Raw genomic sequence first — 115,343 nt, 5'->3', positions numbered from 1 at the left:
TACGAGCGAGGCGAGCGTGTGGCGTTCGATCTCGACATCGAAATCCCCGAGACGTTCACCGGTCGGGTGATGCGCTGTATGCTCGATATCCCGCACGGCGAAACCAGAACCTACGGCGAAGTCGCAGAAAAACTCGACTCGTCACCGATTGCCGTCGGGCAGGCTTGCGGTCGAAACCCGATTCCGCTCGTGGTCCCGTGTCACCGCATCGTTGGCGCGGACTCACTGGGTGGCTTCTCGGCCAGTGGCGGTGTCACACTGAAGCGCGAACTACTCACGCTCGAAGGCGCAGAGCGCACGACCGATGCTGGCCAACTGACGCTCACCGACGTGGTCAACACCGAGTCAGCACAACCCCAATAATCGAGTGTTCTCTCGGCGTGTGAAAATTAAGCCTCACACCGTGGCCAGTGGCACAGTGAGCGTGACGACATTTCCGTCAGAGCCGTTTTCGAAGGTCAGGTCACCGTCTAAATCGTCAACTATCCACCGTACTAACCAGAGACCGATTCCATCACTGTGTTGGAGTTGAGTTTCGAAGCCTTTGTCGAGTATCTCGATTTCAGCGTCGGGTGTTCCCGGCCCGTTGTCTTCGACCTCGAGCGTAAGGAAGTCGTCGGTAGTTTTCACTGTTACCTCGATTGTTGGGTCTGAGTTAGTGTTGTGTTCGACCGCATTTTGAAGGACCTGGTTGAACGCAATCGGGAGCGACGGAGACGTGATTATCAAGGGTTCGGATGGGAGCGACAATCGAATGTCGACTGCGGGGAACTCACACTCAAGCTTCTGCGCATTTTCTTCGATTTCGTCGGTGAAATCGAATGGCCCGGGGTTGTCGGTGCTATCTCGGTGGAGACTCGCAATCTTTCGAGATTGCTCGGTGAGACGAGTCATCCGTTCCATCTGTTGGGTGATGATTTCGACTGACTGTTCGGCGGACTCCGGTGACTCAAGAATAAGGTTCGCGTATCCTGTCGAAATATTCGCCGCGGTGCGCACGTCGTGCCGAAGGACTCGGTTGTACACTCGAAGTTGCCTCGAGAGGCGCTCTGTGCGTGTGAGTGCCTCGACCGTCTCAGCCATCGAAACCCTTCTCTCGACGTCGTACATGCCGACAATTAGTCCGATGACAGTTCCACCGGTTGCCCATCCAAGGACGGAGTAGGCTGGTCGAAGGAAGACGCCACCGAGCGACTGCTGGTAGAGGATGACCAGCACCCCGGACCCACCAAAGACGATGATTCCAGTCCCCATCCACCCAGCGAGTCGAAGGGCCTCATCACCGATTTGGTTCGCGGTACGCCATCGGTGGACGTACACCAACAACAACACCATGAGTGTCGGCGAAATCCAACCGAAGAGCAAGTCCTGTTCACCCAACCGCCCACTCAGCACGAATGCGACGTGCAACAGGATGAACGCCACTCCTGTCCCGTAGACCAACGAGTTCCCCACGCTCGCGGCGGTGACTGGAAACCGATGGTCGTGGGTAGACATTGAAAGATGGTCCCGTTAAGATAAGATAATACTTTCCAGCAAATATCAACTTTGATATGAATTTTTGAGGCCTAAATTTCCGCATATTACGAGCTACGGAGAAGAGACTGTCAAATGGTTGTTTCCAATCATACACGAAGAGAGTAGTATCCGTTACGACCGAATCCCTTCGACGCCCGATATCTCGAACCGTACACCACCGTCTGCACTCTCGGTGACTGTGATTTCCCACCCGTGTGCGTCGACGATTTCGGAGACGATGGCGAGACCAAAGCCAGTGCCATTTCGGTCCGTCGTGAATCCAGACGTGAACACTTGATCTCGCACGTCTGGTGAGATTCCCGAGCCATTGTCGGCGATGAAGAATCCAGAATCGTTGTCGAGCGGGCCGACAGTGACAGTGAATCCTGCACCACCGTTGTTGGAGACCAAATTATCCGACGCACCGTGTTCAATCGAATTCCGGTAGATGTTCTCGAAGAGACGCTGAAGACGCTGTGGAGAGCCTTCGAAGACGAACTCACCGTTCACGTCGAGTTCAGCACTGGCGGTATCGACCATCTCCCAACAGTCCGTGCTGAACGAAGTGAGTTCGATTCGTTCGCGGTCGTCGAGTGGTTGTCCCTGCCGGGCAAGCGAGAGGATATCTTCGATGAGGGCCTCGATTCGGTCGAGTGCGCTTCGAGCGGCGTTCAAATTTGGTGACTCGTCGGTCTGTTCTTCGAGTACCAGGTCGAGGCGTCCCTGTGCGACGTTGAGTGGGTTACGAAGGTCGTGGCTGACCATGCTCGCAAACGATTCGAGACGGTCGTTTTGCCGTTCGAGTTCGCGTCGGTACTGCTCTCTGTCGGAGATGTCAGTGAACCGAACCTCGTCTCCAAGTCGTGCTTGGGAAGCGCCGACTGGAGAGACAACGAGTTGGAAGTAGCGGGTGGAGCCGTCCCGATGGATTTCGAGAATTGGGTCGCCAGTACCGAGTCGTTTTGCGACAGACGGAAGTATACTCTCGAGGGGCGCTCCAGTTTCTCCGACGAGTTGGGGAAACAACTCGCGTGCCCGGTGGTTCGTATCACGAATTCTCTTATCGCGAGTGAGGAGGATGACTGGGTCGTCCAACTCGCCTGCGAGTTGCACCTCCTCGAACTGGTCGAGGTATACGAAACAGACACCAACTGCAAACACTGCGACACCGAGTGGTTCGTAGGTAATATCGATGAGTGCAGGTGTCGAGTAAACGATGATGTCGAGGACGACTGGGAGACCCGTAATCGCAACCAGTACCTGCAACGGCGTCGCGTCCATCTCGGCTTCTGCGAAGAGTTCGAGGAGCATGAAGTAGCCAACGAATGCGAGCGCGTACGACAGTCCTACCGTAATCCAGTGGAGAGTAAGGTGCTGTACTTCGAGATGGGTAAAGGGTGTCTGGACGACTTCAGCCGTGAAATACTGGTGGTGAAACGGGTTAGTTAGCTTCACGAGAACGACGGCGGCAAAGAGGCCAACTGCGACTCTTCGATACGACTGGTATCGGTGGAGCGACCGACCGGTGTAGGCAGAACAGAAGTAGAGCCACGCACCAATCGTACTGAATCCAACGATTAACCCGGCGATGTAGAATCCCTCTTTCAGTTGCAGCGATGGAACCGCAAGAAACCCGGCGTGTGCAACCGCCCAACTGCCACTGGTGAGTAACAATGCGGTCAACCCACGGCGTGTATCTCTATCGGATATTTGTTGTGTCCGCGGAAGCGTGGCAAAGCAAACGAGTGCTGCAAGCGCAAATATCAGCACGTAAAAGACATGCAGAAATGAAATTGATGAGAGGGCCACTATAAAATTTACTTGAAGCTAAAAGCGCATAAACATTCCTGACAACGCGCCACAACCAACGAGAGTGGGTTAGAAGCGCTCTCTCGAAGAAGGTCTATATTTTTATAATTTGGTGGTAAATAAATGATAATGGAAGAGTGGTCTCGTAAGATAGGCGGTACTGACCACTCGACAAACATTCTTCAACAGCTATTCCAGTCGGTTGAAAAATACGCCATTATCTTACTCGACCCGGATGGAACGATTGCGACGTGGAACGAAGGTGCCGAGCGAATGCTCGGATACAGCGAGAGCGAAGTCCTCGGGAATCACGTTACGATGTTCTATCCAGACGAGCAGTCGAAAGCCGAGACAACAGATGCACTCGCGTATGCAACGGCACACGGGAGTTCTGAGTGTATCGGGTGGTGTAATCGGAAAGACGGGTCGAAGTTGTGGGCCGAGGTGACGATTAGTTCGCTCGTCGGCGAAAATGGGACGACCAGTGGCTTTGCCAAAGTCGTCCGAGATAACACCGAAACGCGAGCCTACCAACAGCAACTCAAACGAAGTCGTGACCGATTGGAGCGAACCGAGGCGATGGCGGATATCGGTGGATGGGAGGTCGATATCGGGACGAACCAACTTCGCTTGACAGAAGGAACACTGGAACTGCTTGCAGTCTCCCCATCTGCGGTGTCGAAGCAAGCCGACTTCTTCGAACTGTTCCACCCAGACGACCGAGAGACGCTCGAAGACGCGATTACACGGGCGAGCGAGACGGGTGAGGCCTTTGATTTGGAACTGCGAGTCGCAACCACGAACAATGCGAATCAATGGGTGCAGGTGCGCGGAGACTTCATCGACGACGGAACCCTTCTTCGTGGGGCGATTCGAGACGTATCAGCGCGAAAAGAGCGCGAGCAACGATTGATGGTGTTGAACCGAGTGCTTCGACACAACCTTCGAAACAACCTCAACGTCGTCACGGGCTATGCAGAATCGCTTAAATCAGACATCGAAGCGTTAGCGTTGCCAGATGCCGTCGAAGGCGACGGAAACGAAATCAGCGAAATCGTCAACAATCTCTCTGCGGTCACACACGATATCGACACCGAACTTACTGCGATTCGAAAGACCATCGACGCCGTGGGTGAATTTTCCAGCGAAGAAGCGATCCACAAGACCACACGCATCGTCGAACATTCCGAGGAGCTGCTATCCACGGGAGAGAAAGCCCGAAAGTTCGAACAGGCAGTCAAATCCAAAGACCAGAGTTCGGCGACACAACTCCATTCAGTGTTTACTGAGCTAAAGCACCGATATTCGTCAAAATTCCCAGAGGCGACCATCACAGTTGACGACACCAAGGCGATAGTGAGCGGAAACGTCGAATCGATCAGATTGGCTGTCGGTGAACTGGTCAACAACGCCCTCGAACACAACGACCACGAGACGCCAACCGTCTCACTCAGCACGAGTCGAGAGTCGGAAGGGAGTGTTTGTCTCCACGTCAGCGACAACGGGCCGGGAATCCCAGATATCGAGCGGAAAATCCTCCAACAGGGCGAAGAAACCGCACTCCTCCACGGAGAGGGAATGGGTCTGTGGACTGTCAACTGGATTGTGACACAACTTGGCGGCGAAGTGACTATCAACGACAACGACCCGCGGGGGACAGTAGTGATACTCACACTCTCGTCAGCAACGCAGCCAGAGTAAGAACGGATGCTACGTCGGTGAATATCGGTTAATACTCACTCATCGAGGCGCTCCCCACGCGAATCCGAACCAACGTGTTCTCCGGCCACGCCGCCTCTCCAGCACCATATTTCGAATTTATCCGGCGAGTTGCGTCCCGTTTCGCGTCGTCGTCTTCGACGACCATCGCCGTCCCGAGGAGTGTGACTCGCCACTGTGCATGGCCGTCGTGGTCTTTCTGAATCGAGAGTGCAACTCGGGGGTTCTGCCGAATATTCGAGAGTTTTCGGCCCGCCGTCAGAACCTCGACTACTCCCTCGGCGGCGTCGAACGAATACCAGACTGGAGCGACGTGCGGGCGACCATCCACACAGGTGGCGAGATGTGCCATCAGTGGTTCGCTCGTCAGCAGTCGTGCCGTGTCTTCAGAGATAGCCATCGCCGTACTCGTTCGTCAGCTAACATATTAGGTCTGCCCACAGAGGCCAGAGAAAGCCGTTTAGAAGAGGGAGTGACGTATAGAGAAGCAAACACACTATCGCGCTCCGTCGGGAGATTCCACGTTGCCAGTAGAGAACGCCGAGGACGACACGCGAGACGACATGCAGCTCACAGAGACGAGACAGTAGCACGCGCCAGGGAATGAGCTATCGAATCGAGTCGAGAGAGCCGATTTCAATCGAAGAATCGGTCGAAGAGTGCATTGACGCCGAGGTTGAGAGCAAGAAATGCGACGAATCCGACCGCAATCACTTGCCAGTCGGCGAGTGCCAGCGGTCGAACACCGAAGAACTGATTGAGCGGCGTGTAGAGGACCACCAACTGGAACACGAGTGTGAGCGCGATAGCCCCGATGAGCCATCGGTTCGAGAACAGCGAGAGGTTGTAGCGCGAGCGAATCATTTGGAGGCGAACAACCTCGACGACGACGAGGAACGTGAACAACAACGTTTGGGCACGGAGCAACTGGCCGGTCGAACTGAGCGTGTAGAAGAACACACCGAGACCGGTAACCGTCATCAACACGCCGATAGAGACCACCGAAGCGACCATCTCTCGGTCGAGAATCGAGTCGTGTGAATCGCGCGGTGGCCGGTCGAGAATCCCGTCTGCCTTCGGGTCCACACCGAGTGCGAGTGCCGGAAAGCCGTCGGTGACGAGATTTATCCACAGCAACATCACGGGCGTGAGAATCAGTGCTTCCGACTGCGAGGCGAACAACTCCGGAAACAGAAACGTCCCGATAAGCACGCCGACAAAGACCACGAGTACCTCACCGGCGTTCGCCGAGAGGAGGTAGTTGACGAACTTCTGGATGTTGTCGAAGATGGCACGTCCTTCGGCGACTGCATCACGAATCGTCGTGAAGTTGTCGTCCAACAGCACCATATCGCTGGCTTGTTTCGCAACGTCGGTGCCGCGGATACCCATCGCAATCCCCACATCCGAGTTCCGGAGTGCAGGACCGTCGTTGACGCCGTCGCCGGTCATGCCGACGATGTGGTCTTTCGCTTGGAGGGCTTCGAGTATCCGGACTTTGTGCTCGGGATTGACTCGGGCGAACACTTCGACCGACTCGACCGCCTTGCGCAACGTTTCGTCTGAGAACTCCTCGATATCGGCACCAGTCAGTGCGCCGGTGGGAGAAAACCCGATTGCCGACCCAATCGCTTTCGCTGTTTCGACGTTGTCGCCGGTTGCCATGACGACTCTGATACCTGCGTTCCGACAGTCGGCAATCGCCTGTTCGACCTCGGTTCGCGGTGGGTCGAGCATTCCTTGTAATCCCAAAAAGACCATCCCATCTTCGATATCGTCAACGGGGGCATCGGGGTCGTCCACGTGCTTTGCAGCGAATCCAAGCACTCGAAGCGCCTTTTGGGCGAACGATTCATTGACCGCTAAAATTTCTGCGCGCTTTTCGTCGGTGAGCGTGACGAGACCAGACGATTCGAGGACGTGGGTGCAGTGTTCTAACACGAACTCCGGTGCGCCCTTCATGTACGCCGTCGTCGAAGACGAGGCAGAAACACTCGAAGGTACCTCGACCATTCCTGCTGAGAACGACGATCCAGGCGCTTCGTCCACGACGACAGTCATACGCTTTCGCTCAGAGGAGAATGGAATCTCGCGGCGGCGCTCAGAGGAAGAGCCGATTCCAAATCCACCTTTCGCCGCAGAGACGAGCAGTGCAACCTCAGTCGGGTCGCCGTAGAAATCCTTCTCCACGGACGTGGGCGCACGCTCAGCGTTGTTACACACCGCACCACAGCGCAACACCGGTTCGACTACGCTAGCGTCAATGAGAGTGCCATTACGCCGGAACTCGCCCACCGTCTCCATTCCAGTCCCCGTCACGTCGTACGTCTCGCCGTCGAAGTACACCGTTTCGACAGTCATCTGGTTCTCGGTGAGCGTCCCTGTCTTGTCGGTGACGATGACATCGACCGACCCGAGGCTTTCGACGACAGATAGCCGACGAACCAGCGCGTCGCGTTCGACCATCCGACGAGAACCGAGTGCGAGCGTCAACGTGACGACAGCGGGCAATCCTTCGGGAACTGCCGCGACCGCGAGTGTCACACCGACGAGCAGGACTGCAAGTGGACTAGCCGCGGTGAGCAGGAGTTGCACCACCGCGATAAACACGATAAGTGCGATGACACCGGAGCCGAGACGCTTTCCTAACTGGTTGACCTCCGTCTGAAACGGCGTCTCTTGCTCTTCGACAGCCTCTATCTGTGTCGCAATACCGCCGACTTCGGTCTTCATTCCGGTGTGGACGACGACTGCTTTGCCTTGGCCTCGAACGACCGACGTGGCCATGTACACCATGTTCGACCGGTCGGCGAGGACCGTCTCTTCATCGAGTGGGTCGGAGAATTTCGAAACAGACGTACTCTCGCCGGTGAGCGCAGATTCGTCGACTTCCAACCCCGAACCGTCGATGAGGCGGGCGTCGGCTGAAACCGCGTTGCCTTGTTCGAGAAAGACGAGGTCACCGGGGACGAGTTCGGTCGAGTCGATAGTGATTTTCGAACCATCGCGGAGGACCGTCGCCTCGGGAGACGAGAGTTTTCGAAGCGCCTCGATAGATTTCTCGGCCTGGTAGTCCTGGACGAACCCGAAGATACCGTTCGCAAAGAGAATCAAGAAGATAAGCACAGCATCCGCGTAATTGGGGTCGTATCCCGGCAAAAGCCCGACACCCAGCGACAGGAGGGCGGCGAACACGAGGATGTAGATGAGGAAATCTTGGAACTGCGCGACGAAGAGCGCGAATGGTGAAACCGAGTCAGTCGAGCGAATTTCGTTTGGCCCGAACGATTCGAGGCGGTGCGTTGCCTCTTCGGTCGATAACCCAGATTCGTCGGCCTCGACGCGTTCGAACACGTCTTCGAGTGACATGCTGTGCCACTGCGTTTCCGAGTACTCGGATTCGTCCGCTTGAAGGGCAGTGTTGGGTTTCATGTGTCGGGAGCGGCCTGGTCACATGGCGGGAGGGCCTTTCGTGTGAGATAGTTAACACTCCGTGGCTAAATGAGCCTAGCGCAGGGCGGGGAGTATCAGTGAATTCCCCAGTTGTGGCTGAGTCACCTCAGCACAGGACGTAGACAAACATCTGTCTGAGCGTGTTCACGACTCCCGCTCACTGCGTTTGAGTGCCAGTGTGAGCGCAACGCCCACGGCGAGAACAAGACCCGAAGAGAGTAAGACGGCCCAAATTGGACCCTCGTATCCAAGGATTTCCAACGGCGACGGCGTCCGGGGTGAGCGACCGCCGATTCCGAATACGAGTATCGTTACTGGACCGAGGATGAGGAGGCCAGCTACGACAGAGAGTGCCGACCGCAGAGAAGTTGAAAGCGGTTCTATCATTCTCGTTGATTCATCAACTCCATGCCAAGTTCAACATGTCGACCTCACCATCATTGATACTCCTCAGTTGAGTGACTGTGTCAACTCATAGAAACAGGCTACAGAGAGACAATGGAGACAGACAAACTGCGAGGCAAGCGTTAACGCCCCCATAATATAAGTAGAAAATACCACCCAGTCATAATACTTTTCCGCTCGGTCGAAGAGTATCTGCTATGGATGCAATCGCCACGGCAACCAAATCCAAGAGAGGCGAAAGCAGATGGTGAGTTCGTCCACAGCACTTGGTCTAACAGTCGTCACACTCCTCATATTCACGGGTATCGGTCTCTGGTACACCCGTGGGCGCGTGAAATCCGTCGAGGACCTTATCAGCGCCCGTAACTCCGCCGGGCGACGTCGAACGACCGCGACACTCGTCGCATCGGTGATGGGCGTCTGGGTACTCTTTTCGGCCCCTGAAGCGGGTGCAAGCTTTGGAATCGCCGCCGTCATCGGCTACGCAATCGGCGAGGCAGTGCCGATGTACGTCTATTCGAGACTCGGCCCACGGATTCGGCGACTCATCCCGAACGGCCACTCGCTCACAGAGTACGCTCACGCCAGATTCGGGACGCCGATGTACGTGTTTGTCGTGGTGATGAGCGCGCTCTACATGTTCATCTTCCTCTCCGCAGAGTTGACGGGCATCGCTGGCGCACTGTCGCTCGTCGCGGGCGTCCCCCAGTGGCAAACCGCGATTCTCGTCGGGGGATTCGTCCTCCTCTACACGAGTTACGGCGGCCTCAGCGCGAGCATGTTCACCGACACCGTCCAAGCACTGCTCGTCGTCCCCCTGTTGGTCGTCGCACTCGCCGGGACACTTCTCGCACTCGGCGGACCGCTCAGGGTACTAGACGGCATCACGAGTTCGAATCCGGTACTCCTCGACCTTGGCTTCGTTGCGGGACTCCAGTTCGGACTCGCACTCGCATTCGCAATCCTCGGTGCGGAGTTGATCAACCAAACGTGGTGGCAACGAATCTACGCCAGCGAGAGCGCCGAGACGATTCGGGATGGCTTTCGCAACGCGACGGTTCTCAACGGTGGTATCGTCTTCGTGACGGCGTTCTTCGGGATTATCGCGGTCGGAAACGCGGACATAGTGACCGACGTGACGAGCGCGGCGTACAACGCCGACGTTGCGTTCTTCGTCCTCTTGCAGACGGCGTTTCCCGATTGGCTCGTTCTCGTCGTCGTCTTACTCGCACTGATGCTCGTCATGAGTTCGGTCGATACGCTCTTTACTGCGCTTTCGAGCCTCGTCACGGTGGACCTTGCGCGGGTGACCGAACGACGAGGTCGCTCGCTTCTCGTCGGGGGGCGGCTCCTGACTGTCGTCGTCGCGCTCGGCGCAATCTACGTCAGCCTCAGCGCACAGAGTGTACTCAGACTCTTCTTCCTCGCCGACTTGCTCGGCGCGGCGGTCGCCTTCCCGCTCGTCTACGGGCTGTACTCGACGCAACTCACCGGAACGGGCGCACTCGTCAGTAGCCTCGGTGGACTCAGTGTCGGGTTGGCCTACTTCCCCGATTTTCGTTCGGTTCTAACCTCGGTCCCACTCGTCGGCGAGGTGCTGCCAGCGGCCGACCCACTGTATCTGTTATCGTTCGGCGGAGCGTTCCTCGTTTCGACGGGGTTCGCACTCACCGCGGCACGCCTCTCGACGAGTGAGTTCGATTTAGACCGCCTCGCATCTGAGATTCGGCGTCTCGACCAACCGAGTGTGAAGTAAATCCAGTTACTCACGAAATCGGACATGCAATGATATGTCGATACACGACATACACCCTCCATGAATCAGCGCGTGAGATATCCCCGCTCCGTGGCCGTCCTTCGGGTACTGCTCTACGCCACGGTCATGGTCGCCACCCTCGCACTCGTCGGCCTGTCGCTCTCGATTCTCGGATTCCTCGCAGTCGTCGGAACCGCATCGTTCGTGATTTTCGGCGAGATGAGTGCGGGGTTCGTCTTGACTGCCGTCGTCTTGGGCCTGATCACCGTGACAGCAATCGAAGTCGTACTCGTGACCGTCGCCCGCAAGGCAGACCAGTTCCTCTTAGAGAAGATGCGAATCCGCACCCCACTGGAGAAGATTACAGCGAAGTACGTCGCGGGTGATATCGGCGAAACCGAACTCGAGCGGCAGATAGAGCGAGTACTGGTTCGGGAACGTGCAGTGAGTACCAAACAGACCCGTTCGACTACCACTCTACGCTCGAAATCCGAGCGACGACCGATTGAAGTAGAAGTTACCACAGAGACAGCCTAATACGAGAGAGTATTCGAGAGACTGACCCTAGAGTTGGTGTTCGATGTACTGATTGATTTCTCGCACGCGCTCGGGGTCGAACGTCCAGACACCTTCCCAGACTCGTGGTCGCATTTCGATAGCGACGAGCGCCGCGTGAGGTGCCGTTTCGTCGTCGGGGAGATGGGTGACGAACCACGAGTCGGTGAAATCGTCAGACCACCCAGCATGAAGCGTCAACTCCGTACTCGACGGCGGCATCCAGTCGGGAATCCCGTAGACGTGTGTATCCACATCTGAGGCAGCCAACCGTTTGTACACGCTGTGGGTTCCTCGCTCGTCGATGATTCGAGAGAGACGCTGGAACGACGCTCGGTGTTTTCCACCGTCACTCTCTAGCGAGAGGCGCTCGATGTAGCGCGAGAGGATGATAAGAAGCAATTTCTCCTTGTCCGACTCGGGATAGCCCCGGAGGACGAACGAGATATCGTCGAGATTCTTGATGACCGCCGGGATGTCTTCGCCTTCGAGCCCGTGGACTCCCGTCCGAAACAAGTCCGAGTTGATGAGGAGTACCGCGTCCTGCAAATCGGCGAGCGGCGACGTTGCGATACAGGTCGTATTCTGAAACAAACAGACGACATCTTCGTCATCGGCGGGAACGGCCTGTTCTTCGACCGAAATCTGCTGGTGCTCGAAGACCCCCTCCAGCATATTTTGGAGTGGTTGTGGCGAGGTTCGATTGACCACGACGAGCGAGTAATCGTTCGTTTGTTTGGTCGGGATGAACTTCCGCAAACTCACAATATAACTATCCGGAGTATTCCTTCAATAAATTAAAAACTATCTATTTGTTGACTGGGAAGAGACAAAACCGGTGATTCAGGTGAGTTCCACACCAGAGAACTCGAACCGGGCACCACCAGATTCGGCGTCCATAGGTCGAATCGTCCACCCATGGCCGATTGCGATTTCGTGTGCAATAGCGAGTCCAAAGCCGTTGCCAGTTGGACTACCGGTGCAACCGTACTGGAACAGTTGGTCGTGGTCAACCGTCGAGAATCCCACACCGTTGTCTTCGATGTAGAAACCGGATTGAACGTCGAGACTACCAATCCTGACGGTGAGGCCGGATTCACCGAGAGAAGTGTCGTGGTCGGCAGACGAACCATGTTCGAGCGAGTTTCGAAAGAGGTTCTCGAAGAGTCTACTGAGTCGGGACCGGTCGGCGAAAATGATTCCGAGTTCGTCTTCGAAGACGAGCATCGACTCATCGGTGTAGACGGTTTCCCACGCTTCTAATGCAACTTCTTGCAGTGAGACTGGTTCTGATTTGCCTACTTGACCCATTTTTGCGAAGTGGAGCATCTCGTCGATTCGGTCGAACGCCTTCTCGAGTGAGGCCATGGCTCTTTCGAGGTTCTCGTCGTCTTCGTGAGACTCACGAGCGAGTTTCAGACGACCGTTGACGACGTTGAGCGGATTTCGAAGGTCGTGTGCAACTGTACTGGCGAACTGATTGAGTCGCTTGTTCTGCTGCTCTAAGACGATTTGGTTGTCTCGGCGTTCGAGTTCGTAGGCCATCCACCGGGATGCGAGTTCGACGAAGGTTCGCTCGCTGTCGCTGACGGGGCGTTGATGGGGCGTCGATGAACCGAAACAGAGCGTCCCGTAGAGTTCGTTGTTGACGACGAGTTTACTCCCGAGGTACGTCTCGAGATTGAGTCGGTCGTAGGCAGGGTCGTTCTCCCACCTCTCTTCAGTTGCGTGGTGGACCGCCAAGAGGCCCGTCGTATCGACTATCTTTCGACAGTAGGTGTGTTCCAACGGACACGATTCGCCGGGTTGCAATCGTGGATGCTCACCGGTCGCAGCGACAATCTCCTGTCGGTCTTCCGTGATACGCGAGACGAACCCATAGGAGACGCCGAGGTACTCGCGTGCGAGCGTGAGAATCCGGTCGCATTTTTCGGCAAATGACAGCGACCCGTTCGACGAGATTTGATAGAGTTCGTGGACTGCGTCGAGACTGGCCCGCAGTTCCTCGCGTAGCATCGCCTGTTCGGTGATATCCTGAAACAGACCCGTGTATCGGCTCTCACCGTCGATGATGACCTCGCGGAACGTGGTCGCTAACGGAACGCTATGGCCGTCGTTGTGGAGGGCGACAATTTCGGTATGCTCCCAATCACTTCGTTCTGCGTCACCGCGCAAGTACGCCTGAAAGAACGATAAATACTCGTCAGCGCGGTCGTCAGGAAGGAGAGCTGTGAGCGACGTTCCGACGAGTCTCGACGGGTCGTATCCGAGTACTGTTCCAGCCGCACCATTGGCGTAGACAATCGTGCCGGACTGGTCGAAAACAAAGACACCGAATGGAGCACCTTCGACGAGTTGCTCGTACGAAAACCGGTCTGATAGTTCAGGAGGTAACGATGCATTCCCACCGGTTTGATCCATAAACCGACTACGTTCGTCCAAATGTATATCTTCTCGTATTTCGCTCAACTATTCAACAATTGAACACAATCAACGAGAGTACCATTGAAACGTACGGGTTATATCACTCTGAGTTCCGGAATTGGTCGATAAAGCGTGTGAAACGATTGTTCGAGGCAGATGTGAGCAGGTCGATAACCGTTTGTCCCCTCCCGTAGGTCTGCTGGAGCGACCGAATCTGTTCGAGGTCGTTCGGGCGCAGAAACCAAAAATCAGTAACGAGTGAGCCGTGCGTTCACTCTCGGTCTGGAATCGCACGGTGCGGAGAAATGTGTGGGCCGGTCGGACTCTCGCTATCGACACTCGCATCGACGCGGAACACGTCGGCGAGGAGTTCTTCGGTAACCACCGTCTTCGGCGGACCCCAGTCGTAGAGTCCCCCGTCTTTCATTGCGATGAGGTTGTCGGCAAATCGCGCGGCTTGGCCGATATCGTGCAAGACGACGGCGATGGTGATGTCACGCTCGGTAGTGAGCGTCTCGACGACTTCCATGACACGCAGTTGGTGGTGCAAATCGAGGTACGTCGTCGGTTCGTCGAGCAAGAGGACGTCGGTCTCTTGGGCGAGAACCATCGCAATCCACGCGAGTTGCTTTTGGCCGCCGCTGAGGTTGCCGACGTTCTCGTGTCGAATATCGTTCACACCGGCGAGCGCGAGAGCGCGTTCGACCGCGGCCCCGTCGTCTTCGGTGACCGATTCGAAGAACCCACGATGAGGGTAGCGCCCGTGATACGCGAGGTCTTCGACGGTCAAACTCGCGGGGGATTCGTTCTCTTGGGAAAGCAACCCCAACTGCCGTGCGAGCGCTTTGGGTTTGAGCGACTGCACGTCGGTTCCGTCGAGTAAGACGTTGCCGCGCTCTGGCGTCAATTGGTTCGACATCGCCTTCAGGAGCGTACTTTTCCCGCTTCCGTTCGGCCCGACGAGGGCCGTGATTTCACCTTCCGGGATGACGACTTTCTCGCACTCGACGATTGGTTCGTCGGTAGTCGGATAGCCGATTGCGAGGTTTTCGCCGACGAGACGACTCGCCGGAGAGTCACTCTCGTACTCGAATTCGGAGACGTTCTCGTCACGTTCCTGTGCGTCTTTCCGAGGTGATGGGCGTGGAGTCGTCATTAGATTTCACCCAGCTGTGTCTGTTTACGCATGAGATACAGGAAGTACGGCCCACCGATGAGGCCGGTGACGATACCGACCGGTATCTGCACCGGATTCAACGCCAACCGGGCACCGACGTCGGCGGTGACCATGAGCGCCGGGCCGACGAACATGCAACCGATGATGAGGCGTTTGTACTCACTGCCGACGAGATTGCGGACCATGTGCGGCACGATGAGACCGACGAAGCCCACGATTCCGGCGACGGCGATACTCGCAGCGGCCGCAAGGACGGCGATGCCGGAGAGGGCGAATCGGACTTTCTCGACCGACATGCCCAGTGCCTTCGCCGTTCGCTCGCCCAAGAGGAGGACGTTGAGTTGGCGAGAACTCACGAGCGCCAGAAACATGGCGAGGATGGTCCACGGGAGTGCCATCCGAACCTGCTCCCAGTCGGTTCCCGTGAGCGACCCAGTCGTCCACGCGATTGCGCTCTGAACGATGCCGATGCTATCGGCGAAGAAGAACATCGCCGTCTGGAGGCTTCCGAAGACGGTGCCGACGATAACGCCAGCGAGGACCAGCCGAACAGGTGAAGTTCCGTTCTTCCACGCGATTGCGTAGACGACGAGGAACGCCATCGCCCCACCGAACGAGGCGATAAGCGGGAGGAACGCCGACAGTCCAGAGAAGACGACGAGCGTCAGGAGAATCATCAACCCGGCACCGGAGGAGACACCGAGGATGAACGGACTAGCGAGTTCGTTTCGCGTGACTGCCTGGAAGATTGCACCCGAGACGGCGAGGTTCGCACCGACGAGGATGGCGACGAACACGCGTGGGAGGCGGATGTTCCAGACGATGAGGCTCTCTCTGCTCATCTCGGGGAGTTCACCGCCGAGGAGGAAGGCGTTCCACGCCTGTGGGTTGAACACCACGTTGGGATTGAAGACGGCGTGCCAGGCCTCGATGAGCGTCATCGAGAACGCACCGAAGCTCACCTGCAACAGGCCGCCGACGAGGATAACGAGGAGACTTGCGAAGATGACCGCGACGAGCGAACCATCGAACCACCCTTCAGCGGCCGAGTTCGATTCGGTCGAACGTGCTGTTTTACTCGCAATCGTTCGCCACCTCAGTTGAGTGGTCGGCGCGTGTCTCGATTTCACGGGCACGTTCGAGAATTTGGTCGTCGTCGATGTAGTCGAGGAGTCGTGCTTGTCCTCGCTTCCATCGGGTTTCGATTTCCTCGGCCTCGACTTGCGTGCGGAAGGCCCGGTCGATGTAGGCCTCACGGAGTTCCACGAGTCGCTCGTCGTACTCGGCGTCTTCGTCGTAGTCGTGGGCAGCGCCGTCTGCGGCGAGTTGGCCGTGGAACCACTCACGCCATCGGTCGCGTGTTGCCCACTCACCGGTCAGTTCGGACTCTCGGCGAAGCCAATCGTAGTGTGGTGCGACGCCCGCAGGGAAGCCGAGTTCCTGCCGGTAGTCTTCGAGCAGGCATCGAGCAACGTGCGCGCCGGTTCCGGCCGCGATGATTGCCTGTGCGTTCCGCTCTCCTGCGGGTGCTGCGACGTAGAGACCGTCGATAGGCGTTCGGCCATTTTTGTCCGAGTAGTCGGGGTCGAAGTGTTCGTGTACGTCACCATCGCCGTGGTCGTGTGCTTCGAACATCTCGTCCCCACCGAGTGGACGCATGTACTCGCCATCGTACCACGACGCGGCGAGGACGTACCGGGTCGTCACTCGTTCGTCGTCCATGGTCTCGACGACGAATCCGTCGCCGTCGGCATGGGTCACAGATTCGACCATGTCGGGAACGTACGCACACCCAACGCTCCGGGCGTGGTCGTGCATCAGGTCGTACAGCGTTTCGATGTGGACCCCGCCGGGAAACCCGAGATAATTTTCGACGTATGCGGCGCGCTTGAGTGCGGCGTTTCCACGGTCAAAGATGACTGTATCGAGTCCGTGACGTGCGGTGAAAATCCCTGCCGAACAACCGGTCGGACCGCCGCCGACGATGACCACGTCGTAATCAAACTCAGCGGTGGCACCGTCGGCGACGTGCGTGTCAAATTCGATAGAACTCATTACGGACATGCCTCCAAAATCGACCCACAGCGTGGGCGTTCAGACATCGGTTCGTCATCGCCTGTGTGCATCCTCAGAGGTCTCCGTTGACGATGTCGGCGACGCGCTGTTTGTCGTAGAGCGGTTCGTCCACGTCGTAGAGTTGCTTGGCCGTCCGCTGGGTGAGTACGAGGTTCGTGATCGGACCCTGGTACAGACCGCCAGCGCGGTACACGTCGTCGTTCTCGACGGCAGTGAGGGCGCTTGCAGTGTCGTGATTCTTCAGGTACTCGACGACCGAGTTCTGGAACTCATCTTCGGTCTTCGACTCGTAGCCGCGGAGCATGATGACCTCGGGGTCGACTTCGAGGAGCGTTTCGAGGTCGATTGCGGCGCGACTGCCGTGGAAATCCTTGATGTCCGTCTCCGCGAGTGCGTCCTTGACTTGGAGGTCGGTCAAGTGTTTGAACCCAGTCCCGTCGCCGACGATGTACGGGTAGTACTGTTCGGGTTGGTCACCGACACCCCAGAGGACGGCGACGGCGGGCCGTTCACTGCGTGCTGGAACGACCGGTGCGAGGTTCGCCTGAAAGTCGGCGTGGACCGCTTCGAACGCTTCGTAGCGGTCAGTACGTTGGAAGACCTCTGCGAGTTTCTCGAAGCCTTCGTAGAGGGAGTAGTAGCGGTAGTCTTCGTGCCACGGGTAATGCTGTGCGTAGATACAGTTCCCGAAGACCGGACCGATGTTTTCGGCCACCTCGTCAACGTCCGCCTGTTCCCACCCCTTGAATCGATTCATCAGGAAGTTGGGGTCCATGACGTGTACGTCGGCGTCGAGTTCGTAGAACAACTCCTTGCTGACGCCGTCTTGGTAGAGCGAGACCATGTCGCTCTTGTCCACGGACACACCCGGAATGTCGTCGTAGTACTGGGTGTGGTATCGGCTGGTGAGCCACACGCCCTTCGGTGGTTCGAGACCGAGTGCGATACCCATGTCGGCCCAGCTACCGTTGTTAGCGACCCACGTTTCGGGAACCGAATCGAACTCGACATCGCCGATAGGGACCATCGACACCGTGTAGGACTCCGCGGCTTCCTCGGTCGTCTCGGTCTCGGGCGCAGTCGTCTCCGACTCAGTCGTCGCCTCACTGCCGCTTCCACCGGTACAACCGGCCAACGCGACACCCGTAATCGCTGCCCCAGTGTACTTCAGATAGTCGCGGCGTCCGAACGATTCGGAACCCTGCTCATCGAATGCCATTAGTTTTAGGCTATCCTAAACCAATAAATTCCTTACGAATTTTAGGGAGTCCTAAAACTTTGAGAGAGGACGCATACCACGAAATTGTCTACCGTCGTTCGACACTCGCTCCGCCTCGGAACTACGTCAGAGACTTACTCACAGATGCACTCGTGTCGTTTGGTCGATTGGTTCACGACGAACGTGTGCGTCTCAGCGGCGAGCGCAAACAGTTTCTCTGCACGGCCTTTCGCCGCGAGTCCGTCTTGATAGTACGTCTTCGCCCGATGGTTTCGCCACAAGTCCTGTAGGTTCGATGCGACGCGTTCCGAGAGAATACCTCGTCTCGCCGCTTCGGTGTACACAGCCGGGTGCGTCCCCGGAAGGTCTCGCGGTTCGACACCGCCTTCGAGTAGTTTGAACTCGACGACTCGCTCGATTGCGACGAACGACGTCTCGATGACGATGGTGTAGAAGCCCTGTTCGAGCAGTGTCTCTGCGCCAGCGAGGAGCCGACACGACTTCCGAAGTTGGAGTACATCTGCCTCGTTGGTGTCGAGACCGACCTCGATTTCGTCCGGTCGGTAATCGAAGGCCGCCTGCACCTCGTCAACTAACTCTTCGATTCGATTACCGCTCACGGCTCATCACCTCTTTTCTGACCTGTTGGAACTCGTCGGTCCCGTACACCGTGACACCCTCTTTGAATTGCTCGCGGAGTTTCTCACCCACGCGGTGGGCACTCTCGACTGTCTCCACGAACGGTTCGAAGGCGAACCGGTCGCCGTCGAATCGCTCGTCGCCGAGGTCGGCTGCGATATCCGAAACGACGCGACGGGCAGTCGTTCGGTCGCCGCTGACGAGGACGAACAGGTCGATGTCGCTCTTTCTGTCGGCCTCGCCGCGGGCGACGCTCCCGAACACGAGGACGCCGACCAAGGAGTCGATGCCGTTCGTGTCTGCAACTGCGCTCTTCACCCGAGCGACGAACGCTCGAACTGGTTCGTGATACTCGGCCTGTTCGATAGCGAGTATCGGGTCGTCTTTTTCGAGATGTCCGTTGTCGATGGAGACGTACTTTCGTTGTGTCGTCTCGCGAATGTCGAGGACACCGAGTTCGTCCAAGAGTTCGACCGCTCGCCACACAGTCGAGCGACTGTAGTCCGTCTCGTTGGCGAGTTCGTTCATCGTGAACTCCGTCTCGTGTGCGTCGACGAGGAGTCGGAGTACGTCGTCCGCCGCCCGAAGCCTGAAAATCTTCGTGTCGTCGCCGGGAAGAACTCGAAGACACACTCGCGTTTCTTGTTTCATCTCGCCATACACTGTCCGATTATATGCAACAAGGTATAATAAAGATGGCGTCGGAGGTGGCCGGAGTTCAGTTCAGTCCAGTCCGGGCCAATCAATTCAGTCCAGTGGATGCAACAACCAACTCGTCGGAGAAATCCATAGTACTGAATTCGTGCATTTCAGCCATGTGAGACCGTGTATGACAGGTAGTATAGATACTGCAACAAAAGAAGTATGTTGTTTCAGTAACATCAATTGTGTTGTTGGATAGCAATGAACATCAAAGCAGCAGTGACCCACGAAAAAGGTGGGTCGTTCGAAATCGAAGAAGTAACTCTCGAAGAACCACAGTCGGACGAGGTACTCGTCCGTGTCGTCGGAGCAGGGGTCTGTCACACAGACATGATCGTCCGCGACCAAATGTATCCGACACCACTTCCGGCGGTTCTCGGCCACGAAGGCTCTGGTGTCGTCGAGCAGGTTGGGTCGAACGTGACACGAGTCGAACCGGGCGACCACGTGGTCTTGAGTTTCGACTACGACGGAACCTGTACGAGCTGTCGAGACGGCCACCCCGCGTACTGTGAGGCGTTCTTCGCACACAACTTCGGCGGTGCCCGACCCAGTGACGAAACCTCCCCACTCTCGCAAAACGGAGAGAGAATCAGTGGTCGTTTCTTCGGCCAGTCGTCGTTCGCCACGTACGCGATTGCGACCGAGCGAAACGTCGTTCCCGTCGAAGACGACGTCCCACTGGAACTGCTCGGCCCACTCGGGTGTGGTATCCAGACGGGTGCAGGTGGCGTCATCAACTCTCTGGACCCGCAAGCAGGTTCGTCGATTGCTGTCTTCGGCGCTGGGTCGGTTGGACTGGCGGCCGTCATGGCGGCCAATCTCAAGGGGTGTACCGACATCGTCTCTATCGACCTCAAGCCGAACCGTCTCGAAAAGGCGCTGGAGGTCGGAGCTACCGAGACGGTGAACGCCGAAGCAGTAGACGACGTGGTCGAAGCAGTTCGGGAACTCACCGGTGGTGTCGATTACGCGCTGGAGACGACCGGCGTACCAACGGTCGCAGAGCAGGCGACCGAATCGCTCACACAGCGGGGCACACTCGGCATCATCGGCGCACCGGCGCTCGGCACCGAAGCCAGTTACGACGTCAACAATCTCATCTTGAACGGCCGGAACATCACCGGTATCGTCGAAGGCGACTCCGACCCACAGCAGTTCATTCCCGACCTCATCGAACTCTACCGACAGGGGAAGTTCCCGTTCGACGAACTCGTCACCTACTACGACTTCGAAGACATCGAACAAGCAGTCGAAGACTCCGAAAGCGGAGACACCATTAAACCCGTTCTTCGCATGGGAGACGCCTAAGCGGACGTAGTGGCACGCACCAAACTTTCAGTTCTATTTTTGTTCGACATTTGGGGTTTCGCTCCACGGATTCCGTGGTTAGTGTCGCTGACCGTCGTCGCCTTCGTACAGAACTGATACAGAGCGGGGGCTACTGACGATGGAGATAAGTGTGTAAGTAAAGGAGTATTTCTCGGAGAAATGAATAATGGAGGCGAGGCGGAGTTTGACATTCGTCACTTCGAGCCAACGCCATGGGATGCAGACCAAGAGGGAGAGCGTTACGACCCCCGGTGCGGAGTCGCAATCCGTGCAGGGGGCGTTTGGATACCCGGAGAAGACATTTATACAGAAGCCCCGGAAGTGAGTTTCTGGATTGAACAGTTGCTTGTTCTGAAAAATCTCATTGAGGGGTCAGATAAAGAGGAAATATTGTTAGGCGGCGGACGAGCGATATCTTTCGAAAAAATAAATTCCGACAAAGTACGTGTCATGAATCACTACTCCGAGGAGAGTATCGAAGATGAATCGGAACGACTGGGTATTGAGAAGACAGGTGTCTGTTCGATAATAGCACTCAGTAAATCAGCACTTGAGTGGGTACAACGAATCATTGACCACGTTCGTAATAACGAACCCACAAGGTGGCATCTATCTCAACTTCACCTCTTAGAAAACCGGGCACAGAAACTCGATTGGCTACTACGATAGCGCGTCTTCTAGACGTTCGGAGACTCAGTCAGATATGCCAAGTAACCCAATCGTAAGACAGACGCTTGGTTCGATGTCGAGGTGGGGCCAGCAAAGTGTTTTCAACGTCCGAAATATGGTTTAAAATGAAATTCAATGGGTGAAGAAGCCAAGGTAGCGTTCGATTTCAAGAATAACGAAGGCACACCATGGCACCCAGTCCACAAAGGAGACGATTACGACCCCTACTGTGGTGTCTCAATTCGGGTTGGAGATTCCTGGATTCCAGGTGAAGGCTCCTATTTCGAAACGTGGGAGGTGTCGTTTCTGAACGAGCTACTCGATGTGCTGAATCGACTGCACGCTGGTGAGAATCGAGTAAAGTGGTTCATCAATCGGCCCTCACTATTACTATTCGAGGCCACGGGTGAGGGTTGCGTTCGAGTGACGAATTATTACCGAGAAGACAGTATCGAAGACGAGTCAAAGCGACTCGGAATCGAACAGTCTGGAACGTGTTCACTCACTGAACTGAGGGATGTGACGCTTCAGCGGGTTCGAAAAATCATCCCGCACTTTCGTAATGCAGACCTGTCGAGAAGCGATGCAAACCTGCTCGATGTGTTGGAACAGAATGTTCGGGAAAGTAATTGGGAGTAAGAGCCCCAATTACCGCACTATTCCAGCCGAATCAGTACACCGAGTCGAGAACGTCGTCGTCGAGGGTGTCGAACTGAGATAGATATTCCCGACGTTCCGCTCGCAGCGTTTGCAGTGCGTCAGAGGCATCTTCGACGTGGTCGGAAACGACGAACTGACCGATGTCGATACCCGGGACGTAGGATGGAACAGACAGGCCGAGCGTGTCGTCGTAGGTCCACTCGATGCTTCCTCGGGAGACACCTTCGAGGATAGCGACGGTCTCCTCGACGCCGACGTCGATGGGTTCGTCGGTGCCGACGACGCCGGTGTTGATGACGAAGCAGTCCACATCGAGTGTCTCGATTAAGTCACGGAACCGGTTGCCCTCCTCACCTTTCGGTCCGATGATGAACGGATTCGTGCCGACGACTCGAATCGATTCGCCGATACGAGAGGGGTCACCCGCGCTCGTCTCGATAGATTCGCCGAGCATGAACGCCGCAGTAGCCTGCCTCTCGTCGAGTTTTGCGATTGGTGGCATCAGCGGGTTGCGTGTGATGAAGAATATCTGGTCAACGCGTTCGAGGTCGATATCGTCGGCAGAACTTGTGAGACAATCGCGCTGGATGACAGCACGCGAATTTCGGCCGTACCGAGGCTCATCGAAGTGGACACATCCATCCTCATCGACAGCCACGTTTTCGAGTACCGCACTCTCAGCACTCGCAGCCTCGTAGAGTTCGGGTTGTTCGTCGGCATCGAGTCCAAGCGTCTTGATGTAGAGACCGCCGCCTTCGCTGCCGACAGCAGTCCCAGACGGGAGGAGTGCGCAGACGTCGTCTTGAAGCATCTCTGCACCCTCGGGGCTGTCCAACCAGAGACCGTGGCTGGTCAGCGTCGATTTGCCAGTCCCCGAGAGCCCTAAGAAGAGTTGTCCGACTTCGCGGGTGCGTCCGTTGGCGTTGGTCAGTCGAACCCGCTTACTGCCAGCGTGGAGTCCGAGACCACCCATCTGCTTCGCTCGGTACATGAAGAGACGCAAGAACGACTTCTTCGCTTCGCCTGTGTAGTCGCTCCCAAGCACCACTGTCACACCATCATCGGGTAGGACGCGGATACAGGGTTCATCGGTCGCATCTGGCAGTTGTACCGTGACGAAATCCGGTTCAACACCGTCAGAGGGTTCGAGAAGTTTCGCCCACGCCAGTGCGATTCGACCGTATTCTTTGGGGAGGAACAACCGGCAGACAGCGGACACACCTTCGCTTCGGCCGACGACCCGGTCGACACAGAGCACGTCGTTTCGTGGGTCGTTCACCCACTCAGTCGCTCGCTCGAATACGGCGTAGTCGTCGCTGTCGAAGGTGTCGTCGATAGCGGTGGCTGTCTGAGCCGAGCTTCGAGAACGGTAGTCACTGACGTATGATGGAGACCCGAATTCGGTCGTCGTTTCGAGGGCAGTAGAGAATGTTCGGAGGTCTGCAATGGGTGGATTGTACGTGATATGGTCCGCTGTCTCTGGGTTTGGAAAATCAGCTGTTTGCTGCAACGGGATCATGTCGTCCATGCTATGAACCCACCAACGAACTCAATAGACATAGTTATTTTATCAGTGATTCAATATGAAAAATAATTTATTCGGATTCAGATAAACCTCTTATTGCAATCGAAGCCTCGTCGAAGAGAGATGTACTGTTAGCAGGTGTACTGTTGCTGGTGGCGAATGCTAATCATCCAATAAATGGGTTTCAGCCCGGCGTTCGATAGCATCATCCTACGTCTCAAAACCTTCACTGGGCAGGCTTGGAATACTCTGTCAGCAGTGGGTTAGGCCTCGAAGAACTGTTTCAGTCCACGCGTACCGCTCTCGAATCCACATCAACTGGCGAGTATGTTCGGATTAAGTAATTCTTGAAACCAGAACGTCGGCTTCGAAAAGACGAGTCACCACGCAGTTCAATTAGAGCGACTCGGTGAAGACTCGTCCCACGAATCGAAAGCATGCGACTCAGGGTCGATGTCAGCGACAAAGCGCATCGTCGTGATATTCAATGCAAGCCCGAGCAGGCCACCGCCGACGATGCCGAGCAATAGCCCGATTCCGGGGACGTTAACCACAAATGCCGTCGCAAACGGCGAGACGACGAGGACGAAGAGACCGTACGCGAGGAAGTACGAAAGGTATGGACCCCCCTGCGTAGCCAACGCAAACGAGCCTCGAAGCGCCGCCACGATGCCAGTGTCTCGAAGAACGATAAGGTAGGGGGTCGCGTAGAACAGGTACACAGTGATGAGGAACAAGAGGAGCGAAGCGGCGAACACCGCGACGAGGTTCGTGGGGAGGCCCGTCGCGTTGAGACCGATACCTAGTGCCAACGGTAACACGAGTACGAACGGAACGAATGCGAGAACGAAAAATGGCCCAAAGTAGGAGCGAACGTTGTCGAGAAAGTCGTACTCACCTGTTTCGAGATGGGTTCTGATACTTCCAAAGTAGCCAGCAGAGAGGGCGGCTTTCACGACGAGTAAGCCAAAGACGGGCACCAGTAATCCTGGATTTTCTCCAACTGGAACACCGAGGTTGACGTTCAGCCCTTCATTGGGTGCGCTCACAAACTGCCAGACGGTCCCAACAGAGATTGGCAACCCGAACGTGAAGCCGACGTATATGCCGTCGTGCGCGAACACGGACTGTATCTTCGTTATCTCTGTACACGCAAACAGAATGGGAACCAGCATGAGTTGGATGCTATCGAGTGCCCGCTCCCAACCGTCCGTGAGTCGCTCGTAAAACCCTGGCATCAGTTACAACACCAGAATTTGTCGAAGATTGCGTGAGTACGATGACTGCGGTAGCCGTCGAGGGCATGTGGAGGGCATCATTGTCGAAAACTCATGTCGGCAATAAACACTTTTTCGATTGTGGACACTCCCAGATGAACGCAGAGGTTGATCAGTCCACTTCGCTCCCTTGCCCGTTTTGAGTCCGCTGAAGCCGACGCCGCCACAGGGCACCATAGATTCCGAATAGAATCATCGTAAATAGCGGGATGACCACAGCACCGCTCGAAAAAGCCACGAGGCCATACAGATACCAGATAGTGAGTAGCAAGCCGACGAGTACGATTGGCGTCGCAACGAGACGGAGATAAGTCGAGTTAGAAGACGACAAGCGTGGGGAGAACTCAGCAACAGAGACCTCGACATCTAGCTGCTCTAGTTGAGTCTCGAAATCGTCGGTCTCTGTGACGGATATCGCAGTAGACAGTGGTTTGGAAACGAACCGGTGAGTGTAGTGAAAGTTCACGACCGAATTGTGGGAAAATCGGATGATAGAGACGTGGTCGAGGTCGTCAACATCGATTGGTGCATACTCTCCCGTATCGTATGGCTTCGACTTTATCAACGCCCGGTTTTCAGTATCGACGGTCAGCACAGGAGAGACAAACTCGTGGCTCATCCACAAGAGCCAAAGACAGATTCCAATCGGAACACCCGCAGCAAGCGGGACGAATACATCGCTAACTCGTGATGCAAGGAGCAGTGTGAGTGGTAATGCAACGACGAGTCCTGCCCAAAACCGATTGCTCCCGACTAACGCTGCGAACGCGAACCGAGCAGGAACGTCTCGTAATCGGTATAGCTGTGCTGTAAATACTCCACCACTATGTTCTTCAATCTTCATTTATCGAGAGTATTCGTTTACTGGTTGCACATTGTAGAGCCCGTTGGTAATTCATTCGACCACAGAACGGGAGAAGCGAAAAATTGGGTCAGTGGTCGGTCGTGTCTCGAACCAATCCACGCGCAAACGACTCGATTACGAGGTCACGTACCGCGGGGTATCGCTCGGTTCCGATATCTTCCTGATGGAGCGTCAGATACGGGATGGAGACGACGGCGCTGGCGATTGTCTCGGGGTCTTCACCGTACAACCGGCCATCTTCGATGAATGGGCCGAGAAAAGAGAGTACGAAGTCGATGTCCTGTTGTTGCTCTGTCTGTCGGTCTGATTCGGACTGCTGGTCTCGAATGCGCTCGATGTTATCTTCGATGAGTAACTGCCGAGTGAGCGGGTTCGTCTCGATTTCGTCCATGACGAAGCGAAGGAATTGCACGACAGTCTCCTGTGGGTCGTCGAGTTCGAGAAATCCTTCCGCTGCCATGCGCTCGGCGATGTCTTCGCCCTCGTCTTCGAGTACTGCGAGGTAGAGTTCCTCTTTCGAATCGTAGAACTGGTAGAACGTACTCGTGCCGATGCCGACTTCGCTGGTCAGGTCAGCAATGGTCGTCTTGCCAATTCCGAACCTCGAAAAGAGCATGCGACCGGCCTCGATAAGTCGCGTTTGAATCCGTTTGCGTTCGTCGTCAGAGAACCCTCGCATAAGAGAATAAAAGAATCAAAAATACATAAGTCGTGAGTTTTCTGTTCTCATCTACGAGTAGGCACCCACCTTCAACCGACGAGACTAGTCCGACCGACGGTTGAAGAGGCGGAGCAGTCCCGTGATGACGAGCGCGTTGTAGGCTACACCGATGGCGAGGTAGGTGAAGACACCACCGTCGCCCGCGAGTGCAAGGACGGTCGCTTTCATCACCCAAAACGGCGGGAAGACACCGGCGAGGAACAGGAGCGGCTCGGCAACGAGTGTGAGCGCAACCATCGGGCCGATAATCAAGAATCCGAGGCCCTTGCTCACACCGACACCCTCGACAGTGTTCGATGCGAGACTCGCCATCAACAACCCAGTCACGGCAGTGTGGAGCGACCCAACCAGTGCGAGTGCGATGAAAGTCCCCAATGGAAGCGTTCCGAGGTTCACGAGCGGGACAACGACGAGCGTCATGACGAACGTGAGTACCAAGAACACGAGTCCGCGGTACCGAAGGTAGCCACGGCCAGTGAGCGGCGTCGTTCGGAATGCCTGTAAAATTCCCTGCTCACGGTCTTCGAGCATGAAGATGCCCGCCGCGAACCCGAACGTCGCACCGGGGAGCAAGAGCAGCGCTGCGAGCAACACATCCGAATACGCGGCGAGTTCGACGAACGTCAGCGCGGCATCGAGTGGTGGGAGGCCGAATCGAACAAGAATCCCGAGTAGTATCGGTAAGAACCCAATATAGAGTAAGAGCGGGTCACGACTCCAGTTGCGGAGGTCTGTCACGATGAGTGTCGCCGTGGGACCGAGCGAACGGCCTGCGAGTACTCCCGGGTCGTGTCGCTGTGGAGTCGTCTCTCCACCCGCAGTTCCACGGACGATGTGTCTGACGAACGCCTGGTGAGCGAGGACGTAACTGAGGACCGTCCAGACGACGAGGTAACCGACAGCGTAGCCGACTTCCCACGCTGGAACAGCCTCGAAGGCGGCGGTGATGAGAACGAGCGACGCTTGTGTCGGGAACAGGTAGAACAGCGGGTGTTCGACGATGCCGAAGAAGTCGAGCAACGGGAGCGACAGCGGCGTCAAGTAGAGAATCGCCGTCATGAAGTAGGTGTTCAGCGTGTCGAATCGGGCGACTGCGACGAACCCGAGCAAGGTGAAGACGAACGCAGTCAGTCCGATTCCGAGGACGAACCAGAGCCAGTTGAAAGAAGGACCGTAAACGGCCAGCGCGACGGTCGTCGCACCGAGGAGAGCGATGGCCGACAGCGAGAGCGCCTTCGAGGTGAGGTAGTCGCGAACCGAGAGCGGCGAACTCACGAGCGCGTCGAGGACGCCCTCGTTCTTCTCGAAGAGGACCAGCGCGCCGACGAAGTAGAAGCCCAAGAATCCGGGGTCACTGAAGAGGATGAGGACCAATCCAGACGTTTGCGCGCTCGCGGGAAGTTGCTTTAGCCCGATGATGAACAGCGCAGTCACGACTGCGTAAATGGCGTAGAAACCGTATCTGTACTGCAATCGGGCATCCCACCCAGTCATCGACTGAACGCTCACTTAGACCAACTCCCGACCAGTGACCTCGATAAACACGTCTTCGAGTGTGGCCTCGCTGGAGTGGATTCGCTCGACAGCCGACGTGGTAAGGAGTCGCTGGAAGGATTCGTCTGCACCAATCGAATCGAGATTGAACTGCGCCGTTTCGAGCAAGCCACTCTGTCGGTATTCGACGGTGACGAGCGGCGCGCCGTGTTCTTTCTTGAGATTGGATGGAGTGTCAAGAACCGGAATCTCACCATCGACGATGAACGCGACGCGGTCGCAGAGTTCGTCGGCGACGGTCATGTCGTGAGTGGTGAGAAACACGGAGGTACCCTGTTGCTGTAAGTCGCGGACGATGTTCTTCACGATGCGTGCGTTTCGTGGGTCGAGGCCGGTCGTCGGCTCGTCGAGAAACAACAGTTTCGGTGAGTGAATCAGCGCACGAACGAAATTCAGGCGCATCCGCATGCCTTTCGAGTAGGCTTCGACGCGCATGTCGGCCGCGTCGTCCAACCCGACCATCGACAGCAACTCGTCGGCGTCCGCCGTCTCGCCATCGTACAACGACGCGAAGAGTTGGAGGTTCTCTCGACCAGTGAGCTTCAAGTACTGGTTGGGTGATTCGAACGAGACACCGACGTGCTGGTAGTACGCTTTTCCCCACTCACTGACTTCTTTCCCGAACGTCGTCGCTCGCCCTTCGTACTCTTCGAGAAGACCGATGAGGACTTTCTGCGTCGTACTCTTTCCGGCACCGCTCGGGCCGAGAAAGCCGAACACTTCGCCTTCGTGAATCGCGAAGTCCAATCCGCGGAGCGTCGGCTTATCACTGCCAGGATACGTGTACCGTAGCCCCTCTACGTCGAGTACCGCCGCAGCGCTCCCGGTCGGTTCGTCGGGTATCGCGTCTGCTTGCATTGGCTCCATCGTATGTATCCGACGAGTTGAGAATCTATGAATATTTCTGTTTTATATTTTTGAACGAGTAATTCAGTCGTGAGGCGACACTCGTAGTGGCACGAGCAATCGTAAGCGGGCGTCGACGTAACCATGATACGGCACCCGCCCGATAGCAGAGTCATGAGCGGTGATGCGATTCACGTGACGCGAAAACAGCCCGAAGCGGTCTTCTCACTCCTTAGTAGTGAACTCCGAATCGAAATCCTACGCGCACTGAGCGAGGTTCGAGACACACCTCAGACGTTCTCAGACCTCCGAGCGCGCGTCGGCGAACGCGACTCAGGGAAGTTCAACTACCATCTCGGAAAGCTCGAAGGGACGTTCGTCAGACGCACCGAAGACGGGTACGAACTGACGATTGCAGGTCACCAAGTCGTCGGGGCGCTCATCGCTGGAACGTACACCGCGGACGCCGAACTATCCGAGGTAACGACGGACGACCCCTGCCCGCAGTGTGAGTCGGCGGCCCTCTCCGTCTCGTACGAGAGCGAACACGTCAAATTCGAGTGTCACAACTGTGACGACTTTACCTCGACGTTCTGGTTCCCTGGTGGAACACTGGACCAGTACGACCCTGATGAACTCCCCGCAGTGTTCGACCGCTGGATGTACACGCTGTTTCAGCAAATCACCGCGGGATTCTGTGTGAACTGTGCGGGGCGTCTCACTGGTGAACTCGAACCCGAACGCGAGCCGCCAACTATCTCGTGGACGTGCAACCTGTGTGGAGACGTCTCTCGGGCAGGAATTGTCATGCCGTTACTGTTCCATCCGGCAGCGCAGGGCTTTCTCGTCGACCACGGTATCGACGTATCGACGACGCCGACGTGGCAAGTACTCACGCCGCAGACGCTCACCCAAGAAGCCGACGAGACGGGAGCGACAGTCACCATCTCGATAGACGGTGACGAACTGACAGGCCATATCGATACGGATGGCCGGGTGAGTTCGGTCGAGTGGTGAATCTCTTCCGAGCTTGAAGCGCGAAGGCTCGTTACGCTGGGTGTTCAGTTATTAGGAGCAAATTACGATTGACATTTAGTTGAAGCTGTTCTGAGTACAGGGCACGTACCGACTATTGCTGTAGTTACAGATGTCTACTAGAGTAGTTGTGTGATTAGTAGACCCGTTGTTCGAGCAGTCTATCACCGCTCTCTGCACAAACTACGGACACGACATCGTGCGTCGAGCAACACGATTCGACTATATTCTCTTCGAGTTTGACATTCCCACCATCTGGACAAGTATCAAGAAAGACTCGGAGGCCCGCAGCAACCTCACTCTGCTGAAACTGGTTTAGTTGCTCCCACCCGGAGACGTACTGCTTGAGTGCACGTATGCCCGCAACATCGACTCGCATTGCAGTCTCTGATGGCCACGTCAACTGGAACTCTTCGTTTGTAGACATGGTAATGGAATCTGCGTTGCGTTCAACTTCAAATTCATCAGCAGAGGAGTCGAGTACTAAGAAGAACTCCTCAGGTGTAACGTTCTCTGGAACCCGAGCGAGTTCTGAATCCCAAATTGGTATCTCTAAAGGTGATAAAAATCCGAAACGCGAGATACAGTCTCGATTCGGGCCGCGATTCAGCTTCAATTAACTGGACCGAATTGGAGCGATTTCAGCGTTACCAGTCGGTAAACGAGTATTGGGTGAGTTCTCGAAAGCTCGAAGGTCGTCGCCATCTTCAATTCATTACCACCTGAACCTCACCGCTTCAGATATCCAGCATCCCACAAAAAGAGAAGTGTGAATACTGTGAAAAATGTCAAAACCATCACCAGTCTCGGGAAAGTCCCTGGTTCAGCCCTCTGCTCGAATGGGAGCATCGAGATAAATGACATAGTAAGCGAAGCGAAGAGAATTAAGAGATACTTACCGAATGCTCGGCCCATATTTGGTTCCTCGTCCATGTTCTGTGTCGGATATTTACAACCATAAAGATTTGATGTAATTAATTCAATCGTGCTAGCCATATGTCTGAAGTTCGTTAACGACCACTCTCAGCTTCGCTTCGATAATCAAATATCGAATGAAGTACCGACTCAATGCTATTGATGCGGGCTGGTCGAGTACTATCTCACAATCACATCTCCGAATAGCCGCTGATATCTGCGGGAATGGGTCCTTCCGAAGGGTACATCGCCCTAGTGAAGTGGATACGAAGCGAAGTACGCACTGAGACAGTATAGAGATGAGGCAGTGCTTGTCTCAGGTCCAAATAAAAGAGTGAATCACAATTACTCGTTCGGTTTGACGAGAATTTTCACGTGTTCGCTCTGTGGGTCGATGAGCCGTTCGAATCCACTCTCGACGAGTTCTTCGAGTGCGATTCGGTCGGTGATGAACGGTTCTGGGTCGAGTCGGCCGTTCGCAAGCATATCGATGACCATGCCGTACTCTTCTCTCGAGCGTGGGCCACCAGTGTAAGCGAGTGTGCCGGTAATCGTCCGTTCGCCGAGAACGAGGTTGTTCGGGTGCGTATTGACTTCCTTTTCCCAGATACTCACGATGGTCGTGCGTCCGGACGGGGCAGTACTCATCACCGCGTCGTTGAACGAGGCTTCCACGCCAGCAACTTCGAAGGTGATGTCGGCACCACCGTTCGTCTCAGACTTGATGTACTCGACTGCGTCGACCTCCGTCGGGTCGATGACTTCGTCGGCACCGCACGAGATAGCACGCTCGCGTCGCGCTGGGCGTGGTTCGGAGACGAAAATCTTCCCAGCACCTGCCGCGCGAGCACTTTGAATCACTGACAGCCCAATCGGACCACTGCCGAAGACAGCGACGGCGTCGCCAGCACGGAGCCCTGAGCGACGGACTGCGTGCAATCCCACCGTCAGTGGTTCGACGAGTGCTCCGTACTCCAGTGGGATGTCGTCGCCGAGTGGAACGGCGTGTACTGCATCGACGACGACGCTCTCTGCGAATCCACCATCGCCACCCGACAGGCCGAGAAAGCCAATCGACTCGCAGATGTGGTAGTTCCCTTCGTTGCACTGGCGGCACTCGCCACAGTAGAGAATCGGGTTAATCGCCACTGCATCTCCTTCTTTGAGGTCCGTCACCGAGTCACCGACATCGGTAATAATCCCGCTGAACTCGTGGCCGAGTCTAATCGGTGCTTTCTCTTGAGAGAGCGGGTGGGGTTCGTCACCCGGAACGAAAATCGGTCCTGCCGTGTACTCGTGGAGGTCTGTTCCACAGATTCCACACGAATCGACTTCGATTCGGACTTGCTCAGCACCGACTGGTGTCTCTTCGATATCTTCGACTCGAATGTCTTTTCGGTCGTGGTAAATCGCAGCTCGCATGGCGGTCGATAAACGTCAGTTAGAAGATTAAATGTTGTTTCAATAATTGTAATAAGTCAACAAATAGCGACTAACTATTCGAGAAAATCACGAGAAAATGCAGGTGCTACGTCGAGAGCCGGTTGCGGTGCCGTCTCCCGAACGACCTCACGCTAAACTGTCCGGTTCGTCGCCGCTATCGCTCTAATTCCACCAATTACCAGTCTATCGAGCGAACGAGTCGCTACCCCGAACGAGACGAAAAAGACCACGAGTACGATGAAATCGAGAGGGACGAAACTCGACACATCGAGCGTAGCGACGAGTTGTATCATCACTCGTCCCGTCTCGAGGGCGCTGTCGAAAGTGAGATACGCAATCGCACCCCCGACGACCGTAAGTACACCGTAGACGACCATCCACGACCCGGACGGAACGCCGGATGGTCGGTTATACCAGCGACTATCGTCTGTCGCGTCGCCACCAAGTGCCGAGAGTTGACGACGAATCTGGTCGAGGAGCGTCACCGCCAAGATGAACCACAGGAAGACGGCGAGGCCAAATCGAACACTCGACGGTGATACAGTTGGGAACACAGTCGTCACCGCCTCGACGATAGTTTGTGTCGCGTACTCGACGAAGATGTAGAACACGGTGTAGCTAATCGCGGCATCGATGGGTCCGTACGCAGGGAACGACTGGACTCGTCGTGACCGACTCTCGGTGTGACCAAACCCTTCCATATGTAGATAGATGCGCTACAACAGCATCAAAAGAAGTCACTACGTTCGTGAGGTTCACGCAGAGAGACGTACGAACCGAACAGAGAACCGGTCGGAGCAAGTATTCAAACCACCACCAGACCTTCCGACCCGGTATCGCTCCCAGATTCGCTCGTGTCGTCGTGACCTACAACACGGATTGGGCGGCCTGGATGACCTCGACAGGCGAAAGCGACGTGAGCGAGTCGTTCGCCAGAACCAATCGCTGGCGAGGGCGGCCGATATCGGTCGCAACTTTCTCGGTGTCGATGAGACCAGCATCTTCCAGTGCGCGCTTGTGCTTGGAGAACTTCGCTCGGCTTGCGATGCCCATATCCTCGCCCCAATTACAGATGTCGTAGAACTGCTGGTTGTTCTGGGCACCGACGAGCAGGTAAATATCGACTTCGTCCATCTGACTCTCGCCACGGTGGGCTAACCCAGCAGATTCGAAGACGCTCTGAACACTCTGTTCCATGGATTCGCCCAAGTCATCGCCAATACTCTCCAACATTCGAGCGTACGATGGCTTAGACAACTGGAACCGGCGGCCATCTTTCCATTGTGAGATGTATTTTTCACGAACAGCAATGACGACATCGCCGTCGGCAGAAGACAGTAAGATACCTTCATCCTCAGTCGTCGGATGAATGTACGTGACTTCGTCGGACGTGACAAACACAGACGATGGATGTCGTTCGCGATTTACTCTGAGGCTAAGCATCCCGTCTTCGATGTACTGACTCAGCCGACTCGAAATGATAAAATCGTTATCTGCGTCTTTGACCGTCTCACGATTCGTGAGCAGTCGAAGGCGACGAGGATGATCTTCCAGCGTGTGAAGAGTCTCAGCGATCGCTTCGAGTAACTCAATTTCAGCAGTTGCGATGACCATCTCATCGACTGGCGATGAAAGTGTACTGCTAACTAAATTTCTGTATAGGTCCACCCTCGAAGAGTCCGTCATATGTACTTCACTACTACATAGAAAAATAAGTCTTATAATTGAATCGGCCGCGCGCTTGGTTCTACAAGCCGCCGATAGTCGACCCGCCACCGGCGGCGTTGGTCGTGACTGTGAAGGCGAACGTCGCACTGCTGAGTGCAATTGTCAGGACGCGTGGGTGCGATTCGAGCCATGTCGTGAGTTTGTCTACGTACATCGGCAGACCTACCAAGAGCCGATGGCATAATATTCGAAATTGAGAGATTCAAATATAACATTAAAAATATCCCCGTTAGATTATCTTCATAGATGGTAAATTGATGGTAATGAGCATAGATTTTACATACCAAACGGGTTAAAGATAGACAAATGGGAGTGAATTTTAGGAATATTCTCACTTTTTCGCCAATTAGTACCGGTTGAGATGACAGCGTTGTAATATGGGAAGGATAGTAAAATTCAAAAATTTTGTATTAAAAATATGCTTAAATGACAGATAGAAGCCTTGATGCGGTAAGTATTACTAGATAAGCGTATTTTGAATCATTGTTAGATGGATGAGGTTGTGTTCGAGACGCTTCCGAACGAGTCGGCGGTGCGAGTTCGCGATGCTGTCAATTCCCGACAGAGTACGTTTATATTCGACAATCTCAGCGAGTTGTACCAGTCCGATGTGTCGGGATTTCCGTTCCCAGTGATGGCGAAGGTTACGCTCACAACCTCGACTGTGACGATTCCAAACTCAGTGACTGTCATCGTTCGAACGGAAGACCGAGAGATGCACAGCGATATTCCACACCAAGCGAGCGATAGCTTTCCCGACGGGGAGTACTACCTCGAATTGAGTACCGCTGTCAAATCGTACCTCCACTTTTCCGGGGCGTTCACCATCCAATCCACCGAGGAGTATGTGAAAATCTGCCTCCCAGCACAGACGAGGGTGGCATTGGCAGCACGCGCCCACGTGAACCAACCGACTGCGACGATTCAAACGACAGAAAAGCCAGCACATCTCGCCGAAGCGATTACCGCACTCTCGACCGGGCAGTTGGATTCACCCGAGCGTTCGTATCCGATGTTACGACCGCACCCACCAGCAATCGAACTCACCGAACGTCTCGATCTCTCGGCAGTCGATTCACAACCGAACGACGAACTAACGATCGAAGTTCCTGAGACACACAGTGGCGTGTTTGCAGCAGCACCGCTGGCGTACTACGTGAAATCACGCATCGAGTTCAGCACCGACCCAGCATTCGTCGTCGGCGGAGACCGTTACGAACTCGGGGAGAACTACGAAGAGACGCTCGCAGAGATTCTCAAGCAAATCTTCTACTGCGATTGTCTCGTTCGGACGGAGGGGCTCTACCGCGTCGATTTGGGGGGATTGAGCGACCTGAAAGACCACTTTTCGGTCGAATTAGACGAACTGTACGAATTGGAGACGGTCGAACAGATACAGCACTATCTGGATGTGGATATCGACCGGCTCAGTCCGCAGTTTCCCCAATGGTTGCTCACTGCGTACGTGCATTCGAATCCAAAAACCATCGAGTCGATACCGTACTTGCTTGACGAACTCGCCATCATCCGGACAGAGCCATTCGTCGAAATTCCAAACGAGGAGTTGGAGAGAGAGGCACTCAATCTGTTCTTGCGGGGACCGTATCGGAGCCCAGACTCATCAACCGATGACAGCGGGATGTGGCAGGGAGACGACCGATTCGTCCGGATTCGAAAAGACGACTCGAAACATCACACCTGCGTCAGCGACGACATCTGTCTCAACGCGAATAAATTCATTCGGCAGGGCTACATCAACCGCGAGAATAGGCCACTTTCAGACCCACCCATCACTGTGGTCGTCATCTACAACGATACGAAGATGATTGCCGAGGCAAAACAGGTGCAGACCGTCTATGGAGACCACAAACTGTTCGACTTCGAGTTAGAGACGCACGGGCCAGTTTCGACAGAGACGCTAGCCGAGATACTGCAATCAGACATCGACTTTCTGCACTACATCGGTCACGCAACGCACGACGGAATCGAGTGTTCCGATGGATATCTCGACGTCGAAACGCTCGACGAAGTAGGTATCGAGACGTTCTTTTTGAACGCTTGCCAGTCGTACACACAGGGGAGATTGCTCGTCGAGAGAGGCGCAGTCGGCGGCGTCGTGACCCTCTCGAAAGTCAACAGCCAAAGCGCAGCCGACGTGGGCGCGATGCTCGCAAAACTGCTGAATCAGGGATTCACGATTCGGTCGGGGTTAGCGATTGCCCGCGAGATGAGCATCACCGGTGGACAGTACTCGACTGTCGGCGACGCGGGGGTCGAACTCGTCCAAGCAGAGAGCGGAACGCCCTACCTCGTCGAACTCGACGACGAAACCGAGAGGTGGCACGCAACTGTCGAAACCTATCCGACGAAGACGTTCGGGATGGGGTCACTCTTTTCACTCCAAATCGGACCACAGGGGAGGTACTATCTCACGTCGGACACACACGGCCCGTTCACGCTAACCGACGAAGAGTTGGCAGAGTTCCTCTCACTGGAACAGGTGCCTGTCCGAGTCGGTGGCTCACTCACCTGGAGCAGTGAAATCGACCTTTGAGCGAGAAAATAGCCGAGGTTCGCTCTCGGTACTGCATGTGTCACAACACGAACGGGCCGCGCTGTCGTATCGGTTCGTCGTGTGGCTGTCCACTGACGGCAACTGCCCGGAGTTCAGAGGCGGTTTGAACGCCGACCGCTCCGCCGTCGATTACTGGGAGGACATCACCCTCGGAGAACGATTCGCCGTCTACCGTCCCAGACCCTGAAATACCGTAGAGAAATCCACTCCATCCAGTTGGGACGTTCCACGTCCATTCGTCGGTGACACGGACATCGAGATACTCCATCGGCGTGTGGAGTTCGATTGGTGAGCCCTCACCGATGACGGTGGTTACGGTTGCCCCGTCGTACTCGTTGGTCGGAAGTTCGGACGCGCTCGCATCGGCGTAGTCGGCATCGACGTCTTTCTTTTCGCGGGGGAGGTTGACCCACAGTTGCAGTCCGTTACACGCCGCTCCATCGGCAGGGAACTCCGAGTGGCGAATCCCCGAACCGGTCGTGATTCGCATCGTATCACCTTCGCAGGCAGTGTGCGATACACCCAGCGAGTCCTCGTGTTTCATCCCGCCGTCGAGCATGTAGGAGACGATTTCGAACCCACGGTGTGGGTGCATTGGAAAACCCGTGTCCGAGTCGATGTAGAACCGCTCGAAGAGGACGAAAGGGTCGAGGTTGGCGGGATAGTTGTTCGTCGGGAACGCACGATTCGAGTTCACGCCGGTCCCGTGACGAACCATCTGTCCAGAAACTGGCCCACCCTCGGCGTCGTGACCCGAACTACCGGCGTCCATGCGAGAGCCAAAGACCCTCTCACGGATAATTGGCGCGCAAGCGGAAATCAAACATGAAAGCGGAGTTACTAAAATACGATTCAGGGAACGTTCATAGGGTTGCCTTCCCTCGATTCGAGTGTCGATACATATGTCTGACTACGAACTCGACCCACTTCCGTACGACTACGACGCTCTCGAACCACACATCTCCGAACAAGTTCTCACGTGGCATCACGACACCCACCATCAGGGCTACGTCAACGGATGGAACGCCGCAGAGGAGACGCTCGCAGCAAACCGTGACGCAGGCGAGTTCGGTTCGTCTGCTGGTGCGCTTCGGAGCGTAACGCACAACGGCTCGGGTCACATCCTGCACGACCTCTTTTGGAACTCCATGTCGCCCGAAGGTGGCGACGAGCCAGAAGGTGCGCTCGCAGACCGCATCGCTGAGGACTTCGGCTCCTACGACGCCTGGAAAGGCGAGTTCGAAGCAGCAGCAGGCGCAGCAGGTGGCTGGGCACTGCTCGTTTACGACTCGTTCTCGAACCAACTGCGCAACGTCGTCGTCGACAAGCACGACCAGGGCGCACTCTGGGGCTCCCAACCGATTCTCGCACTCGACGTCTGGGAACACTCGTACTACCACGACTACGGCCCGGCCCGTGGCGACTTCGTCTCTGGCTTCTTCGAGGTCGTTGATTGGGAAGAGCCGTCTGCTCGCTACGAGCAGGCCGTCGAACGCTTCGAGTAACGAGACCACTGCAAGACGACTTCTTCGAATTTTTTTCGGGGCGAACGCTGACGGTTGGCGGTGGCTATTTGTCTACTTAGCCAACAGGTACGAGCAATGACCGAAGGTGCGCGAATCGTTGACGTCGAAGAGGTTCCCGAACGCCGTTCCTATCTCTTCACAGTAGAAGACGGCTATACGAACGAACAAGAGATAATTCTCGTTCGGTGTGAGAAAGACCCCGGAATAAAAGCGTGGGTCAATATGTGTACGCACGAGAACCAACGGTTCGACCGTGGCTTCGGCGCTGCGATGAGAGATGGCGAGATAATCTGTCCAAAACACGGCTCGATGTTCGATGCCTGCTCTGGCGGATGTGATAACGGTGAGGCAGCGGGAACAACACTCCCTGGCGTCGAGATAACAGTCGATAGCGGGAGCGTCTTTCTGAGCGATAGTGCGTACACGTACCTACACGAAGGTGGAATCGAAGAAGACGACGAAGACAGTGGGCCAAGTTCGACATCGCACATCGGGTTTTAGATAATCGTCAGGTGTCTCGTCTCGCGGTAGGCGTGTAGAAGGTGTTGTTTAGAATACATTAATGGAATCAGCACGTGATAATCTCCAGTATCAGGATTTGATTTTCGGCAGTATTGTAATTATTTAGTAACTAGTTCAGAGCCGAATTGTTCACAGATATAGGCGAGATAGAGCCTAATAATGACACTACAGAGAACACATGTCACACGCATTAACAATCAATGGTTTTATGATATTTAAAATTAATTAATCTCGGTATCGATGTCACCCCAGATGAACGTCTACCTGATTCCGCTCCTCTTTGCAGGCGTGGTTGCGCTCATTCAGGGGACGTTCATCTTCTCACGTCGACGCGAGTTAGATTCACCCGCACTGGTCCCCTTCTTGGGAGTTGCCGTTGCCGCTACGCTGTGGGCACTTGGCTACGCATTTCAGTTAACCCAAACTAGCCAGCAATGGTTCGTATTCTGGGGTATTATCGTACTCGCAGGCGTCGTACTAATGTCGATTAGCTGGCCGTTGTTCGTCTTCCGATACACCGGCTGGATTCATCGATTAGATGGGCTGCGTGTCGTGCTTTTCGCCGCCCTCCCGATACTCTCGTTTGTCGGGGTGTTGACGAACAACTATCACGGCCTCGTGTACGAGAACTCCGGGTTCGACGCCACCGGAACCATCCCAGTGCTGACCGCAGACCCCGGTCCATTACTGATTCTATTTCTTGTTTATACGTTCATATTGGACATCGTCGCGGCCGGAGCATTACTACGATATGCGTGGATAAAATCCGGCGCAGACCGAAGACAATCAATCCTCTTGCTGGTCGCAGGTGTGATTCCATTTATAGTCAGTTTTTTGACGGCAAGTGGGTTCGTGACCTCGACGCCAGTCGATTTGACGCCAGTTTCGTTCGCATTCACGACAGTCGTTATCGGGTGGGCACTCTACCACTACCGGTTTCTCGATTTAGGGTCGATTGGTCGAAATCGTGTCATAGAAGAGATGGAAGATGCGATGGTCGTGCTGGATACGTCCCACGAGGTTGTGGATTTGAACCCTGCGGCAACAGCGTTATTCGATACTACCAAAACAGCCTCTATTGGCGCACCTTTTGAAGCGGTTTGGCCAGCAGGAAGTACCCAAATGGCGGAGGTGAGCGATGGAACCTCGGAGGTAATTATCGAATCTGTAGACTCCACACAGTTCTTCGACGTGAGTATCTCGCACATCAACGCAGGACACGAAGAGCCGGTCGGCTGTGTCGTTCACATTTCGGATATCACCGAACGGCACACCGCCCAACGTCGCTTTCAGGCACTCATCGAGAAGACGACGAACGTCGTCGCAATCATCGACGAGGAGGGCGTTATTACCTACGTCAGCCCGTCCCTTGCCGATGTGCTGGGATACGACCCGGAGAGAGCGTGTGGAATAAACATCTTCGATATCATCCACCCTGACGACCGAAAAGAGACCTACACAGCGTTCACGAAGGGAAAGCAGACGGACCAAACACCGCTGGTGGAGTACCGTATCCAGCACCAAGATGGGTCGTGGCGTCACATCGAGAGCGTCGGTGAAAATCACTTCGACGACCCAGCGATACAGGGGATGGTCGTCTCGGTCAGAGAGATCACAGAGAAGAAACTCGACCAGCAGCGACTCGAAGTCCTCAATCGTGTCCTTCGCCACGACCTTAGAAACGACCTCACCGTTATCGATGGGTACACGTCTCTCGTTCGAGAGACGATCGAAGACCCAGAGTTAGAACACTATCTCAGTATCGTCCTGAATAAATCGAGAGAACTCACGGATCTGAGCAACCACGCACGCCAAATCGAGAAGACCATCCGTGCCGGAAAAACCGCAACCGTGACGAACGTCTCCATACTCGTAAATCAGCACGTCACGGAAACATCGGCCAGCAACCCAGAAGTCGAACTGACGACCGAAATTCAACCCGAGACGTACGCACTTGCAGGTCGATTGCTCCCTGTTGCATTTGACAACCTGATGGAAAACGCGCTTAAGCACTCTGACGAGGAGACCCCAGAAATCTGTGTGACCGTCGAATCTGTCTCAGAACAAGGGGCACAGTACGTGGACATCCGCGTTGCCGACAACGGGCCGGGAATCCCGGAGAGTGAGCGCCGAGCATTGGAGACTGGAACCGAAACTCCGCTCGAACACGCCAACGGAATCGGCCTGTGGCTCGTCCACTGGGTTGCAACCCAGATGGAAGGTGAACTCCAAATCCGTGACAACGAACCCAAAGGGAGCATCGTAACACTCCGTCTCCTTCACGCAGTCCCAGAGTCTGAGAGAGCAGGAAGTGAGAAGCAAACAGATGGTAGTTCGGGGTTACAGTACAACACTGATTCAAAAGCGTTCGAGGCCAAGTAGCACATTTCGAGACCAGTGAAGACATCTCGAAGCCTATACCACGAGTTGATGAGTGACGCTTACAGCCCTGCGTACGGGTCAGGCTTTGCGTCGGTCAACCGCGCGACTTGTTCGTCTGAGAGTTCGATCGTCGCTGCCGCGAGATTCTCTTCGAGTTGGTCGGTCGTCCGAGCGCCGACGATAGGTGCAGTGACACCATCGCGATGCATCAACCACGCGAGTGCAGTCTGTGCAGGGGAAGCGTCTACTTCGTCGGCAACTTCGTCGAGGACGTCGTGTACGTCGAAGTTCTCTTCGGTGAGATAGCCTTTCTCGAATCGACTCGATTCGGCGGCCCGGGATTCACCAGTCAGCCCCTCTTCACGAGAGTACTTCCCAGTCAGGAAGCCTTGGCCAAGTGGACTCCACGGACAGACCGCAATTCCGTAGGACCGAGTCATTTCGAGGTAGTCGCCCTCGATTTCGCGGTTCACGAGGTTGTACCGGGGTTGTGAGACGGTGAACGGTTCCCAGCCATTTTCGCGGGCGATTTCGTTCGCCTTTGCGATTTTCCACGCATCAGGCCGTAGTGTCGATGCACCGAGATAGTGTACTTTCCCGTCTTCGACGAGTCCGTTGAGCGTCTTCATCATCTCGCGGGTGGGTGTATCGTCGTCCCAGCGGTGGATGTAGAGGATGTCGACGTAGTCGGTATCGAGACGGTCGAGGAGGGCGTCGATTCGGTGACGGATGTTCTTTCGGTTCGTCCCGATGCTGTTCGGGTCTCCGCGTCGAATCTCCCAGTAAATTTTGGAGGCAATCGTGAATCGTTCGCGGTCGCGCTCAGAGAGCCATTCGCCAATCCACTCCTCGCTTTTGCCGAGACCATACACGTCCGCGGTGTCGATAAAGCGACCACCCGCGGCCTCGTAGGCGTCGAGCAACTCGTGGGCGCGTTGTTCGTCGATTTCGACGTTCCCTTCTTCGGTCTTCTTGCCGAACCGCCACGTTCCGAACTGGAGTTCACTCGTCTGGAGACCAGTCTCACCGAGTGGGACAAATCCTAACTCTACGTCTTCGGTCGAAGTCATAATCGCCTTGGTGTACGGCGAATCGAACGAAAAGCGTTGGGAAGGCGGAGATAGGCCAGCCTCAGGAGTCATACCCGGGAGTCGTCCCCGGTGAACCCACTGTGCGACTGTTAGGTTACGTAGATTGTATCGCCAACTTCGTACAGATAGCCTTTCTCCAAGAGTTCTGCGAGACAATCAGTAACGCCGTCGGCAGACTGCAATCTCGAACGTGCAGTCGTCGCAGGGATTCCGTCGTCGTGCTGTTCGACGACTGATTTCAGGAAACCGTATGCTCGTTTCGCGGAAGGCGAAAGCGGTGTATGTTTGTTCCGCGTTGGGTGCATGGCGTTCAGTACACGCAGGTTCGTAGCCATTCCTGATGAAACTACGTGTCAAACAGGTTTGGTGAACGATTGGGAGGTATGGAGAACATGGGTGGCATGTGGTCACAGTTATTATGGGGGAGCGTCCTACAGAACCGGTACCGAGCGTATGAGTTGTACAGACAAGACAAGGGAAGACACAGTCTGTTTTAGGGGCACGTAGCGATGCTTCGGGCGACGATTCTCTTGGAGTTGCGTGAAGATTTCATCCTTTCAGAGGTGAGCAGTCTTACGAACGGACCAGTTATCGTGACGAACTGTGAGGTTCTCGGTGATCACGACATCCGATTCGTCGTGAGCGCAGGCGACAACCGCAACGAGATGGCAGCACTACTCGAAACGAGTGACGTCGTCACGGACGTCGAGTTCGTCGGCGACGACCAACTCCTGATTACGAAGCAGTCCTCCGGAGCATTGCCGATAATTCGAGAGAATCACGCACGACTCCAACGGATGAGTCAGTTTTACGGAACCTCGCGCGTGTTCGATATCGTCGTCTTCAGGCGAGAAGACCTCAAGACGATTATCTCGGAATTTCGAAAACTTGGAACGGTCGAACTCCGGAAGTTGAAGCCGTTCTCTGCGCCCTCGACACGACTCTCAGCGCGACAGGCAGAAGTCATCGGATACGCGCTCGAACACGGCTACTTCGACTGGCCACGCAGAACCACCGTCGAGGCGATTGCTGCCGAGTTCGACCTGACCCGCCCAACCGTATTAGAACACCTGCGAAAGGCTGAGAAAAAACTTCTCAGCGATGCACTTGCTGATGCGACGACGCGAACGAAACCAGACCAGGTGTAGCGAAGGCTGGCCGAAACACAGGAAGAAAAAGACACCATAGCCGCGTCTACGGATTGCGGCTGAGACCCCTTACACTCCTAAAATAGACTGTTATTCTAGATATTCGCTTATAAAAAGCCAACAAGGGTAGGCACCATTCACGTGTCGTATACCGGTGTACATTTGTTTGCAATTACCATGACAGACAGCACCAAACAATCACGTGGTGGGAAATCAAAGCAATCGAGAACGTCACGGCGACGATTTCTAACAGCGGTCGGTAGTGCGGCGGCGGTGACAACAGCAGGATGTCTCGGTGGCGGTTCTGGTGGCTCGAACGAACCGATTCGATACCTCTCAGACCGTGGTGATTCGAAGGAAGTGATGGACGAAATCATCGCCGAATTCGAAGAGGAGACAGACCACACAGTGGAGATGATTTACACGGCGAAAGGAACCTCCTCAGACGCCGAGATGCAGAAGATGGTGGCCGCTGGAAACCCACCGGACCTTCTTTTCGACACATCGACAGACGCGTACAGACTGCAACGAGACGGTGTGTTGGCACCCGTGACGGGCGCAGTGGAAGATAACGACTTACCAGACCCCGTCAACGTGGGTGGCGACTCCTACTTTGCCGCGGCGATGGTCGAACCGTTGATGGCGTGGTACCGTAACGACATCTACACCGAGAAACCGTCGTCGTGGAGTGAGTGGGCCGAAGCAGCAGCCGAAGTGTCTGCCGAAGGGTCCATGGAGGGCTACGTCGTCCAATCGGGACAGACGAACAACGCCGACACCCAGATGACACAGTACCTCTGGCAGAACGACGTGGATGTCTACGGTGGCCCGTCGGACGATATCGAAGTGATGCTCGACTCCGACGGGAACCGAGACGCTGCAATCGAGACGTTCGAATGGATTCAGTCGATGGCAGAGAGTTCACCGAACGGCTCAGGGTGGGGTTGGGGCGACGCAATCGGCGCACTCCAGCAGGAGAACGCCGCGGCCATCGCCAGCGTCGGGGGGCTACCCGTGCTGACGATTCAAGCCAACCGACCTGACCTCGTCGAGAAACTCAGTCCGATGGGTTTCCCAGTACCGAGCGGGTCCGGACAGGACAAGTGGTGGGCTTACATGGAAGGTCACCTCGTCCGCAACGACGGGCAGAACACCGAAGGCGCACAGGCATTCGTCGAATTCTTCAATCAATCGTCGCGGTTTTACGACTTCATCCTCTCGGCACCGCTGTTCCAGTTCCCGCCGACTCGAGAACAACTCGATTCGCCTGAGGTCACCGAGAACGAGGTTATCCAGCAGTTCCCCGAGGTCATGGACCTCGTCCGAAACAACTGGGACGCGTTCACGACAGTTCTCGCAACCGGCGAAGGTGGCGCACCGAACATCGTTGCCGCGGATGCATACAGTGAACAACTCTTCGGCCAAGCCGCAGACCAACTGCTCGTCGGCGGGTTAACTCCCGAAGAGACGGTCGATTGGTTGGCCGATGAACTCCGCGGATTACAATGAGTACGGCGCTCAAATCGCGGCTATCGGCGGTTCAGACTGCGCTCCGAGAACGCGAACTCGACGGGACGACACTCCTGCTGGTGGCGTGTTTCGTCCCGATGCTCGTGTTCTTCCTCGCGGTGTGGGCGATTCCAATCGTCTACGCGTTGGGGATGAGCCTGTTCGAATCGCCGATTCGAAACCCATCGTTCGTCGGCTTCAGTAACTACACGGCACTCCTCGGCGCACCCGAGTTCTGGGACTTCCTCTGGAACAGCGTCGTCTACGCAGTCGCGACCACCGGACTAAGTCTCGTCATCGGCCTCGGCCTCGCACTCGTCATCAATCAGAAAATTCGTGGCGGCGACGCCTTGCGGACGCTGATGATTTTCCCGTACCTCCTGCCGACGCTCGTCGTCATATTCATGTGGAAGTTTATTCTGGACCCCAACATCGGGATTCTCAATCAGGCACTCGTTGACCTCGGCCTCATCGACAAGCCAATCGCGTTCTTCTCCACGCTCGAGTTCGCAATGCCTGCGGTCATCATCGCAAGTGTGTGGAAGTTCGCAAGTTTCTCGTTCTTCATCCTGCTCGCGCGACTACAGGCAATCGACCCCGACCTGTACGAACGGGCGCGAGTCGAAGGTGCCTCGACGTGGCAGGCGTTCAGGGACATCACGTTCCCGCACCTCCGCGGGGCGATTCTCATCATCCTGCTCGTCCGTGGCATCTGGATGTTCAACAAGTTCGACATCATCTACCTCTCGACGCACGGCGGCCCGCTGAAAGCGACGACGACGCTCCCGATTCGTGTCTACCAACTCGCATTCAGCGAGGTAAACTTCGGACTGGCGACGGCACTCGCGGGAATCATGTTCTTCCTGCTGGCGGGCGTCGCAGTCGTCTACTTCCGGGCGTTCACCCCGGAGAAAGAGGTGGCCTGAAATGGCGACCTCAAAGTCGAGTGCTGGCGAATCGACGTCGAGTGAGAAGTCAGCCAACGGAGGTCTCATCTCTCACGAGACCCAAAAGCGCCTCCAACGCGTCGCCGTCTACCTGACGGCACTTCTCATCTCGATATTCACCATCATCCCGGTGTACGTCATGGTAGTTATCGCAATTCAACCGCCCGCCGCAACGTTCGCTGGTGGGCGCGTCAACTTACTGCCGACGGCACCAGCATTACGCAATTTCGTCGTCTTGCTGACCGAGACAGATACCGTTCGGTACTTCGTCAACAGTCTCATCGTCACGCTCGGTTCGACCATCCTCTCGACGACGATTGCAGTGGCCGCAGGCTACGGCCTGACGCGCTTCGACTTCGCTGGCAAGTCCATCGCGGCGCGTGCGGTGCTGTTCTCCTACATGTTCAGCCCAATCGTGTTGGCAATTCCACTGTACGTCGTCTTCTCGACGCTCGGATTGCTCAATAGTCACTTCGCGCTGACGCTTGCTCTCACTGCCATCTCAGCACCCTTCTGCATCTGGCTCATGTGGCAGTACTTCCAGACGGTCCCTATCGCGCTCGAAGAATCCGCGTGGGTTCGTGGTGCGAGTCGTTGGCGCACGGTCAAAGACGTCGTTCTCCCCGTCGCTCGTCCAGGGTACATCTCCGCGGCAATCTTCGCATTCGCCGTCGCGTGGAACGACTTCACGATGGCCCGCGTCGTGATGAGTCGTGACGAGATGTACACCATCAACGTGGGTGCATCGCTCTTCCTCGACCGCGTTAGTATCGGCTGGGGCGAGACCATGGCCGTCTCGCTTCTCATTGCACTTCCACCGTTCCTCATCGCACTGTTCCTACAACGGTACCTCCTCCAGGGCTTCAGCGTTGGAGGCCTCGAATAATGGCAACAAAAATTCACATCGAATCCGTCACGAAGGAGTTTCGCACCCTCGGAAACACACACGTCGCCGTCGATGACCTCACACTCGACATCCCCGAAGGCTCGTTTACGACCTTCGTCGGACCGTCCGGGTGTGGGAAGACGACGACACTCCGAATGTTAGCAGGGTTAGAGACACCAACGTCCGGGTCGATTCAGTTCGGCGAAACGGACGTGACAGACCTCCCACCACAAGAACGGAACGTCTCGATGGTGTTCCAGTCAATTGCGCTCTATCCACACATGTCCGTCCGCGAAAACATCGGCTACGGACTGAAGATTCATGGCGTCCCCACAGCCGAGCGAAACGAACGAATCGACGAAGCAGCCGAAGTACTGCAAATCGAGGAACAACTCGAAAAGATGCCCGCCGAACTCTCGGGCGGCCAGCAGCAACGCGTCGCGCTCGGCGGTGCGTTCGTCCAAGACCCGGACGTACTCCTCTTAGACGAACCGATGTCGGACCTCGATGCAAAGCTCAAATCGGACCTTCGCGTCGAAATACAGCGGCTTCACCAAGAACTCGATACTACTGTCGTCTACGTCACCCACGACCAGACCGAGGCGATGACGATGAGCGACCAAGTCGTCTTACTCCGGGAAGGTGAACTTGCACAGGTTGACCCACCAAAGCAGTTGTTCGACTATCCGAACTCGGACTACGTCGCCCAATTCATCGGCATGCCTTCGACGAACGTAATCGACTGTACTGTCGAGACAGGAGGCGGGACGACGGTACTCAGCGGATCAGACATCTCAGTTCCGCTGCCTGCAGATATCGAGACAATACAGTCCGAACACGTCAAACTCGGAATTCGACCCCAATATCTCGATGTCGGGACGACCGGAGATTATTCGTTCTCACTCGACGTCGAAGTCATCGAAACACTCGGAACGGAGTCGGTCGTTCACGGCCGTCTCGACGACGGAAGCAAGTTCGACGTGGTGAGTGCGAACGTCGATGCCGTTTCGGCAGGCGACCAATTGGACGTCTCGTTCGACTTTTCGGACGTCTTTATCTTCGACCAAGCGGGTGAGACGATTCTCTTCGGTGCCGAACACACGAAAGAGGCAGAATCAGCCCCCACTGGGAGCAGTCAATAATGGACGGTGTTAGCGACGACAACACACACACGGCCAGCGCGAAATCGGATTCGTTGCCGCTCGATGACGTACTCGTACTCGAACTCGGCCACATCATCGCCGGACCGTTTTGCTCGATGCTGCTCGCAGACCTCGGTGCAGACGTCATCAAAGTCGAACACCCGAACGGTGGCGACCTGATTCGTGGGTCCTCTCCGGTTGGGAATAGCTCGTTCAACTACGTCAATCGTGACAAGCGAAGCCTCACACTCAATCTCAAGTCGGATGCCGCCTTGGAGGTGTTCTTCGACCTCCTCGAAGAAGCAGACGTCCTCGTCGAGAACTACGCACCGGGAACCGCAGAACGGCTTGGAATCGGTTATGACGACCTGAAGAAACTGTACCCAGAACTCATCTACTGTTCGATTAAGGGATTCAACCCCGGCCCGTACGAGTCGTACCCTGCACTCGACCCGATTGCGGAGGCGCTCTCGGGGTTGATGAGTGTCACGGGTCACGAAGGTATGCCGCCCGTTCGCTCTGGGACCAGCATCGCCGATATGGCGGCCTCGTTCTACGGGGCGATTGCTGTCCTCGGTGCGCTCTTCCGCCGGGTTCACACGGGGACAGGAACCAAAGTAACTGCACCGTTGTTCGAATCGACGGTGTCGATGATGGGCTATTGGCTCGCCTACACCGAAGCCTACGACGATGTTCCTGGGCCGATGGGAGCATCACATCCAAATTGGGCACCGTACGACGTGTTCAAAACAGCAGACAACGAGTGGGTGTTCATCGGTCCCTCTGGTGAACACCAATGGCACGCGTTGTGTTCGGCACTCGATTTGAACCTTCAGACAGACTCACGGTTCGAGACGCTCGAAGAGCGCCGCGAGAACCTCGACGAACTCATGGCGATTCTCCGACGGACGTGTAAATCCCATTCGTCGGAAACGCTCGTTTCGCGACTCCGCGAGGAGGGCGTGCCGGTCGCGAAAGTCAACTCTGTCGATGAAGTCATCGACGACCCGCACTTACAGGCGACCGACTTCTTCACCGAGGTCTCTGCTGCCGAAGGGACCGACCGCCCGATGCAGATACCACGGTTCCCCGTCGTGTCCAGTGAGTTCGGACGTGTTGATTCGGACGACCCACCGAAACTTGGCGAACACACCGAACCAATCTTGTCGTCGCTTGGCTACGACAAATCAGATATCGAACATCTCCGAGAAGACGGAGGTCTCTGAATGTCCGGCCCCGTACTGCTCGACGTGACGTGTCGAGAAGGAGAACAGCGCCCCGGAAAGTCATACACGACAGACCAGAAAATAGCCGCCGTCAACGCACTCGATACACTCGGCGTCGAGTACATCCAGGTTGGGTTTCCCATTGCAGGAACACAAACCGCTAGCGTTTGCACCGGTGTCGATGTTGAAGCGAAACTTACCGGGATTGCTCGCTCTGTTCCCAAGGACATCGAAGCGGCGGTCGAAGCAGGGGTCGATGTAATCGACGTATTCGCCCCGACGAGTGAACGTCAGCGGTCGGAACTGCTTGGGAAAGACGAAGAGGAACTCCACTCACTCGTCGGAGAGACCGTCGATAGGGCCAACGAAACTGGACTCGAAGTTCACTTCACAGCGATGGATGGCTTCAGAACCGATATCGACGTCCTTTCCCGACTGTTCGGGTCAATCGAGACGGAGTATCTCACCATCGCAGACACAGTTGGTGCAAAGACGCCGTTCGAAGTCTCGAAGTTCCTCGACGAACTGCCGACGAGTCCCCGTCGCCTCGGTGTTCACTTCCACGATGACTTGGGCGTTGCAACCGCGAACGCGCTTACTGCCATTAGCTACGGAGTCGAGAAAGTGGACGTCTCAGTCGGTGGAATTGGCGAGCGAGCGGGGAACGTCCCACTCGAAGAGTTTGTCGTCTCAGCGGAGATGAGCGACGCAGTCTCGTCACCAGCATTGGAGCATACGAACCTCATTCCGCGGTCGAACGACGTACTGGATGCACTCGATGAGTCTGTTCCTCCTGAGAAATCAGTTCTCGGTGGGGATGTGTTCTCGCACGAGTCGGGGCTCCACACCGCCGCGATGTTAGACGACCCCAGAACTTTCGAGCCGTTCGACCCCTGGGGGTTTGGTGGGACGAGAAGGCTCTACTTCGGCCCACAGAGTGGAACGGGTGCAGCACGGCGACTGCTCGAACGTGTTGGAAAAGAACCCAAGAGAGGACAAGTGGAGGCGTTACTCGGTGAACTGCACGAACTCGACGAACCCGTTCCGAAGGATGAGGCTCTCGAACTTGCTCGAGGAGTCTAAGAGGAAGAGACGAATACAAACCACGATTGGTCTCGTTTTATCTCCACTTCCTTTGACATCTTCTCTCAACTTCTTTTGAATCTAGTTCTAGAATAGAATAGAATAGACTAGAGTAGGTTATTCTAGGAGAGATATGGACTGGGATAGTTGCATCTCGCTCGTCGTTCGTTGGTTGCTATCTCTGTGACACCGCGTATCGTGGCTTCGGCTATCGATTTTCTTCGCACACACACCACCTTCGCGTTTGTAACTGGCACGCGAGACTCTAGTCAAATTTGGCACACACACCTACCTCGCGTTTGTAAATTTTGAGGCAAGAAACACCGCATAATCGCTGTTTTTGAGACTACCCCTACGCCTTTTTGCGTTACATTCGCGAGGGTGGTGTGTCTGCCACGGTTGAACTCCGACACAGTTACATCCGCGAGGGTAGTCCCCGCGGCAATTCTTACAATCGCGGAGGTACCCCCTCCGACCACATACATTCGCGAGGGTACCCTCGGCATTACAACCGCGAGGGTGGTGTCTGACGCCATTACTTGCGCGACACTACCGAATCGACGCTTCTCCGTGAATCACGGCTCAATACCATGTTTTCGTCTCAAATTCGTGCCCCTTACAAACGCGACGCCACCCCCTTAGCTTTATTATCATGCGTTTGAATAACGAAGGCACATGACATCCAGTGAGATTGATGGGGATGGTCGAGACCCTCTCTTCAGATACGACCAACCCATCTTCGCGAACGAGGATATTCTCAAAATCTCGCACCTCCCTGGGCCGGATAAGATCGTCGGGCGGGACGACCACATGGCGAAAGTCGCCCAAGCACTCAACCCTGCGATCTTCGGCCGTGAGCCGACACATCTGTTCATCTTCGGGAAGACCGGTTCTGGAAAGACACTCACCGCGAGACTCGTAAGTGAGCGATTACAGAACGAAGCACGCAACGAAGAAGTCGAAGTACAAATCGCCGTCATCGACTGCGGTGAGCAGAACACCGAAGCGTCAGTTATCAAAACGCTCGCTTCACAGGTGAACAACCCTCACAAGAGCGGGATGACGATTCCAGAGCGTGGCCTCTCCACTGGCGATTACTACAATCGACTGTGGCAGGTACTCGATACCTGCTCAGACGTGGCCATCGTCATCCTCGACGAAATCGACATGCTTCGAGACGACGAGGTTCTTCGCAAACTCTCGCGCGCAGGCGAGAATCAGAAAATCGTCGATTCTCGGCTCGGTATCATCGGTATCTCGAACAAAATCGACTACCCCGAAGAACTCACCGAGCGCGTCAAATCGAGCTTTTCGCACGACGAACTCGTCTTCCCGTCGTACGATGCGAACCAACTCCGTGAAATTCTCGAAAATCGGCGCGACGCGTTCAAACCCGGTGTCCTCACCGACGACGTGATTCCGCTCGCGAGCGCACTCGCTGCACAAGAACACGGTGACGCGCGCAAAGCAATCGACATCCTTCGCAACGCTGGTCGCATCGCGCGCAAGGAAAACGCAGAGAAAGTCACCGACGACCACGTCCGCGCTGCAAAAGAAAAGAGTGAGGCAGACCGATTCAGCGAACTCCTCGAAGGGACCGCCACACAATCGAAGGCGATTCTCTACTCACTGGTCCTCCAAACCGGTGGGAGAAAGACTGCTGAAATCACGACGAACAAAATCTACCGACAGTATCTCCAAGTTGCAGACGACCTCGATATGGACCAACTGTCCGAGCGCCGAGTTCAAGAACTCTTACAAGAACTCGACTTCCTCAACGTTATCCAGTCAGAAGTTCGCGGACGCGGGCGCGGTCAAGGAGTTCACGGCACCCACCGCCTACTCGAAGACCCCGATATCGTAAAGCGTGTCCTCCTTCGAGACAGCCGAATCTCGACACTCGAATCCGACGAGTGAGACACACTCCGCGGAGGCTTTAGTTCTCGACTCGCTACGTCGTGTATGGACTCCGACGAAAACCATCGCGGCTGGGCGAGCCGTTCTGGTGATTTTTCACCCGCGTACTACGCGGATATCGGCCCGAACGAGGTCAGCGAGACACTTGGCGATATCTTCGAGCATTACGTCCCAAAAGACGCGAAGATTCTCGAACTCGGATGTAGTTCAGGCCGACACCTCGCCCACCTCCGAGGGAAGGGATACAAGAACCTCACCGGTATCGACCTCAACGACGAATCGTTCGAAGTGATGGCCGAATACTTCCCGCGACTCGCCGAAACGGGAACGTTCCACACCGGTGCAATCGAAGATTTCGTTCCTGACCTCCCCGACGACTCCTTCGATGTCGTCTACTCTGTCGAGACGCTTCAGCACGTACATCCGGACGACACGTGGGTCTTCGACGAATTGGCTCGCGTCACCGCTGACTTTCTCATCACGGCTGAAAACGAAGGCAACAGTCCGAACCGTGGCCGGGAAGGTGCTGAAGTGAGCTACGTCAACGACGACTTCCCTTTGTTCCATCGCAATTGGAAAGGGGTGTTCTCGGACCGCGGCCTAGTTCAACTGCTCGCCGAACCGGGAAAGCGAGATACGGTTCGCGTCTTTCGGACACTCTAGTTCTGAACTCCCGTATCACGTCAAATTCTCATCTCACCTCACCTCATATCATATCAGTTCCTCCCGTGTAGGAGAAATACGACGTGAGATCCATCGTCGAGAGCATTCCAGCGACGCTTCCGTCGTCGTTGACGACGGGGAGATGGTGGATACCGTATCTAATCATCTTGGCAGCAGCGTCGCCGAGGCTGTTGTGTGTGCCGATGGTGACTACTTGATTGGTCATGAACTGCGAAACTGCTGTGTCTGCTCGTAGTTCGCCATCTGAGACGAACTTGGCGAGGTCCGTCGTGGTGAACACTCCAACCGGGTGGTCGTTTTCGTCGACGACAACGAGCGACCCAACATCCTCCGATAGAAACGTCTTTGCGGCATCCTCGACAGCCGTGTCGGTTGTGACAGTGAGAACGCCGGATGTCATGAGTCGTGTGACCGCGGTTCTCTCCTGCTCCATGCCACTATTGATGCGGGATAATCGTTAATAATTGTCGGCGGTTCAACTATTTCTTCGAAAAACAGTAAACAGTGATACCTCCTCTCCTCTCCTCTCCTCTCCTCTCCTCTCCTCTCCTCTCCTCTCCTCTCCTCTCCTCTCCTCTCCTCTCCTCTCCTCTCCTCTCCTCTCCTCTCCTCTCCGACTACCTGCGAAAAAATCCGACGTTCGCTCTGCCGCTATTCTATGTCTATCGAGCGTGCTTCGTCTGTTTCGATTTTCGGAAGCGTCACCGTCAACACACCGTTTTTCATGCGCGCGGTCACGTTCTCTGGGTCGACGGCGTCCGGCAGTGAAATCGACCGTTGTTCGGTCTTGTGTCGTCGTTCGTGGCGGATGTACTGGCTGTCTTTGTCTTCTGTCTCTCGTTCACGCTTCGCGTCGATGCGGAGCATGTGGTCGGTCACACTGACTTCGACGTCTTCTCGCTCGAATCCCGGTAAATCGACGGCGACGATGAAGTGGTCGTCGTGTTCGACGAGATCGACAGCCATCGATTCTTCACCCATCCACGGCATACTGGGCTCGTTCCACTTCCACGACCGAGAGGCGTCGCTGAACTCTCGGCTAAGTCGTTCGAAAATTCGCTCTAATTCGTCGAATGGGTTGTTGCGTGAACTCATGGTCTTTCCCGGAGGGAATACGACTGGAAGATGCAAATATTCGCTAGATGAGTCCAGCAAACTTGTACTCGAGAAAAAGATAGTACTCAGACGATGAATTACGCACCGCGTTTGACGGGCCCCGGTTTGGCGACCACCACCGTTTTCAGACCGCCGAACTCATCTCTTCTTAAACGGTGATTTTGCGTTCTCTGGAACGCTATCTGGGCGGGCGATTATATTTTCGCGCCCGATACTAATCTTCTCAATCGTGCCGTCGTCCGCCATCCGAGACAGAACGCGACTGACTTTAGACTTCGACCAGCCGGTTCGCTCGACGATGACCGACTGGCGAAGTTGTCCTTCGTGTTCGTCGAGCAAGTAGAAGACGTATGCTTCGTCGTCCATTGGCTGTTCTCCCAGTTGCGAGCCAGAAGTGGGTGATGAGCCGCTGTCACCGTTGTTGCTCGTCGTCGCCATCCCACCACGTCGGTCTGTATCCTCTTCCTGTCGATATCTAAGGAGACGACGTGGCGATTTCCACCATCCAAGTTGGCTCCCAACAAAGATGGCGACGCCGAACAATACAACTGACCCAACGACCGCGCTTGCCATCATCACGTCTGGTTCGATAGCCATACCAATCGAATCGCCGGTCGAAACACGCGCATTGTTGGGGTCTGACCCTTCTTCGATTTCTGTTCCGTCACCAACGCCGTCACCGTCCGAGTCCGGATTTGTCGGGTCGGTCGAGTGAGCATTTACTTCTTTGCCGTCGGAGAGTCCATCACCATCGGTGTCGGATTCTGTTGGGTTTGTTTCGTACTTTGAAACCTCAGCACCGTCGGCGAGTCCATCTCCATCGGTGTCTGGTCCGGTTGGGTTGGTCTCGTGGATGTTCACTTCTTGACCATCTTCTAACCCATCGCCATCTGTATCTGCTGACTGTGGGTCGGTTTCGTACTCTTGGACCTCAGCACCATCGATGAGTCCGTCTCCATCAGAATCAGTCTTTGTCGCGTTCGTCCCATAGGTCGTGACTTCTTTGCCGTCGGAGAGTCCGTCGTCGTCTGTGTCTGCCGCCTTCGGGTTGCTCCCAATTTCGTTCACTTCGACACCGTCTGAGAGGGTATCGCCGTCAGAATCCGTCTCGGTTGGATTCGTATCGTACTGGTTCACTTCTTTGCCGTCGGAGAGTCCATCACCGTCGGTGTCTGCACGGAGGATTGCCGTCCCGAACTCTTGTTCGCGCTGATTGCCGAGTCCGTCTCCATCGGCGTCTCCTTCAGCGGGGAAGACCGTAATCGGCTTGCTCAGTGTTGTCGGCGTGCCGCTTTGGCCGGAGTTGGATACCTCGACGACGAGTTGGCGTTGGCCGGTTTCGTTGGTTGACCACTGTTCGACGCTGAATGTGACGCGCTCTTCGCCATCTGAAAGTTGGACTTGCTGACAGCCGAGGTTCGTGGTTGGGCCATCAGTTGCTTCGACCCGCATACAGACATCGTAGGTTCCACTATCGCCTGCGAGAACAGTAGTGAACTGGGTTGACTCCCACGCAGTGAGGTACGTTCGGTCTGCTTCCGTTGCTACGACACCAGGCCCGGAGTGTTCTATGGAACGGATTTCAACGCCATTCGCAGCGAGAGCCACGACTGGTGCCACACCCGAAAACACGAGTAGCAGCATAACGAGGAGGACACATCGAATCCGCGAGGGGCGCTGGACCGTCATGTATTTTCCCTGTAATCTGTGCAACGCGAGGACGCATAATGGTTTGTTTATATTTCATGAATTCGGGTGAAATTTGGCTAATTGACATCGCTTTCGTACAGAAAACAAATAAAATCTGTAGAATTAGACAATCAATACTTCGTGAATGTACTCGTATTCGAGTACGATTAGACTCTCATTCAACTCGCTCGGAAGGTTCGTAACCTCAGTCTGTTTTCCAGGGTCGTTTTCTCGGGTGTACTCTCGCATTGACCAGTAGTTACCACGGTGTTAAAACGCAGAGAGACGAACTGAGACAGATAATTTCTGACGTCTGAAGAACTCTCAAATTCGTCGGTAAAACAGTTCGAAACAGTCGTGAAACGGTTTCAGTTGTCGAAACGAGCGGGACGGGTATTCCGTATTATTTCTCCACGAACACGACAGTGGGAATGCAATGAAAGCAAGGCTCTCCAGACGGAAATTCGGCGCTAGCGTACTTGCAGCCACAGCAGCACTTGCGGGTTGTACTGGCCCCAGTGGTAGCGGTGAAACCGAGACCGAACCCGCGGGTGCGGATGAGACAACAGAGGAAGCGACGACCGAAGAGATGGCAGAAGAAACGACGACAGAAGAGACGACAACCGACGAGATGTCGAGCGAGAACGAGACGACGATGAACAACGAGACGACGACAGAGACGATGGGAAATGAGACGACATCGATGAACGAATCCACGACTGCGGAGACGACCATGAGCAACGAAACGACTGCCAACGAAACGACGACGAACGAGACGACCACAGAGAACTAAGAGACGGACACCCCAATCAATCGAAAGGCAACACCCCACTGACGCTCACCCTCCAACACCCCACTGACGCTCACCCTCCAACACCCCACTGACGCTCACCCTCCACACCTCCACATTACGGCCCTCCTATCCCGCTGACGATGGCCCTCCACTCATCGTCTGTGAATTCTTTTTATTTCCACACGTGTTCTGATTTCCGCAGACGTCGTGTATCTGTGCGTGTACGCCAACCGGTCACGAATAGCTTTGCACAGCTGTTCACTCCCGCTGACAGAGACACCATTGCTTATGTTTGCTGATGCACATATCTGTCCATGGGTACGAGTGACGTCGCGAGCGGTCACACGGCGAGCGAACACGACCACGCTAGTCTCTGGCCGCTCGTCGCCGCACTCGGAGCGGGTTCGTTGTATGGCGGTGTTGGACTGGTACTCGTTGGACTCGACCTCGTTCCGACGCTTATCCCCATCCTCTTGGTCGTCATTGGGGTTCTCGGCCTCGTCGTCGGCATCGCAGGATGGGTTTACGAGGCGTTCCTCGAAGAGTACTGGGCAGACAGCAGTCACGACCGAACGTCGTTGTACGTCAGCGGCATGGTGCTGTTTCTCGTCTCCGATATCGCGACGTTTCTCGGCGGGTTCATCTACTATGCGTTCATCCGTGTCGGCGCGTGGCCGCCGAGTGAACTCCCGCCGCTCCTTAGTTCGCTCGTCTTAGTCAATACGTTACTCTTGATTGCGAGCAGTTTCACGCTCCACTACGGTCACGAAGCACTCGAAGCGGGCAATCGCCGACGGTTCGTTCTGGGTCTCGGCGTGACTGTTCTCCTCGGTCTCGTCTTTCTTGGCGGACAGGCGCTCGAATACTACGAGTTCGTCGTTGGCGATGGGTTCACACTGACGAGTGGCGCGTTTGCGAGTGCGTTTTTTGGACTCACTGGGCTCCACGGACTCCACGTCGCTCTCGGCGTCGTTCTCCTTTGTCTCGTTCTCGGACGGGCAGTCCGAGGCCAGTACACACCGGACCGAGAAGCGTCCGTCCAGACTGTCGAACTCTACTGGCACTTCGTCGATCTCGTGTGGGTTCTCCTCGTCGTCGTCGTGTACGTCGGAGCGGCACTCGGCTAGCTAAAACCAAGCCACAGAACGGACGAACGCGGCTTATCGACTCTGCTCTTCGAGTTCGACGAGTTTTCGGTAACCTGGTGGGGTGAGAATCCCGATAATCCCGAGTGCGATGGCAAAGACACCGAGCGGGAACTGAAGCGGTGTGGCGACGAAACAGGGGTTTTCTGCCACAACTGTCGCGTAGTATTGCTCACTTTCGTAGGTGACGAGCGTTCCATTGAGGAACGACGGGTAGTTCGGAAAGTCGCCTGTGACGCGTGCTTCACCGAGTGGGTCTGTACGCGCTTCGATGAACGCGGCTTGCTCTTCGGGAGTGAGCTGGTCGAACGAGAGTTCGGTGAGTTGCAGTTCCGGAGAGTCACCGAACCGTGTCGCCGTCTCCTCTGGACTTTCGACAGCAATCGTTGGTGTTCCACAACTGGTGATGTCGTCTTGGATGAGGGCGTACACGCCGGGGACTGCGGCCGCGATTCCAATCGCTACGAGTAACACCCCGATAAAGGGCGCACCGTAGGTGAAAATCGTGGAGTCTGTATTCACTGTGATTCCTCCGTTTCGGGACGTTGTCGGCGTCGGAGGAATTGCAGCGTCACCGTCAATCCAAGCCCGTAGGACCAGTGAGCGACCAGCACGAACGCGAGGTATCCGATGAGTGCCAGACCTTGTTGACCGGTGTAGAATGCGATAGCGAACCCTGTCGAGATGAGCGTCGCAAACACCAGTCCTCGTTCGAAGAGTAACCGACCGGGGAGGAAATCGCTGAACGCGAGAAAGAGAAGCGGCCACGTCACCGTTCCGCCGACCAGGAACAAGAGCGCACCGAGGGTTGGACTCGCTGGCAGGCCGAGTAACTCTGCGATTTCACCGAACGAACCCGGGTCGAGGACGCCGATGAGGACCGCTGTTCCGAGACCACCTGTCATGAGGAGCGTCCCGATAATCCCACCAACTGCGGCCATCGACGCATTCCGTGAGACGGTCTGTGCGACAGTCCCGACGCCACCGGCGAACCCTGGTGGCTTCGCGTCTGGGTCGTAAGACGCTCTGCGTTCTGTCGGTACGGCTGGTTCGAGGCCGTACTGTTCGACCATTCGTGCTTCGAACCACTGCCATTCTCTGGTGAACTGTCCCGTCGCTTTGAGATTCCACGGGTCGGTCGTTTGGACGACTTCACCCTGCCAGTACGACGAGAGCATGTTGTAGAGCCACAACAGCGCACTCAACCCAATGATGTACGCACCGACCGTTGCGATTTGGTGGGCAAACTGGTACTCGACCGGATAGATGGCGTGACGCCGAGGAAGGCCGAGGCCGCCGATAATCAGTAGCGTGGTGAACGTCACCGTCGAACCGAAGATGATGAGGACGGCTTGGAACTTTGCGAGGCGTCTGTCGTACCACCGTCCGGTCATCAGTGGGTACCAGTAGTAACTCGCCGCGAGCATCATGAACGGGATGATGCCGACGACGATGAGGTGGAAGTGACCAACCACGTAGTAGGTTCCGTGGTAGAGGATGTCGATTGGAATCACCGCGAGAAAGACACCGGTCACTCCACCGATGATGAACGTCCCAATCCCACCGGCACACAGGATAAACGGCGCAGTCAGTCGAATCTCCCCGTCCCACATCGTCGCAAGCCAGTTGAACACCTTGATGGCACTTGGAACTGCGATGGCGATGGAGACTGCCATAAACGAGGCCTTGATTCGAGGGTCCAGACTCGTGGTGAACATGTGGTGTGCCCAGACGCCGAACGAGAGGACGCCGAGGCCGAGCGTCGAGTAGACGATAAAGCGATAGCCGAACAGTTTTCGCCCGACGAACTTCGGGAGAATCGTACTCATCAAGCCGGTTGCGGGCAGAAAGAGGATGTACACTTCTGGATGTCCCCAGAACCAAAACAGGTGTTGCCAGAGGATTGCGCCACCTCCCTCGACGGCGAAGAACGTCGTTCCGAAATTTCGGTCGAGTAAGAGCATCACGAGCGCGCTCCCCAAGAGAGGAAAGGCGAACAAGGCGAGGCCACTCGTGACGAGCATGTTCCACGAGAAGATATCGAGGTTCGCCCACGTAACACCCTCTGCACGCTCGTGGAGGATTGTTGCGATGAAATTGATTGCGCCGACTGTCGTTGCGATACCGCTCAGGTGGAGACCGAGAATCAGTAAATCGAGTTGCGGGTTCGGACTCTGAACCGACAGTGGTGCATAGAGCGTCCACCCCACACCGACCTCTCGAAGTGTGAGAAAGAACCGAATCGCATCTTGCGGAAAGAGCGTACTGAGAATCTGGCCGCCGACTTGGACGAACAAGCCCATCCGAACGAGCAGGAGTGCCGGTGGAAGCAACCAAAACCCGATTGCATTCACTCGTGGAAACGCCATGTCGTCCGCGCCGAGTAACAGCGGGAGGAAGTAGTTGCCAACCCCGAAGAACACCGGGAGGACGAAGAAGATGAGCATGGTCAACCCGTGGGTGGTAAAGAGCGCGTTGTAGGTCTCCGGTGTCCAGATGTCCGCTGGTGGCGTCAGCAGTTCTGTCCGGAGCATCATCGCGTCGATGCCACCCCACAGCCCAGCAAATGTCCCGAAGATGACGTACAAGATGCCGATATCTCGATGGTTGGTCGTCGTCAACCAGCGATAGAGTTCGCTCCGTATCACTCCGAGTTCGATACGTTGGCTCTCTTGGGTCGTCCCACCGTCACTCTCGACGGCTACTTCACGTCGCCGTCGTGCCCACAGAAACAGACAGCTACCGACGAGAAGTGACAGGAGGATTCCCTGTACGATTGCGATGGCTACCATCGCTAACTCAGTCTCATGGAAGTCGCACACATCTCACTCACCTGCATACAACACATCTCATCCATTGTCTTCTCTTGATGGTGCATTTACATAAAGATGAGTTGCACCCACGGTGGGCGAATCTATATGTTTCCATAGCTACAAATCTTTTCGATGAGAGTTACGCGGCACAGTGTTCGCCTCGCCGCCATCGCAGTGTTCGTAGCGTTGCTTGCCACGCCAGTAGCGGCCCAGTCGGTCAACCGGGCGGCAATCGACGAACTCAACACGCAACTGCTCTACGTTGCGCTCCCACTCACGTTGTTCGTAGAACTAATTCTCGTGTATGCTATCTACCGATTCCGCGACAACGACGACCCTAAACCGACCGCAGACGACCCCGCGCTCGAAATCACGTGGACCACAGCGACGGCCGTCATCTTGGTTTTCGTTGGGGTCTCCGGTTATTTCGTCCTCACAAATCCATTTCTCACGCCTGCGGCCGCCGCGTCTTCTGGGGAGACAGGTGAGAGTCTCGAAATAGAGGTCGATGCATATCAGTGGGGATGGGAGTTCACCTACCCCGAAGGCGACTTCACGACGAAAAACCGCCTCGTCATCCCCGAAAATACGAACGTTACGTTGGTGATGTCTTCGTCGGACGTCATCCACTCTCTGTACGTTCCCGGCCTCGGAATCAAACAGGATATATTCCCGGGCCAACCCCAAGTCGCCCGGACGAGAGCGACAGTACCCGGAGAGTATGACTTGTACTGTGCGGAACTCTGTGGCTCCGGTCACAGCCGAATGGGAGGGACCGTCGTCGTGATGAATCAAACTGCGTACGACGAGTGGGTTGCAACGCAGTCCTCACCACAGTGATGTAGGCGCAATTCTGGAAAATCTGAGCAATCTAAACAATTTAAATAATTTGGATTATGTGGATTATGTGGGTTGTGTGGGTTGTGTGGGGTATGTGAGGTATGTGGATGGTCTAAGTACCGCAAGTGATTCAGGAGGTTTGGATGATTTCCTCACTTTGAAACTTCTGAGGGCTGGTGACAGTGGTCGCCTCTCAGTAGTTGACCACGCGGTTCTCGATTCAGAATGAGGACTGAAACGGTCGATACAGACCTCGAAGGATGTCCTGCTCAAACGAGCGTGTCGCCCAATGTGCCCAACACGATGAGACTCCACAGAAGTACACCGGACCCATAGAACAGGAAGGCGAGGCGGAGTGAGGTGTCTGTATTTAGGGAAGATTTTAGACCCGAGTGTGAAGCCGCTGCTTCTCTCCCGCCGCCGCTCGTTTCGCCAGCGTGTTCGGCTTGGGCGGTTCCCATCTGCCCTGCGGTTCCCCCGCCGAGAACAGCGAGCAGCAGCCCACCCCCTGCTAAAAAGAGCATGTGTAATCCCGAGTGTGTTGTAAGATACACCGCTCAACGGTGAGAAGACCGAGGAGGCACGTATAGAGTAGGAGGGGTTTCCAGAGGGGCTTAAGATTCATGTGCGACCACCGTAGCAACACGTCTCCTCACCGACAGCATATCTCTTTGGGACGGAGTGTTGCACTCGCACACAGCGACCCGATATTGACGGATTCGGCTTCGAGGAGATACTGAGCAAAGAAATCGTATCACACTGCTACTGCTCGACTTTCGAACGTGAACTCACACTGTCTCCGTGAACAATCTCGGCCGCACCCGAATAACTCACACAAGAAGAGTAATCTAAATAGTCTGGATTATTTGAATCTCATTTCTCAAGTACTCTAGTGTCGCGCTACCTATCCCCGGGTTACGCGTGATTCTTTAGATAATGTGGGTTATCTACGGAACCCAGGAAATGAAACTAATCTTCACCACCTTCGTTATTCGTCGTCCAGTTCGCGCTGTTCACGAACTCGCTCGACGATCAACTCTGGGTGTTCAGACACTACGGCAAGCGCGGCGTTGTGAATCTCGCTTTTCGTGACGTTTTTCAGTCCATGTTCTCGGGTGAGTTCGCGCTCGACGTCGTAAGTGATGATGTCGTCGAATTCGTCGGCGACCGATTGGAGTACGTACAGTGCTTTGTGGACTGTCTCTTCGAACTCGAACGCAGGGGTCTCTCGCGGGTCTGCTGGCGTTTCGAGGTCCGGTTCTTCGCTGACGACTGCCTCGGGCTCTGGGTCCGATTCTTCGTCTTTTTCGGTTGATTCGCCACCCATGGCGGCATCGAGGTCACCGAACGGGTCTTTGCTCATCGCTCGACCTCGCCAATTTCGACAATCTTCGCCAACTCGTCGTAGCACGCAAGTTGGTCACAAGCCTCGGCATAGTCACGGACAGGCATGTGTTCACGAATCGAAGCGTCGATTGCCGACCGATGGCGAATCCCCGGCTTTGGCAGGTCTTCGTCCCACGTGCCATCGTCGATTGCATCGAAGAACTCAGGTTCGATGTAGGCGAAGTTCGGGAGCTTCGAAGCGATGTTTGGTTTCGAAATCAGCGCCTCGATGAGTCGCCGAGTCGGTCGGTCGTGGTCGATTCGGTCACGGAGGTCAGTTGGAACGACTGCGAGGATTTCTAAGTTGAAGTGTTCACGTGCTGGTTGAATCAGCCGTTTTACTGTCTTTTCGAGTCCAGAAAGCGCACCTGATTCTGGGCGCATCGGGAGAATCATGTTCTGGGTTGCGTACAGCGCGTTGTCGTTAAGTTTTCCGCGTGCAGCGGGGCAGTCGACGATGATATAGTCGTAGTCGTCTCCGAGCAGTGGGTCGACGACGCGTTGCTTGAGTCGCGCAGAGCCCATCATCACACCACCAAGGTCTGATTCGACCTGTTCGATTCGGTCGTTGGACGGGAGGACGTCGATTTCGAAGCCCGTCTCTAGGATGAGGTCTGTCGGTTCGAGTTCTGCGTCATCGAGCAACACGTCGCCCAAATGTGCTTCTGAGTAGAACTCCTCACCGAATCCGAGACCGGTCGTGGTGTGTCCGTTGGGGTCGAGGTCGATCAAAAGGACGTCGTTGTCCCGGTGTGCGAGTTCGCGTGCGAGGTTAATCGAAGTCGTCGACTTGCCGATACCGCCTTTCAGGAGACAAACGCTGACTGCTCGTGACATGATTCGTGAGGTTCGTGTGAACGTGCCATTTGGATTATCGGGGTTCTTGAAGTAGTTTTGGTTATGGTGGTTTTTTGAATAATTTGAATAATTTGAATAGCTGGCTATTCTATTGGTCCGAAAGAATGATTCAAAAGTTATCTGCTGATTTTAACTTCTGTTGAGCTTCCTCGGCTATGGCTCGCCAGGTTTAGATACTGTGGATAATTTAAAACATCTGGATTATTCATTTGTCTCTAACTCCTCGTAGTGGGCACTATTTAGAATTCCCACCTCATCTGCCAAACTCACCTCTCTCACATGGCTTGAATAACGGACAAACTCTGGATAACCCAGATAATCTGACTATCGTTTGCTCCTCTGTGTGGTCGAGTTGAGCTTCAGACGGCGGTTTCAGCACCTCGTCGACACACGTGGTTTCAATTCGACGATAACATGCCAGATTCAGATACGTTCTTGCGGCAGATATTCACCATGTTTTAATTGTTTGTCTGCGAGGCGCTAGGTACTGATGAATATCTCCGACTCTCTTCGTCTCCTTTTCGAGACGACTATTGAACGAAATGACGACCGCTACCTCGTCGAAATTCCGGCAGAAATCGTCGAAAATAGCTCGATTTCCCCTGAAGAAACCTATCGAATTGCGCTTTTGACTGCGGCGTCGCAACAGTCTGATTCCAACGTGGAGGACGCATCCCCTGAGCCTTCGGAACCAGCACAGAAAGAACAGCCCATGGAGACTCAGACGAAGCCACAGGCTGAATCCCACTTTACTTCGAGCGACCCACGAGTCCAGGGCCCACCGGTCGAAGAAGGTGAAATTCGTTCGGTCACAGTCGATACGCTCGGCGACCAAGGCGACGGCATCGCAAAAGTCGAACGCGGATTCGTTATCATCATCCCCGGAACCCAACCAGGCGACCAAGTTGACGTCGAAATCACGGACGTCAAACAAACGGTGGCCTTCGCAGAGACCGTGAGCGAGCCCACTGTCCGATAGGGCCGACCGAGTTTCGCCTGGCCACTTTCGGCACGTTCGTCAGAATCGTACAGCGAGGCGGGTCCTCTTGCAGTGTCTACCGACGGTGAAATGTGACGTTCACTAGTCGGGATCACTTTTCTGTCTTTTCGCGCCGCCTTCGGTTACGACACGTCGCTCGCCGCGGGCAAGAGACTTAAGCCGAAGAATTCCTAACGGCGCACTTGTGGATAACCCGTTCGATATTCTTGGGATTGGTCCGGAGGCAGACGAAGAGGAAATCGTCCAGGCCTACCGGCAGCGGGTCAAAGAGACACATCCAGACCAGGGTGGGTCGGCAGATGCGTTTCAACAAGTCAGAAACGCGTACGAAGAGATAAAAAATGGCGACTCAGTCGAAGAGTTCGCACTCGAATATCAGCGTGCAAAACGGGCACACGAGGATGGCAGTGTCGACGACGAAGAGACACCTGTTGGAACACACGTGGGGTATCTGAACTACGAAGTACTCGACGACTATGGATGGGGTCTGCACGACGACGACTTATTCGAGAATGCCGCCGCTGCTGACCTGAGCCCAGAGGATTATGGTGAGTTCGTCGCACCACCGAACGAGAATGTGTTGAAGGCTGCCGAACGAAGTGGACAACGGTGGCCGTTCGCATGCCGGGGCGGTGCGTGCGCGAACTGTGCTGTCGTCGTCGTCGAAGGTGAGATGGAGATGCCCTCCAATCACATCCTCTCGTCGGAGATGATGGAGGAAGGCGTCAGACTGTCGTGTATCAGTGCCCCGGCGACCGACGAGCTAAAAATCGTCTACAACATCAAGCACCTCCCCGGACTCGACGAATTGCGACTCCCTGCTCAACAGGTCAAGAATGCCTACCTGAGTAAGTGAAAACTGCTCGCAGTCGATCTATTTTTGGCTTGGATTGTTTCCGTTTCCTCGGTTTGGTGAACCATGTGTGAAATCCAGATAACCCAAACAACTTGGATGGTTTGGAAAATTCAAGAAATCCAGATAATTTGAATACTTGGGTGTTTCTGATTCTGTAGAGTATTTGGATGCGTTGCTCATCTCTCACTGCGTCAAACGTAAGTCCCGGATCACTCTCAGACGACGTTAGACACGAGTCGCTCGATGTCGTTACGGACTTCGTCTGAGAGTGATACGAGCGGTGGGCGAACCTCGCTCGACGTGATTACACCGCGACTTACGAGGCCAACTTTTGCAACGGTTGCGAATCCGTAGTCGAGACAGTAGCCAAAGAGTTGTGGGAGAGCAGACTGCTCGATATCGAGAGCGCGTTCGGTATCTCCTTCGAATGCCTCGTCTCGAATCGAGGCGAACACACCGGGGAGTACGTTCGAGAGGGCATTGATGCCGCCGTTGCTCCCGGCGTGGACACCAGAGACGAAGTGCTGGTCGTAGCCTTCCAAGAGACTGAAGTCGTCCTCTGTCTCTCGAAGCAGTTCGAGGAAGTAATCGAAATCCCCACTCGAATCTTTGAGTCCGATAACTGCATCGTGATTGGCTAACTCGGTGACAGTTTCGGTTGCGATTGGTTGGCCGGTACACGCAGGGATGTTGTACAAGACGATGGGGAGTGGACTCGAGTCGGCGATTGATTCGAAAAAGTCGAGATTTCCTTTCGGACTCGGTGCGGTGTGGAAGTACGGCGGTGGAAGCAGTGCGGCGTCGGCACCCACGCTCGCGGCGAATTCGAGTTGCTCACTCACGCGCTCGGTGTTCGTTCCTGCGACGCCCGCGACGACTGGAACACGGCCATCGGCGGCGTCGGTCGTCACTTCGATAACGGTACGCCACTCGCTTGGTGAGAGACTCGCGAATTCGCCGGTCGTCCCACAGGGGACGACACCGTCGATATCGTGGTCGATGAGCCACTCTGTGAGCGAAGCGAGGCTCTCTTCGTCGACAGTTCCGTTCTCGAACGGAGTGACAAGCGGACAGAGTACACCGTGAAGTGTGGCAGTAGACATCGTTTGTTGGTCTCACGGGTTCCTGTTTGAATGTTCTGTGCGCTCGCAACAATATCTGCACGAACGGTCGGACGATTCAGCCAAAGCTCGCGATGTCGTGATGGGACGACACTGAATCACAGGTTCCTGCTCGTGATTCAGTTGTAGAGCTGAATCTCTATGTCGTGGCTGTCGTCCGCGTTCGTTCGGTGCCCGCAGAATGGACACCATTCGTAGTAGTGTGCCCCCGCTTTCACATTGTACCCATTCGTCTGCTCACAGGTCAGACGGGTTTCTGCTTGTGGTTCGGTAACAGGGGGCTGTTCACTCATACTCACGGAGAGTCCTGAACTCATACAAAAATCCTTCGCTTTTTAGCTACTTACTGCCTTTCGTGTAATTCGGACAACGATATACAATGTATAGAAACCGACGCCTGACGACGATAGTATTCACCTCCGACCACGGTTGTAACCACACTTCGTTCGTGTCGGACGGCGGCCCGCTGTGCGCGCTGGCAAAATCGATTATCTATCCGTAGACATCCCACCGAGACGCTCTGCGAGCTGGGTTGAAACTCCACTCAGGTGTGCCGTCCCGAAGATTGCGACCAACAACCCGCCGAGGGTGTTGTACATCAAGTCGAGGATGGTGTCGTCGAGTCCGTACTGTGTGAGAACCTCTTCGGACCCGAGTAACTGCGTCACGACGCTGATGTAGAACTCCAATAACTCCCAGAGAACGCCGAAGGCCATCACGAAGATGAGCAGATAGAAGAACATGAATCGCGGCGGCATGTTGATGTGTTCACTGTGTTCCTGAAGTGCTCTGGTGACGGCGTATGCCGCGCCCGCGACGAGCGACGACGAGAGTGCGTGGGTCATGTGGTCCCACCACCAGACTGCTTTGTACGGACTCAAGAAGTCTAGTCCGGGCAGTGGGAGCGTTCCTAACGCGTGGAGGAACATCGCGACAGTAATCCAGAGGACGATACCGATGTTCATCGTAAAGTCGTATCTTCGCTCGAGAATTCCCGGCAGGAACGTCACGAACAGGCCGATTCCGGCGTTGACGATGACACCCCCATTCTGATAGAACACTCCTGCTGCGAAGATGAGTACCATGAGTACCTGCAAGAGGCGAACGAGTGCGCTCTCTGCGGCTGGCGGGATGTGGAACCCCCGTACGACGCTCATGCGACGACCTCCTCTGCTGGACTCGCCTCACGGCCCGCTGCCAGTTGGCGTCTGAAGTACCAACGGAACAGCAGTCCAGCGACACCTCCGGCGAGCAGCGCCGCCGTGAAGACGTACATCAGTTGTTCGTTCGTCTCGAGGAATGCAGTCCCGAGGTACGTCGCCGAGAGTGCCGAACCAACTGCCCAAACACCTGCTGTCGCCAGCGTTGCCAAGATGACGAAGAACACTGCAAAACGAGGGGTCATCCGAACCGTCGTCGTCATCTGGAGTGTCACGACGACGAGCATCGCGAGCATCGCCACGCTGAGGCTGATGATAATATCGTCGAAGAACGACGGTTGACTCGCACCGAGTATCAATGGCAGCGACCCAAGCAGTAACAGTGGCCACGAAATCGTCCTCGTCCACTTCTTGCTGACGAGTGGTGGGACGACGGTGACGAATACGACGACGACTGCAATCGACATATGAACCAGCAGCCCACCGAGGAAACTCAACACAGCGACGCCAGCAAAGACCAGCGTTAGCGCCCACGAGATGAGCGCATTAACTCTCGCATCTCGAACAAACCACTCTTCAGGTAACTGTTGACTCATCGTCTTCCACCACGTCTCTTAGAAGTCTGTAGACGAATTACGAAGCCACAGCTCTTCTACAGTCATAATCGTTTGAATCCAGCATAAACGTTCGGAGCAAATTGGATATGCGCGATTGCTCAGCATCCCGAGTCTCTACGTGTGTCTGACTGCTCACTATTTATTTGACTGTTCACCCTTCCACCGGTCGATAACCGACGCAATCGCTTCGTCCTCTTGGATGGGACCGAACTGTTGTTCCACCCCTGCGTCGACGAGGAGACGGCGAACTTGGCTGTTTACTCCCGCTAACCGAAGTTCGACACCGCTGTCATCGAGCGACTGACACAAGTCGATGAGCATTTCGGCGGACGCGAGGTCGGCCATCGGCGAAGAAAAGAGGTCGAAGACGACCAGTTCGATAGGCGTTTCGGACTCTCGGACCCGCGTCAGTAGGTCGTGACGAACCGGCTTTGTATTGGCGAAGAACAACACCGCATCGACGCGGTAGATGAGTACACCCGGTTCCGGTACTGCATCTGGGTGCCGGTTCTTGTTTACGAAGTGGTCGGTGCCGCTCGTTCGGGCGAGTTCTTCGGTCTTGGGGTTGCTGGCTCTCGCGATAGTGAACGCAAGCGACAGGCCGACACCGATGAAGACGCCCCAGAGCATCCCGAACGTGAGAACACCGAGCAACGCGGCAGATGCAATCGCGAACTCGCTGGCACTGATGTTCCAGAGACGACGCACCCCCGCCACATCGACGATTCGTAGAACTGCAACGATGATGATTGCTGCGAGTGTGGCCTCCGGCAGGACGGTGAACAGTCCGGTGAACAAGACCAAGACCACGAGTAACACCAGGCCGACGACGAGACTAACTAACTGCGTCTTCCCACCGACAGCGTCGTTGAGAGCCGACCGGGACAAACTCCCACCGACGACGATGCCACCAAACAAGCCAGCGACGAGGTTTCCGAGACCGGTTGCGAGGAGTTCTTGATTTGGGTCGATGCGGTAGTCGTGTCGCCGTGCGAACGTCTCTTCGGCACCGATTCCTTGGACGTAGGAGAGCGCGAACAAGGCGAGTGCGACCGGAACGAGCGCACTCAGAACCGACGTATCGGGAATCGTCGGCACGACGAACGACGGAAGTCCGCCTTGAATCGGGCCAACCACAGCGACACCTCGCGAACTGAGGTCGAGTACGGTCGAGACAGCGACCGAGAGCAAGACAACTAGAAGGGCTGTCGGAGCGCGTGGCAGGTATCGCTCGCCGAGCAGCAACAAGACGAGTGAGGTGAGTCCGACGACTGCGGTCGTCGGATTGAGTTGGCTCAGCGACGTAACGGTCCCCCACAGCCGCTCGAAGAACAGTCCCGACACACCCGAAATTCCGAGGAGTTCCCCGAGTTGCGACGAGATGATGTACAGGCCTGCGCCCGAGGCGAATCCGGTGATGACCGACCCGGAGATGAAGTTGACGAGAAACCCGAGCCGGAGCAGCCACGAGACGACGCCTACGAGTCCGACGAGAGTCGTCGTGATAACGACGAGTGAGAGATAGTTCGCTCCGGTCCCGCTTGCAATAGCACCGACACTGGCGGCGAGTAAAATCGCGAGTGTCGAGGTCGGACCAGCGATAACCTGTCGAGATGTCGTGAAAAATACGAACACGAACACTGCGAAGAGTGCAGCGTACAGTCCCATCTGAGCGGGCACATTTGCGAGCGAGGAGTACGCCAAGGCTTCTGGGATGACCGCAGCCGAAACAGTCAGCCCTGCGATGAGGTCACCACGAAGCCACGACCGGCTATACGTCGGAAGCCACTCCGCGAGTGGAAGGGCGTTTTCGAACGAATCTTTGAACCAATTGAGGGGGCTATCTGCGGCCATGCGAGATACGGGACCTTTTCGACGTCTCTGTTTCTACAGTGGTGACTGAAGGAGAAAACGTCACTCGTGACCAGGTGCGAGCCACAGGCTTCACACTCGAAGTCCATCAGTCGAAGTCGATGACTCTGAGAACGTCGCTGTTCACAGACGGTCACGCCTCCGACACTGTCTGGATTCGTTCGAATAACACGGATTTTCTGCCGTGTCGTATACTAGTCGATGAAGCTTCCGTTCAATGTCGAATCCGAGGAGACAGACCGTCTGGTCGCACTGAGTGATGGCGTCATCGCAATCGCCATCACGTTGCTGGTGTTAGAGATTTCAGTCCCCGAACTTCCAGCGGAGGCGACAGTCGCTGCGTTCTCGCTCCTCGTCTCGGAGCAGTGGCACGAGTTCTTTGGATTTGTCCTGAGTTTTTGGGTTATCGGGTTATACTGGATACTCCACCGCCGAATCTTCGTCCACATCGAACGCCACGAACGCGGCGTCCTCTATCTCAACCTCCTGTTTCTCCTGATGGTCGCATTCATTCCGTTCGCCTCGAGCGTGTTTGCGACGTACCCGGGGCAATTCGGTGTCATCTTCATCTCGGCGATGTTAGCACTCACCGGCATCTCACTGTCACTCCTGTGGGGGTATGCGTCCCGCGAAGAACTCTTCGAGAAGGGACTCATGTCACGAGCTGTCCAAATTCAGTCACTTCGATTCTTGGCTTCACCACTCGTATTTCTGCTCTCTATCGTCGTCGCGCTTTTCAGCCCGACACTCGCTATGGTGACGTGGCTTCTGTTGATTCCAATCAACGCCACACTCCAATCACGACTCGCCGAAAGCCTCGAAGAGAACGCACGCGAACCGACGGTCAAAGCATAACCTCCGCGACAGAAATTGAATTCTGCAACGTTTCACACAGAAATGATTCTCTGCAATCATTTAATCGCCCCACCGCTGATGCCAAAGTATGTACCACCTCTTTCGGAACGCCGATTTCCGTCGGTTGTTCTTCGGGCGTGTCGTCACCAACGCCGGTGACTCGCTGTATTCGGTTGCAGCGATGTGGCTGGTCTACTCTCTGACTGGTTCGACGTTTTACACCGGACTCGCTGGGATGTTGACACTCGGAATGCAGGCGTTGCAGGCGTTTGTCGGCCCACTCGTGGACCGCTGGCCGCTCCGAAACACGCTCGTCTGGACGCAAGCCGCACAGGGAATTCTCGTACTGACGATTCCGCTCGCGGCGCATTTCGACCTGCTGTCGGTCTGGCTCGTCCTCACGGTGATGCCACTGGTGAGCCTGCTCAATCAATTCGTCTACCCCGCCGGGACTGCCGCGCTCCCGCGTATCGTCGAGGGAGAGGACCTGACGAGTGCCAACTCGCTCTTCTCGATGTCGTATCAGGGGGCAGAACTCGTGTTCAACGCTGCTGCGGGTGTCCTCGTGGCGATAGTGGGAGCGACGACGCTCTTCCTCATCGATTCGGTCACGTTCGCGGTTGCTGTCGCACTGTTTGCAGGCCTTCGTGTCCCACCTGCCGAACGCGACGAGACGGACGACAAGACGGGTTACCTTGTTGAACTCCGTGCTGGTATTCGCTACCTCCGAGGGTCGATGCTCGTCTGGATTCTCGGGGCGAGCGTCCTCGCCAATGGGCTTCTCGGGACGACCTGGTCGGTACTCCCTGCGTTCGCCGACGTTCGCGGAGACGCCGAAATCTACGGACTGCTCCTCGCAGGCATCGCCGCAGGCTCTCTCGTCGGCGCGCTCGTCGCACCGAAGTTCGAGGACGTCCCATTCGGCGTGCTTTCGATTGCCGGGTACGCAGTGAGCGCCATCGCGTGGTTGGCCGCCCTCCGCGTCGGTTCGACAACTGCGCTCGTCGTCTTGTTCGCCGTGGCATTCGTCCCCGTTGGCGTCGGAAACATCGTCGCCATGACGCTGATTCAACGACTCGTCCCCGAGTCGATGCTCGGACGGGTCCTCGCAGTCCTCGGAAGTGCTTCGACGGCCGCGATGCCTGTCGGTGCGTTTCTCGGCGGAGTCATGGGTGATATCTTCGGGCCGATTACGGTGATGTATGCAGGCGGAATTGGATTCTTGTGGATTGTTGCCTACGTCTTGGTCGTTCCGTCGCTGCGGACGATGCCTGCGGCGACTGCTGTCGAACCCGAACGGGACACGACTGGTGGCGGACCCACGACATCGACCGCGACGAATGCTGATTAGGATTCGACTGTAGTTCGAACCACTAGTATTATGGTGATTACATTTGTCAGCTGACACATGGCAGTAGGAAAAGCTCTCCAACGCGTGCCCGCAGCGTTAGCACGCAATCCGCTCATCATCGTATTGTTTGGCCTGTTCGGTCTCGTGCAAGCGATTCAGGTACTCACACAGCAAGTCAGCCCGATTGCCGGACTCGCGATTAGCGGTGTGATGATTCTCTTCTATTTGTTTGGTCTCCCCTTCGTTCAAGGCGGTATCATCAAGATGGCAGACGAAGCCCTCGACGGGGACACGTCGATGGCGTCGTTCGTCGCTGCTGGCAAAGCGAACTACCTGTCACTTCTCGGTGCGACACTCGCGGTGTTCGGCGTCGTCTTGGTCCTCGGAATCGTCCTCAACATCGTAATCTTCGCTGGTATCATGGTGGCCGCAACCGGAATGCAGAGCTTGGCTGGTGTTGGCCTCGTCGCGGCTGTCGGGTTACTCCTCGGACTCGCCTACCTCGCGTTCGCGTTCATCATCCAGTTCTATCCCCAAGAAATCGTCCTCAACGACGCTGGGGCGCTCAATGGGTTGAAACAGAGTGCGCTCCTCGTGAGAGAACACTTCGTTAGCTCGCTGGGATTCCTCGTGATTGCGGCGGTCGCTGGCGCTATCATCGGTCTCGTCGTCGGTCTCGTCTCGACGCTCTTGCTCCCGATGTCAGGGTTCGGCGCGCCGGGTATTTCGACAGCACCAATCTCCGTTCTCGGAATGGTTGGGTACGTCGTCCTCACGGTCGCTGCAATCTCCCTCAGCGGCAGTACGATTGCCGTGTTCTCGGTGGCATTCTACCGTGAAATTCGAGGACCAACTGGGTCTGACGCGCCGATGGCGTCCATCTAAACGACTCGGCGACCGTTTCGAATCGTCATTTTTCACACCACCACCCCGACAGCGACCAGTGTCGCCTCAGTCGCTCGTGCCCTCTCGTACGTCTGTCGCTGCGTCGAGATTGATTCCACCGGGTGCAGGTGTCGTCGCAGGCAGTGACGCTTCTTCGTGTACCTCATCGACTTCAGTGCCGTCTCTGACGAGCGCGGGCAGGATGTGTCGTGCGCACTCGATAATGACGACGAGCAGCAGTGGGCCGAGGAACACGCCGTACCACCCGAAGAGGAGTGGCCCGAAGGTGTAGGCCAACATCACTGCGCCGATGTGTAAGCTTCGACCCGAGACGTAGGGTCGGAGTACTTGGTCGGGAATCGTATCGACGATAACGATAGAGACGGCCGCAAATGCGAGCGGGAACCAGAGTGCCGATGGGTCGGTCAATGCGGCGTCAGCAAACAGGAGCAACGCAAGCGGAACCCACACGAGTTTGATACCGACGACAGGAATCAAACTCGCCACACCTGCTAACAGACCGAACAACGCGGCCTCTGGAATTGAGACGGTCTCTGGAGCGAAGAAGTTGAGTACGGTGTAGGTGACAGCACCCAGTGCCCCAGTCAACACGGCGTTGAGGATGTTTCCGAAGTAGACTTGCATAAGGTCACGGTCGACCGCCTCGAAAAACGCCTCGAACACACCACCCTCGCGGATGATAGTAGACCGTGCCCATGCGGCGATTCGGTAGTCGTCACGAAGGAGGAAGAACACGATGACGAGGACGATAAAGAGGTGTAACCCGGCGTTCACCGCGACAGCGACAGAGCCAGCAATCGTATCGAGCAAGGCGACTGCTCCCTGTCCGAGCGTGCCGTTCAGTAGTCCGGATGGGTCCGAAAGCGCCGTTCGAAGTGTCGATTCGCTCGTCTCGAAAATCGTCGAAGGGTCGGGGATAAACGAGATGCCGACTACGGAATCGAGGCTTTCGGTCCCAACGAAGTCACGAAACGCACGGATAACTACGACGAGCGTCCACAAGACCAACACCAACACGGGGACGGCGACGCTAACAATCGCCAGCGTCGCGGTCAGTGTCCGCGATTTGAATCGGTTGCGGAACCGCGCGTGTATCGGTCGCGTCACGTAGTAGAGGAACAAGCCGAGGACGAACGTCCCCACGTACCGATAGAGTACGTACCCGAAGACGCCGAAGAGGACGAGTGCGATGAGCCAGAGGGCGGCGCGCTCCCGAGAGAGTTCGACATCGACGACGCGACTAGACATGACTGTTCTCTCTGAGTAGGCTCGGAGCCGACAGATAACGGGCAGTCATGTACCTTCTTCTGGGTGACTTCGTTCGAGTAGCGGGGTTCTTGGGACGAGGAAACATCGACACTCACTGACAATTGTGCGCAAAGAACAAAACAACCACGCTTGTCGAGTCTTCAGTTCGTCCCAGAAAATAGTAAAGCGGTTCAGGCTGCGGTCGATTCCGACCCGAATGCTTCACGGAGTTTTGCTTCATCAGCGGGCGAGAGGTTCGTCTTGATGACTTTGGGAGCGTACGATTCGATTTCGTCGATGATGCGTTCTTCTTGGACGTCGCGGATGAGGAGGAACAGCGCAGAGTGTCCAGGCTCGACCGTATCACCGACTTCTTTGATGAACTTATCGTCGATGCCGATGTCGGTATGCTTTCCAGCGATTGCGCCGGTCACCGCACCGACTGCCATTCCAAGCCATGGCATAAAGAAGAGAATGCCGATGAGCATCCCCCAGAACGCGCCACCGAGTGCGCCACTGCCAACGAGGCTTGTCGCCTGGTTGACTTTTACTTTCCCGTCAGGCTTGCGAACGACGACCGCAGCATCTTCCAGTTGAATTAACTCCTGTTTTTGTAGGTCAAAGAGCTTGTCGCGGACGTCTTTCGCACCGTCCATTGTGTCAAACGCAAGTACAACCAAACTACTCATGTTCGGCTGAACAGTCTACGTGTGTCCTAATCAACATTTTTTACGGAATCGAGTATATCTGAGTTCTCGTACTCTCCTCTGGGCAGGTCACTACGATTCACCTGACGGTTCGGACGACGCGGCACGATCGTCGCTGTCGCTCTGTTTTTGTCGTACACACTGGCACTCGAAGCTCTGCGGCAGGTCCGCCAGTGGTCTATAACTGGCTTATTGGGCTGAAACTACCGGGACACGGACTCTCCACATTATGCGTGAAATTGCTTAATCTAATCTCCCGCGTTATATACCGCGTATGAGTTCAGCAACAGACAATCAACGCACATCGGATAGCTCACTTGCGACGAGCCTCAAGAATAGTTGGCGGTGGTTGCTAGCCGCAGGCGCTATCATTGCCGTTCTCGGGGTCATTGCGCTGTTCGCCCCATTCATCACAGGTATCTCGCTCACCTTCCTCGTGGGTGTTCTCCTGATTGGTGGTGGGATTCTCCACTTCGCCAGTGCCTTTAGGGGGCAGGGATGGGGCGGTTTCATCTGGCAGATGCTCCTCGGCTTTATCGGCGTCATCGCCGGTCTTGCACTGTTACTCGACCCAGTTCTCGGACTGGTCACGCTCACGCTCCTCGTGATTGCGTATCTGTTCGTCTCCGGGGTTGTCGAAATCGTCATGGGTATCCGTCTCCGTGGTGAGCGAAACTGGTTCGCCAGTGTTGCGAGTGGGGCTATCGGTATCTTGCTCGCCGCACTTCTCTGGGTTGGATTCCCGAGTACTGCCGCGTGGGCTGTTGGCGTCCTCTTCGGCGTCAACTTACTCGTTACTGGCATTTCGATGGTGTTCATCGCACTCGGTGCCCGCCGGGAGTTACAACCGGTCGAACTCGAACAACCAGCAGAAGCCGGCGGTGTCTAAGTCCCCGTATTCACGTCCCTCGTTTTCGAGGGGATTCAGGTACCTTCGGTTTTACTTTTTTCCGTTGTCAACATCACACGTTTCGTTCACAGCGCGATGAGAACCACAGTTAGGCCGTCTCGACGATCGATTCTATCTGCTGTAGACACGCTCTTTCGACTCTGTTGATTTCTTGGATTCATCGTTTTCGTCACCCCGCTCACCACACACGGTGTATTGAACGGTTTCTATTGGTGAAGTGAAACTATAACTCTCTACTCTCGTCTAACCGACTGAATGTCCTGATAACTGGACGTGAAATTCAGTGACAGAGCGCTTGAAACGATGCTTATCGGTGTAAATGGAATGTCGCCTCATTCGACGTTCGTGTGACAGAATGGGCTCGATAGACACACCTGACGGTCGTATCCGAGTGTCTTTGAACCGATGTTTACTGTGACACGTGTACGTCTGTAACGACAGAAGTTCAGCACTTCGTAAGTAAATTCCAACTGAATTATAGTTAGTGTCCACGCCCTCACGTGAAATCTGTACACAATGCAAGTATTGTGTGTACACCGATTGTACGCCGAGTTCGTACACGTGGTCCGACCTAAGTCAGTCAGATGTGCCGACGTTGTCGTCGATATCTGTTCGAATCTCGTCCAAGCGAGTCTGCCTTCCATCGACGTTCCACGTCTCTCGCAGTCCGAGCGTCGAATCGGACTTCGATGGGTGGAGCATCCGTGGCAACTCCAACTGGATGAACAACACGACGACGACCATCAAGAACGGCCCGAAGAAGATGCCGTACCACCCAAACAGCGCCGGTCCGATGAGGTAGGCGAACATCACGAGACTCATGGGGAACAGTTTCCCCGAGAGTGCTGGCCGGATGTACACCCGGATGAGGTTATCGAACGGGAGTTCCATGACCGCGAGGACGACGAGTGGGAACCAGAGGTACCGCGGATTCGTCTGAAGCGCGATGATTGCAAGGTAGCCAACGAGGACGGCGTAGACGATACTTCGACCGACCAACGGTACGATGGTGAACACACCGGTGATGACCGCCAATGCGATCGGTGACGGAATTGCCATCCCTGGCGGGGCGATGAGGTTGAACACACTGTACACGACTGCTGCCAAAATCATGACGACGAAGATAGTGATAGTGTACCCGAAGTATATGGATTGAAGCCCTTGGTCAACCGTGGCGAGATACCGCGAGGTGGCGGTCTCTTCGTCAGCGATGTTTGCTGCGAACCACGCGGCGAGACGGGTATCTTCTCGTAACAAGAAGAACGCGAACAGCAACGCGAGGAACATGTTGAACAGCGCCGAAGCGACCGACCCGACCGTCCGTGAGAGCGACGTGAACACCGACTGGAACGCGCCGCCGCTTAACACAGACACGAGTTCGCGAAACAGTTCGTTGGGGTCCGTCGGCAGCGACCCGACTGCGACGGGCAACAGGCCGTCCAATCGCGCGATTACGTCGTCGGTAAGGATGGTACTCAGTTGCGAGAATGTGACGGCGAGTGCCCCAACGAGAATCGCAATGATTGGGAGGACAACGAGCAACAACGTCACTCCGGCGGCGATATTTTTCGACGGAACGCGACCTTCGAGTCGTTTCTCGATTGGCCGTGCAACGTAGTAGACGAACAGGCCGAATACGACCCACGGCAGGTAGACCCATCCGACGAACACGACGACTCCACCGATGACAAGTGCAAACACCCACCACCCGAGGTCGATTCCTTCGACTGCTTGTCGTACTCTGTCTGCAGTGGTCTCTCCTCGACTCATAATCTCTCACTACGCTGGCTGAAATGAAATTCGTATCTCAACCAGTTGGCAACATGGATACTCTGTGTTCTGGGCTGGATTGCCGTAGTCACACGGTTTTGACCAAAACGCAGGGTGCGCCTTTATCGAAATGTGTGGCGTACTACATGTATGTCTGTAGTCGAAGAGCAGTTGATAGTCCTCCTCTATCTCTTCGTCATCGCCGCCGTTGCTCGCATCCTTGCATCGAGGTACATCCAGTTGCAGTACACTACGGGGCTCGTCATCGCCGGCTTGCTCCTCTCGATAATCGGTTCACCTGTCGATGTCTCTCTTTCATCTGACATCATCTTGCTCGCTCTCCTGCCAGCGTTGATTTTCAACGACGCGGTCAATATCGACACCAGCGCGTTCCGCGAGAACCTCGTTCCGATTCTCGTACTCGCTGTCGTTGGGTTACTGGTCTCTATCGGTCTCATTGCAATCGCCACCCAGTTCGCGTTCGGCTATCCACTTCTCATCGGCATTCTCTTCGGTGCGATTATCATGCCAACCGACCCCGTTTCAGTTCTCGCTATTTTCAAAAATCTCGGTGTCCCCGAACGACTCAATATCCTCGTCGAGGGTGAGAGCCTCCTGAACGACGGTGTTTCTATCGTTGTCTACTCATCGATTCTCGCGGTACTCGTCGAAGCAGAGGCACAAGGGGTTACGACTGAAAACCTCCTCACAATTCGTGAATTTTCTGCCGAAATCGCGACTGGCATCCTCTTCGCACTCGTTGGTGGTGCACTCGTCGGCGGTGTCGTCGGTTACCTCGCGTACAGGCTCATCGCCTACCTCAACGACAAGCTCACTGCTATCGTCATCACGGTGATTGTGGCCTACGGAGTCTACCTCGCTCTCGACCTTCTTGGGAGTAGTGGGGTTATCGGCACACTCGTCGCAGGTCTCTTTCTTGCTCCTCGTGCCCGTGCCTCGGAGGTTCCGGCGGAGACACACCTCGCAGTCGAAACCATCTGGGAGTACGGCGCGTTCATCGCAAATACGCTTATCTTCCTCGTTATCGGTATCATCACTCCGTTCGAGTTATTCATCGAGTACGCGCCTCAAATCCTCGCCGCTATCGTTCTCGTCTTTCTCGCACGTGCTGTCGTCATTTACCCGCTCGTCGGCCTGCTCAATGTGTTTCTAACCAACTCGATTTCTCGGACGTATCAGCACGTTCTCACGTGGAGTGGAATTCACGCGTCGGTCTCGATTGCGCTCGTCCTTGGCATCGAAGAGGAATTCACTGGCCCGCTCTCCGAAGAGTTCTCGGCACTCGTCTTCGGTGTCGCCGCGTTCACACTCCTCGTCAATGGGCCAACCATGGGCCGCCTCATCGACCGACTCGATATCAGCAGCCAGCGCCCGTCCCAGCAACTTTTCGAGGCACTCGTCGGCCGACTCCATGGTGTCGATGCCGCACTCGATACGGCGGCAGACCTCTTGGAACGCGACGAGATTGCGACGAGCGTTTTCGAAGACGTGACGGCTGTCTATCGCCGCGAACGGAGTGAGTTAACGGCGGCTATCGAATCACTCCTCGAAACACATCCGGATATTCGACAGCACGAAGAGCGACTTGGGCAACATCAGATACTCATTGCCGAATCGGTTGCTATCCGTGCGGCAATCCAACGCGGCGAGATAAGTTCTGATGTGGGGGAGCGCCTCTTAGGCGATGTCGAGTCTGAACTCGACCGGGTTCTGACCGACGAGTGGACTATCGAGGACCAACTCCCACCGGGATACACACCGTATTGGCGACAGCAGCTCAAGAAAACCAGAGTCAGTGAGTCTCTCGACCACACGCACCACGAGCAGTCAGACGACGCCGAAGAATCTGGGACGCAAGCGAGAAAGTGAGAAATCATCGAGACGAGTAACGCACCGACCCACTCGGTGACTAGCCAGACGGCGTCTCTCCCCGGTCAGAGTCTGGGAAGTCACCAAACTCGATTGGGCTTCCGCCGCCAGCCCCGACTTCGGGAGGTATCCCGACTGGCTCTTCGGGTTCGACGCCCGCAAATCGGGGCATGATTTGCGTGATGAACTCGACGATGACGACCATCAGGAGTGGTCCCATGAAGATACCGTACCAGCCGAAGAGCGCTGGCCCGAGGAGGTACGCAAACATGACGAGGGCCATGTTGTAGGACTTTCCTGAGAGGTACGGACGGATGTACGTCCGAACGACGTTGTCGAACACGAGTACCATCAAGGCGAAGAAGACGATTGGAATCCAGAGGAGTTGGGGGCTGGTTTGGAAGACCTGTGCCGCCATAATTGCGACGATGAACGCGTACACGACTGACCGGCCGACGAGTGGGATGAGCGTAAACACGCCGGTGACGACAGCGAGTAAGATTGCATACGGGATCCGAATTCCACCTGGGGAGATGAAGTTGAACACCAGGTAGATGATTGCGGAGAGAATCATGATGACGAAAATCGTGAGTGTGTAACCGAAGAACACTGAGGTAAGTCCACGGTCCACGCTTCGGAGATAATCGACAGCGAGTGAGTCAGTGCCGAAGATGTTTTTCTTAAACCACTGTGACAACGAGTGTTCTTGGATGAGGAGGAAGAACGCAAAGATAAGCATGAGGAACATGTTGAACAGCGTCGCTGCGAGCGCCCCCGCAAACCCACTAACTTGGCCGAATATCGAGGAGTAAGTCGGGTCTTGGAGAATGACGGTAATCGCATCGACAGGGTCACTCGGCAGTTGTTGGAACGGCAGTTGTAGCCGGTTAATGAACGCTGTCGCGGCGTCTGAGGAAAGTATTTGCAGGGCTTGATTCAGTGCGACACCGAGGAACAGCGTGATGAACAGGATGATTGGGACGATGATGAATGTCAGCGTCAGTGCTGCCGCAATCGTTCGTGACGAGATGTATTGTTGTATCCACCGAGTGATAGGTCTGCCAACGTAGTATGTGAACAGTCCGAAAACGATCCACCCGAGGTAGTTGTAGCCGACCCAAGCCGCGACACCGAGTAGTAGCAGGCCGAATGCCCACCACCACAGGTACCGACGATTTTGGAGTGGTCCAGCGACTGGACTCTCACTAATGCGTTCCGTTGCCATGGTATTTATACGCACGAATATGAGTTAATCATTCTTCAAGAGAGTGAGAAATTCGTCACGTAAGGACCCAGTGGTCAAGATATCACGGAGTTGGGTTGAAAATTACACTCTGGCTCGAACCGAAGTGTCACCTCGGCACGATAGCATTCTAACAAGTCAGATTCTAATACAGTGTTGCAAATAGACTGGCTATTAATTCAGAAATTCACTTGTTATTTCTTGAGAGTTGTAAATTATCACACCAACTACATACCAACTTACTGTCAGTCAGTCTCATAATTTATGCCTGTTCCTGTTGTATAGATTGCATGCGTCTCATACAGGTGTTGATTCCTGAGGGTAACCGAGACAATGTACTCAAAGCCCTCGACGGGCAAGGCATCGATTATGCTGTTTTCGATGAGGTCGGACGCGGAGACTTCGAGGCGATGGTGCAGTTCCCTGTCCCCCCGAGTGGCGTCGAAACCGTCATCGAGAAGCTCGTAGATGCTGGCGTCAGGGAAGACTCATATCTAATTGTACTACCGACAGAAACCGTCGTTTCCCAGCGACTTTCAGCACTTATCGAACGATTCCCGGGTCTTCGAATCTCTCGTGAAGAGTTATACGCTCGAGCGCAGGACCTCGCACCGGCGAATTCAACGTTTTACGCCTTCTTGATTCTCAGTACGATTATCGCAACGACTGGGTTGCTACTGGACTCCGCAGCGACGATCATCGGTGCGATGGTCGTCGCACCACTCATGGGTCCCGCAATCTCGGCCAGTGTCGGCACGATTCTCGACGACCCGAAGATGACACGTCGCGGCGTGACACTCCAGGTGACAGGGCTTCTCGCGGCGATTGCAACAGCAGCCATCCTCGGCATTCTCCTCCAGCAAACGATTTTGATTCCACCAGACCTCGATATTCGGACCATTCCGCAGGTCGTAGAGCGCACGAGTCCGAACTTCCTGTCACTCTTCTTGGCGCTCGGATCCGGACTAGCCGGCGCAATCAGTATCATGCGGGGCGCGGGGTCGGCACTCGTCGGCGTGGCGATTGCCGTCGCACTCATTCCACCAGCGGCGACATCTGGTCTGGGAATCGCTTTCGGCTTGCCGGGTGTGGCAATCGCGGCGGCAATCCTCGTCCTCGTTAACTTGCTCGCAATCAACATCTCCGCGCTCGGCCTGTTCTATTGGTCGGGTTTCAAGCCCCTCGAAGCGGGCCAATACGAGGGCGTTCGGTCGAACGTCATCACCCGCATCGCGACGATTGCCATCGCCATCGCAATCCTCTCGATTGTCCTCGGTGCCGTCACCTGGACGACGTTCCAAACCGAATCGTTCGAGCAGCAGACGCAAGCAGAACTCCAACAACAGTTCGACGAAGCGAATATCGAAGGGGTCGAACTCGTCGAAGTGACCGTCGATTACGAACCTGTGGATATCGTTCTCGGCAACGAACCGGAAGTCAACGTTCTCATCGGCATACCTCGCGACCTCGAAGCGCCACCTGACCTTGCCCAGCGGTTCGACGACCGACTTACCCAGAAGTTCGGTCGGGACGTGTACGTTCGCGTTGGGTTCGTCGAAGCGCAACTTTCGGAAGAAGAACCACCGGAACCACCACTTGGATGGCCGTCACTGTCAGACAGGTCGGTCCCACAACGGTACACTGGGTACGCTGCAGTGTGACTTCAGTCACCGCCACTCTGACCGAAAACAGACACTCGGACTTTTCGAATGTTCTGGGTGGTCGTGAGTCGGTTAGATAGTCTCGTGTGTCGTATGACAGGATATGGCCCGAGGAGGAAACATTGGGAGTAGGCGAGCACAGCGACAAGAACGACGCCGACAGCGACGCGGCGGTAATCGGGAGTGGCCCCGATACAAGATGACACAGCGACTCGTCTCGATTGGCGACGATTACTACGTCGAGAATGCGATGGGCGAACGGGTGTTCGAAATCGACGGAAAGGCCCTTCGCGTCCGCGAGACGCTGAAAATGACCGACCGGCGGAGTGGTGACAAGTACACGATTAAGGAACGAATCGCGCGTGTCATGGACACGATGACTGTTCAGAAGAACGGCCAGAGAGCCGCAGCGGTGAAGAAAGCCCTCATCACGCCACTCCGTGAACGATTTACCGTCCTCGTTCCGGGCGGTACAAACCTCAAAGTACAAGGAAACATCGTCGACCACGAGTACCAGTTCACTCGCGATGGCAGACCCGTTGCCGCCGTCTCGAAGCGGTGGTTCCGAGTGCGAGATAGCTACGGTATCGAAGTCGCACCAGAGGAAGACCCTGGGCTCATCATCGCCTGTGCCGTCGCCATCGATATGATGGAGCATCCGACTCGCTGACGGACGACCAAACCGTCCAACTTTTGCCAGATGACGCTAGGCTATTGCCTCGTTCTCGCGTTGTGCAGTGCCACTAAGAAGATGAGCGTCATCACCGCTGCAATCCCCCAGCCGATGGCACCGAAATCCGGACGCACGTTGGTCAGGATTGCCGACCCGACGACCCACGAGGCAGTGATGAGTGCGTAGGCCAAGACCCGACCGATGACGGTGAGTGACTGTTCGAGGTTCATCCCCGAAATTTCTAGCTCACCTCGTTGAATCGTATCGACGAGGCGTTCGACTTTGGCTGGCGCTCGAAAGAGGGCACCGACAGATTCGACGGTGTCATCTCGCGCACCTTCGAGCCACTTCCGAACACCGTGACCGAGATAGCCGTGTGACAGGAGAAACTCACGTGCTGCAGAGAGGAAGTTGAACTGCGGGTCAATCTGCCGAAGCGTCCCCTCCCCAACCGTCCCGACGCGAATAATGAGCATCAAGTCGGGTGGAATCCGGAACGGAAACTCGTTGAGGATGGTGGTCATCTCCAGAATTATCTCTCGCCAATCTGAGACTGCGCGGCCTTCGAGGTCTTGAATCGCCAGTCGAAGGACACGGTCCATCGTCACTCGGTCCACGGTCGGGTCGAGCGCCCCAAGGTCGATAAGTACGTCCATGATTTGCTCTGTGTCGCGTTGTACAGTCGCCACGTAGAGATCGACGATTGCGTCCTGCATCACCGGGGTCAATCGCCCGGACATCCCGAAGTCGTAGAAGACGACACGACCTTTTCTGTCGACGCCGAGATTCCCGGGATGTGGGTCGCCGTGGAAGACACCATCGACGATTCCCATCTTGAAATATGCATTCGCAACGGCGTGTGCAACTGTCGAGGGGTCGAGCCCTGCAGCTCGTATTCCTGCAAGGTCAGTGATTTTGATGCTCTCGACGTACTCCATCGTCAGGACGCGATTCGACGATGCTTCGCTGTACAACGTGGGAATTCTCACGTCGTCTTGGTCGGCAAAGTTAGCCCGGATTTCGTCCATCATTTGCCCCTCCCGTGTGAAATCCAGTTCCTGCTGGATGACTCGCTCAAAGTCGTCGGCGAGATTTCGAAGTGAGAAGCGATGGCGTCTCGGAGCGAATGCGACGACGATTGGAAGGAGTCGCCTGACGACTTTGAGGTCCGTTTCGACGACGTGGGCGACGTTCGAACGTCGAACCTTCACGGCAACCCGCCGTCCCCGATAGCGGGCCTGGTGAACCTGTGCGAGCGACCCACCAGCGATGGCTGTTTGGTCGAATTCGTCGTACGAACCGAGCCCGATATCCTCGTCGACGATTGCGCTCACTTCTTCGAATGGTCCCGGCGGGACGGTATCTTGGAGAGAGGCAAATACTTCGGCGTATATCGGTGGCACGAGGTCCGGGCGTGTCGAAAGTACCTGCCCGATTTTGATGAACGTCGGCCCAAGTTCGAGCATGGTGTCACGAATGTCACGTGCCCGCTCCCGTGCCGCTGTTTCACTGAGTGTTCGGGACCCACCAACGATGATGAACCGATGTCGGTCTCGGAGGAACGCAAGAAGGTACGGGATGAATGAGAGCGCGATTTGAAACAACCGACGTGGATACTGAAACATGCGTCCCTCCGTTCTCTCATATAGTCACTAGAACAACATAAGTGCGCCCAGCATTAGGTCTCCTTCTCGTCAAAAATAGTCGAATCTCATTTGTTACTCGAATCGTGGCTCTACATCTGTTTGCGTCCGATGACGGAGTCGATTTCTCCCACCCCATCGGACGATTCCCAGGGCGATGCCCCAGAGGATAGCGTTGCCGACGGCGCTATGCATCGACAAATCAGCCGAGAAGTGGTGACTGCTCACTGGATAGAGCCACAGTATCCCCGTCTTCGTGAACGAGTCGATTACCAAGTGAGAGAAGAAGGCGAGACCGAACCCGAGTGCGACCCACTTTCTGACCCCTGCGAAGAGCAACACGGCGAGTAGTACTCCGAGAAGGAACGGTGTGTGGACGACCCCTCGGTGGACGAGCGGGAATTCCCAGAGCCGCCCGAAGTAGAGGTCTACGTCGGGAGCGACACCGCCGATGAGACCCACGAGTGGTGGTGCTGGCGTGAGTACGCGGACGATTGCATAGCCCACGACGGCGTGCGTGGCAATTGCGGCGACGAGATAGAGAGTGTGACCGATATCCATGGATTCACTCGCGCTTGGGAGGTGTCTCCTTTGGTCGCTGAGTGGGCTATTCTGACCTCTTGGGCTTGCTCTTGTCACCGCGCGTCAGCAACCAGAGGAGGATAACGACTCCTTCGAGGCGGGCAATCGTGTACACCCAGGGCCGAAGTGAGACCGGTTCGTCGCCCTCTGCTGCGAGATTCATCCAAAAATCGACCAGCTGACGTGGTGCGAGCAGTTCGAGGAGTGCGAGTACACCGAGTACGAGGCGAAAGAGCATAGCAGACGTACGTCAGAATGGGCCAAAGGCGTATCGACCAGTGACCGAAGAGATACCAGCAGTGTTGTGACGAGACAACGAACCAGACGAATTCGGAGACGAAAACGAAGCTAGAGGTGGATAAATTAGGCTTCGACGGCGTTCCGAACCGTGTCCAGCCACCGGGTCACGTGGCCGAAGACGAGGTACTCGTCGGTGACGTTCCGATGAGCAGAAAGCGACCAGTCGTCCCACTGTGCTTTGGAACGGAGGACCTCATCGAGTGTTCGAGCGACGCTCTCGGGGTTTTTTGCATCTGGAATCAACACCCCGTTTTCCCCATCGTCTATCTGTACTCGAATACCGCCGGTGTCGCTTCCAGCCAGTACTGCGCGCTTCCACATCGCTTCGGTGACCGTGAGCCCGAACCCTTCTTGTATCGAATTTTGGACGATGACCGTCGCGGACCGTTGCAGTGCGTTGATGACCAGTGCGCTTTGGACTTGGTCTTCCGGCATGACGACGACTGCAATGTCTTCTTTGAGGGCTTCGTCGAAGGAGTGCCACGTCTCTTTGATATCCTCGAGGGTCTCCTGTCCCTCTGGGTCGTCACTTACCGTCGCCGGGTCTGGCCCCACGAGAAGAAGCCGTGAGTTGGCGATGCGCTTACGGTGGTCGTCATCGCGCGCGCTCGTTCGAATTGCGTCGTCGGCCCCTGTCTGTTCGTTGGACTCTGGGGCTACAGACTTCTTGAGGAGTGCGAATCCTTCCATCAACTCGTGAAACCCTTTGAGTCGGTCCCAGCGGGAAATCTCACAGAACGTCGGCCGAAAGAGCAGCCCGATATCCTCTGGCTTGGTCGCTGGGGCGAACGTTCCATCGAGTTGGAGTCGGCGGGCGACCTGGTCGAACTGTTCTGTTGGATGGTCCGTATCGATGAGTGTCGAACGGGCGAGTACCTCTGCAACCGCTTGTGGTTTCATGTGTCTGTTCTTCGGGCTTTTCGGGTCGATAGCAGGCGGAATGATGTCAGTCCGGTCTACGAGAAACTCCGGGACGTATTCCGGCAGCGAAAATACTGTCCTGTCGTACTGCTCTATCCACGGTCGTAGGTGTTCCCAAGCCGCTTGTGACTCTGGTGATCCTTCTTCGCTGCCGATGTGACAGCGCCACACGGCGGGGATTCCGAGTTCGTCGACGACGTACGCACCGGCGGCGAGTGGTTGTGGGTCGTGTATGCAGAGAACGTCGTTCGGCTCGATGTGTTCGATAATCGTCTCGGCGAGTCGGCGACTCACATCTTCGTACGTTTCAGCGGCCTCACCTTCGAGTTTTTCAGGGTTACCTGCACCGTGAAGCAGGTTGTGGATATTTTTCGTATAGTCGAAGAACTGCGATTCGTCCGTTTCCATGACTGCCCACGTGACTTCGGCACCGACCGACCGAATCAATCCGACGAGCGTCTCCATCATCTCGGCGACTCCGCCACCACTCGCCGTCGAATTCACCATCCATATCTTCCGCCGAGTGAGTGCCTCCACGTCGTCTTCGGTCTCCTGCTGCATGTTTTCGACTGCTTGTCGGAAGACTGGGTCGGTCGCGTACTCATCTGCCATCTCTTCCGGGTCGATTTCGATAGTTCGTAACATAACTTTCCAGACCCACGCGGTAGGAGACGACGCGACGACTCATGTTAACAATTATTCAGGAATTGGTTTCATTCTTCTCTAAGATAGTACTAGACAGAATACGAACGGGGTGTATCCAATTGGCTTGTTCACATTCCGAACAGGGCCCAAATGAATCCGAACTGAATCCGTATTCGGTGGGCTCTCACGAATCTATATTAATGTTAAATATATTTACTAATAATGGCTTATCTAAGAAAGTTGAACTACTCTTTAGTCTTCTCGATTCGCATCACCTGTGTACTGACGTACCTATCTAATCGGTAACTCTGATACAGCGTCACCCGGTAGTTGTCTCCACGAATTGCTTTTAGTATGTTCGAGGACACATGTCGATACAGTGTCTCAGTTTCTTCTTTGCCTTTGCTCAATACTAGTTACGCAAGGTCCACATACGAGTCCGAGAACTCCCGACTTGGCTGCCACTGTCCGCTCTCGACTTTCCAACTATTGATTCCCAGATTAGCAACTAACAGTAAGTTATTGTCACTTTAGCTGTCTAGAAGATAATAATACATGATGTCTGCCAAATCTACGAATAAGAGTAGGTTGTGGATTTTGACTAGTATCTCGTTGCCTCGTGCGGTATCGTTCTCCAACACGGGGGCGAAGAAGAGAGACAGTCGAAATTACGCCGGAGAGTAGCGTGGGTATGAACTGTCGACCGCCTGTGCGTCTTCTTCGAGGAGTGCCACGACGAGATAGTCGGCGTAATCCGCAAAGTAGTCTACAAGCCGAGAAATCCGGTCGGAGTCGATAGCCTCCAGTGAGTCGAGAACCATGAACGGGGCCGTCTCGTAGACGCCGTGGATGAGATATCCTGCGAGTGCGAACACGAGACCGGTCACTTCGCGTTCGGACTCCGAAAGGTGTGCGATGGAATCTTCGTAACTCACGCCGTCGTCGCTCGTCCGAATCACGTGCAGTTCGAAGACCGATTTGGTGACCTTCTTGCGGCCCTCACGGACACGCTCTTCGGTACGCTCAATCCAGATGCGTTCGAGGTTGTCGTATTCGAGGACGTCGAGTACCTCGTCCATCCGCGTGTTGAACTCCTCGACTGCTTCAGATTCGAGGCGTTCGATTCTCGTCCGGAGGTCTTTCAGTTCGTCGTCGATTTCGTCAATCGTGTCTTCGAGTTCGTCTCGCTTTCCGAGTTGCTGCTCGATGGACGTGATTTCGTCTTCGACGTCTTCGAGGTCGCTGCGCAGGCGGTCAAGGTCGTACTCGATTTGGTTGGCCTCGCGGTGCAAGTCGAGCAACTCGCCGTGTTCCTCGCTCTCCAACTCGTCGACTGTCTGTTCGAGCGACTCGATTTCGTCTTCGAGGTCTGCCCGGTCTGCTTTCAGTTCTGTGATGCGCTCTTCTCGGGTGGTCTGTTCGCTCTCGATTTCGGAGAGCCGTCGCTCGATACGGTCGCGTTCCCGCTGCCGCTGTTCGTGCGTCGATTTTTCCTCTTGGAGTTCAGAGAGTTTCGCTCGGAACGAACGGTTCTGTTCGAGCTTCTCTTCGCGTAGTGCCCGGAGTCGATCGACCGTGGACTCGATTTTGTCTTTGTCTACTTCTGTTCCACACGTCCAACAGACGACCTGCTTGTCGGTGAGCAGTTGGTCAGTCACGTTCCCAGCCTCGTCTGATTCTGAACCACGAAGTGCATCGACGACGTCGGAGGACGTCCCCGAGAGCATCTCTTCGTTGAACTGAACGACAGACTGGAGTTCGTTTATCGTCGATTGGACCTCTTGCTGGCGCGTTCGCAGTGTGGAAATTTCGGATTCGATCTCGTCCACCTTTCCAGCGGCGACAGCAGGCAAGTCCGCTGCATCCTCCTCTAAGGTGTCGGCTTCGGACTCTAGTGCTTCGAGGCTCTGTTTTTCAGTTTGGATTCGCCGGTCGATAGTATCGATTTCACGTCGCTTGTCGCGGAGTTCCCCGAGTTTGGACTCGAGTTCGCTTTCGACTTCTTGGCGCTCGTTGACGCTCGCGTCGTACTCCTCTACTTCGCGTTCCTTTGCAGCGAGTTCTGCTTCCGTCTCCTCGATATCCTCTTGGAGTTTCGTTCGGCGCTGTTCGAGTTTTGGAAGCTTGGTAGAGAGGTTGCTGAGCGTCGATAGTTCGTTCGACAGCTCTCGTTTTTCCTGCTGGAGGGTGTTTATCTCCTCGTTGATAGACTCGACATCGACTGGTCGCATGATCAGGTCGCGGAGGTTTTCCTCGTTGGCGACTGCACGTCGAGCGTCGTTCGTTTCGAGTAAGAATGCAAATAAATCGGCGAGTTCGTTCTCTTCGAGAATCGGATCTCCTCCCGTGACGACTGAATCTCCTTGCCGTTCGAACGTTCGGGTGTACGTTTCATCGCCAACAGTGAGTTCGACGTATCCCTCGTCGGCATCGCCTTTCAGTGCAACGTCGTCGCTTCCATGGGCAGCCATAATCGACCGCAGAAGTGAGGTTCGATTCGTCGCGTTTCGTCCGGATAATACGGTTACTCCGGGCTCGAACGACGTCGAAAGCTCGTCGATGCCACCGATGTTTTCGACCGAGAGGTGGACTTGTGATTTAGACAATTGTTCTGAACTCATGCAGTACCCGAATAGGTACAGGGACATAAAATCATGTGTTTAAATGACCTTTAACATATCCAGTGACTACGTAATTCGTGTGCCTACTCCGATTGAACTTGGTCTTCGCAACCGCACCCCCCATCTTTCAGTAATTGAATCACTTCGTACTGTTTCCCGCAGTCTCGACAGTACACCTGTGTGTCGATGAAGACGTCGAACTCGCCAAGTCGGATCTTTTCGGTATTTCGAAGCGAGTCGAGACTCCGTTCGATTACTGCGGTCAGTCGACCGCGTAACTTTTGAATCGAATTCACAACGTTGTCGATTCGGTCACCTGAATTCTTCTCTTTCGAGACACCACGAACCTTCGTGAGGTACGTGTAGATGGCTTGGTGGGAGACGAAATCTGACTGTAGTTGTTCCACATCGACACCCTCTGATTGAAGGGAGTTCTCAGCCTGGACGCGCATCCCTTCGGTCGTGTCGTCGTCGGTCAATAACGTGTACATGTTCTCGACTTCGCCGTCGAGTACCTCCGCGCCTGCTTCGCGTAATGCGGCGTCCAGAACCTTCTGATTCATCAGGTCGGCGAGTTCTCTGAGGCTATCACTGTCTTCTGGCGCGGTCCATCGGCGTGCCAACTGGTCCGAGAAGCCGTCCAGTTCGTACGTCGCTATCACTCGTTCGACCTTGCTCTTCCGCTTGGTCGAATCTTGTTCAGTACTCATTGTTCTCTATTTGGAGAGTGGTATGAAATATGTTCAGGTTCATGTCGTTCACGAGCGTGTTCAATGCTTCCGTATTCATGTTCGTCGATATAGTAGACACACCCCTTTACTGTCTCTCGATTTCATACTTTTTCTGACGCTCAAACAGCGAGTCATTATCACATTTTGTGTTACATCCCTAACTTTGTAATCTTTACGGGCGTTCCTCCGAGAATGTGTACTTAGCAGAGTGTTTGCAGACTTCAAGTTGAATAGTGAAGACTCCCACCGATTGTCTAATTTGGTTCTTGCAATACTACTTTAATAATTCAATTTTCGTCACATGAGAATTTAAAACATTTCTACTAGTAGTTGTTTGAACGACACTCATCTATTCGGTCAGACCGAGGTCTGTGTAACTGTTCCCTTCATTTGTGATTCGTGGCTATCGAGTCTCAACATGGTTTTCGTCGCCAGCTTACTCCAGGAGCGACGATAGCGAGACTTGTGCGATGAATCTCTTCTACTCGTTGAATGAGCATCGAAATCCTCGATAGCTCAAATGATAATAATAAATTAGTTTTTCGTTCTCTTCACAATTCTAATCACTGATTTACCTCTCTATCCTCTCTTCATCGGAGCATCGAACCACCATCGACAGTCAGTACCGTTCCAGTGATATAGGACGCCCCGTCACAGAGGAACGAGACGACTTCGGCTACCTCATCAGGCGTTCCAATGCGTTCGAGTGGCAGTTCTGCGGCGTATTCAGCGAGCGCCTCGTCGGTCCACAGGTTCGAATCGGTGAGGAGTGGAGTTTCTATCAATCCCGGTGCGACGCAGTTGACGCGTACGGCGGGGCCAAGTTGCTTTGCTAATCCCTTGGTCAGACCGAAGATACCCGCCTTTGACGACGAGTAGTGTACACCACCGGTGGCGCTTCCACGGAGTCCGGCGACACTCGACACGTTGACGATCGCCCCATCGCCGCGTTCGACCATCGCTGGCGCGACAGCACGGGCGACAACGTACTGTCCTTTGAGGTTTACGTCGAGTACCCGGTCCCACTCGTCCGGTTCGAGTTCAGCGAGTGAGATTGCTTGTGAGATTCCTGCGTTGTTCACGACGGCAGTCACGTCTGCAACGGACTCGACGGCCGCAACAGCGTCTGCAACGGCATCGGGGTCTCGGACGTCTACACTAAAACCATGAATGCCGTCGTCGTCCCAGATGTCGTCGATATCGTCCACATCGAAACACGCGATGTACTCGTATCTCTCTCGGAGTTCTTCGACGACTGCTTGGCCGATACCGCTCGCCGCGCCAGTAACGACTGCCGCTTGCTGTTGACTCGCCATACTGTTTGGCACGACGGGGTCGATACTACGTGTTTGGGTGTGCGTAAATATGTCGTCTCGCTGTCGTGTCTCACTGGACGCCGAGGCTTGCACAGTGAGAACAGTTTTCGTGGTGGGGTGTGAGCCGTTCATATGCAGTTCGCAGTTAACGTTCCGACGAGCGCTGGCGATTCCGTTCACTCGCAGTTAGCGTTCTGTGACGAAATTTCGTGGGAAGCCCAAGTCGAGTTTGCCTCAGCAATGGAAACGTTTGGGTTCGACGGCATCGCCGTCCCCGACCACGTGATGACTGGTTCCGGCCCGACGACAGAGTGTTTCGTCACACTGGCTGGAATCGCCCGCGAGACCGAAGACGTGTACCTCTACCCGAAGACCGTGAACAACCACTTCAGAAATCCTGCACTCATGGCGAAACAGGCTGCCACGCTCGATTCGGTAAGCGGTGGCCGATTGAAACTCGGCATGGGTGCCGGGTGGAAAGAGAGCGAGGCGCTCGCCTACGGCTACGATTGGCCCGACGCGCCGACACGCTTGCGGATGATGGAAGAGTCGATTCGAATCGTCCAACGCCTCTGGACCGAGGAGACGGTCACGTTCGATGGCGACTACTATTCCCTCGATGGCGCAATGTGCCGTCCGCACCCGGTTCAGAATCCACGTCCACAGATAATGGTCGGCGGTGGTGGTGAGTCGTTCACGCTTCGTATCGCCGCCAAGTGCGCAGACGCGTGGAATTTCTGGGGACCGCCAGAGGTGATGCAACACAAACTCGACGTACTCGAACGACACTGTGCGGGCTACGGGAGACCGTTCGACGAAATCGAACGGTCGTGGTTTGCACGGTGTTTGATTCGTGAGGACGAAGCAGAACTCTCTGCCCTCCTCGATGAACACTTCGCCCGGTTCAAACCTGAAAACGTCGCGGAGAGCGAATATCCGCTCGTTGGGACTCCGGAGACAGTTCGAGAACGCTTGGAGACGTTCGAAGAGATGGGATTCGAGGAAGTCGTCGTCGAATTCGTCGATTTCCCCGAGACGACGAGCGCCGAACTGTTCGCCAAACACGTCGCGCCAGCATTTCAGTAGATGACCACTCCCGGTGTTCGGTTTATCCTCGAATCATCGAATTTTTGAACAGTATGGAAACAGCTATCCAGCCGATTTTCGTACACTGATGTGTGTCACATCATAGCGTCTGCCTCACATTCGACTTCGACGGTGTCTCCTCGTGGATACACTCGTTCGAGTCACCAGACAGTCCGACAAAACTCTCCCGTGGTCTCTTCGGCGTCGATGTCGGCGCTCCTCGCGTGTTGGACCTTCTCGACCAGTTTGACGTCGAAACCACGTGGTTCACCCCGGGTCACACGATAGACAGTTTCCCCGAGCAGGCCGAAGACGTGTGGAGTCGCGGCCACGACATCCAACACCACGGCTGGTCTCACACCCGCCCTCGACAGTACGAGTCGAAAGCCGTCGAGCGTGCTGACGTCGAGCGTGGTGTCGAGAGTATCGTCGAACTGACCGGGCGCCGCCCAACTGGCTATCGCTCTCCTTCGTGGGATTTCTCACTGCACACGCTCGATATTCTCCAAGACCTCGGGTTCGAATGGGATTCGAGTCAGATGGCGACCGACTTCGTGCCATACTACGTCCGCGAGGACTGGGCTGCTCCCGCCGACGGACCTTTCGAACGTGGTACCGAGACCGATATCGTCGAGGTTCCAGTCTCGTGGCACCGCGACGACTTTCCCGCGTTCGCATTCAATCGTGACCGCGGCTACACCAACGAGCGAGCAATCTTCCGCCAGTGGCGAGAACAGTTCGATTGGATGGTCGAACACGTCGAAGACGGTGTATTCGTCCTCACGATGCACCCACAGGTCATCGGTCAATCACACCGACTCGGTAGACTCGAATCGTTCATCGAACACGTCGCCGACACGCCCTCGGTGCGGTTCGAATCCATCGACGCAGTAGCCAATCGGTTCGCTTCGAAGTAAAAGTCAGCTGTTTTTCGAATACCTGAAGGCCGCTCAGTAGTGGTGACAAGCGACGATTCGGTCGAGACCGTCTGGTGAACTGAGTTCTGGGTCTTCGGCCGTACAGATACTCGGTTCGATGAACGTCTCTGTCAACACTGCCGATGCGTCGCGCCACTCCCCGTTGGCGGCGAGCGAAAGCGCCTGTTCGAGTACGCCTCCTGCCTCACCCGTTGGGAGTCCATCGGGGAAGTAGGTCGCCTGTGCGCCGGGCACGCTCGCCTCACGCGCCTCACGCTGGACTGCCCGCACGAACCGTCGCACGTTGTCCCACTGCTCTGCTGAGAGGGCTAACTGACTCGGTGCGACGATGTCCGGACACCGAGTGTGGAAGCGACAGCCAGTCGGCGGATTAATCGGTGACGGAACGTCACCCGAGAGTGGGACTGTCTGTCTGTCCGCTCGTGGGTCGGGTACCGGAATCGACGACAAGAGTGCCTGCGTGTACGGGTGTTTCGGCGACCGAAACAAGTCGTCTTTCTCGGCGAGTTCGACGATTTCACCGAGATACATTACGGCCACGCGGTCGCAGACGTGACGGATGACACTCAAGTCGTGACTGATAAAGAGGTAGGTGAGACCGAACTCTGCTTGTAACTCCTTCATCGTATTGAGAACCTGTGCCTGCACCGATGCGTCGAGCGCAGATGTCGGTTCGTCGCAGACGATGAACTCAGGGTCAACCGAGAGCGCCCGAGCGAGATTAACCCGCTGTCGCTGCCCTCCGGAGAACTGGTGCGGGTAGCGGTTATAATGGTCTGCGTCCAACCCGACGGTCTCCAGCAGTTCCCGCGCACGTTCTTCTTGCTCGCCCGAATACAGGTCGTGCGCCTTCATCGGCTCCTCGACGATTTCACCGACGGTCATTCGTGGGTCGAGCGAGGCCTGTGGGTCTTGGAAGACGAACTGCATCCGCTTTCGGGCCTGACGAAGTGCCTCGTTCGAGAGGTCAGCGAGGTCCATCCCATCGAAGCGGATGTCGCCATCCGTCGGGTTGACGAGATGGAGCAATGTCCGTGCGAGCGTCGATTTCCCACATCCAGACTCACCGACGAGTCCGAGCGTCTCACCGCGCTGAATGTCGAACGAGACTCCATCGACTGCACGCACGTGTTCTCGGTCGACCGATACTGGAAGGAGACTACCATTGCGCTCGAATCGGAGACGGCTCAGAATACCGTCTGTCGCGTCGAAATACTTTCGAAGGTCACGAACTTCGAGGAGGGGTTCCTCGCCGCGCTGAGGGTTCGTGCTATTCTCGCTTCCACCGTCTGCATTGGGTCGCTGGATACGGTCGTCGGTGGAGGCTTCTGATTGGCTTTCGACTGTCGGGTCGGCCAGCGGGTCGCTGTTCCAGTAATCCACTTCGGTGAAGGCGTCGTTCCTGAAGCACGCCGCTCGGTGGTGCGACTCGCTATCGACGATTCGGGCGTCTGGGTGGGCTTGTACACACGCCTCTCGCGCGTTCGGACACCGATTGTGGAAGCGGCATCCTGCGGGCGGATTGATTGCTTCTGGCATGATACCCTCGATGGGTGATAAGCCGTCTACATCGCGGTCAGGTCGCGGAATCGACGCGAGGAGTGCCTCCGTGTACGGGTGGCGCGTGTCGTGAAACAGTTCGTCTACGGACGCCTGTTCGACGATTTCGCCGAGGTACATCACGGCTACACGGTCACATATTTCGGCGACGACACCCATGTCGTGTGTGACCCAGATGAACGACGTGTCGTACCGGTCTGTGAGGTCTTTGACGAGGTCGAGAATCTGGGCCTCGACGGTGACGTCGAGCGCGGTTGTCGGTTCGTCGGCGATGATGAGGCTGGGTTCGCAGGCGAACGCCATTGCGATGAGGACGCGCTGACGCATGCCACCAGAGAACTCGTGTGGGTAGTCGTCCATCCGGCGTTCTGCTTCCGGGATACCCACTTCACGGAGTCGCTCGACAGCAATCTCTGTTGCTTCGTCGTGAGAGACTGCACGGTTGAGTTGGATGATTTCGCTCAATTGCTCGCCGACAGTGAAGACGGGGTTGAGGCTCTCGGTCGGATCCTGAAATATCATCGCAATCTCTTTGCCCCGAATCCGCTCTCGAATCGCGCGACTCGACAGCATCTCTGGGTCGCGTCGCGGTTCTTCATCTGAGGAGTCCCCCTTCTCGACACCGACGAGCAGATCGTCTTTGAAGCGGATGTCGCCGTTGACGATTTTCCCCGGCGAGTCGATCAGTCGCATGATACTCCTCGCAGCGACGCTCTTTCCTGCGCCACTCTCGCCAACTAATCCGAGTACTTCGCCGCGCTGTACCTCAAACGAGATGCCATCGACGGCCCGAACTGTCCCCACTTCGGTGAGGAAGTGCGTTTGGAGGTCATCGACGGTGAGTAGCGTATCAGACATTGGTCGTAGATTTCTGAAGGGAGTTGTTTGGGTGGGTGAGTGCCTCTGTAACTGCGTGGGAGATAGTCACAACACCTCTTCGGTTGCCGATAGCTGTTTCGGTGAGTGAGAAAGGCGTGTGGTACCCGTTGTTCTCGTCCCCTGTGCGAGTGGCCGAGTGTGTGGATGTTCTGTCCATCGTCAGTCGTTCGACCGTGGGTCGATTGCGTCGCGCAGGCCGTCTCCAAGGAGGTTGAACCCGATGACAGTCACGAGTATTGCGATACCCGGCCAAATGCTGAACCACGGATTGACAATCATGTATTGTCGTGAGTGTGCCAGCATCTGTCCCCACGAAGGAGTCGGTGGTTGGACTCCAAATCCGAGGAAGGACAGCGACGCGACGATGAGGATGTTCACGCCAACTTGGAGTGTCGACTGGACGAGAACTGGCGCGAAACTGTTCGGAATGATGTGACGGAAGATGATGTGGCGGTCACGTACGCCAGCGGCTTTCGCCGCTTCGACGTATTCCATCTCCCGAACGCTCAACACCTGTGACCGAATCAGTCGCGTAAACACTGGAATCGTCGTAATCGAGACGCCGACGATGGCAATCCCGAGTTCGCGTCCGAACGCGGACATGATGGCGATGACGAGGATGAGAAACGGAATGGCGTAGAGCGATTCGACGAACCGCTGAAGCACATCGTCCACCCAGCCGCCGTAATAGCCGGAGACGGCACCGACAATCGTTCCAATGGTCATCCCGATTCCCGTCGCGAGGAGACCGACTTGGACGGCGATTCGAGTCCCGTAGACGAGTCTGACGAGTACGTCGCGTCCGCGATGGTCGGTTCCGAGCGGGTGTGCCCACGTTCCGGTTCCGAACGTGTTCTCGATACCTACCGGCGGGAGCAATATCGTACTTCCTGCAGGGTCGTTTTCGGGATGGTACCAGAAGGTCGCCGCGAACTGGTAATCGAACAGGTCGGCGTCGATGGTCGTCAACAGCGCGACGAGCGTGACGACGCCGATGACGTAGAGACCAGCGCGCGACGCGGAGTTGCGTCGAAGTTGTCGGAGCATCTGTGTCGTCCGCGAGACGGATTCTCTGTGTTCTACGGTCGTGGGTGTGACCGGGCTGGCTGGCTCGTCGCTGGGGTACGTCGAGTCACTCACCGCCACCACCCCCGTAGGAGATTCGTGGGTCGATAACAGCGTACAGTACGTCGACGACGAGGACGCCGAGGACGAACATGATAGCGAAGAATATCGTCGTTCCCATGATGAGTTGGTAATCTTGTGCCCGGACGGCCGTGATGATGAGATTCCCCATTCCGTTGATGTTGAAGACCGTTTCTGTGAGTACTGCTCCTCCGAGTGCAGTCGTGATTTGGATGCCGATAACAGTAAGCACCGGTAACTGTGCGTTCTTGAACGCCTGCTTGCGGAGAATCGTCCGCTCGGGGATGCCGTATGCACGCGCGAGTTGGACGTAATCCTTGTTGAGTACCTCGAGCATCGACGACCGCTCGATGCGCGTGATAGCCGCCATCTGGAGCGTTCCCAACGTAATCGACGGCAGTATCAGATGCCTTGCCGATGTCACGAAGACGTCCAGTCTGGACGTCGCCCCATCGACCGATGCGGGGTCCGCCCACGGCATCACCAGTCCGCTTGGTGGGAGGAGGCCTCCGTAGTACGCGAACATGATGATAAGCAGCAGACCGACCCAGAAACTCGGCGTGCTGACCCCGATGAGTGACGTCACTCGTGCGAGGTGGTCGTATCGGTTGTTGCGATTCGTTGCGGCGAACACGCCCAACGGGATGGCTGCTCCGATTGCGAGCGTGAAACTCGATGCGAGCAGCACCAGCGTCACAGGTAAGCGCTCGAGAATTTTCTCAGTGACGGGGACGTTCCCGTAGTGAATGCTCGTCCCGAAATCACCCGTCGCAACCGCTCCGAGGTACTTGACGTACCGCACGTACAGCGGTTGGTCAAGTCCGTACTTGGCGCGGGCAGCCTCGATAGCTGCTGCATCAGCACTCGGCCCGACGAGGATGCGAACCGGATCGCCAGGGATGGAGTTGATGAGGACGAACGTGACCGTTACGACGAACAACAACACGGGGACGATTTGGAGTAAACGTCGTCCGATGTAACCGGCTGTCGTCATGGATTGTGTGGTTGGCGAGTGACCATATAACGTTTGTTAACCGTTAGCAACGTGTCTCTTCACCGGTTGACAGAGACGTTGTTGTAGCTTGTGACGAGACGTGGGTTCTGTGGCGAGACCGGGTGAACTTGGAAGTCACTGACTGCGGACTTCACGCCGTAGGAGTTCTTGTAGTTGAACGCTGGAAGGTGTACCTTGTCCTCCAAGAGCGTCTGGATTGCAGACTGGTAGAGCTGCTGGCGCTCTTGCCGGTCGGTCGATTCACGAGCACCTTTTATCTGCTCCATGACCTCGTCGTTCTTGTAGTAGACACCTTGGTTGACGCCTTCAGACTCTTCGTGGAAGAGGTTGAACATGAAATCGTCGGGGTCTGGGTATCGAACCCACCCGAGGACGTAGATGTTGTAATCTGAGACGTTTCCGGTGTACGCTCGACTGAGCATCGCCCCCCAGTCCAGACGCTCGACGTGTGCCTCGTAGCCTGCCTCTTTGATTCCGTTGGCGATGGAGAGGCCGATGTTTTCACGGTTGTCGTCCGGGGGAACGATAATCTTCGCGTCCCAGTCAGCAGGCACACCAGCCTCCTCGAAGAGCGATTTCGCCTGTTCGATATCCTTGTCGTTCGGAATATCCATCCAGTCTTCGAGCGGCATGTTCCACTCTTCGACCATCGGGCCGGGCATCGGTCCGTACTGCCGGACGCCTGCTGGTTTGATGTAGCGGTCGACTGCATCGTCCATCGAGAAGCTGTAATCGATCGCCTCACGAACACGCTTGTCGGCGGTCGGCCCTTCGTTGCAGTTGAACGCGACGTAGAAGTAGCCAACACTCTCTACGGCAGAGATACTCGTGTCTGATGCCCCATCGACCGAATCCCAGAGTTTCGGGGGTATCGTCTCGATAACGTCTACGTCGCCCGTCTTGAGATTCGTGACACGGGTCGTCGATTCGGTGATTGGTGTGAATTCGACTCCGGAGACGTTTGGTGCTTCACCCCAATAGTCGTCCCACGCTTCGAGTTTGACGTAGTTGCTCTCTTCCCACTCGACGAATTTGAATGGGCCTGACCCGATGGGTTGTCCCGTGCTGAAGGCTTCTTTGTCCTCTTCACGAACCGCCTTCGGGACGACCTGATGGGTGAGGACGTGTTGGAACATCGCGTACGGATTTGCGAGGTCGAACTGGACTGTTGTGTCGTCGATAACCTCCGCGGAGTCGATGACGCTGAAGATTCCGTACAGTGGCGTCTCCTCTTCGATTGGCGCAAGGAACGAGTATGCAACGTCTTCAGCGGTGACTGGGTCGCCGTTGTGGAACATCGCGTCATCGACGATTTCGACGATGTATCGCGTGTTGTCCCGCTCGATAGTCGGCATACTCGCCGCGAGGTTCGGGACGACGTCCGTCCCTTCCCCGTACGTGTATAGCTGGCTGAACACGCGGTTTGCGACGAGTGCGTCGGGGTTCGACAGCTGCGTGATTGGGTCGAATCGGACCGGGTTCAACGACTGCCCGATGTTGATTGTCGCCCCGGAACTGCCACCTGTTTCCGTGTTGCTGCTAGTCGTCGTCCCGTCGCCACCACTGGCCGTCGTCTCGGACCCTGAATCCGACGTACAACCAGCGAGGAGCACGGGTATCGATACACCTGTGGTTCTCAGTAGGTCTCTACGTGAGACATTCTCTCTCAACATTGACGCCGAATGATTTCGGCATTTCTGAGTTAAGTATATTCATACTCCACAATTCTTGCCGATTCTTTTCTGTGTTGCCTATTACCAAATCAATATATACGACAACTGTGGGTATTTTGCTATGGACTCAACGGAGTCACAGTCACTCCTAGCGGAGATGACGTGGCAGGAAGCAGAAATAGCGTTCGACGAGGCAGATTTTGTCGTCCTCCCGTGTGGCGCAACAGAACAGCATTCGACACATCTTCCGACGTCGGTCGATACTATCCGCTCGGAACGACTGACGGCCGAACTCGCCGAGACAGCACCTGAACACGGACTCGACCTTCTCGTCCTTCCAGCACTTCCGTACGGATACTCTGAGCATCACATCAACTACGCGGGGACTATTTCAGTCGGGGCGGACACTTATCAAGAACTTATTATCGACGTCGGTCGGTCGGTCCAACGTCACGGTGCGTCCCGGTTCCTCGTCGCTAACTTCCACGGCGGCAACATCGAACCGCACAAACTCGCGCTCGACAGATTACAGCGTGACCACGGACTCGATTCGTACTACGTTCACTGGACCGACTTCGCACGTGACCAATTAGAAGAGCGCTTTGGCACCGAATGGGGACACGCCGGTGAGTACGAGACGAGCGTTATCGAACATTACTGCCCTGAACTCGTCCACGGCGACCGGAAGACGCCGCAAACGATGAAGAACCGCTACGAAGTGCGTCAGTACCGCCACTTCGACGACTTGACTGTCGAGGGTGGATTGGGCGACCCAACACAGTCTGACCCTTCGTTCTTATCTCGTGTTATCGACGAGACGACTGACCGTATTCTGGAAAACTTGCGTTCGGAACTCGAATAACCTCGACATCCTCGGCGGGGTGAAACGGACGATTGCACGGTAACCAACACATCTGTTCGTCGACTCTGTCCGTTCTTCACGACAGTGTAGCAGTTAGAGTGTGAGGTGGAACGGTGGCTCTGTACCTTCCGGCAGTGCTGTCTCGTACTCGTGGGGGACTGTCGCCTCGAACTCGTCACGGGCCGTTGCTAACAACTCCTCGTCAGTACAAAGGTCGAGTGTCGTCGCAGCGAGTACCTTTGCGGCGTAGATAGCAGCTTTCGCGCCGAAACTCCCGTTCGATGCGACTGCCTGCCACGTGTGGGATGGCGTTCCGACCGGCCACGAGGCAGCCCAGAACTGTGCGGTTGGAGTTACCCAACTCACGTCGCCAACGTCAGTCGAGCCGTTGAGGACGGTCCCAACGTCGTACGACGGTTGTGCATCGGGATACAGCACCGACTGTCTCGCTTCTTTTCGTTGCTCTTCGGGAAGTTGGGACGTCCGCGCTTCGATAGTCTCCTGTGAAAGTGTCTCTTGAAGCTCTGCGGCAAACTCGTGGTCTTCCTCTGTGTATGGAATTGGCCCGGCGAGACGCATATTCTCTAATACCTTCTCAGAGAGGGCGTGGTTGGCAATGTAATCGTAGCACCCAGTGTGGAACTGTCGTTCGACCGTTGTCTGGGTCATCAAGGCTGCGCCTTCAGCAACGTCGTCCAACCACGCGGTGATGCGGTCTACTTCTTCTCGGGTTGGTGCACGGACGTAGTACCACGCTGTGGCTTCTGCGGGGACCACGTTTGGCGCGCCGCCACCATTCGGGATGGTGTAATGGATTCGAGCGTCATCGGAGACGTGTTCTCGCATGAACTCGGCACCGGTATTCATCAGTTCGACGGCATCGAGCGCACTCCGTCCCGATTGTGGGCTGTCGGCTGCGTGAGCAGATTCACCACTAAAGTTGTACTCGACCGAGTTCATCGCAAGTGTCTGTGCCATGAACGGCGCACTCAGATGGCTGGGGTGCCACGTGAGTGCAGCATCGAGATCATCGAATGCGCCGTCACGGGCCATGAACACTTTCCCGACGAGTATCTCCTCCGCTGGACACCCGAAGAACGTGACTGTCCCAGTTGCTTGTCCGCTGTCGAGAGCGTGTTTCGTCGCAAGAGCGGCACCAACACCAGCGACACCGAAGAGATTGTGCCCACACCCGTGACCTGGGTCTCCCTGTTCGACCGGGTCTCTCGTCGCTGAGACGGCCTGTGACAGCCCTGGGAGCGCGTCGTACTCCCCGAGTATTCCGATGTGTGGCGCACCTTCGCCGTACGTCGCGCTAAACGCCGTTGGCATTCCGCCGATGCCTTCGGTGACTTCGAACCCAGCGTCTTCGAGGAACGACGAAAGTAACTCAGCAGATGCGGTTTCGTGAAGTCCGAGTTCGGGATTCTCCCAGAGTTCTCTCGTGAGTGAGACGAGTTCCGATTCCAGCGACTCGACCGTCTCGAAGGTCTCGTTGTGGTTCATTGATTCTCGTGAGTCTGAACTGGTGAATGAGTAATAATTCTTTGGAACGTGTGGACGTTTGGCTGGTTATCCCGGTCACCGATTGGGGATTCACGAGAGGTGAATGCTCGCAAACCGGGTATCCCCAGCGACAGGCGAACTGTTCGCAACGCACCGGCTTCTGTACCCTCTGTGGCGAATAGTTCAGGTGTTCGCACGTGCCGATGCGCTACGTGCGAGTCTACATGTGTAGCCAGCGAACCAGGCGCTTCGAACTTGTGATTGTCCCTCTCTGGTGGCCTTCTCGTCGCATTCCTCAATGAACAACTCACATTCGGCAGAGCCGAAACCACTATGTGGGGTGGTCACAATCAGCAAATAATGGCCACAAACACGACCGATCGTTCGCTCAAAACGACGGTGACAACCCTCAGAATCATCGAACTACTCAAAGAACGGGGTGGTGCTGGGGTGACCGAAATCGCCCGCGAACTCGATATCGCACCAAGCACTGCACACAATCATCTGAGTACCCTCGAATCACAAGAATACGCCGTCAAAGAGGGCGATAAGTACCAACTAGGCTTGCGCTTTCTCGGCCTCGGGAACTTCGTCCGAACCCGGAATCAACGATTCGGGAAAGCCGAACACTACACCAAGGTTCTCGCCGAGGAGTCCGAACGCCGGTCGATTTTCACCGTCGAGGAACACGGTCATGGGGTTTACATTTACACCGCCCCCGGAAAGCACGGTGTTTGGACACAATCGACCGTTGGAAAGCGCGTCTACCTCCACTCGACGGCGAGCGGCAAGGCGATTCTTGCCCACATGCCCGAAGACCGGGTCCACGAAATCGTCGAGCAAGTTGGACTGCCACGCGAGACAGAGCAGACAATCTACGACGAAGAAGACCTGTTTTCTGAACTCGAGACTATCAGAGACCGAGGGTACTCGCTCAACGCCGAAGAGCAGATTAAGGGCGTTCGCGCTGTCGGTGCGCCAGTTATGGGGCCAGAAGGGGATGTGTTTGGTGCGTTGAGCGTCGCCGGGCCTTCGAACCGAATGAAGGGAGAGCAGTTCGAAACCCTCACTGAAACGCTCCTCGGTATCGCCGAAGAACTCGAACTCAGCATTGCGCTCTCCTGAATCTTCTACACGCCCGTCTCCTTTCAGACCGATATTCACGGCAGTAGTATCCGTGTGATGTTGGGCCGCATTCGGACGAGCAAAGTGTCGTCCACTATCCGAATTACAAGTGTAGTGGTGTAATACAAATCGTTCTCTCGTGCAATTGGTGATTGTAGTTCTCTCAGCCGTGAGCTGACGATTGTTGGCTTGTCCAGCGTTGTTACCCCCCCACCCGTATCTTGGCCGACACAAGTATCAAAACTCAGCCACTAATTTGTTCTTATTAATAATATTATAGCTCTTACATTCTAAAATCTATCAACCACACGGCAGCTCAAGATTCTATATCTAACTCTCCATGTCCAGAAAAGGGTGTTAATTCGAGTGAAAGAATCCAATCAGCTGTAAAAACAGTTCTACATCGTGTTTCTTTTGGATGGTGTCGATTACTTACTTTTGCAGATTGTAGTCGAATGTCCTCATAAGTGACTACAATATATGAGTAATCTATTTCTGACAATTATGGGCTTGCGCTCGCTTCTTCTCAAAGAATAATCTGAATCGTTGGCTCATCTGTCTCAGTCACATCTAGAGCGAGGCCGTCTTCACCGTTATTCCACACCAGAGCGATTCACAAACGAGTTGGGTCGAGTGCCTCGTAATGGACGACCTCGTCGAAGTACTCTAAGGCGAGTGCATTCCCGTTGAGGAGGCCACGTGATGTTGCTTCTCGGAGTGTCGTTTCGACAAAGTGCTGTGCGACGACTGCTTTCCGGGCATCGGCAGTTTCGTCCACCTCTCGCTGGGCATTCGAGAGTAAGAGACTCGCGGTCACGACGTCGAAGACGAAATCGGCGAGTGCTTTGGCTTCGTGCTGGGCGTAGTCGTCGTCTGCCGTTGCGAGCGTGGCTAACGCTTTTTGCAGTGACCGAATTTCGTCAGCAACGGACTCGGCGAGTTCTTCCAGTTCTGGGTGGCTAACTGAGGACAGCAACTCTTCGACGTGCGGAATCAGCACCTCGTGAGCAGCCTCCTTTTCGAACGTTCGAAGCAGGTCGAGCGAGAGGATGTTCGAAGTTCCTTCCCAGATGGGGAGGATCTGTGCGTCGCGGTACAGTCTGTGGGTGACGAAATCTTTGACGTAGCCATTCCCACCTTGAATCTCCATGGCGTACGATGCCGTCTCAACTGCCATCCGGGCGGTTCGATACTTCGCGACAGGTGTCAACGCTCGCATCAAACGATACGCGTCGCGGTTGTCGTGGTCTCTCTCGTATCGGTCTAGCCACTTTCCGGCTTCCATGGAGAACGCGAGCGCTGCCTCGAAATCGACCGCCATCTCGAAGAGGTCGCGTTTCATCAGCGGAAACTCCTGAATCGCCGAACCGAATGCCTCACGAGTTGCGGCTTTGACCTTGCTCTCGACGAGGCACCGACCGATAATGCCGACTGCGCCGACAGCGTTCGTGATGCGCTCCCAGTTGAGCATCGTCGCCATGTATTTGAAACCGCGTTCTGGTTCACCGACGAGATGCCCCTCTGCCCCTTCGAACTCGACTTCGCCTGTCGGTACGCTAATCGTTCCGAGTTTGTCTTTCAATCGCTGGTACAGTTGGTCGTTTATCGACCCGTCTCGTGTCTCGTGGGGGACGAGAAACAGGGATAACCCGCTCGTCCCTTCGGGGGCATCTGTCCGTCGTGCGAGTGCGAGCGTTCCGTCTGCATCGATGTTGCTACAGAACCACTTTTGGCCCCATAGTTTGTACACCTGCGCCTCGTTAGGGGATTCTGTTCTACCAGTAGGTTCTGCAACGGTCTCGGTCGCGCCCACGTCGCTCCCGCCCTGTTCTTCGGTCAGGAACATCGCACCCTCGACGAGGGTGTCGTAGGAACGACTGGTGAGCGCCGACAGGGACTCATCGAGGGAACCTTCAGTGTCGTGATTCCGCAGTACGAGTGCGGCACCGGCAGTCATCGACACAGGACAGACGAGACCCGTATCGGCGTACGAGAGGACTAACTGCATCGTCAGCGTATGAATTAGGCCGAGTGGTTCGTCGCGCCCTACTGGTGGTGAGAATGCGTCTGCGACGATACCAGACTCGTACACGAGTCGCTCGTTTTCCAACTGCGCTGGATGGTACTCCACCTCGTTTTGGACTTCTCCGTACTCGTCGTACGTGTGGAGTTCTGGCCCGTGTTCGTCCACGATATCCGAGTTCTCTGCGACGACCGTTCCGACGAGTTCACCGAACGTTTCGAGATGCGGTTCTGCCCACTGAAACTCGTCGTCGGGGTACACGCGACGTGCTTCGTTCTGCAGTGGCGGCGCGTGGTGCCAGTAGTTGATACCCTGTCCGCTGTCGAGCGATTCGTACGACTTCTTGTTCGTCATGCGTCACCAAACATCACCAAGTCGTGTAAAGTCGATGGGTGGTTCACTCTAGCCAGTCCGGATACCGAAACACGTCACGGCCACTGTTCGACTGAATCGTGTTGTTCCACAGGGTGGCGTCACTGAGTGAATCGAACACGACACCGAGGAGATTGTTCTCGACGTTGGTGTCCCTCACGACGGCCATGTAGGTGTCTTTGAACGAGATTCCATATCCGTTCGCGTCGGCGTTCACGTTTTCGACAACTCCACCGATGACGTTCTCGAATCGAATCCCGTAGTCCCATCGCGTGACAGTGACGTTCTTGACCGTTACGTTGCGGACGTTCTGGGCGACGATTCCGGACGTATCGCTCACACCTTTTCCACCGAGTATCAACCCCCGGCCATCGAAAACGACGTTGTCAGCATTGATTTGGATACAGGCTTCCGAGAGGTGTGTCCCTCCGCCGTGTTCGATATCCTTGCCAAGCGTGTACGTCCCCGACTGCGTAATCGTGAACTTCGAGTTGATCTCTGTTACACTCATAGGACTAGGTCACCATCCATTCAGGGTACTCTTGGCGTTCTTGAAAGTCAAGCGACACGTCGCCGGACATCGCCATTATCGCCTCTGCGTCTGTGAGACTCCACACACTGCCGTCTTCGTGGAACAAGCCGCTGATGACGCCGTTCTTTCGCTGCGGTTGGACCCACGCGGGCTTGACCATCAACGACCAGAAGAAGTTCCCTACTCCTGCGTTGTGGATGAGTGGTGCGAGACTCGCGTAATTTGGCCCCTTTTCCTCGGGCTTTGGCTCGGCTGTGAATCCTCTCCCCTGTCGAACTCGTTGCCATTCTGTGAGCCAAATCGGGGCATCTAACGCTACCTGCGCGATTCGCACTCGGTCGAGCATCGCTTGGAAGGTCTGCTGGTCGCTGACGAAATTATAGTGGAACTGGAGAATCTCGTTCCCCCAGTCGCCGTACTCCGCATTGTTTGCGAGACTCGTCGACCCGACAGTGAGCGGGATATCTCCGCGCCGTTCGACGAGTGTCTCGAACATCGACTGGGCGAATGCCTTTTTGTCTTCGTTCCACCCCGGTTCGTTCATCACCTCGATTGCGAGCAATCGGTCGTCGTCGCGGTAGTTGTCCATGAACCAGTGGACGAACGCACGCGGCCCATCCCACTTCTCTGGAGAGACGAGGATGTGCCTCGCAGGAGAGCTGAGTCCGGTTGCTGTCTTCGGGTCTGTATTCTCTAGTCGCTCAGGGGTCGGTCCCACTCCAACGGCGTCGAAGAGGCACAACAGGACCGAGAGGTCTCTGTCTTCGGCCGCTTCGAGAAAGTGGTCGAGTGCTACTTCGTACGCTTCGGGGTCTTTCTCCCACGACTCGTACGAGAGCCACGTCCGGACTGCATTCAAATTCACGCGAGTAGCATAGCTCAAATCCCGTTCGACCACTATCGGGTCGTAGTACTCCCACATCTGATAGAAATTGAACGCTCGTGATGGAATGTATATCACTCCCCGAACGTCGAGCGGGTCCGCACTGCTATCGAATGCCGCCCCAGACAGGATAGATTCCCCCGATTCCGAGAGCCAACTATCGAGCGAACTCCCCGCGTGATTGTATCTGCTCCATCCGGCTATCCCGGCGACGCCACCCACTGCACCAAGTTGGAGCAGTCGTCTCCGAGTTACGTCTGAAGTCATCCGCTCAACACCACCGAACGGAACACATGCAGACCGTCAGTACAACCAGCGAGTGAGCGTGAGCGGGGTGTGTGTTGGCGAATTCCTCCGGTCGACTGAACGCGTCCCTTCGAACACGTCTCGTTCCTCGAACGGAAGAGTTGTATCGAATCGTAATTGACACCACGTTCACAAGTCATTACAAGGACACTAGTTCGCGCGCGAAAATAAAAAATATTCCTCTATCTTCTTTGAATTGTGTTATTTCTTACCAATCTGACCAATTGAGTCTCTGACCTGAGAACATATGTCCAAAAATGACTGTCACACATCTCATGACTCGAATCTCTACTATCGTCTCGTTCAGCACAGTGCTGTTCGAATAGGAGAGGCGCTGAGAGGACTGATTTCTATTTCAGCACTGATTCGAGTGCGTCCATCACGCGGTCAACGTTCTCTACCTCTGCGTTGTACCCCATGTGGCCCACACGGAGAATGTCGTCCGCAAGGTCGGCGAGTCCAGTTGCGAGGACGATATCGTGTTCGTCGTCGAGTTCTTGCTGAACCTCCTTCGCTTCGCCGGGGAGGTGGAACGCGGTCACCGTCGGTGCGCTTCGCTCTCTGTCGGGGTAGAGGTCGAGACCAAGTTCTGCCCCACGCTCGCGGCAGTGGGCAGCGGCCGCCTCGTGACGGTCGTAGACTGATTCGATTCCCTCCTCTAAGAGCATCGACAGCGACTCGTCGAGCGCGGCGACGTTCGCCCCGAGGTGCGTGTATGGGAACCCTTCGCTCGTGTCTCGCCACGGGAGGATGTTCGTGTAGAGTGAGTTCGAGTCACGCGCTTCTGCAACGTCCCACGCGCGGTCACTGACCGCCATCGTCGTCAACCCCGGCGGCGAACTAAACGCCTTCTGCGAGGCACCGAGGTTGATGTCGATGTACTCGCTCGGGACGGACGTCCCGCCGAGGGAGGAGACGGCATCGACGATGGTCAACACGTCGTGGTCGTGGAGTCGTTCGAGTACTGGTTCGATGTCGTTGAGTGTCCCCGTCGGCGTCTCGCAGTGGACCATCGTCGCAACCTTGTAGTCGCTCTCGTTGAGTGCTTTTTCGACGCCATCCACGTCGAGCGCGTCGGTGTAGTCGGCACCGACGAGCGTCGCTTCCCCGCCGTAATTCTCCACGAATTCGGCAAATCCGTCACCGTACAGGCCGTTCGAGAGACAGAGTACGTCGTCGCCCGGTGCGACAGTCGAAGCGATGGCCGCTTCGAGGCCGAGAATTCCCTCGCCACCCATGACGATTACGTCGTCGTCGGTGTCGTAGACCTGCTGGAGTTTCTCGCAGACGCCGTCGTACAACTCGTAGAACTCCGCTTCGATGTCCGGGTTCGGCATCGGGTCGCTCAGTCGGTCACGAACCCGCGGCGGGACTGCCGTCGGGCCGGGTGTCATCAGCATACGCTTCCGTTTCGTGGGAAGTGGCTTAGCAGTAGGGAATCGCCGACGGGAAGGCACAAAAGTCCCCTCTCCCTCAACGTACTCATGAGCAAACTCTCGCCCTCGGACCTCGACCGCTACATCTTCTCGCGGACGGGTGCCTCTAACGACGGTCTGCTCGTCGGCGCTGGCTACGGCGAGGACGCCGCGGCCGTCAGGACTGACGATACGACGATGGTCATCAGTACCGACCCCATCTCGCTCGCCGCAGAGCGTATCGGAACCCTCGGTGTCGCAATCGCCAGCAACGACGTAGCGGCCTGTGGTGGCAGACCCGAGTGGCTGGTCAGTACGATTCTCCTCCCCGAACCCGATATCGGCCTCCTCGACGACATCACCGCACAACTCGATGCCGAAGCCGAACGACTTGGAATCTCAATCGTCGGCGGCCACACTGAGACGGTTGCCGGTCTCTCACGGCCACTTCTTTCACTCACTTGCATGGGTCCGACTGACCGCTACATCCCGACTTCGAGCGCAGAACCGGGCGATGCGGTGATTCTCACGAAAGGTGCGGGTCTCGAAGGGACCGCCGTTCTCGCGACGGATTTCCGTGCCGACCTCGAATCCGACGGCATCGACGACTCGACTCTCGACCGCGCGACGGATTTCTTCGACGATATCAGCGTCCTCCCCGAATCGGCTGTTCTCGCTCCGGTTGCAACCGCGATGCACGACCCGACAGAGGGCGGTGTCCTCAACGGACTGGTCGAACTCGCCTGTGCTTCGGGGGTTCGCATCGAACTCGAAGAAGAAGACGTTCCTGTTCGCTCCGAGACGCGAACTCTCTGTGCGTCGATGGGTGTTGACCCTCTCCGGATTCTCGGGTCGGGCGCATTACTCGCAACTGTTCCGGGTACAGAAGCGGAGTCCACACTCGAAGCTCTCGAGTCGGAAGGTATCGAGGCGACGGTCGTTGCGACGGTCGAAGAAGTTCCTACTGACGAAGACGTCGGCGTCGTCTACGACGGCCAGCAGTACGTCGATGGTGTCAAAGACGACATGTACGACCTCTGGGACTAATTCGAGCTTCTGTCTGTTCCCTTCATTCTGGTCACGGTTTCTGGGACGGGATCGTGTGGAGGAAGGAATTCGAACACCTATTGACTGCCCTGGATGGTGGGTGTCTCGGTAGGTTACTCGGGAGACTCCTCTCCGGCGGCCTCGAACATGATGTCGATGAACTCGTTGAGGCGATTCGGATCTGGGCTTCGTCTCGCGTGAACCGCTGGGTCGATATCTTTTGGCCGGTGAGCAAAGTCGTAGCCGATGAGGTCACCGACGATTTCGCTTCCTCTTCCTGCTCGTTTTAGTTCGACGAGTTCCTGAACGGTTTCGAGCAACGATTCGTCGAACACGTCGGGGGCTTGCTCGTCGAGAAACGTTGGGAAATCGACGTTCGGGAGCGTGTGTTCACCTCGTTCACCCGTGATTCGAAGGTAATCGGCGTACATCGCGTTGCTCGCGACGACGAGATTTCGCTTGACCGTTTGCCTTACTTGTGTCTCGGAGTATCGTTCGTCGTCGTGAGCTATCCACTCATCTTCGCCCGTTTCTCGATGCCGAACGAGGTAGTTGCCGTCGTCGTCGATGCGGACGATTGGATAGGTGTCGTTCTTCCCATCGACGAGGTGGTGTGAGAGGTACTTTCGATAGTTGTTCTTGGCGACCGCTCGATAGGTGTGGTAGAGCGCCATTGGATTGTACGACGCTCGAATGTACTCCCAGAGCGATTGTCGGTCGAAACACTCACGATAGACGATAGGACTTCGGAGCGTGTCGATAGCCTGTTCGTTCGACTCCAAGAGCAGTTCGGCGAATTTCGTGACGTCCCACCCTTGGACTTCGATATCGACGTCTCCATCGTACTCTTGGTTGATAGACGACTCACGTTTCCCGAGGTGGGCATAGTGTCGGCAGTCACGAGGGACGTAGACGACCCCAACGTCGTAATCGCTCTCTGGGCTATCCAGTCCCCACGCGTGGCTCCCTCTCGAGACGGCGAGGATACACGTGATTTCGACACCCTGTTGGTCAGCGTACTCGCCTTCGAGTTCGTCGAGAAAGTCGTTGACAGCATCGTGAACGTCGCTCATGGGCGAATCGAGTGAACCGTGTTCCGAAGCGTTCGAGTAGCAAACACAGTACGAGATGCAGTTTGGTTGTCTAATAAGTGTACTCCGAGTTCCCTCTCACGAGTTCGTGCGCTCGCAACGATTTGCTTACTCTCTCGGCTTGCTGACGCGCTGTTTAAACAGCCAATCCGAGAGCGTCAGTCGCTCTCGTGGGCCTTCACTCTCGGGGAATCGATTCTGAGTTTGGCCGTAGTTGATGATGGTGACGAGGAAGACACCGCCGATGGTGTTGCCGAGCAAGACTGGGACGACGAACTCCCACAACCCAGTCGCGAGCGCGACGTTCCCGGTGAAGACGAGGTAGAACACGTCGGCGGAACTGACGACGATGTGGTACAGCCCCGACGCGGGAATCGCGTAGATGACGAGGTAGACGAGTACGACCCGAGAGATGGAGTCTCGAACGGCGTGTTCGAGCCACACGAGTCCGGCGACGAGCCAGCCTGCGAACATCGCTTTGAACACGAGGTCCCACCACGGCGTCTGGATCCCGTCGAAACCGATAGTCACCGCTGCGCCTGCCGCGGCGAGCGAGAAGACACCGGTGTTGGCGAGGACAAACGTCCCGACGATTGCGCCTGAGAGGTTTCCTGCGAGGACGCTCACCCAAACGCGGAGTAGTGACGGGATGCTCGCAACACGAGTCAGTACGAGTGTCACCGGTGTCAGCGTGTTCTCCGTGTAGAGTTGATATCGCCCCATGATGATGTAGACGAACCCGAGTGGGTAGAGCAGTGGAGCGAGCAACCCTGTCGTATCGTTCGGAAACGCTGCTTTCGTCGTCGCGTACAGGAAGAACGTGAGCGTTATCGCGAACCCCGCGGCGAGGCCACTCAAGTACAACTTTATCGTTCTTGAATCGACTTCTTCGTCGGCTGTTGCGACGACTCGTTGAAAGATTTCGTCTGTCGAGAAGCGGTCACCGACTGCTTCTCCGGCAGCGGGCGCTCCGCTGCGTGCTTTGTCAGGCCTGGAACTGTTTTCAGACCTGTTTATCGACGCCTGGTTTGGAGACTCATCAGTTCCCATCCTTCTCAACTGATTCGACGCTTCGAGACTCCTTAGCACTGGTTGGTACGGTCTGTTCGATTGTCGCATCGTGTTTCGTCCACGCATATCGCGCGAGACGATAGAGAGCGTAGCTAAGCAGGCCGAATGCGACCAGTTCGACGACGTACCATTCGACGAGTTCGATGGGCTCCAACTGCTCGAGAACCGCACTTTGGGTCACAGTCAACACTGCGTAGGCTGTTACGAGCGTTATCGCCGGTATCGTGACGAGCAGGAGTCCGAATGCCAGTGTCCACATCTTGTCTCTCGTCGATGTATTCTCTGTCATGGTCTCATCCGATGGGGACTGTCGCGTGGGCGTCTTTGTGGGCGATGGTCGTATCGACATGGTGGTCCATGGCTACTAAACTCCACACACGTCCATAAAAACTAGCTAAAATAACCAATGCAAATGATGCTGATTCAAAAATAGTCTCACTTTCATTATTCTGTTGAATCGTTCTGTTCGACAACTCGGTTCAAATAATCATTCAAATTACCCACATTGTTTGAGCAATTCTGATTTCTTATTGCTTCGACTCCATACCTCGTGCAGCGAGAAATTGCACTCAAACCAGTGAAACCCCGCGACTAGTTTTATGACGAAGAACCAGAAACGATGGATAATGAGTCTCATCGGCGACATCAAGGACGCGCTCCGCCAATCTCCCGCGACGAGTGATGGCAGTGAACGCTCGAAGGGAGCCTATTGGTGTCACGACTGCGGAGAGCGTATCCGTGACGTCGAATTCGAGGGTGATGGCGTTCCTTCCTGCTCAGTGTGTGGTGATGAGATGGAGTTCGAACGGTCGCCGGATTCCGCAGGTTGTGCGTGTTAACGAGACCTCCGTCGATTGAACGATAGCAGATTCTCGAAGTTCAACACTGAGACGATACCGCCCGAAAGTAAGCCGAAACACTGTACGACTGACTTATTCTAACTGGCATCTGTGTCTACGACGTCTCGACTGAGGCTCGTTCTTCCGAGAGCGCCTCTGAGAGTAGTTTTTGCTGTGCTTTCCGGACGTGTTCGAGAAACGTCGAGTGGTCGATTTCCAGCGACCGTGCGATTTCCTCGGCCGAATGGCGTCGAGGCCACTCGAAGTACCCCTGTTCGAGGGCAATTCCGATGACTTCGCGCTGGCGCGGCGTGAGTTCAGACGAGGGTGCGTCGAACTCCTTTATCGACCCGAGCGTGGGGTGGCCGATGCGTTTGAACTCTTTTATCATCTCGCGCAAATCTTCCCGCCGGAAGAGGAGAACGGTGTACACGCGGCGCTCGCGTGAAATTTGACTTTTCCGACGAATGATTCCGTGATTTCTATCGATTGCATCGTACGCGCCACAGGAATCCTTCGTGACGAGGTACTTGTCTTGTGTTAGTCGTTCTACGCGGCTGACCTGCGACGAGCCCCGCATGAACTCGAATATCGCGTCGCTCGCGTTCGAAAATTCGATGACGAACGTGACTTGGTGGTTGTGTAACTCTTCGATTGCAATTTCGAACGTCACGTCGAACTCCGATGCGACGTCGGTCAGGATGCAGGCTTTGTGTTGTTGGAGGTGGATTTCTGCTTCGAACATGCCATGTTGTACGTCAGCAATACACGGCGTTCGTATTGAACCTGCGTAGTGACTGCATCCTTGTCGGAAGTCACTGTGTCTCGAAATGAGGTGAAATGGGTTTCCTTAGGCTGGCGTGACGACGACGCTGCCCGCCTTGTGACCGGCATCGACGTATCGGTGTGCCTCTCTGATGTCGTCGAGTGAGTACTCCCGGTCGATGACCGGTCGTAAACTACCTGCTTCGACGAGGTCTCGTAGCGCACCGAGATTTTCACGTTTCGTGGACTTCGATGCGAGTCCAGTGGCTGCGAATATCGCCCGCTTGGTACCGAAGAGCCGGGTCCACACCATCTGGAGTAGAATCCCAACCGAGAGGACAGTCGTCAGATACCGCCCACCGGCGTCGAGTGAGCCCTTGCACTCTGTGTACGAGCGCTTCCCAACGGCATCGAAGATAACATCGTACGTCGCGCCGGTTGACGTGAAGTCGGTAGACGTGTAGTCGATAACCGTCTCAGCGCCGAGCGAACGTACAAGCTCGACGTTTGCGGCGCTACAGACGCCGGTGACAGTTGCGCCAAGTTCTTTCGCAATCTGTACTGCGGCCGTCCCGACTGAGCCGGACGCACCGTTGACGAGGATTGATTCACCCGCCTTGAGGTGGCCATGAGCGTTCAGAAACTCAATCGCCGTCAGCCCACCGTCACAGACTGCCGCGCCCTCGCTGTAGTTGAGACTGGATGGCATCACTGCGATGGCTCCATCTTCAGGGAGACAGAGATACTCAGCGTGTGAACCGGTTTCGGGAGCGGCAGTTCCGAACACGTCGTCACCGGAAACGAACCGTGTGACGTTCTGACCGACTGCCTCGATTTCGCCAGCGAACACGTCTCCCGGTATCGAATTTGGTCGTCTGAGGCCGTTAAAGAATCGAATAAGGAACGGAGACCCTTCACGAGCGGCCGAGTCTGGCGGCCCCACTATCGTCGCACGAACTCGGATGAGGACCTCGTCGTCGTCGGGTACCGGCTTCGCCACGTCCGCAACGTGAAGGACGTCCAGTGAGCCGTATTTCGTGGCCACGACAGCTCTCATTTGCGTACTGCTCTGAGCTGATTGTTCTTCGATACTCGTTGTCATCGCGAGAGAGGATTTGCGTCGAGAGAGCCTAAGTTGAGACTATTTTCCCTTCATGGTTCTCAAACGAACAGTGGCCAAGGACGCCGAAGAAGTCCTTAGAACTGTGTTTCTGCGAGTGCAACTGCCGACTCGAGGTCGAGTGGCCCGCGCTCTGCGAGGAGTTCGAGATAGGCTTCAACCGTCTCATCGTCGGGTTCGATACCAGCCC

The 115,343-nt window shown here is 55.6% G+C and carries 104 protein-coding genes (2 of these 104 cut by a window edge); 39 read left to right on the top strand and 65 right to left on the bottom strand.

Going from position 1 to position 115,343, the window contains the following annotated elements:
* Positions 1-363 carry the 3' portion of a methylated-DNA--[protein]-cysteine S-methyltransferase gene (locus tag ACK509_RS15310; protein ID WP_410767423.1) on the top strand. 90 nt of this gene lie to the left of the window's left edge, so only the last 363 of its 453 coding nucleotides appear in the window; the start codon falls outside the window, past its left edge; the stop codon is at positions 361-363.
* Positions 364-396: 33 nt separating this feature from the next.
* On the opposite strand, the gene ACK509_RS15305 is transcribed toward ACK509_RS15310, so the two are convergent.
* Together ACK509_RS15305 and ACK509_RS15300 are read right to left on the bottom strand one after the other, a co-directional pair.
* Positions 397-1,497: a sensor histidine kinase gene (locus tag ACK509_RS15305; RefSeq protein ID WP_410767422.1), complete on the bottom strand. Its 1,101-nt coding sequence runs from the start codon at positions 1,495-1,497 to the stop codon at positions 397-399.
* 153 nt (positions 1,498-1,650) lie between these two features.
* The gene (locus tag ACK509_RS15300) at positions 1,651-3,288 is read right to left on the bottom strand and encodes an ATP-binding protein (protein WP_410767421.1); all 1,638 of its coding nucleotides are present in this window, start codon (positions 3,286-3,288) and stop codon (positions 1,651-1,653) included.
* A 168-nt stretch (positions 3,289-3,456) separates the two neighbouring features.
* On the opposite strand from ACK509_RS15300, the gene ACK509_RS15295 reads away from it, so the two are divergent.
* Positions 3,457-5,028, top strand: a complete 1,572-nt coding sequence (locus ACK509_RS15295; RefSeq protein WP_410767420.1) for a PAS domain S-box protein — start codon at positions 3,457-3,459, stop codon at positions 5,026-5,028.
* Positions 5,029-5,056: 28 nt separating this feature from the next.
* Here the strand turns inward: ACK509_RS15295 and ACK509_RS15290 are convergent, their stop codons facing one another.
* Together ACK509_RS15290 and ACK509_RS15285 are read right to left on the bottom strand one after the other, a co-directional pair.
* Positions 5,057-5,446 carry a pyridoxamine 5'-phosphate oxidase family protein gene (locus ACK509_RS15290; protein WP_410767419.1) on the bottom strand — a complete coding sequence of 130 codons (390 nt, stop codon included), beginning with the start codon at positions 5,444-5,446 and terminating at the stop codon, positions 5,057-5,059.
* A gap of 236 nt (positions 5,447-5,682) precedes the next feature.
* Positions 5,683-8,478, bottom strand: coding sequence for a cation-translocating P-type ATPase (locus ACK509_RS15285; protein WP_410767418.1), 2,796 nt, complete (start codon positions 8,476-8,478; stop codon positions 5,683-5,685).
* Positions 8,479-9,148: 670 nt separating this feature from the next.
* Between ACK509_RS15285 and ACK509_RS15280 the strand changes: the two genes are divergently transcribed.
* Together ACK509_RS15280 and ACK509_RS15275 are read left to right on the top strand one after the other, a co-directional pair.
* The gene (locus ACK509_RS15280; protein WP_410767417.1) at positions 9,149-10,660 is read left to right on the top strand and encodes a sodium:solute symporter family transporter; all 1,512 of its coding nucleotides are present in this window, start codon (positions 9,149-9,151) and stop codon (positions 10,658-10,660) included.
* A gap of 60 nt (positions 10,661-10,720) precedes the next feature.
* Positions 10,721-11,197 (top strand): hypothetical protein, encoded by a 477-nt coding sequence (locus tag ACK509_RS15275; protein WP_410767416.1) that lies wholly within the window; start codon positions 10,721-10,723, stop codon positions 11,195-11,197.
* Between the two features lie 27 nt (positions 11,198-11,224).
* Here ACK509_RS15275 and ACK509_RS15270 read toward each other — a convergent pair whose 3' ends face one another.
* From ACK509_RS15270 to ACK509_RS15235, 8 genes are all read right to left on the bottom strand, one after another.
* Positions 11,225-11,980, bottom strand: a complete 756-nt coding sequence (locus ACK509_RS15270) for a histidine kinase (RefSeq protein ID WP_410767415.1) — start codon at positions 11,978-11,980, stop codon at positions 11,225-11,227.
* Positions 11,981-12,058: 78 nt separating this feature from the next.
* Positions 12,059-13,636: a PAS domain S-box protein gene (locus tag ACK509_RS15265; RefSeq protein WP_410767414.1), complete on the bottom strand. Its 1,578-nt coding sequence runs from the start codon at positions 13,634-13,636 to the stop codon at positions 12,059-12,061.
* Positions 13,637-13,910: 274 nt separating this feature from the next.
* Positions 13,911-14,795, bottom strand: a complete 885-nt coding sequence (locus ACK509_RS15260) for an ABC transporter ATP-binding protein (RefSeq protein WP_410767413.1) — start codon at positions 14,793-14,795, stop codon at positions 13,911-13,913.
* The gene (locus ACK509_RS15255; RefSeq protein WP_410767525.1) at positions 14,795-15,901 is read right to left on the bottom strand and encodes a FecCD family ABC transporter permease; all 1,107 of its coding nucleotides are present in this window, start codon (positions 15,899-15,901) and stop codon (positions 14,795-14,797) included. Before ACK509_RS15255 ends, ACK509_RS15260 begins: the two co-directional genes overlap by 1 nt.
* Positions 15,891-16,871 carry an NAD(P)/FAD-dependent oxidoreductase gene (locus ACK509_RS15250; RefSeq protein WP_410767412.1) on the bottom strand — a complete coding sequence of 327 codons (981 nt, stop codon included), beginning with the start codon at positions 16,869-16,871 and terminating at the stop codon, positions 15,891-15,893. The genes ACK509_RS15255 and ACK509_RS15250 overlap by 11 nt, the downstream gene beginning before the upstream one ends.
* A 73-nt stretch (positions 16,872-16,944) precedes the next feature.
* Positions 16,945-18,111, bottom strand: coding sequence for an ABC transporter substrate-binding protein (locus tag ACK509_RS15245; RefSeq protein WP_410767411.1), 1,167 nt, complete (start codon positions 18,109-18,111; stop codon positions 16,945-16,947).
* A 134-nt stretch (positions 18,112-18,245) separates the two neighbouring features.
* Positions 18,246-18,731, bottom strand: coding sequence for a hypothetical protein (locus tag ACK509_RS15240; RefSeq protein ID WP_410767410.1), 486 nt, complete (start codon positions 18,729-18,731; stop codon positions 18,246-18,248).
* A complete protein-coding gene (locus ACK509_RS15235) occupies positions 18,721-19,401 on the bottom strand; it encodes a nucleotidyltransferase domain-containing protein (RefSeq protein WP_410767409.1) in 681 nt (226 codons plus the stop codon). The genes ACK509_RS15240 and ACK509_RS15235 overlap by 11 nt, the downstream gene beginning before the upstream one ends.
* A 252-nt stretch (positions 19,402-19,653) precedes the next feature.
* On the opposite strand from ACK509_RS15235, the gene ACK509_RS15230 reads away from it, so the two are divergent.
* The 3 genes from ACK509_RS15230 to ACK509_RS15220 all read left to right on the top strand — a co-directional run bounded on the left by ACK509_RS15230 (position 19,654) and on the right by ACK509_RS15220 (position 22,092).
* Entirely contained in the window at positions 19,654-20,763 is a 1,110-nt protein-coding gene (locus ACK509_RS15230) for an NAD(P)-dependent alcohol dehydrogenase (protein ID WP_410767408.1), read from the top strand.
* 180 nt (positions 20,764-20,943) lie between these two features.
* Positions 20,944-21,453 (top strand): hypothetical protein, encoded by a 510-nt coding sequence (locus ACK509_RS15225; protein WP_410767407.1) that lies wholly within the window; start codon positions 20,944-20,946, stop codon positions 21,451-21,453.
* A gap of 135 nt (positions 21,454-21,588) precedes the next feature.
* Entirely contained in the window at positions 21,589-22,092 is a 504-nt protein-coding gene (locus ACK509_RS15220; RefSeq protein ID WP_410767406.1) for a hypothetical protein, read from the top strand.
* A 31-nt stretch (positions 22,093-22,123) separates the two neighbouring features.
* Here ACK509_RS15220 and ACK509_RS15215 read toward each other — a convergent pair whose 3' ends face one another.
* From ACK509_RS15215 to ACK509_RS15195, 5 genes are all read right to left on the bottom strand, one after another.
* Entirely contained in the window at positions 22,124-23,641 is a 1,518-nt protein-coding gene (locus ACK509_RS15215; protein WP_410767405.1) for a phosphoenolpyruvate carboxykinase (ATP), read from the bottom strand.
* Between the two features lie 389 nt (positions 23,642-24,030).
* A complete protein-coding gene (locus tag ACK509_RS15210) occupies positions 24,031-24,876 on the bottom strand; it encodes a hypothetical protein (protein WP_410767404.1) in 846 nt (281 codons plus the stop codon).
* Between the two features lie 971 nt (positions 24,877-25,847).
* Positions 25,848-26,459, bottom strand: coding sequence for a TetR/AcrR family transcriptional regulator (locus ACK509_RS15205; RefSeq protein ID WP_410767403.1), 612 nt, complete (start codon positions 26,457-26,459; stop codon positions 25,848-25,850).
* Positions 26,460-26,543: 84 nt separating this feature from the next.
* Positions 26,544-28,010, bottom strand: a complete 1,467-nt coding sequence (locus ACK509_RS15200; RefSeq protein ID WP_410767402.1) for an ABC transporter permease — start codon at positions 28,008-28,010, stop codon at positions 26,544-26,546.
* Positions 28,011-28,913, bottom strand: coding sequence for an ABC transporter ATP-binding protein (locus ACK509_RS15195; RefSeq protein WP_410767401.1), 903 nt, complete (start codon positions 28,911-28,913; stop codon positions 28,011-28,013).
* Between the two features lie 162 nt (positions 28,914-29,075).
* On the opposite strand from ACK509_RS15195, the gene ACK509_RS15190 reads away from it, so the two are divergent.
* Positions 29,076-29,918 carry a winged helix-turn-helix domain-containing protein gene (locus ACK509_RS15190; RefSeq protein ID WP_410767400.1) on the top strand — a complete coding sequence of 281 codons (843 nt, stop codon included), beginning with the start codon at positions 29,076-29,078 and terminating at the stop codon, positions 29,916-29,918.
* A 154-nt stretch (positions 29,919-30,072) separates the two neighbouring features.
* Here ACK509_RS15190 and ACK509_RS15185 read toward each other — a convergent pair whose 3' ends face one another.
* The 6 genes from ACK509_RS15185 to ACK509_RS15160 form a co-directional block, all read right to left on the bottom strand.
* Positions 30,073-30,552 (bottom strand): hypothetical protein, encoded by a 480-nt coding sequence (locus ACK509_RS15185; protein ID WP_410767399.1) that lies wholly within the window; start codon positions 30,550-30,552, stop codon positions 30,073-30,075.
* A gap of 113 nt (positions 30,553-30,665) precedes the next feature.
* The gene (locus tag ACK509_RS15180; protein WP_410767398.1) at positions 30,666-30,869 is read right to left on the bottom strand and encodes a hypothetical protein; all 204 of its coding nucleotides are present in this window, start codon (positions 30,867-30,869) and stop codon (positions 30,666-30,668) included.
* A 327-nt stretch (positions 30,870-31,196) separates the two neighbouring features.
* Entirely contained in the window at positions 31,197-32,273 is a 1,077-nt protein-coding gene (locus ACK509_RS15175; protein WP_410767397.1) for a 2,3-butanediol dehydrogenase, read from the bottom strand.
* A gap of 152 nt (positions 32,274-32,425) precedes the next feature.
* Positions 32,426-32,995 carry a hypothetical protein gene (locus tag ACK509_RS15170; protein ID WP_410767396.1) on the bottom strand — a complete coding sequence of 190 codons (570 nt, stop codon included), beginning with the start codon at positions 32,993-32,995 and terminating at the stop codon, positions 32,426-32,428.
* A gap of 166 nt (positions 32,996-33,161) precedes the next feature.
* Positions 33,162-33,980 (bottom strand): DUF5821 family protein, encoded by an 819-nt coding sequence (locus tag ACK509_RS15165; RefSeq protein WP_410767395.1) that lies wholly within the window; start codon positions 33,978-33,980, stop codon positions 33,162-33,164.
* Between the two features lie 61 nt (positions 33,981-34,041).
* The gene (locus ACK509_RS15160) at positions 34,042-34,176 is read right to left on the bottom strand and encodes a hypothetical protein (RefSeq protein ID WP_410767394.1); all 135 of its coding nucleotides are present in this window, start codon (positions 34,174-34,176) and stop codon (positions 34,042-34,044) included.
* A gap of 336 nt (positions 34,177-34,512) precedes the next feature.
* Here ACK509_RS15160 and ACK509_RS15155 point away from each other — a divergent pair, with 336 nt between their 5' ends.
* Complete coding sequence (locus tag ACK509_RS15155) at positions 34,513-36,576, top strand: hypothetical protein (protein WP_410767393.1); 2,064 nt, start codon at positions 34,513-34,515, stop codon at positions 36,574-36,576.
* 40 nt (positions 36,577-36,616) lie between these two features.
* Here the strand turns inward: ACK509_RS15155 and ACK509_RS15150 are convergent, their stop codons facing one another.
* Positions 36,617-37,369, bottom strand: a complete 753-nt coding sequence (locus ACK509_RS15150) for a pirin family protein (RefSeq protein ID WP_410767392.1) — start codon at positions 37,367-37,369, stop codon at positions 36,617-36,619.
* 130 nt (positions 37,370-37,499) lie between these two features.
* On the opposite strand from ACK509_RS15150, the gene sod reads away from it, so the two are divergent.
* The 3 genes from sod (at position 37,500) to ACK509_RS15135 (ending at position 41,027) form a co-directional block, all read left to right on the top strand.
* On the top strand, positions 37,500-38,102 hold the full coding sequence (gene sod, locus ACK509_RS15145) for a superoxide dismutase (RefSeq protein ID WP_410767391.1): 603 nt from the start codon (positions 37,500-37,502) through the stop codon (positions 38,100-38,102).
* 96 nt (positions 38,103-38,198) lie between these two features.
* On the top strand, positions 38,199-38,624 hold the full coding sequence (locus tag ACK509_RS15140) for a Rieske (2Fe-2S) protein (protein ID WP_410767390.1): 426 nt from the start codon (positions 38,199-38,201) through the stop codon (positions 38,622-38,624).
* A 273-nt stretch (positions 38,625-38,897) separates the two neighbouring features.
* Positions 38,898-41,027, top strand: a complete 2,130-nt coding sequence (locus ACK509_RS15135) for a histidine kinase N-terminal 7TM domain-containing protein (RefSeq protein ID WP_410767389.1) — start codon at positions 38,898-38,900, stop codon at positions 41,025-41,027.
* A gap of 59 nt (positions 41,028-41,086) precedes the next feature.
* Here ACK509_RS15135 and ACK509_RS15130 read toward each other — a convergent pair whose 3' ends face one another.
* Both ACK509_RS15130 and ACK509_RS15125 read right to left on the bottom strand, forming a co-directional pair.
* Positions 41,087-42,097 carry an aldo/keto reductase gene (locus tag ACK509_RS15130; protein ID WP_410767524.1) on the bottom strand — a complete coding sequence of 337 codons (1,011 nt, stop codon included), beginning with the start codon at positions 42,095-42,097 and terminating at the stop codon, positions 41,087-41,089.
* A 110-nt stretch (positions 42,098-42,207) separates the two neighbouring features.
* A complete protein-coding gene (locus ACK509_RS15125) occupies positions 42,208-42,423 on the bottom strand; it encodes a hypothetical protein (protein WP_410767388.1) in 216 nt (71 codons plus the stop codon).
* A 204-nt stretch (positions 42,424-42,627) separates the two neighbouring features.
* On the opposite strand from ACK509_RS15125, the gene ACK509_RS15120 reads away from it, so the two are divergent.
* From ACK509_RS15120 to ACK509_RS15080, 9 genes are all read left to right on the top strand, one after another.
* Complete coding sequence (locus ACK509_RS15120; protein WP_410767387.1) at positions 42,628-43,266, top strand: helix-turn-helix domain-containing protein; 639 nt, start codon at positions 42,628-42,630, stop codon at positions 43,264-43,266.
* A 273-nt stretch (positions 43,267-43,539) separates the two neighbouring features.
* Positions 43,540-44,775: an ABC transporter substrate-binding protein gene (locus ACK509_RS15115; RefSeq protein WP_410767386.1), complete on the top strand. Its 1,236-nt coding sequence runs from the start codon at positions 43,540-43,542 to the stop codon at positions 44,773-44,775.
* The gene (locus ACK509_RS15110) at positions 44,772-45,701 is read left to right on the top strand and encodes a carbohydrate ABC transporter permease (protein ID WP_410767385.1); all 930 of its coding nucleotides are present in this window, start codon (positions 44,772-44,774) and stop codon (positions 45,699-45,701) included. The genes ACK509_RS15115 and ACK509_RS15110 overlap by 4 nt, the downstream gene beginning before the upstream one ends.
* Position 45,702: 1 nt before the next feature.
* A complete protein-coding gene (locus ACK509_RS15105) occupies positions 45,703-46,608 on the top strand; it encodes a carbohydrate ABC transporter permease (protein ID WP_410767384.1) in 906 nt (301 codons plus the stop codon).
* Entirely contained in the window at positions 46,608-47,750 is a 1,143-nt protein-coding gene (locus tag ACK509_RS15100) for an ABC transporter ATP-binding protein (RefSeq protein WP_410767383.1), read from the top strand. Before ACK509_RS15105 ends, ACK509_RS15100 begins: the two co-directional genes overlap by 1 nt.
* The gene (locus ACK509_RS15095) at positions 47,750-48,976 is read left to right on the top strand and encodes a CaiB/BaiF CoA transferase family protein (protein WP_410767382.1); all 1,227 of its coding nucleotides are present in this window, start codon (positions 47,750-47,752) and stop codon (positions 48,974-48,976) included. The genes ACK509_RS15100 and ACK509_RS15095 overlap by 1 nt, the downstream gene beginning before the upstream one ends.
* Positions 48,977-50,059 (top strand): LeuA family protein, encoded by a 1,083-nt coding sequence (locus ACK509_RS15090; RefSeq protein ID WP_410767381.1) that lies wholly within the window; start codon positions 48,977-48,979, stop codon positions 50,057-50,059. It abuts the gene before it with no gap.
* 675 nt (positions 50,060-50,734) lie between these two features.
* The gene (locus ACK509_RS15085) at positions 50,735-51,976 is read left to right on the top strand and encodes a Cdc6/Cdc18 family protein (protein ID WP_410767380.1); all 1,242 of its coding nucleotides are present in this window, start codon (positions 50,735-50,737) and stop codon (positions 51,974-51,976) included.
* A gap of 45 nt (positions 51,977-52,021) precedes the next feature.
* Positions 52,022-52,639 (top strand): class I SAM-dependent methyltransferase, encoded by a 618-nt coding sequence (locus ACK509_RS15080; protein WP_410767379.1) that lies wholly within the window; start codon positions 52,022-52,024, stop codon positions 52,637-52,639.
* Between the two features lie 43 nt (positions 52,640-52,682).
* Here the strand turns inward: ACK509_RS15080 and ACK509_RS15075 are convergent, their stop codons facing one another.
* The 3 genes from ACK509_RS15075 to ACK509_RS15065 form a co-directional block, all read right to left on the bottom strand.
* Positions 52,683-53,093: a CBS domain-containing protein gene (locus tag ACK509_RS15075; RefSeq protein ID WP_410767378.1), complete on the bottom strand. Its 411-nt coding sequence runs from the start codon at positions 53,091-53,093 to the stop codon at positions 52,683-52,685.
* A 218-nt stretch (positions 53,094-53,311) separates the two neighbouring features.
* Positions 53,312-53,755, bottom strand: a complete 444-nt coding sequence (locus ACK509_RS15070) for an Hsp20/alpha crystallin family protein (protein ID WP_410767377.1) — start codon at positions 53,753-53,755, stop codon at positions 53,312-53,314.
* Between the two features lie 159 nt (positions 53,756-53,914).
* On the bottom strand, positions 53,915-55,396 hold the full coding sequence (locus ACK509_RS15065; protein ID WP_410767376.1) for a MarR family transcriptional regulator: 1,482 nt from the start codon (positions 55,394-55,396) through the stop codon (positions 53,915-53,917).
* A 505-nt stretch (positions 55,397-55,901) separates the two neighbouring features.
* On the opposite strand from ACK509_RS15065, the gene ACK509_RS15060 reads away from it, so the two are divergent.
* Positions 55,902-56,258: a hypothetical protein gene (locus ACK509_RS15060; RefSeq protein WP_410767375.1), complete on the top strand. Its 357-nt coding sequence runs from the start codon at positions 55,902-55,904 to the stop codon at positions 56,256-56,258.
* 314 nt (positions 56,259-56,572) lie between these two features.
* Positions 56,573-57,385, top strand: coding sequence for a heme-copper oxidase subunit III (locus ACK509_RS15055; protein WP_410767374.1), 813 nt, complete (start codon positions 56,573-56,575; stop codon positions 57,383-57,385).
* 33 nt (positions 57,386-57,418) lie between these two features.
* Here the strand turns inward: ACK509_RS15055 and ACK509_RS15050 are convergent, their stop codons facing one another.
* Together ACK509_RS15050 and ACK509_RS15045 are read right to left on the bottom strand one after the other, a co-directional pair.
* Positions 57,419-57,925, bottom strand: a complete 507-nt coding sequence (locus tag ACK509_RS15050; protein WP_410767373.1) for a hypothetical protein — start codon at positions 57,923-57,925, stop codon at positions 57,419-57,421.
* Complete coding sequence (locus ACK509_RS15045; RefSeq protein ID WP_410767372.1) at positions 57,922-60,195, bottom strand: DUF6789 family protein; 2,274 nt, start codon at positions 60,193-60,195, stop codon at positions 57,922-57,924. Before ACK509_RS15045 ends, ACK509_RS15050 begins: the two co-directional genes overlap by 4 nt.
* A 153-nt stretch (positions 60,196-60,348) precedes the next feature.
* On the opposite strand from ACK509_RS15045, the gene coxB reads away from it, so the two are divergent.
* The gene (gene coxB, locus ACK509_RS15040; RefSeq protein ID WP_410767371.1) at positions 60,349-61,056 is read left to right on the top strand and encodes a cytochrome c oxidase subunit II; all 708 of its coding nucleotides are present in this window, start codon (positions 60,349-60,351) and stop codon (positions 61,054-61,056) included.
* A 269-nt stretch (positions 61,057-61,325) separates the two neighbouring features.
* Here the strand turns inward: coxB and ACK509_RS15035 are convergent, their stop codons facing one another.
* From ACK509_RS15035 to ACK509_RS15025, 3 genes are all read right to left on the bottom strand, one after another.
* Entirely contained in the window at positions 61,326-61,580 is a 255-nt protein-coding gene (locus ACK509_RS15035) for a hypothetical protein (protein ID WP_410767370.1), read from the bottom strand.
* A gap of 464 nt (positions 61,581-62,044) precedes the next feature.
* A complete protein-coding gene (locus ACK509_RS15030; protein ID WP_410767369.1) occupies positions 62,045-62,419 on the bottom strand; it encodes a hypothetical protein in 375 nt (124 codons plus the stop codon).
* Positions 62,416-63,279 carry a ParA family protein gene (locus ACK509_RS15025; protein ID WP_410767368.1) on the bottom strand — a complete coding sequence of 288 codons (864 nt, stop codon included), beginning with the start codon at positions 63,277-63,279 and terminating at the stop codon, positions 62,416-62,418. Before ACK509_RS15025 ends, ACK509_RS15030 begins: the two co-directional genes overlap by 4 nt.
* A 508-nt stretch (positions 63,280-63,787) precedes the next feature.
* On the opposite strand from ACK509_RS15025, the gene ACK509_RS15020 reads away from it, so the two are divergent.
* Together ACK509_RS15020 and fer are read left to right on the top strand one after the other, a co-directional pair.
* A complete protein-coding gene (locus ACK509_RS15020; RefSeq protein ID WP_410767523.1) occupies positions 63,788-64,279 on the top strand; it encodes a TRAM domain-containing protein in 492 nt (163 codons plus the stop codon).
* Between the two features lie 205 nt (positions 64,280-64,484).
* A complete protein-coding gene (fer, locus tag ACK509_RS15015) occupies positions 64,485-65,156 on the top strand; it encodes a ferredoxin Fer (RefSeq protein WP_410767367.1) in 672 nt (223 codons plus the stop codon).
* Positions 65,157-65,371: 215 nt separating this feature from the next.
* Here fer and dapA read toward each other — a convergent pair whose 3' ends face one another.
* From dapA to ACK509_RS14990, 5 genes are all read right to left on the bottom strand, one after another.
* Positions 65,372-66,259, bottom strand: coding sequence for a 4-hydroxy-tetrahydrodipicolinate synthase (dapA, locus tag ACK509_RS15010; RefSeq protein WP_410767366.1), 888 nt, complete (start codon positions 66,257-66,259; stop codon positions 65,372-65,374).
* Between the two features lie 137 nt (positions 66,260-66,396).
* Entirely contained in the window at positions 66,397-66,570 is a 174-nt protein-coding gene (locus ACK509_RS15005) for a hypothetical protein (RefSeq protein WP_410767365.1), read from the bottom strand.
* Positions 66,571-66,765: 195 nt separating this feature from the next.
* Entirely contained in the window at positions 66,766-67,434 is a 669-nt protein-coding gene (locus tag ACK509_RS15000; RefSeq protein ID WP_410767364.1) for a hypothetical protein, read from the bottom strand.
* Positions 67,431-68,033 carry a hypothetical protein gene (locus tag ACK509_RS14995; RefSeq protein WP_410767363.1) on the bottom strand — a complete coding sequence of 201 codons (603 nt, stop codon included), beginning with the start codon at positions 68,031-68,033 and terminating at the stop codon, positions 67,431-67,433. The genes ACK509_RS15000 and ACK509_RS14995 overlap by 4 nt, the downstream gene beginning before the upstream one ends.
* Positions 68,034-68,189: 156 nt before the next feature.
* A complete protein-coding gene (locus ACK509_RS14990) occupies positions 68,190-69,908 on the bottom strand; it encodes a SulP family inorganic anion transporter (protein ID WP_410767362.1) in 1,719 nt (572 codons plus the stop codon).
* 219 nt (positions 69,909-70,127) lie between these two features.
* Between ACK509_RS14990 and ACK509_RS14985 the strand changes: the two genes are divergently transcribed.
* The 3 genes from ACK509_RS14985 to ACK509_RS14975 all read left to right on the top strand — a co-directional run bounded on the left by ACK509_RS14985 (position 70,128) and on the right by ACK509_RS14975 (position 73,017).
* Complete coding sequence (locus tag ACK509_RS14985) at positions 70,128-70,781, top strand: TMEM175 family protein (protein WP_410767361.1); 654 nt, start codon at positions 70,128-70,130, stop codon at positions 70,779-70,781.
* 88 nt (positions 70,782-70,869) lie between these two features.
* Positions 70,870-72,132 (top strand): MFS transporter, encoded by a 1,263-nt coding sequence (locus ACK509_RS14980; RefSeq protein ID WP_410767360.1) that lies wholly within the window; start codon positions 70,870-70,872, stop codon positions 72,130-72,132.
* A gap of 57 nt (positions 72,133-72,189) precedes the next feature.
* Complete coding sequence (locus ACK509_RS14975) at positions 72,190-73,017, top strand: hypothetical protein (protein ID WP_410767359.1); 828 nt, start codon at positions 72,190-72,192, stop codon at positions 73,015-73,017.
* A gap of 66 nt (positions 73,018-73,083) precedes the next feature.
* Here the strand turns inward: ACK509_RS14975 and ACK509_RS14970 are convergent, their stop codons facing one another.
* A complete protein-coding gene (locus ACK509_RS14970; protein WP_410767358.1) occupies positions 73,084-74,286 on the bottom strand; it encodes an AI-2E family transporter in 1,203 nt (400 codons plus the stop codon).
* A gap of 191 nt (positions 74,287-74,477) precedes the next feature.
* Complete coding sequence (locus ACK509_RS14965; RefSeq protein ID WP_410767357.1) at positions 74,478-74,942, bottom strand: DUF1269 domain-containing protein; 465 nt, start codon at positions 74,940-74,942, stop codon at positions 74,478-74,480.
* A gap of 325 nt (positions 74,943-75,267) precedes the next feature.
* Between ACK509_RS14965 and ACK509_RS14960 the strand changes: the two genes are divergently transcribed.
* The gene (locus ACK509_RS14960) at positions 75,268-75,882 is read left to right on the top strand and encodes an HdeD family acid-resistance protein (protein WP_410767356.1); all 615 of its coding nucleotides are present in this window, start codon (positions 75,268-75,270) and stop codon (positions 75,880-75,882) included.
* Positions 75,883-76,479: 597 nt separating this feature from the next.
* Here the strand turns inward: ACK509_RS14960 and ACK509_RS14955 are convergent.
* Positions 76,480-77,673 (bottom strand): AI-2E family transporter, encoded by a 1,194-nt coding sequence (locus tag ACK509_RS14955; RefSeq protein WP_410767355.1) that lies wholly within the window; start codon positions 77,671-77,673, stop codon positions 76,480-76,482.
* 150 nt (positions 77,674-77,823) lie between these two features.
* Between ACK509_RS14955 and ACK509_RS14950 the strand changes: the two genes are divergently transcribed.
* Positions 77,824-79,563 carry a cation:proton antiporter gene (locus ACK509_RS14950; protein WP_410767354.1) on the top strand — a complete coding sequence of 580 codons (1,740 nt, stop codon included), beginning with the start codon at positions 77,824-77,826 and terminating at the stop codon, positions 79,561-79,563.
* A gap of 40 nt (positions 79,564-79,603) precedes the next feature.
* Here the strand turns inward: ACK509_RS14950 and ACK509_RS14945 are convergent, their stop codons facing one another.
* Complete coding sequence (locus ACK509_RS14945) at positions 79,604-80,788, bottom strand: AI-2E family transporter (protein ID WP_410767353.1); 1,185 nt, start codon at positions 80,786-80,788, stop codon at positions 79,604-79,606.
* 308 nt (positions 80,789-81,096) lie between these two features.
* Between ACK509_RS14945 and ACK509_RS14940 the strand changes: the two genes are divergently transcribed.
* Both ACK509_RS14940 and ACK509_RS14935 read left to right on the top strand, forming a co-directional pair.
* Complete coding sequence (locus tag ACK509_RS14940) at positions 81,097-82,467, top strand: TIGR00341 family protein (RefSeq protein ID WP_410767352.1); 1,371 nt, start codon at positions 81,097-81,099, stop codon at positions 82,465-82,467.
* Positions 82,468-82,666: 199 nt separating this feature from the next.
* On the top strand, positions 82,667-83,137 hold the full coding sequence (locus ACK509_RS14935) for an LURP-one-related/scramblase family protein (RefSeq protein WP_410767351.1): 471 nt from the start codon (positions 82,667-82,669) through the stop codon (positions 83,135-83,137).
* A 41-nt stretch (positions 83,138-83,178) separates the two neighbouring features.
* On the opposite strand, the gene ACK509_RS14930 is transcribed toward ACK509_RS14935, so the two are convergent.
* From ACK509_RS14930 to ACK509_RS14900, 7 genes are all read right to left on the bottom strand, one after another.
* Entirely contained in the window at positions 83,179-84,765 is a 1,587-nt protein-coding gene (locus tag ACK509_RS14930; protein WP_410767350.1) for an ABC1 kinase family protein, read from the bottom strand.
* 93 nt (positions 84,766-84,858) lie between these two features.
* Positions 84,859-85,344: a metal-dependent hydrolase gene (locus ACK509_RS14925; RefSeq protein WP_410767349.1), complete on the bottom strand. Its 486-nt coding sequence runs from the start codon at positions 85,342-85,344 to the stop codon at positions 84,859-84,861.
* A gap of 46 nt (positions 85,345-85,390) precedes the next feature.
* A complete protein-coding gene (locus ACK509_RS14920; RefSeq protein WP_410767348.1) occupies positions 85,391-85,603 on the bottom strand; it encodes a hypothetical protein in 213 nt (70 codons plus the stop codon).
* Between the two features lie 125 nt (positions 85,604-85,728).
* The gene (locus ACK509_RS14915; protein ID WP_410767347.1) at positions 85,729-87,231 is read right to left on the bottom strand and encodes a glycosyltransferase; all 1,503 of its coding nucleotides are present in this window, start codon (positions 87,229-87,231) and stop codon (positions 85,729-85,731) included.
* A 668-nt stretch (positions 87,232-87,899) separates the two neighbouring features.
* Complete coding sequence (locus ACK509_RS14910) at positions 87,900-89,852, bottom strand: archaea-specific SMC-related protein (RefSeq protein WP_410767346.1); 1,953 nt, start codon at positions 89,850-89,852, stop codon at positions 87,900-87,902.
* An 83-nt stretch (positions 89,853-89,935) separates the two neighbouring features.
* Positions 89,936-90,562 (bottom strand): rod-determining factor RdfA, encoded by a 627-nt coding sequence (gene rdfA, locus ACK509_RS14905; protein ID WP_410767345.1) that lies wholly within the window; start codon positions 90,560-90,562, stop codon positions 89,936-89,938.
* A gap of 611 nt (positions 90,563-91,173) precedes the next feature.
* Positions 91,174-91,899, bottom strand: a complete 726-nt coding sequence (locus ACK509_RS14900) for an SDR family oxidoreductase (protein ID WP_410767344.1) — start codon at positions 91,897-91,899, stop codon at positions 91,174-91,176.
* 132 nt (positions 91,900-92,031) lie between these two features.
* Here ACK509_RS14900 and ACK509_RS14895 point away from each other — a divergent pair, with 132 nt between their 5' ends.
* Together ACK509_RS14895 and ACK509_RS14890 are read left to right on the top strand one after the other, a co-directional pair.
* On the top strand, positions 92,032-92,985 hold the full coding sequence (locus tag ACK509_RS14895) for an LLM class flavin-dependent oxidoreductase (protein WP_410767343.1): 954 nt from the start codon (positions 92,032-92,034) through the stop codon (positions 92,983-92,985).
* 92 nt (positions 92,986-93,077) lie between these two features.
* Complete coding sequence (locus ACK509_RS14890; RefSeq protein ID WP_410767342.1) at positions 93,078-93,902, top strand: polysaccharide deacetylase family protein; 825 nt, start codon at positions 93,078-93,080, stop codon at positions 93,900-93,902.
* Between the two features lie 33 nt (positions 93,903-93,935).
* On the opposite strand, the gene ACK509_RS14885 is transcribed toward ACK509_RS14890, so the two are convergent.
* The 4 genes from ACK509_RS14885 to ACK509_RS14870 form a co-directional block, all read right to left on the bottom strand.
* Positions 93,936-96,341: a dipeptide ABC transporter ATP-binding protein gene (locus ACK509_RS14885; protein WP_410767341.1), complete on the bottom strand. Its 2,406-nt coding sequence runs from the start codon at positions 96,339-96,341 to the stop codon at positions 93,936-93,938.
* A gap of 180 nt (positions 96,342-96,521) precedes the next feature.
* The gene (locus ACK509_RS14880; RefSeq protein WP_410767340.1) at positions 96,522-97,511 is read right to left on the bottom strand and encodes an ABC transporter permease; all 990 of its coding nucleotides are present in this window, start codon (positions 97,509-97,511) and stop codon (positions 96,522-96,524) included.
* Positions 97,495-98,502 (bottom strand): ABC transporter permease, encoded by a 1,008-nt coding sequence (locus tag ACK509_RS14875; protein ID WP_410767339.1) that lies wholly within the window; start codon positions 98,500-98,502, stop codon positions 97,495-97,497. Before ACK509_RS14875 ends, ACK509_RS14880 begins: the two co-directional genes overlap by 17 nt.
* Before the next feature lie 59 nt (positions 98,503-98,561).
* The gene (locus ACK509_RS14870; RefSeq protein WP_410767338.1) at positions 98,562-100,196 is read right to left on the bottom strand and encodes an ABC transporter substrate-binding protein; all 1,635 of its coding nucleotides are present in this window, start codon (positions 100,194-100,196) and stop codon (positions 98,562-98,564) included.
* Between the two features lie 157 nt (positions 100,197-100,353).
* Between ACK509_RS14870 and ACK509_RS14865 the strand changes: the two genes are divergently transcribed.
* A complete protein-coding gene (locus ACK509_RS14865; protein ID WP_410767522.1) occupies positions 100,354-101,058 on the top strand; it encodes a creatininase family protein in 705 nt (234 codons plus the stop codon).
* A 93-nt stretch (positions 101,059-101,151) separates the two neighbouring features.
* On the opposite strand, the gene ACK509_RS14860 is transcribed toward ACK509_RS14865, so the two are convergent.
* A complete protein-coding gene (locus ACK509_RS14860; RefSeq protein ID WP_410767337.1) occupies positions 101,152-102,564 on the bottom strand; it encodes an amidohydrolase in 1,413 nt (470 codons plus the stop codon).
* A gap of 360 nt (positions 102,565-102,924) precedes the next feature.
* On the opposite strand from ACK509_RS14860, the gene ACK509_RS14855 reads away from it, so the two are divergent.
* Positions 102,925-103,689: an IclR family transcriptional regulator gene (locus ACK509_RS14855; RefSeq protein WP_410767336.1), complete on the top strand. Its 765-nt coding sequence runs from the start codon at positions 102,925-102,927 to the stop codon at positions 103,687-103,689.
* A gap of 613 nt (positions 103,690-104,302) precedes the next feature.
* Here the strand turns inward: ACK509_RS14855 and ACK509_RS14850 are convergent.
* From ACK509_RS14850 to ACK509_RS14835, 4 genes are all read right to left on the bottom strand, one after another.
* Positions 104,303-106,066 carry an acyl-CoA dehydrogenase family protein gene (locus ACK509_RS14850; protein WP_410767335.1) on the bottom strand — a complete coding sequence of 588 codons (1,764 nt, stop codon included), beginning with the start codon at positions 106,064-106,066 and terminating at the stop codon, positions 104,303-104,305.
* A 43-nt stretch (positions 106,067-106,109) separates the two neighbouring features.
* A complete protein-coding gene (locus tag ACK509_RS14845; protein WP_410767334.1) occupies positions 106,110-106,595 on the bottom strand; it encodes a right-handed parallel beta-helix repeat-containing protein in 486 nt (161 codons plus the stop codon).
* A gap of 4 nt (positions 106,596-106,599) precedes the next feature.
* Positions 106,600-107,766 carry a glycoside hydrolase gene (locus tag ACK509_RS14840; protein ID WP_410767333.1) on the bottom strand — a complete coding sequence of 389 codons (1,167 nt, stop codon included), beginning with the start codon at positions 107,764-107,766 and terminating at the stop codon, positions 106,600-106,602.
* Positions 107,767-108,155: 389 nt separating this feature from the next.
* The gene (locus ACK509_RS14835; RefSeq protein ID WP_410767332.1) at positions 108,156-109,205 is read right to left on the bottom strand and encodes a pyridoxal-phosphate-dependent aminotransferase family protein; all 1,050 of its coding nucleotides are present in this window, start codon (positions 109,203-109,205) and stop codon (positions 108,156-108,158) included.
* A gap of 84 nt (positions 109,206-109,289) precedes the next feature.
* On the opposite strand from ACK509_RS14835, the gene ACK509_RS14830 reads away from it, so the two are divergent.
* Positions 109,290-110,267 (top strand): AIR synthase family protein, encoded by a 978-nt coding sequence (locus tag ACK509_RS14830; protein ID WP_410767331.1) that lies wholly within the window; start codon positions 109,290-109,292, stop codon positions 110,265-110,267.
* A 113-nt stretch (positions 110,268-110,380) separates the two neighbouring features.
* Here ACK509_RS14830 and ACK509_RS14825 read toward each other — a convergent pair whose 3' ends face one another.
* The 3 genes from ACK509_RS14825 to ACK509_RS14815 all read right to left on the bottom strand — a co-directional run bounded on the left by ACK509_RS14825 (position 110,381) and on the right by ACK509_RS14815 (position 112,718).
* A complete protein-coding gene (locus ACK509_RS14825) occupies positions 110,381-111,340 on the bottom strand; it encodes a DNA polymerase beta superfamily protein (RefSeq protein WP_410767330.1) in 960 nt (319 codons plus the stop codon).
* A gap of 126 nt (positions 111,341-111,466) precedes the next feature.
* The gene (locus tag ACK509_RS14820) at positions 111,467-112,408 is read right to left on the bottom strand and encodes a formate/nitrite transporter family protein (protein ID WP_410767329.1); all 942 of its coding nucleotides are present in this window, start codon (positions 112,406-112,408) and stop codon (positions 111,467-111,469) included.
* Positions 112,398-112,718: a hypothetical protein gene (locus ACK509_RS14815; protein WP_410767328.1), complete on the bottom strand. Its 321-nt coding sequence runs from the start codon at positions 112,716-112,718 to the stop codon at positions 112,398-112,400. Before ACK509_RS14815 ends, ACK509_RS14820 begins: the two co-directional genes overlap by 11 nt.
* A gap of 337 nt (positions 112,719-113,055) precedes the next feature.
* Between ACK509_RS14815 and ACK509_RS14810 the strand changes: the two genes are divergently transcribed.
* Positions 113,056-113,268, top strand: coding sequence for a hypothetical protein (locus ACK509_RS14810; protein WP_410767327.1), 213 nt, complete (start codon positions 113,056-113,058; stop codon positions 113,266-113,268).
* 115 nt (positions 113,269-113,383) lie between these two features.
* Here the strand turns inward: ACK509_RS14810 and ACK509_RS14805 are convergent, their stop codons facing one another.
* The 3 genes from ACK509_RS14805 to ACK509_RS14795 all read right to left on the bottom strand — a co-directional run.
* Positions 113,384-114,013 (bottom strand): helix-turn-helix domain-containing protein, encoded by a 630-nt coding sequence (locus ACK509_RS14805; protein WP_410767326.1) that lies wholly within the window; start codon positions 114,011-114,013, stop codon positions 113,384-113,386.
* A gap of 105 nt (positions 114,014-114,118) precedes the next feature.
* Positions 114,119-115,090, bottom strand: coding sequence for an NAD(P)-dependent alcohol dehydrogenase (locus ACK509_RS14800; RefSeq protein WP_410767325.1), 972 nt, complete (start codon positions 115,088-115,090; stop codon positions 114,119-114,121).
* A gap of 140 nt (positions 115,091-115,230) precedes the next feature.
* Positions 115,231-115,343, bottom strand: the 3' end of a protein-coding gene (locus ACK509_RS14795) for a LeuA family protein (protein WP_410767324.1). 973 nt of this gene lie beyond the right edge of the window; 113 of the gene's 1,086 nt are visible here — the last part of the coding sequence; the start codon falls outside the window, past its right edge; the stop codon is at positions 115,231-115,233.

Source organism: Haloferax sp. DFSO60, from assembly GCF_046557615.1.
In the GTDB taxonomy this organism is placed as follows: Archaea; Halobacteriota; Halobacteria; order Halobacteriales; family Haloferacaceae; genus Haloferax.
This window is presented reverse-complemented; position numbering and strand designations above follow the sequence as displayed.

Bases quoted from the DNA above. Each gene is read 5' to 3' on its own strand.
- ACK509_RS15305 (WP_410767422.1), bottom strand. From the start codon at position 1,497: ATGTCTACCCACGACCATCGGTTTCCAGTCACCGCCGCGAGCGTGGGG.
- ACK509_RS15295 (WP_410767420.1), top strand. From the start codon at position 3,457: ATGGAAGAGTGGTCTCGTAAGATAGGCGGTACTGACCACTCGACAAAC.
- ACK509_RS15290 (WP_410767419.1), bottom strand. From the start codon at position 5,446: ATGGCTATCTCTGAAGACACGGCACGACTGCTGACGAGCGAACCACTG.
- ACK509_RS15285 (WP_410767418.1), bottom strand. From the start codon at position 8,478: ATGAAACCCAACACTGCCCTTCAAGCGGACGAATCCGAGTACTCGGAA.
- ACK509_RS15280 (WP_410767417.1), top strand. From the start codon at position 9,149: ATGGTGAGTTCGTCCACAGCACTTGGTCTAACAGTCGTCACACTCCTC.
- ACK509_RS15275 (WP_410767416.1), top strand. From the start codon at position 10,721: ATGAATCAGCGCGTGAGATATCCCCGCTCCGTGGCCGTCCTTCGGGTA.
- ACK509_RS15265 (WP_410767414.1), bottom strand. From the start codon at position 13,636: ATGGATCAAACCGGTGGGAATGCATCGTTACCTCCTGAACTATCAGAC.
- ACK509_RS15260 (WP_410767413.1), bottom strand. From the start codon at position 14,795: ATGACGACTCCACGCCCATCACCTCGGAAAGACGCACAGGAACGTGAC.
- ACK509_RS15250 (WP_410767412.1), bottom strand. From the start codon at position 16,871: ATGAGTTCTATCGAATTTGACACGCACGTCGCCGACGGTGCCACCGCT.
- ACK509_RS15245 (WP_410767411.1), bottom strand. From the start codon at position 18,111: ATGGCATTCGATGAGCAGGGTTCCGAATCGTTCGGACGCCGCGACTAT.
- ACK509_RS15235 (WP_410767409.1), bottom strand. From the start codon at position 19,401: ATGAAACAAGAAACGCGAGTGTGTCTTCGAGTTCTTCCCGGCGACGAC.
- ACK509_RS15230 (WP_410767408.1), top strand. From the start codon at position 19,654: ATGAACATCAAAGCAGCAGTGACCCACGAAAAAGGTGGGTCGTTCGAA.
- ACK509_RS15225 (WP_410767407.1), top strand. From the start codon at position 20,944: ATGAATAATGGAGGCGAGGCGGAGTTTGACATTCGTCACTTCGAGCCA.
- ACK509_RS15220 (WP_410767406.1), top strand. From the start codon at position 21,589: ATGGGTGAAGAAGCCAAGGTAGCGTTCGATTTCAAGAATAACGAAGGC.
- ACK509_RS15215 (WP_410767405.1), bottom strand. From the start codon at position 23,641: ATGGACGACATGATCCCGTTGCAGCAAACAGCTGATTTTCCAAACCCA.
- ACK509_RS15210 (WP_410767404.1), bottom strand. From the start codon at position 24,876: ATGCCAGGGTTTTACGAGCGACTCACGGACGGTTGGGAGCGGGCACTC.
- ACK509_RS15205 (WP_410767403.1), bottom strand. From the start codon at position 26,459: ATGCGAGGGTTCTCTGACGACGAACGCAAACGGATTCAAACGCGACTT.
- ACK509_RS15195 (WP_410767401.1), bottom strand. From the start codon at position 28,913: ATGCAAGCAGACGCGATACCCGACGAACCGACCGGGAGCGCTGCGGCG.
- ACK509_RS15190 (WP_410767400.1), top strand. From the start codon at position 29,076: ATGAGCGGTGATGCGATTCACGTGACGCGAAAACAGCCCGAAGCGGTC.
- ACK509_RS15180 (WP_410767398.1), bottom strand. From the start codon at position 30,869: ATGGACGAGGAACCAAATATGGGCCGAGCATTCGGTAAGTATCTCTTA.
- ACK509_RS15175 (WP_410767397.1), bottom strand. From the start codon at position 32,273: ATGCGAGCTGCGATTTACCACGACCGAAAAGACATTCGAGTCGAAGAT.
- ACK509_RS15170 (WP_410767396.1), bottom strand. From the start codon at position 32,995: ATGGAAGGGTTTGGTCACACCGAGAGTCGGTCACGACGAGTCCAGTCG.
- ACK509_RS15165 (WP_410767395.1), bottom strand. From the start codon at position 33,980: ATGACGGACTCTTCGAGGGTGGACCTATACAGAAATTTAGTTAGCAGT.
- ACK509_RS15160 (WP_410767394.1), bottom strand. From the start codon at position 34,176: ATGTACGTAGACAAACTCACGACATGGCTCGAATCGCACCCACGCGTC.
- ACK509_RS15155 (WP_410767393.1), top strand. From the start codon at position 34,513: ATGGATGAGGTTGTGTTCGAGACGCTTCCGAACGAGTCGGCGGTGCGA.
- ACK509_RS15150 (WP_410767392.1), bottom strand. From the start codon at position 37,369: ATGGACGCCGGTAGTTCGGGTCACGACGCCGAGGGTGGGCCAGTTTCT.
- sod (WP_410767391.1), top strand. From the start codon at position 37,500: ATGTCTGACTACGAACTCGACCCACTTCCGTACGACTACGACGCTCTC.
- ACK509_RS15140 (WP_410767390.1), top strand. From the start codon at position 38,199: ATGACCGAAGGTGCGCGAATCGTTGACGTCGAAGAGGTTCCCGAACGC.
- ACK509_RS15135 (WP_410767389.1), top strand. From the start codon at position 38,898: ATGAACGTCTACCTGATTCCGCTCCTCTTTGCAGGCGTGGTTGCGCTC.
- ACK509_RS15130 (WP_410767524.1), bottom strand. From the start codon at position 42,097: ATGACTTCGACCGAAGACGTAGAGTTAGGATTTGTCCCACTCGGTGAG.
- ACK509_RS15125 (WP_410767388.1), bottom strand. From the start codon at position 42,423: ATGCACCCAACGCGGAACAAACATACACCGCTTTCGCCTTCCGCGAAA.
- ACK509_RS15120 (WP_410767387.1), top strand. From the start codon at position 42,628: ATGCTTCGGGCGACGATTCTCTTGGAGTTGCGTGAAGATTTCATCCTT.
- ACK509_RS15110 (WP_410767385.1), top strand. From the start codon at position 44,772: ATGAGTACGGCGCTCAAATCGCGGCTATCGGCGGTTCAGACTGCGCTC.
- ACK509_RS15105 (WP_410767384.1), top strand. From the start codon at position 45,703: ATGGCGACCTCAAAGTCGAGTGCTGGCGAATCGACGTCGAGTGAGAAG.
- ACK509_RS15100 (WP_410767383.1), top strand. From the start codon at position 46,608: ATGGCAACAAAAATTCACATCGAATCCGTCACGAAGGAGTTTCGCACC.
- ACK509_RS15095 (WP_410767382.1), top strand. From the start codon at position 47,750: ATGGACGGTGTTAGCGACGACAACACACACACGGCCAGCGCGAAATCG.
- ACK509_RS15090 (WP_410767381.1), top strand. From the start codon at position 48,977: ATGTCCGGCCCCGTACTGCTCGACGTGACGTGTCGAGAAGGAGAACAG.
- ACK509_RS15085 (WP_410767380.1), top strand. From the start codon at position 50,735: ATGACATCCAGTGAGATTGATGGGGATGGTCGAGACCCTCTCTTCAGA.
- ACK509_RS15080 (WP_410767379.1), top strand. From the start codon at position 52,022: ATGGACTCCGACGAAAACCATCGCGGCTGGGCGAGCCGTTCTGGTGAT.
- ACK509_RS15075 (WP_410767378.1), bottom strand. From the start codon at position 53,093: ATGGAGCAGGAGAGAACCGCGGTCACACGACTCATGACATCCGGCGTT.
- ACK509_RS15070 (WP_410767377.1), bottom strand. From the start codon at position 53,755: ATGAGTTCACGCAACAACCCATTCGACGAATTAGAGCGAATTTTCGAA.
- ACK509_RS15060 (WP_410767375.1), top strand. From the start codon at position 55,902: ATGAAAGCAAGGCTCTCCAGACGGAAATTCGGCGCTAGCGTACTTGCA.
- ACK509_RS15055 (WP_410767374.1), top strand. From the start codon at position 56,573: ATGGGTACGAGTGACGTCGCGAGCGGTCACACGGCGAGCGAACACGAC.
- ACK509_RS15045 (WP_410767372.1), bottom strand. From the start codon at position 60,195: ATGGTAGCCATCGCAATCGTACAGGGAATCCTCCTGTCACTTCTCGTC.
- coxB (WP_410767371.1), top strand. From the start codon at position 60,349: ATGAGAGTTACGCGGCACAGTGTTCGCCTCGCCGCCATCGCAGTGTTC.
- ACK509_RS15035 (WP_410767370.1), bottom strand. From the start codon at position 61,580: ATGCTCTTTTTAGCAGGGGGTGGGCTGCTGCTCGCTGTTCTCGGCGGG.
- ACK509_RS15030 (WP_410767369.1), bottom strand. From the start codon at position 62,419: ATGAGCAAAGACCCGTTCGGTGACCTCGATGCCGCCATGGGTGGCGAA.
- ACK509_RS15025 (WP_410767368.1), bottom strand. From the start codon at position 63,279: ATGTCACGAGCAGTCAGCGTTTGTCTCCTGAAAGGCGGTATCGGCAAG.
- dapA (WP_410767366.1), bottom strand. From the start codon at position 66,259: ATGTCTACTGCCACACTTCACGGTGTACTCTGTCCGCTTGTCACTCCG.
- ACK509_RS15005 (WP_410767365.1), bottom strand. From the start codon at position 66,570: ATGAGTGAACAGCCCCCTGTTACCGAACCACAAGCAGAAACCCGTCTG.
- ACK509_RS15000 (WP_410767364.1), bottom strand. From the start codon at position 67,434: ATGAGCGTCGTACGGGGGTTCCACATCCCGCCAGCCGCAGAGAGCGCA.
- ACK509_RS14995 (WP_410767363.1), bottom strand. From the start codon at position 68,033: ATGAGTCAACAGTTACCTGAAGAGTGGTTTGTTCGAGATGCGAGAGTT.
- ACK509_RS14990 (WP_410767362.1), bottom strand. From the start codon at position 69,908: ATGGCCGCAGATAGCCCCCTCAATTGGTTCAAAGATTCGTTCGAAAAC.
- ACK509_RS14985 (WP_410767361.1), top strand. From the start codon at position 70,128: ATGAAGCTTCCGTTCAATGTCGAATCCGAGGAGACAGACCGTCTGGTC.
- ACK509_RS14980 (WP_410767360.1), top strand. From the start codon at position 70,870: ATGTACCACCTCTTTCGGAACGCCGATTTCCGTCGGTTGTTCTTCGGG.
- ACK509_RS14975 (WP_410767359.1), top strand. From the start codon at position 72,190: ATGGCAGTAGGAAAAGCTCTCCAACGCGTGCCCGCAGCGTTAGCACGC.
- ACK509_RS14970 (WP_410767358.1), bottom strand. From the start codon at position 74,286: ATGTCTAGTCGCGTCGTCGATGTCGAACTCTCTCGGGAGCGCGCCGCC.
- ACK509_RS14965 (WP_410767357.1), bottom strand. From the start codon at position 74,942: ATGGACGGTGCGAAAGACGTCCGCGACAAGCTCTTTGACCTACAAAAA.
- ACK509_RS14960 (WP_410767356.1), top strand. From the start codon at position 75,268: ATGAGTTCAGCAACAGACAATCAACGCACATCGGATAGCTCACTTGCG.
- ACK509_RS14955 (WP_410767355.1), bottom strand. From the start codon at position 77,673: ATGAGTCGAGGAGAGACCACTGCAGACAGAGTACGACAAGCAGTCGAA.
- ACK509_RS14950 (WP_410767354.1), top strand. From the start codon at position 77,824: ATGTCTGTAGTCGAAGAGCAGTTGATAGTCCTCCTCTATCTCTTCGTC.
- ACK509_RS14945 (WP_410767353.1), bottom strand. From the start codon at position 80,788: ATGGCAACGGAACGCATTAGTGAGAGTCCAGTCGCTGGACCACTCCAA.
- ACK509_RS14940 (WP_410767352.1), top strand. From the start codon at position 81,097: ATGCGTCTCATACAGGTGTTGATTCCTGAGGGTAACCGAGACAATGTA.
- ACK509_RS14935 (WP_410767351.1), top strand. From the start codon at position 82,667: ATGACACAGCGACTCGTCTCGATTGGCGACGATTACTACGTCGAGAAT.
- ACK509_RS14930 (WP_410767350.1), bottom strand. From the start codon at position 84,765: ATGTTTCAGTATCCACGTCGGTTGTTTCAAATCGCGCTCTCATTCATC.
- ACK509_RS14925 (WP_410767349.1), bottom strand. From the start codon at position 85,344: ATGGATATCGGTCACACTCTCTATCTCGTCGCCGCAATTGCCACGCAC.
- ACK509_RS14920 (WP_410767348.1), bottom strand. From the start codon at position 85,603: ATGCTCTTTCGCCTCGTACTCGGTGTACTCGCACTCCTCGAACTGCTC.
- ACK509_RS14915 (WP_410767347.1), bottom strand. From the start codon at position 87,231: ATGTTACGAACTATCGAAATCGACCCGGAAGAGATGGCAGATGAGTAC.
- ACK509_RS14910 (WP_410767346.1), bottom strand. From the start codon at position 89,852: ATGAGTTCAGAACAATTGTCTAAATCACAAGTCCACCTCTCGGTCGAA.
- rdfA (WP_410767345.1), bottom strand. From the start codon at position 90,562: ATGAGTACTGAACAAGATTCGACCAAGCGGAAGAGCAAGGTCGAACGA.
- ACK509_RS14900 (WP_410767344.1), bottom strand. From the start codon at position 91,899: ATGGCGAGTCAACAGCAAGCGGCAGTCGTTACTGGCGCGGCGAGCGGT.
- ACK509_RS14895 (WP_410767343.1), top strand. From the start codon at position 92,032: ATGCAGTTCGCAGTTAACGTTCCGACGAGCGCTGGCGATTCCGTTCAC.
- ACK509_RS14885 (WP_410767341.1), bottom strand. From the start codon at position 96,341: ATGTCTGATACGCTACTCACCGTCGATGACCTCCAAACGCACTTCCTC.
- ACK509_RS14875 (WP_410767339.1), bottom strand. From the start codon at position 98,502: ATGACGACAGCCGGTTACATCGGACGACGTTTACTCCAAATCGTCCCC.
- ACK509_RS14870 (WP_410767338.1), bottom strand. From the start codon at position 100,196: ATGTTGAGAGAGAATGTCTCACGTAGAGACCTACTGAGAACCACAGGT.
- ACK509_RS14865 (WP_410767522.1), top strand. From the start codon at position 100,354: ATGACGTGGCAGGAAGCAGAAATAGCGTTCGACGAGGCAGATTTTGTC.
- ACK509_RS14860 (WP_410767337.1), bottom strand. From the start codon at position 102,564: ATGAACCACAACGAGACCTTCGAGACGGTCGAGTCGCTGGAATCGGAA.
- ACK509_RS14855 (WP_410767336.1), top strand. From the start codon at position 102,925: ATGGCCACAAACACGACCGATCGTTCGCTCAAAACGACGGTGACAACC.
- ACK509_RS14850 (WP_410767335.1), bottom strand. From the start codon at position 106,066: ATGACGAACAAGAAGTCGTACGAATCGCTCGACAGCGGACAGGGTATC.
- ACK509_RS14845 (WP_410767334.1), bottom strand. From the start codon at position 106,595: ATGAGTGTAACAGAGATCAACTCGAAGTTCACGATTACGCAGTCGGGG.
- ACK509_RS14840 (WP_410767333.1), bottom strand. From the start codon at position 107,766: ATGACTTCAGACGTAACTCGGAGACGACTGCTCCAACTTGGTGCAGTG.
- ACK509_RS14835 (WP_410767332.1), bottom strand. From the start codon at position 109,205: ATGCTGATGACACCCGGCCCGACGGCAGTCCCGCCGCGGGTTCGTGAC.
- ACK509_RS14830 (WP_410767331.1), top strand. From the start codon at position 109,290: ATGAGCAAACTCTCGCCCTCGGACCTCGACCGCTACATCTTCTCGCGG.
- ACK509_RS14825 (WP_410767330.1), bottom strand. From the start codon at position 111,340: ATGAGCGACGTTCACGATGCTGTCAACGACTTTCTCGACGAACTCGAA.
- ACK509_RS14820 (WP_410767329.1), bottom strand. From the start codon at position 112,408: ATGGGAACTGATGAGTCTCCAAACCAGGCGTCGATAAACAGGTCTGAA.
- ACK509_RS14815 (WP_410767328.1), bottom strand. From the start codon at position 112,718: ATGACAGAGAATACATCGACGAGAGACAAGATGTGGACACTGGCATTC.
- ACK509_RS14810 (WP_410767327.1), top strand. From the start codon at position 113,056: ATGAGTCTCATCGGCGACATCAAGGACGCGCTCCGCCAATCTCCCGCG.
- ACK509_RS14805 (WP_410767326.1), bottom strand. From the start codon at position 114,013: ATGTTCGAAGCAGAAATCCACCTCCAACAACACAAAGCCTGCATCCTG.
- ACK509_RS14800 (WP_410767325.1), bottom strand. From the start codon at position 115,090: ATGAGAGCTGTCGTGGCCACGAAATACGGCTCACTGGACGTCCTTCAC.